A 115,343-nucleotide genomic window follows, 5' to 3' on the forward strand; every position below is an offset into this window, starting at 1 on the left:
GACTGACTGCTCCTGCGATGCCAAGGCAATCCGCGCGACGATATCGCTGACCTGCTGCACCGAGTCGACGATCTCACCCATGGTGCTGCCCGCCTGCGCAACCAGCGCGGCGCCATCATCGACCTTGCTCATCGAGTCGCCAATCAGCTCCTTGATCTCGCGTGCGGCGGTTGCCGAGCGCTGCGCCAGGCTGCGCACTTCCGAGGCCACTACTGCGAAGCCGCGGCCCTGGTCACCGGCACGCGCGGCTTCCACTGCCGCATTCAAAGCGAGGATGTTGGTCTGGAAGGCGATGCCATCGATCACGCCGATGATCTCGGCAATGCGCTTGGACGAGAGCTCGATCGCGCGCATCGTCGCCACCACCTGCCCAACCACATCGCCGCCGCGTGCGGCGACATCAGCCGCACCCACTGCCAGCTGATTGGCCTGGCGGGCCGAGGCCGCGTTCTCACGAACGGTCGACGTCAGCTCCTCCATCGATGCTGCGGTTTCTTCCAGGTTGGCGGCCTGCTGCTCGGTGCGGCGCGATAGATCGTCATTGCCAGCCGCCAGCTCGTGCGCGGCGCTGTTGATCGCCAACGAGCACTGTTTGATCTGGCCGACAATGCCGGTCAGGCGTTCGGCGGTGAGGTTGGCATCGATCTTCATCGCCTCGAAGTCGCCTGCGTAGTCACCTTGGACGCGGTGGTCCAGGTCACCGGCGGCCAATGCGGACAGCATCGTGCGCAGTTCACCGGTGGTGGTGGCTACCACTTCCAGCAACTGGTTGATGCCGGTGGTAAGTGTCTGGATGAAGCCGGCCTCGCTTACAGACTGCAAGCGCTGGTCGAGTGCGCCGGCCGAGGCGGCGGCGACGATGTCGGCCACGCTGTTTTCCAGCAGCAGCTCCTGGGTGCGGTCGTGCCATTCCACCGCGAAGCCGCTGCGGCTGCCGTCGGTGTTGAATACCGGTGTCACCACCTGGCTGAAGTGCACCGGGCCGATCCTGATCTGGCCGTTGTGCACCTTCTGCAGCTGATCCAGCATGCCGCGGATGCGCTCCGGATTGGCGTGGAAGCGATGGATGCTGCTGCCGACCAGGGTGTCGACGTTGAAGTCCGGGAAGGCTTTGCGCAGTGTTTCCTGCTGGTTGCGCAGCAGCGCGACCACCGAGCGGTTCACGTAGCGGATGATGTGCTCGTTGTCGGCGATCATCATGCCGGTGCGCGATGCATCCAGCGATGCGCGGATCTGGCTGTTCTCGTGATGCAGCGCTGCGTCCTGCTGCTGCCTTTGTGCGAGCTTGGCGCGCATCTGGAGCACGCTATCGGCAAGGCTGCCGGCCGCGACGCGGTGAACGTCGCCGATGGCGTCGCTTTCTTCGCCGTTGGCAATTGCATCAAGCATCGTGCGCAGCCGCGCGGGTGCCGCGCCAAGGGCGAGAATCTGGCGGTGCAGCTGCACTGCCATCACGCTGATGAAGGCTGCCTCCACCACGACATACAGGATATGCAGCATCACCATATCGAAGCCGCTGCCCTGTGCGAAGGCGCGCACCGGCAGCCCGCGTGCCTGCAGCCAATGGAAGACCAGGTGATGGACGCTGATGGCTGCGGCGGCGACCACCACTGGTACCCAATCGCGGTAGTACAGCAGCAACGCGAGTACGACGAACACGCCAAAGTGCGCTTGCGCAGCGCCACCGGCCTGCTGGATGGTGGCGGCGACCAATGCCATCAACGCCAAGGCAACGGTTACCCGGCTGCGCAGGCTGCCCGGCGCCAGTTTGATCTGCACCGCCATCACAACCAGCGCAGGCACGCTGACGGCGAGCAACGGCAGCCATTGGCCCGACCACACTGCCAGCGTCAATGACGCCAGGCCGAGGATCAGGCCGAAGTACAGGAACAGGCGGTCCGCCGCGCAGGCCAGCTGCGTGTAATAGGCATCGGGAGGTTGCAGCGTGGTATGGCGACGGGTGGACATCGGGAACTCCTGTTCAACAGGAACAGCGGGGAAGGGAAAAGGAAAGCAAGCGTTGCAGGCAGACGCAGGCGGGTGCGTTCATCCGGATCGTCTGCGGTGTGTCGATCGCGGGCTGCCGTGGCTGCGTGCACAGCCCCTCCAATAGCGCGGCCCTCGTCGACACCTCAGCAGCGTGCGCTGGCTGGGCGAGACGAGTCATGGTCCAACCCATACAGGCGAGCAGGACCAGCCCGGGGATGACAGCGGGCCGTAGGGCAGGGCGGGGGAGCATGCGATGGTGGGGCGCGCAGCGCCCGTTGCGGGGCTGCGGGACATCTTCTCGATTACGGCAATACCTGCGTTATCGGCCGCCGCGGGTACTACTGAACCCGAACTCGAAACTATCGGGTCTTCTCAGCCAGCGTCGGGCAAGGCCGCGATGAAGTCGCGGATGATCGCAGCGACTGCTTCCGGGTCGTCCATGTGCACATGATGGTGGCCGGGCAGGGTGTGCAGGCGGCCATCGGGCAGCAGTGCGGCGCGTTGGCTGCGTTCCGGCTCCGGGAAATAGGCCTGCGCCGGCGTGGCGTAGATCACCTGCACCGGGCACAGGATAGCGCTGACCACATCGCAGACCTGTTCTTCGGTCATGCGTACCGCAGTGGGCAGCATCAGGCGCGGATCGCTGCGCCAGCTCCAGCCGCCCTCGACGGGTTTGACCCCGCGTTCGATCAACAGGCGCGCCGAGGCCTCGCTGAGCTGGTTGACCATCATCCGTGCGCGTACCGGCGCGCTCAGGTCGGGGAATACCCGCAGCTGCTTGGCGTCCAGCTTCAGCATCGCCTCCACATAAGTACGCAGGCGCTGCACGGTCTCACCGGCCGGGGCGGTCAGTCCGCCCAGTGCCTCGATCGACACCAATGCCTGCACGCGCTCACCGGCCACGGCGGCGATCAGGCTGGCAATCGCCGCGCCCATTGAATGGCCGAGCAATACGAAACGGTCCCAGCCCAACGCATCGGCGATGGCCAGGGTCTGCACGATGGCGTGCGGCGTGGTGTACGGCGTGGTCAGCGGCAGGTGGTCGCTATAACCATGACCGGGCAGGTCGACCATTGCCAGGTCCAGCGTCGGCAGCTGTGCGGCCAGCGGCAGGAAGCTGGCCGCGTTGTCGAGCCAGCCATGCAGGGCGAGGACTTTCAGACCATCCGGATTGCCTGCGCGCAGGCCGGCGACGCGGATGCCATCAAGTTGCAGTTCAAACGGCGTTGCATTCATGCCGGTTGCGCCGCCGCCAATGCTGCCAACGCGCTGGCGTGGGCGGTGCTGTCGTTGAGGCAGGGGATATAACGCATGCGTGCGCCACGTGCGGCCAGGGTTTCGGTGAAACCCATCTGCACCTCTTCCAGGGTTTCCAGGCAGTCGGTGGCAAAGCCCGGGCAGACCACGTCCAGCGTCTTGATGCCGCTTTCGGCCAGTTCCCAAAGCCGCGGCTCGGCGTAGGGCTGCAGCCAGCGTTCGCGGCCGAATCGCGATTGGTAGGCAAGTTCCCATTCGTCGTTGGCCAGGCCGAGGGCTGCGGCAATGGCCTTGGCACTGGCTTCGCAACGCTGCGGATAGGGGTCGCCGGCATCGGCCAGGCGCTGCGGGATGCCGTGGAAGGAGAACACCAGCTTGCCGCCGCGGCCATGTTCGGCCCAGTAATCGGCAATGGAGGCGGCGACTGCGGCAACCCAGGCCGGGTCATCGGCGTAGTCGCGGATGATCTGCACCGTCACCTTGGGGTTGCGTGCCTGCCATTGCTGCACGCGGTCTTCGATGGAGGCGGTGGTGGTGGTCGAGTACTGCGGATACAGCGGCAGCACCACGATCCGCTGCACGCCTTCGGCAGCCAGGGAATCAAGCGCCGACAGCATGGTCGGTTCGCCGTAGCGCATGGCTTCGCGCACCCGCCATTGCGGCAGCTGCTGCTGCATGGCCTTGGCCAGGCGATGTGTGTAGACCGCCAGCGGCGAGCCTTCGGGCAGCCACACCTGCGCGTACTTGTGTGCCGAGCGACCGCTGCGCAGCGGCAGGATCAGCCCATGCAGCAGCGGCTTCCAGAGGAAAGCCGGGATCGAGACCACGCGTGGGTCGCTGAGGAATTCCGCCAGATAGCGCCGCACCGCGGGAGCAGTGGGGGTTTCGGGCGTGCCTAGATTGACCGCGAGCAACGCGGTGGAGGGGGCGTTGGACATCCGGCCATTTTCGCAGGTATGGGCGGAGAAGGGAGCGCTGCGGGTTTGGTGTAGTGCCGAGCCATGCTCGGCAGAAGCTTTACTAGTAACGCCCCTGCCGAGCATGGCTCGGCACTACAGACGCTCCCGCTCACCACCTATTCATAGCCGCGCTACTAATTTCAGGCACTTGCGCTATCTTTCTATGCATCGACCTACGGAGTTACCCATGCGCCGCCTGCCGTGCCTCGTTCTGCTGCTGTCCGCGAGCCTGTTGTCCGCCACTGCTGTCGCTGGTCCGCAGGAAGATCAACGTGCCCGCAATGCGGTGCGTGTCCTCAATGAAATCCAGGACATCCCCGAGCAGGCGATTCCGGACAAGTTGCTGGATGAAGGCCGCGCCATCATCGTCATTCCGGACACGATCAAGGCCGGCCTGGTGCTGGGCGGACGACGCGGCCATGGCCTGATGTCGGTGAAAACGGCAGATGGCAGCTGGTCCAACCCCGTATTCATCAAGCTCACCGGCGGCAGCATCGGCTTCCAGGCCGGGGTGCAGTCTTCGGACGTGATCCTGGTGTTCCGCAATGACCGCAGCCTGGACAACATCGTCAACGGCAAGTTCACCCTCGGCGCAGATGCCGGCGTCGCTGCTGGCCCGGTTGGCCGCAGCGCTGCCGCCGCCACCGATGGCCAGCTGAAGGCTGAGATCTGGTCGTGGTCGCGTGCCCGCGGCCTGTTTGCTGGCGTGGCGCTGGATGGCGCGGCACTGCAGATCGACGATGCCGCCAACCTGGACGCCTACGGCCAGAACACCACGCCGCGGATGATCCTGGAGGGTCGCCTGAATACTGCGCCGTCGTCGGACGTGGTGTCCTTCCGTGATCGTCTGGAAGAGTCCACCTACGCCGCGCGTGAAAAGCGCGGCACCCAGGGCAGCGCCGCTCCGCTGGCTTCGGCCGCACCGCGCAGCAATGCGGTAAGCGTGCAGGCACCGGCCAACAACGCCACCGGCAGCGACACCGCGACCACCGCACCGTTGCAGCAGGCGACGACTGAACCGGCACCGCAGCAGGGTTTCCAGCCGGTTTCCGAGGGCGAAATCCGCACCGAAAGCCTGGACGGCGGCAACTGACCTTTGGCATAGCGATCAGCTAATACCTAGTGCGCTATGCTCAACAACCTACACACAGATAACGCGAGCAGATCATGGGCAGTTTCAGCATCTGGCACTGGTTGGTCGTGCTGGTCATCGTGCTGCTGGTGTTTGGCACCAAGCGGTTGACGAGCGGCGCCAAGGATCTGGGCAGTGCGGTCAAAGAGTTCAAGAAGGGCATGCGTGACGAGGACAAGCCGGCTGCACAGCTGGGCGACGAATCGCGCGATGCCGACAAGAGCGCCGAGAAGCAGGCCGAGCACGACCGCGACGCGCGCTGATCCCGGGCGCACGACGTGTTTGATATCGGTTTCAGCGAACTGCTGCTGATCGCAGTGGTGGCCTTGGTGGTCCTCGGCCCGGAACGCCTGCCCAAGGCAGCGCGTTTCGCCGGGCTGTGGGTGCGGCGTGCCCGCAACCAGTGGGATTCGGTCAAGCAGGAACTCGAGCGTGAACTGCACGCCGAAGAGCTCAAGCGCAATCTGCAGGATGTACGCCAGTCGATGCAGCAGGCCGAGGCCGGGCTGCGCGACCAGGCCGATGTGGTGCGCAGCGAGGCCGATGCCTTCAAGCGTGAAGTGGAGCTGCCTGAATCGGCCGCCGAGCGGGTGATCGAGCCACGTCCCATCGAACCACGCCCGGTGTCCTCTGCCGAAACCCCGGAAGTGACGGCGCCGGCGACGGAGCAGCTGTCCCTGCTGGAACCCGGCCCCGCTGAACCGGCTGCCGTGCCTGCCAACGAGGCCGGCATCGATCCCACGTTCAACCGCAGCATTCCGCTGGCTGATGTACCCGCCGCGGCCGAGCCGGTACCGCCCAGCCAGGAGCGGACGCCATGAGCGCGGACTTCAACGAAAGCAGCCTGATCGAGCACCTGATCGAGCTGCGCTCGCGGGTGATGCGCGGGCTGGTGGGGTTGGGCGTCGTGCTGCTGGCGTTGATGCCGTTCTCACGCACCCTGTACACCCATCTGGCCACGCCGCTGATCTCGCAGCTGCCGGCCGGGCAGTCGATGATTGCCACCAATCCCGCCGGCGCCTTCTTCGCGCCGCTGAAACTGACCTTCTTCGCGGCCTTGTTCGTGGCGGTGCCATGGCTGCTGTACCAGGCCTGGGCCTTCGTCGCACCGGGCCTGTATGCCCGTGAAAAGCGTCTGGCGGTGCCGCTGCTGGCGTCGGCGGTGGCGCTGTTCTATATCGGCTGCGCATTCGCCTACTTCCTGGTGCTGCCGGCGGTATTCCACTTCCTGACCACGTTCCGGCCGGAAGTCATTGCCATCACCCCGGATGCCAGCGCCTACCTGGATTTCGTGCTGGCGATCTTCTTTGCCTTCGGTGCCAGCTTCGAGCTGCCGGTGGCGATGGTGATCCTGGTCCTGCTCGGCTGGGTCACGCCGCAGCAGCTGCGTGAAGGCCGCGGTTACGCGATCGTCGGTATCTTTGTGCTGGCGGCGGTGCTGACCCCGCCGGATGTGGTGTCGCAACTGATGCTGGCGATCCCCATGTGTTTCCTTTATGAGCTGGGCATACACGCGGCCCGTTGGCTGCAGCCGCGCGACCAGGGCAAGACGGCGGCGCCCTGATTCATCCGTAGCAGGCGGTTGTCAGCAATCTGCGCTATTTTTCACTGAAAAGAGGCCGCGCGGATTGGCAGGCGTGGTGGTATCCCGGGGGACACCTGCATGACGCAAAAGAAAGAGAGCTGGATCAACAATGTGCCGCTGCTCAGCAAGATGCTGGCGGCCTTTGGTTTGGTCTTCCTGTGCTTCCTGGCTACCAGCGTGGTCAGCTACCGCACCTCCGGACGCGACGACGATGCGCGCCGCCAAGAGGGTGTGCAGATCGAGGTGATACGCCAGGTCGAGGATGCGATCCAGGCCGTGCGCCTGCAGCAGATAGCGGTCCGCAACTACCTGCTGGGCGACGGTGAGCGTCATCTGGAAACCATGGCCCAGCAAGGCCGTCGCCGCGATTCGGCGCTGGCAGCGGCGCTGACCGCCGCCGGCACCGGACCGATGGCCGAGCGCCTGCGGCGCGCGCAGTTGCAGGCGCGTGACTGGGACAGCAATGTCGCCTCGGTGCTGCGCCCTGCGGCCTCGCCACTGCCGCTCACCCCGACCCAGCAGCTGCATGCGCTCAGCAATGCCGGCCAGGGCAATGGCCTGGCCGAAGCGCTGGATGAAGTCTACGAAACCGAAGTGACCCAACTGCTCAGCGATCGTGGCCAGATGAGTGACTGGATCGCCCGCGCGCACCAGATTTCGCTGGTGCTGCTGGTGCTGGGCTTCCTGATCATCGTTGGCACCTTGTGGATGATCTCGCGGCTGGTGGTGCACCCGATCAACCGCCTCACCGACAAGATGACGCGCCTGTCCAACGATGACCTGGACGTGGAGATCGACAACCTGCAGCGCAAGGATGAGATCGGCGAGATCGCGCGGGCGATGGAGGTGTTCCGGCGCAATTCGCTGGCCGCGCGCGACGCGAACTGGGTCAAGTTCGGTGTCGCCGAAGTAGGCGCCGAGTTGCAGACCGCGCAGACCCCGGACGACTACGCACAGGCGCTGGTATCGCAGATCGCGCCACGCATCGACGCGCCGATCGGCGTGTTCTTTGCCTGGGACGAGCGCGAGCAGAAGCTGCAACTGCAGGGCAGCTACGGTTTCCAGCGGCGCAAGCACCTCGGCCTGCAGTACGGGCTGGGCGACGGCCTGATCGGGCAGGCGGCGCTGGAGCGCAAGCGCATCAGCGTGCAGCAGGTGCCCGACGAATTCTTCGGCGTGCATTCGGCCCTGGGTGAGGCACAGCCGCGCCATCTGGTGGCGGTGCCACTGCTGCTCAAGGGTCGCCTGCTGGGTGTGTTCGAGTTCGGCACCTTTGGTCATTTCAGCGCCACCCAGGAAGCCTTCATCGACAGCGTGCTGCCGACCGTGGCGCTTGGTCTGGACAACATCCGCCGCGCCGACGAAACCCAACTGCTGCTGGACCACACCCGCGCCCAGGCCGAAGAGCTGCAGCGCTCGCAGCTGGCATTGCAGACGCAGGAAGAAGAACTGCGCGCCACCAACGAAGAATTGCAGGGCAAGACGGTGGAGCTGGAGGAACAGGCCCAGCGTCTGTCCGCTTCCGAGGAAGAGCTGCGCGTGCAGGCCGAGGAGCTGCAGGCCTCCAACGAAGAACTGCGGCAGAAGACCGAAGTGCTCAACGAACAGAAGGACGTGCTGCAGGTATTGCAGCGCGAGACCGAGTTCAAGGCGCAGGAACTGGCGCGCGCCAGCCAGTACAAGACCGACTTCCTGGCCAACATGTCGCATGAGCTGCGCACGCCGCTCAACAGCTTGCTGATCCTGTCCAAGGAGCTGGCCGAGAACGAGAGCGGCCACCTGGACGTGGAGGAAGTGGAGGCTGCGGCGGTCATCCACGACTCCGGTTCCAACCTGCTGCGCTTGATCAACGACATCCTCGACCTGTCCAAGATCGAGGCCGGCAAGATGGATGTGCATCGCGAAGAGGTGAAGATCGATGCGATCACCCGCGAGGTCACCCGCCACTTCCGCCATATGGCGATGGAGAACCGGCTGGAGTTCGCCATCGACGTCGATCCGTCGATGCCGGACGCGCTGATCACCGACCGCTCCAAGCTGCAGCAGGTGCTCAACAACCTGCTCGGCAACGCCTTCAAGTTCACCCGCGAAGGCTCGGTGACGCTGCGTGTGGCGCTGGCGGATACCGCGATGCTGACCCGCATCGGCGCCGCCGCCGACGAGCAGCACGTGGCATTGACCGTGCGCGATACCGGCATCGGTATTCCCGAAGATCGCCTGGACTCGATCTTCGAAGCCTTCGAGCAGGTCGATTCCAGCACCAGCCGCCATTACGGTGGCAGCGGCCTTGGCCTGGCGATCGCACGCCGCCTGGCGCAGTTGCTGGGCGGCCAGTTGGTGGTGGACAGCGAGCAGGGCAAGGGCAGCAGCTTCAGCCTGGTGTTGCCGCTGCTGTCGGCCGGCATCAACAGCGCCATGGCCGCGACCCAGGCCGCCATCGAGCAGCGGCCAGCACCCACGCCGGGGCCGGCACGTGTCGCCACCGCGCAGTTGATTGATTGGATTCCTGATGATCGCCACGCCATTGCCGCTGGCGAGACGGTGATCCTCACGGTGGAAGATGATCCGGCCTTCGCCCGCATCCTGGTCGACCTGATCCGCCGCAAGGGCCACCGCGCGCTTGCCGCCGCCGATGGCGAGAGTGGCCTGGAGCTGGCGCGTCGTTACCGCCCCACCGGCATCCTGCTGGACGTGATGCTGCCGGGCATGGACGGTTGGTCGGTGCTGCAGCACCTCAAGCATGACCCGGTCACCGCGGCCATCCCGGTGCACTTCATTTCCGCCGTGGACGAAGCGGCCAAGGGCGTTGCCCTGGGGGCCGTCGGTTACCTGACCAAGCCGGTGGATCGCAAGGCGCTGGTTACGGCCTTCGATCACCTGCTGGATGTGGCTGGCAAGATCGTGCGCAAGTTGCTGCTGGTGGACGACGACCCGGATTCGCGGCTGGCGCTCACCCGCCTGCTGCAGGCCGACAACGTCGAGATCGACCAGGTGGCTTCCGGCGAGGAAGCGCTGGAGCGTATCGCCACGCATAGCTACGACTGCATCGTGCTGGACCTCAACCTCGGCGGCATCTCCGGCATCGAGTTCCTGGAGAAAGCGGCAACGTTGGTGGCGGTGCCGCCGGTGGTGATCTATTCCGGCCAGGACCTGAGCCGCGAAGACAGCCTGAAGCTGCGCCAGTACACCGACAGCATCGTGATAAAGGGCCAGCGTTCGCCAGAACGCCTGCTCGATGAAGTGAGCCTGTTCCTGCACAGCATCGGATCGCGTGGCGCCAATGCCACGCCCGCCGATGACAACAACCTCGGTGGCCGCCAGGTGCTGCTGGTCGACGATGACATGCGCAATCTGTTTGCCCTGTCCAAGTCGCTGCGCGCGCGCGGGGTGAATGTGTCGATGGCGCAGGACGGCTACAAGGCACTGCAGCAGCTGCAGGAAAACCCGTCCATCGAGCTGGTGCTGATGGACATCATGATGCCGGGCATGGATGGCTACGAGACCACCCGCGAGATCCGCAAGCTGCCGCAATGGAGCAACCTGCCGATCATCGCCGTCACCGCCAAGGCGATGCACGGCGATCGCGACAAGTGCCTGGATGCAGGCGCCAATGACTACCTCACCAAACCGGTGGACCTGGACAAGCTGTTGTCGATGATGCGCGTATGGCTGCAAAAGTAGGGCCGCGCACGCTGCAGGCGCAGCGCGATGACATCGACGATATCGAGGTCGATGCCTTCGTCGCGGCGATGTCGCGCCGGCATGGCTATGACTTCACCGGTTACGCGCCGTCCTCGTTGAAGCGGCGCGTGCTGGCCTTGGCGCATGCATTGAACCTGCCCAACGTCAGCGAGCTGAGTGCACGCGTTCTGCGTGACGACGACATGGTGCCGCAGGTCATCGCCAAGTTGTCGGTGCCGGTGTCGGAGATGTTTCGCAACCCGGCGGTGTTCCGCAAGCTGCGTGACGAGGTGTTCCCGGTCCTGGCGTCATACCCGCAGATCAATATCTGGCAGGCCGGCTGCGCGCATGGGCAGGAGGTGTATTCGCTGGCCATCCTGCTGAAGGAAGCCGGGCTGTACGAGCGCTGCCAGATCTACGCCACCGACTTCAGCGATGAAGCCCTGGCCAAGGCGCAGGAAGGCATCTTCCCGATCCGCGATGCGCGGCTGTACTCGGAGAACTACCTGGCCGCCGGTGGCCGCCATACGCTGTCCGACTACTACCATGCCCGCTACGACTTCATGAAGCTGGACGAGCGGCTCAAGGAACGCGTCACCTTCGCCAACCACAACCTGGTCTGCGATGGCGTGTTCACCGAGGCCCAGCTGATCCTGTGCCGCAATGTGCTGATCTATTTCTCCGACGCATTGCAGGATCGGGTGCTGGGCCTGTTCCGCAACAGCCTGAGCCGCGGCGGCTTCCTCTGCCTGGGCAACCGCGAGTCGATCCGCTTCGCCCCCAGCGCCCGCGACTTCGTGCCGCTGGATGCCGAACTGCGGCTCTACCGCAACGCAGGTGGGCTCCTGTGAAAACCGCGTCCGGGCAGCCTCCACAGGCGGTAGTGGTGGGATGCTCGGCCGGCGGGCTGGCCGCCCTGCATCAGTTGCTGGGTGGACTGTCGGGGCCGTTGCCGGTGCCGATGGTGGTGGTCTGCCACAGCGGATCGGAGGATATGCGGGTGTTCTGCGAGCTGCTGGCCAGCCGCAGCGGCCTGCCGGTACAGGAGGCCGAGGAGCGCCAGCTGCCCGAGCCGGGGCGGGTCTATGTGGCCCCTTCCGGCTACCACCTGCTGATCGAACGCAACGGCCGTTTTGCCCTCAGCATCGACCCGCGGGTGGCGTTTTCACGCCCTTCCATCGATGTTCTGTTTGAATCTGCAGCCGAGGTCTGGCGCGAGCAGGTAGTGGCGGTGTTGATGACCGGGGCGAATTCCGATGGTGCAGATGGCTGCGCGCGGATACGGCGCTCCGGTGGCACGCTGATTGTTCAGGATCCGGAAACGGCACAAGTGGCTATGATGCCCGCGGCTGCACTGGAGCGCGCCGGCGCCGACTACTGCCTGCCGTTAGCCGAAATTCCCTTTTTGCTGGAAGCAATATGCTCGTGACCAAGCCGGCCGTAGTACAGCGGCCCAAGATTCTGGCCGTGGATGACAACCCCGCCAACCTGCTGGTGATCCGCAGGGTGTTGGCCAAGCTCGACGTGGAAGTGGTCGAGGCGGCCTCGGGCAACGATGCGCTGAAGGCCACGTTGGACGATGAGTTCGCGCTGGTGCTGCTCGACGTCTACATGCCGGACATCAACGGCTTTGAAGTGGCCGAGATCCTGTCGCAGGAAGAATCCACCCGCCAGACCCCGATCATCTTCGTCACCGCGACCTATGCCGACGACGTGCACCGGCTCAAGGGCTATGGTTTCGGCGCGGTCGACTACATGGCCAAGCCGCTGGAAGCCACCATGCTGCTGTCCAAGGTGCAGGTGTTCCTGGAGCTGTACCGGCACCGGGTGGCGCTGCGTGATGCGCTGAGCGAGCTGTCCGAGCGCAACCGCCAGCTGGAGATCGAAGTCGAGCAGCGCAAGCAGATGGAGCAGGAAATGCGTCATCTGGCCATGCACGACATGCTCACCGGCCTGCCCAACCGCGCCTTGTTCATGGACCGGCTGGAGAGCGCCCACCACCGCGCCCAGCGCCACGGTGGCATGTTCGCGCTGGTGTACGTGGACGTGGACCGCTTCAAGGCGGTCAACGACACCTGGGGCCACGGTGCCGGCGATGCGGTGTTGATCGAGCTGGCCACACGGCTGCGCGGCGCGCTGCGCGAGAACGACACCGTCGCCAGGCTCGGCGGTGACGAGTTCGCGCTGGTGCTGGAGGAGCTCGACGACATCAACGATGCCCATCGTCTGATGGAGCGGGTGAGCGAATCGCTGCTGGCACCCATGCACTACCAGCGCGACGGCGAGCAGCTCACCCTGAGCATCGGTGCCAGCATCGGCCTTGCCGCCTACCCCGCCGATGGCGCCGAAGTGGATGCCCTGCTGCACGCGGCCGACCAGGCCATGTACCTGACCAAGCGCAGCCGCGAAACCGTTTGAAACGAAAAGGCCGCGCATCTCTGCGCGGCCTCCTGGCAAGCGACGTGACAGCCTGGATCAGGCTTCGAACACGTGGCCGCTGTTTACCGGCGGCGGGATGGTGCCGCTGGCATCGGTCGGCGCCAGCATCTGCTTCCAGGCCGCATACACGGCACCTGCAAACACCGGCATCAGGATCGCCATCAGCAGCAGTTGGGCGATCGCCATGGCGGCGCCCTGGCCGGCAATCAGGCCGATGAACAGCGCCACGATGATCACCGCGAAATAGATCGCGAAGATGGCGATGAAGGCCAGCACGAAGAACACCAGCATGGCCGGCAGGTTGTGGATGCTGGCGCGCAGGCTTTCGCGCAGCGCGTGCATGCCACCGGAGCGCTCGAACATCACCTGTGGCGGCATCACGAACAGGGCAAGTGTCAGCGCGACAAAGCTGGCGATCAGCAGCAGCAGCCACAGCAGGATGCGCCCGGCCGGCAGCGTCGCCACCAGTGCCTCGATCTGCGCCGGGTCCGGCTGTGCGCCGGATTGGCTGAGCTCGTTGAGCTTGACCATCACCACCGACAGCTGTTGCAGGCCGTCGGTGCCAACCAGCACCAGCAGCAAGGTGCCCAGCAGCAGGGCAGCAATCAATTGCGGCAGCAGGGCGACCAGCAGATGTGGCGCGCGTCCTTCCTGTACGCCCTGCAGCAGGTGCGCAGGCTTGGCAGTGCGGCCCTGGTCGACCTCGCGGATCGCCCACAACATGCCACCCATGAACAACGGGCCGGCCAACAGCAGCAGCAGCTGCACCACGGTGCCCAGTGCCGGCACCAGCATCGACAGCGACAGCACCAGCGAGGTACCGACGCCCCACAGGATGCCCAGCGAACCCAGCGCCAGTGGCGCGCGCTTGAGCAGGCCAAAACCGGTCAGCAGCCATTCCGCACCGGCAGAGGCCGGTACCTTGCGAATCTCGCTCATTGCAATTCCGAAGCGGGGGAGTGCGCGGGCAACACGCCGGCGCTGTGCGGATTATCGCCTGAAACCTGGGTCGGGTTTATGAGGACAAAGTAACGGCGGGGTTTGCTCCCTCCCTTTCGCGAAGCGAAGGGGAGGGCTGGGGAGGGGTGTTGTTGGTAGTGCCGAGCCATGCTCGGCAGGGGCTTTGCCGGGAAGGCCTCTTGCCGAGCATGGCTCGGCACTACAGGCTGGGTTGCCGGGAAGGCCTCTGCCGAGCATGGCTCGGCACTACATGGGGCTGGCCTTTCGGCCTTTGTAGGAGCGGCGTCAGCCGCGAAGCCCACGAATCCTCAGATTGCGGACATGAACGTAATTGCTGCATTGCCGGCTTCGCGGCTGACGCCGCTCCTACAAAGCAAGCGCAGGTTCAGTGCGTTTCGCGGCGTACGTGGCGCACGAAGCGGCGCAGCAACTGCCGGGCCAGTGGCGCGGCGGTGACCTCGCGGGCGACGCTGCGGGCGCAGCCGCCATGGCGGGCGATGCAGTCGGCGCGGGCGCGGACGTAGCCACGCATGTGATGGGTGGCGAACTCGGGATGGAACTGCAGGCCCCAGGCCTGCTCGCCCCAGCGGAAGGCGTGGCAGTTGTCCTGCACCGAGCGGGCCAGCACGGTGGCGCCTTCGGGCGCGCGCAATACCGTCTGCAGGTGGGTGGCGTGGGCCGGGAAGCTGGCCGGCAGGCCGGCGAACAGCGGATCGGCCGAGGCCGGGGCCTCCAGTTCCAGCTGGATGGTGCCGGACTCGCGCCCGGCCGGGTTGTAGGCCACTTCCCCGCCCAATGCATGGGCGAGCAGCTGATGGCCGTAGCAGATGCCCAGCAGCGGCATGCCGGCGTGGGCGGCGTCGCGCAGCCAGTCGGCGCTGCGCTCGCTCCAGTCGGCGCGGTCAGTGACGAAGGCGGCCGAGCCGGTCACGATCGTGGCGGCGAAATCGGTACGTTCGGGCAACTGCTCACCGCGCTCGACGTTGACCACCACGGTGTCGGCTTCTTCCAGCCCGGCGGCAACGCGGATCCAGTGCGGGAAACGCCCATAACGACGCAGGGTCGGGAACGGTTGCCCGGTTTCAACGATCAAGAACGGCTGGGACTTCATTCCGGCGGCGGCAGTACTGACAGGACTTCCTCGATTGTAGTCAGCCCTGCGGCCACCTTTTCAAGCCCGGTGCGGCGCAGGGTGCGCAGTCCGTCGGCCGCCGCGGCCTTGCTGAATCCGGCCAGATCCATGTCGCGGGTGATTAGGGCGCGAAGCCGCGAACCCAGTGGTAGCAGCTCATACAGGCCGATCCGCCCCATGTAACCGGTGCGCCGGCACTCCAGGCAACCGACCGGCGCATATGTCGTGACCACATCTGGTAATGCTTCATGGGCATGACGCAGCGGTGCCCAATCGGCGTCCGTCAGCGTGTCTGGCGCCTTGCAGTGCGGGCACAGTGTGCGCACCAGGCGCTGCGCCAGCACGCCGTTGACGGTGGAGGCGATCAGGTAATGCGGTACGCCCAGGTCGAGCAGGCGGGTGATCGCCGAGGGTGCATCGTTGGTATGCAGGGTGGACAGCACCAGGTGACCGGTCAGCGAGGCCTGCACCGCCATCTGCGCGGTTTCCAGGTCACGGATTTCGCCGATCATGATGATGTCCGGGTCCTGGCGCAGCAGGGTGCGCACGCCGGAGGCGAAGTCCAGGTCGATGTTGACCTGCACCTGCATCTGGTTGAACTCGGGCGCGATCATTTCGATCGGGTCTTCCACCGTGCAGACGTTCACGTCCGGCGTGGCCAGGCGTTTGAGCGTGGAGTACAGGGTGGTGGTCTTGCCGGAGCCGGTCGGGCCGGTGACCAGCACGATGCCGTGCGGGCGTGCCACCAGCTCGTTCCAGCCAGCGGCCTCTTCCGGGCTGAAACCCAGCTGCTCGATGCTCTTGAAGGCCGAGTCCGGGTCGAAGATACGCATCACGCACTTCTCGCCGAACGCGGTGGGCATGGTCGACAGGCGCATTTCGACCTCGCGCCCGCCCGGCGAACGGGTCTTGATGCGGCCGTCCTGCGGGCGCCGGCGCTCGGCCAGGTCCATGCGGCCGAGCACCTTGACCCGGCTGACCACCGCGGTCATCACCGATGGCGGCAGCTCGAACACCTTGTGCAGCACGCCATCGATGCGGAAGCGGATGCGGCCCTTGTCGCGGCGCGGCTCCATGTGGATGTCGCTGGCGCGCTGTTCGTAGGCGTACTGCAGCAGCCAGTCGACGATGCTGACCACATGGTGGTCGTCGGCGTTGACGTCACCGGCGCTGCCCAGTTCGACCAGCTGCTCGAAGCTGGGCGGGGCGACGCCGTTGCTGTTGTCGCGGGCGTCGCTGCGTGCGCCGCGTACGGAACGTGTGACGCCGAAGAACTCCATCGAATAACGGTGCAGGTCCAGCGGATTGACCAGCACCATGTCGATGCGGCGACGGGTCAGGTGCTGCAGGTCGGGTAGCCACTCGCGCGCCATCGGCTCGCTGGTGGCCACCAGCACGCGTTCGCTGTCCACGCCCAGCGGCAGGATGCGGTGGCGGCGCGCATAGGCATGCGAGACCACCGCGGTGGCACCGGCCACGTCCACGCGGGTCGGGTCGATGCGCAGGTAGCGGGTCTGGGTGCGTGCGGCCAGCCATTCGGTCAGGCGCTCCAGGCCGAGTTCGCCAGCGCCAGCGGCCGAGGCCAGTTTCAGGTTGGCCAGCAGTACCAGCGGGTGCACTTCACTGGCATTGCGCGCGCCCTGGGCGGAGAAACGGATCCGTTCCTGGTCGTGCGCGGCCACCAGGCCGTCGGCCAGCAGGGCGCTGGCGACGTTGGAAAACTGCAGCCTTCCCGGGGCGATAGCCACCTGCGGTGACGGTGCCTGAATCCCTTCCACAGCAGCGTTTTCCACCCCAAACCCCTTGCTGGCGCGGCCATCGCGCGGTCGGTCGCTATACTAACGCACCCCTTACGTACGGCTCAGGCAGCATGTCCGCGACTCCCCCCGTTTCGATTACCTTCCAGGGACTGATCCAGACCCTCAATGATTTCTGGGCGAAACAGGGCTGTGTCTTGATCCAGCCGCTGGACCTGGAGGTCGGTGCCGGCACCTTCCACCCGGCCACCTTCCTGCGCTCGATCGGCCCGGAAAGCTGGAATGCCGCCTACGTGCAGCCCTCGCGCCGTCCCACCGACGGCCGCTACGGCGAGAACCCCAACCGCCTGCAGCGCTACTACCAGTACCAGGTGGCGATGAAGCCGAGCCCGGACAACATCCAGCAGCTGTACCTGGATTCGCTCAAGGCGCTGGGCATCGACCCGCTGGTGCACGACCTGCGCTTCGTCGAGGACAACTGGGAATCGCCGACCCTGGGCGCCTGGGGCCTGGGCTGGGAAATCTGGCTCAACGGCATGGAAGTCACCCAGTTCACCTACTTCCAGCAGGCCGGCGGCCTGGAGTGCAAGCCGGTGCTGGGTGAGATCACCTACGGGCTGGAGCGGCTCTGCATGTACCTGCAGAACTGCGACAACGTCTACGACCTGATCTGGACCTACGGTCCGGACGGCACCCCGGTCACCTATGGCGATGTCTACCACCAGAACGAGGTGGAACAGAGCACCTACAACTTCGAGTACGCCGACGTGGAAGAAATGTTCCATCGCTTCGACGCCTGCGAGAAGGAAGCACAGAAGCTGGTGGAAGCCGGCCTGCCGCTCCCGGCCTATGAACAGGTCTGCAAGGCGTCGCATTCGTTCAACCTGCTCGACGCACGCCGCGCCATCTCGGTGACCGAGCGCCAGCGTTACATCCTGCGCGTGCGCGCGCTGGCACAGGCGGTGGCCAAGCTGTACGAGGCCAAGCGCATCGAAGCGGTCGCAGCCAAGGAGGTGCAGGCATGAGCATGCAGCCGCTGCTGATCGAACTGGGCGTGGAAGAATTGCCGGTCAAGGCGCTGCCGGGCCTGGCGCAGGCCTTCTTCGATGGCGTGATCGACGGCCTGGCCAAGCGTGGTGTGGCTTTCGAGCGCGGCGATGCCAAGCCGCTGTCGACCCCGCGTCGCCTCGCCGTGCTGTTGCCGGGCGTGGAGACCGAACAGCCCGAGCAGCACTCGGAAGTGTTCGGCCCGTACCTGAACATCGCGCTGGACGCCAATGGCGAGCCGACCAAGGCGCTGCAGGGCTTCGCCGCCAAGGCCGGCATCGACTGGACCGCGCTGGATCGCACCACCGACGCCAAGGGTGAGCGTTTCGTGCTGCGTTCGGTGACCCCGGGCGCGCAGACCGCCAGCCTGCTGCCGGAGATCCTGCGCGAAGCCATCGCCGCCATGCCCATCCCCAAGCCGATGCGCTGGGGCAGCCACGAATACGCCTTCGCCCGTCCGGTGCATTGGCTGGTGCTGCTGCACGGCAACGACATCGTGCCGGCCGAGCTGCTGGGCCTGACCTCCGACCGCTTCAGCCGTGGCCACCGTTTCATGGCCGACAAGCAGGTGTGGCTGAGCAACCCGGCCGACTATGTTGAATCGCTGAAGGCCGCCAACGTGCTGGTCGATGCCGACGCGCGCCGCGAGCGCATCGTCGCCGAGGTCAATGCCGCAGCCGCACAGGCTGGCGGCGTGGCCCGCATCACCGACGACAACCTGGAACAGGTGGTCAACCTGGTCGAATGGCCGGCGGCGGTGCTGTGCAGTTTCGAGCGCGAATTCCTGGCCGTGCCGCAGGAAGCGTTGATCGAGACCATGGAGATCAACCAGAAGTTCTTCCCGGTGCTCGACGGCGGCGGCAAGCTGACCGAGAAGTTCATCGGTATTGCCAACATCGAATCCAAGGACGTGGCCGAGGTTTCCAAGGGCTACGAGCGCGTCATCCGCCCGCGCTTCTCCGACGCCAAGTTCTTCTTCGACGAAGACCTCAAGCAGGGTCTGGTCGGCATGGGCGATGGCCTGAAGACCGTCACCTACCAGGCCAAGCTGGGCAGCGTCGCCGACAAGGTGCAGCGGGTCAGCGCGCTGGCGCAGATCATCGCGCCGCAGGTGGGTGCCGATCCGGTGCAGGCCAAGCGTGCCGCCGAGCTGGCCAAGAACGACCTGCAGTCGCGCATGGTCAATGAGTTCCCGGAACTGCAGGGTATTGCTGGCCGTCACTACGCCGTTGCCGGTGGCGAATCACCGTCGGTGGCGCTGGCCATCGACGAGAGCTACCAGCCGCGCTTTGCCGCCGATGACATCGCCTTGTCGCCGCTGGGCAAGGTGCTGGCGATTGCCGAGCGCCTGGACACGCTGGCCGGTGGCTTTGCCGCAGGCCTGAAGCCGACCGGCAACAAGGACCCGTTCGCGCTGCGTCGTAATGCCTTGGGTCTGGCCCGCAGCATCATCGAGTCGGGTTTTGATCTGGATCTGCGCGCGCTGTTGTCGTCGTCTATCAAGGGGTTGCCTGCTGGGGTCCAACCGAGTGCCGATCTCAATACCGAAACGCTTGGGCTTGACCTCTACGACTTCATCATCGACCGCCTGAAGGGTTATTACGCCGACAAGGGCGTACCGGCCACCCACTTCAACGCCGTCGCCGAACTGAAGCCGGCATCGCTGTACGACTTCGACCGCCGCATCGATGCCATCGGCACCTTTGCCCAGCTGCCGGAAGCCGAGGCACTGGCCGCGGCCAACAAGCGCATCCGCAACATCCTGCGCAAGGCCGACGGCGAGATCCCGGGCATGATCGACTCGGCACTGCTGCGTGAACCGGCCGAGAGCGAACTGGCCGAAGCGGTCACCGCTGCCATCGACGACACCGGCACCGCGCTGGCGCACAAGGACTACGTGGCCGTGCTCGGCCGCCTGGCCCGCCTGCGCCCGCAGGTAGACGCGTTCTTCGACGCGGTGATGGTCAACGCTGACGACCTGGCCCTGCGTGGCAACCGGCTGGCGCTGCTGCGCACGCTGGGCGACCGCCTCGGCAGCGTCGCCGCGATCGAACACCTGTCCAGCTGAGGCATGGATACCAGCGCCTCCTGGCAGTCCGCACAGGCCGCTCTGGCCCGGCGCGACATCCCGGAGGCGCAGCGGCAGCTGCGTGCCGTGGTGGATCAGCAACCCGCGCACGCCTATGCGCGGGTGATGCTGGCCGGCACCGTATTGGCGCAGGGCCGGCTGCGCGAGGCCGTGCAACAGTTGCAGCAGGCTGCCGGCCTGGACTACCGCGACCCGGCGCTGCTGCTGCGTGTCGCCCAGGCCTTGTTGCGCGTCGGCGACAGCGAAGGCGTGGCGCGGTTGATGCGCAATGCCTGCGTGGCCCAATGCAATGACAGCCCGACGCTGGCGGCCCTGGCCCACGTGCTGCAATCACTTGGGCTGCATGCCGATGCCCTGCAATTGATGCAGCGTGCGGCGGCGGTGGGATTCGACAGTCCCGATTTCCATTACTTCCTTGGCGTGCAGCTGCAGTTCAACGGTGAGCTGGAAGCGGCCGAGCAGGCGCTCACACATTGCCTGCAGCTGAATCCCAGCCACGGCCGAGCCGCGCTGACCCGTGCACGCCTGCGCCGCTGGCGTACGGACGACAATCATGTCGACGGCCTGCGCAGGCAGCTGCAGGCAACGGCGGCGGACAGCGAAGACTTCGCAGCACTGTGGTTCGCGCTGTACAAGGAACTGGAGGATATCGGTGATTTCGCCGCGGCATGGGATGCGCTGCGGCAAGGCAATGCCACGATGTGGCGGCGCCTGCGCCACGATCGTCTTGCCGATAACGCACAGCATGAGGCGATGGCCCGGCTGGCGGCAGCGGGGACCTTCGCGCCCGTCGAAGCGGCCGATGAGGAGGACGGCGCACAGCCGATCTTCATCATCGGCATGCCGCGTTCGGGCACCACGGTGCTTGAACGCATGCTCGGCAATCATTCGCAGGTAGCGTCTGCCGGTGAGCTTGGCGATTTTGCCCAGCAATTGCGATTGGCCGCCGATCAGGCTGGCCGCGCGCTGCTCGACCCTGCATTGCTGCAGGCGCTGCCAACGCTGGATTACGCTGCCGTCGGAGAAGGTTATCTGCGGCAGACGCGTTGGCGCCTGGCCGGACAACGCCGTTTCATCGACAAGCTGCCGCCAAATTACCTGCTGGCAGGCCCGATCGCGCACGCACTGCCGAAGGCGGTGATCGTCTACGTCAGGCGCGATCCCATGGCGGTGTGCTTTTCCAACTACCGCGCCATGTTCGGTGACTCCTATGCTTACAGCTATGAGCTTGAGGCCCTGGCTGCGCACCACGCAGCGCATACGCAGCTGATGCAGGCCTGGCAGCAGCATCTGCCAGGGCGTGTGCTGGAGATCGACTACGAAGCGATGGTGCACGATCCCGATGCGGCACTGGCGCAGGTGCTGCAACGCTGCGGGCTTGCCGCGGAAAGCGGCGGCAGTGACCTGACCCGCAATGCGGCCGCGACTGCCACCCTCAGCAGCGTGCAGGTACGCGAGCCGGTACACGCACGCAACATCGACGAATGGCGGCGCTATGCCACTGAGCTCGCGCCGCTGCGTGAGCGCCTGCAGGGCAGCAGATAAAACGGGAGCGGCCTTGGCCGCTCCCGTTCATTGCCTTTGCATCCTGTTTACTGGGCGCGGCCGAAGCGCCAGTTCATCTCCAGCATGTAGGAGCGGCCGTAGCCGTTGTAGTTGAAGACGTTGTAGTACGGGTAGGTGGTATAGGTACGATCACGCGGCGGTCGCTCGCCGGTGAGGTTGTTGGCGGTGACGCTCAACGAGACATCATCGGTTACCGCGTAGTCCACGGTCAGGTTGAAGGTGGTCCAGGCCTTGACCTTGCCTGCGTCATCGGCTGCATAGCCCTCGGTGGTGTCCTGGGCGGCGAAGTTCGGCGTGCGCCCGTAGCGGATGCCATACAGCGTCGTGGTCCAGTCGCCCATCTGCCAGCCCAGGGTGCCGCTGAAGATGTTCTTGAACTCGGAGGAGTAATACGGATCGCGCAGCAGGTCGATCACCGGGTCCTCCGGATACTGCTGGCTCTCATGCTTGAGGGTGACGTTGTAGCGCGCACCCAGCATGAAGCTGCCCCAGCTGTCGGTGGCCCAGCGGTAGTCCAGGTTGGCGGTGACGCCGCTGACATCCTCCTTGGCGACGTTGATCGGGTTCACCGCCACCGTGTTGATCTGGTTCGGTTGCGGTGCGTTCGGGCCAGCACGTCCAATGCGCTGCAGGGCATCGACGCAGGTCGGCGAGCTGGCATCCAGCTGGCCCTGACGGCATGCCGATTCATTGCGCAGCAGCAGGTCCAGGTCGAGGTCGGCGACCTTGTTGTCGATCTTGATCCGGTAGTAATCGGCGCTGACCGTGAAGCTGCTGTTGGGCGACCAGACCACGCCACCGCCCCAGGACTTGGCGGTGATCGACTTCAGGTCGCCATTGCCGGAGCGGGAGCCGCGCACCTGTTCGTCGTTGAGCGTGCACTGGCTGATCGGGACGCCGGGTTGCTCGGTGGCGCAGCGGTAGTAGTCCGGCACGAAGGTGTAGAAGCCGCTGTCGCCGGCAAAGACGTAGGCCATGTCCGGTGACTTGAACGCGGTGGCGTAGTTGCCGCGGAACAGCAGCGAATCGATAGGCCGGAACTCCAGCGCGGCTTTCCAGGTGGCACGTGAATCACTGCCGCCGCCATCGTTCTTGTAATCGTCGTAGCGCCCGGACAGGCTGGCGGTGAGCTTGCTGAAGATCGGCACGCGCAGTTCCACCGCTGCCGCCCAGTTGTCGCGCTTGCCCTTGCCCTGGGTGCCGCTCAGGCCCCAGAACTGGTCGCTGACCACGCGCGAGTCGGTGGGGTTGCTCCAGGATTGCTGGCCGGCCTGCAGCACGCCGGCGAAGCCGACATCACCGGCGGGCAGGGTGAACAGCGAGGTGTTGGTGAACTGCAGGTTGACGTTCTGCGTCCAGGTCTTGGACTTGGTGCGGATCTCGCCCTGGAAGCTGCGGTACTGCTCCGGCGTCAGCGCCTGGTAGAAGCCGGCATCGTTCGGCTCGTAGATCGGATAACCGTAGTAATCACCCAGCTGCGGGCCGAGGAAGTGCTCGCGGAAGAAGTCTTCCATCTTGTCCTTCAACGGCCACCACTGGCGGCTGTCGATGTGGTACTCGGAGCGGGCGTAGTAAGCGTTGTAGTCCCAGTTCGACTGGCCCACCGCGCCCTTGATGCCAAGCGCGACGTTGTAGGAGTCGGCGGTCTGGCGCTCGTTGTTGAAGTTGAGGTCACCGGTTTCCTCCGGCGAGAAGATGCGCTGGTAACTCTCCAGGTCGCCGGTCAGGTTGTTGAAGATGTAGCCACTGGTGTCCAGCGACGGTTGCCAGAAGCGGGAGCCGGAGTTGCTCTCGTTCTTGGTGCGGTTCATCAGCAAGGTGGCGTAGAGGTCGGTGGTCTCGTTGACCGCGTAATTCAGGTTGGCATAGCCCGAGGCGCTGCGTTCCTTGTTGAGGATGGTCGAGTAACCCGGCTCGTAACGGCTGCCGCAGTAGTTGCCGCGGCCAGGGCGGGTGTCATAGAAGGTGGTGCCCCCGAACAGGCCAGCCAGCGGTGCGCAGGCTGCTGCACCCGGGTCGATATAGGCGCCGCTGCTGCTGTTGTGCACGAAGGTGCGGCTGCCGTAACGCGCGGCGACGTCGGGGTTGTCGTTGGTGGAATCGAAATCCTTGCGGTTGAAGCCGTAGATCGGGTCCTGGTTGCTCAGCTGCAGGCCGGCGGTCAGGTCGAGGTCGCCCCAGCTGTGGCCACTGGTCAGCTGGAAGCGCTGGTTGCTGCCACCGCCGCCATCGTAGCCGCCGATGCGGAAGCTCATCTCGGTGCCATCCAGCTGCTTCTTGAGGATGATGTTGACCACGCCAGCGATCGCGCTGGAACCATAGATCGACGACTGGTTACCCGGGGCGATGTCGATGCGCTCGACCATCGAGGTGGGGATGCTGGCCAGGTCGACGAAGTTGCTCTGGCCGTTGTAGAGCAGCGGGTAGTCCGCCATCGGCCTGCCGTCGATCAACACCAGGGTGAAGCCCGGGTCCAGGCCGAGCAGGCTGATGGGTTTGGCCGCCGAGGTGAAGCCGCCGGAGAACTGGCTGTCCTGTACCGCGCCGGTGGCCAGTGGCTGCGAGCGCAGGACTTCGTAGACATCCTTGAAGCCCTGCTTCTGGATGTCCTGGGCGGTGATCGAGGTGATCGGGGTGGCCGTTTCGACCTGCACCTGCGGGATCAGGGAGCCGGTGACGGTGATCTTGTCGAGGGTTTCGACGTTTCTCTTGTCTGCCTCGCTCTGGGATTGGGCGAAGGAAAGGGGGGAGTAAGCGGCAATCACCGTGCAGACCGCCGCGCTGAGGAGTTGTCGTTTCATCGTGGGTACCTGGACTCGTGGAAGTTCCTGGACCCAGTCAACCGGCCGCTCCTTGCTGGCAGCGCATTAACCCGGGACAGCATCACCACGTGTTCTAGGAACCGGAGCGGCTGGGCGTTTCACGATAATTTAACTGCACCCGTCAACACGGCGTGATGGTCCGTACAGCATGGTGGAGGCGAACGAATCGAATGTAGTGCCGAGCCATGCTCGGCCGAGGCATTCCCGGTACGGCCTCTGCCGAGCATGGCTCGGCACTACCGTAGGCAGCTTCATGACGGCCGTGTGATTTTGCTGGTCATGTTCGGACCGGTATGCTGACGCGCATGCAGCTATCTCGAATCACCCCGCTTCTTCTGTTCCTGGCGTCGCTGGCAGCAGTTCCCCTTGCCCATGCCCGCGGCACCATCGAAAAGGTCCAGATCAAGGGTCTGGACAAGGGTGATGACGCCGAAATCATCGAAAACATCGAGTCCTCGCTGTCGGTCTACGACGCGGTCGGCAAGGTGCAGGGCGAGTCGCGGCTGGAATACCTGCTGTCACAGGCCGAGCGGCAGACGCGTACGGCGCTGGAGCCGTTCGGTTTCTACAACCCGAAGATCACCGTGGAAGCGCCGCGTAGCGGCGACACCCTGCAGGTGACGATCCAGGTCGACAAGGGCGAGCAGATCAAGGTCCGCACCCAGGAACTGGCCATCACCGGCCCGGCCTCGCGCGACACCTACCTGCAGGACGACATCGAGGCCTTCCATCCCAAGACCGGCGAAGTCTTCGATTCGGTCAGCTACGAGGCCAGCAAGATCACCATCACCCGGCGCCTGGCCGAGCGTGGCTACTTCGATGCGGATTTCACCCAGCGCAAGGTGGAAGTGACCCGTGCCGAGAATGCGGCCGACATTTTCCTCACCTGGGACAGCGGCCGCCGCTACAACATGGGGCCGATCACCTTCGAGCAGGATTACTTCCGCCCGGGCCTGTTCGAGCCGCTGGTGTATTGGGAGCAGGGCAGCTACTGGCACGAAGGCAAGCTTGATCGCCTGCGCGAGTCGCTGACCAAGCTTGATTACTTCAGCGTCATCGACATCCAGCCGCACCCGGAAAACGCCGACGACAATGGCGAGGTGCCGGTCAACGTCAAGCTGACCCGCGCCAAGCGCACCATCTATACCGCTGGCCTGAGCTACGGCAGCGAGAGCGGCCCCGGTGTGCGTGGCGGCGTCGAGCGCCGCTACGTCAACCGGCGTGGCCACAAGCTCACTACCCAGCTGGACTACGCGCAGAAGCGCAAGAGCTTCATCACCAGCTACCGGGTGCCGGGTTTCCGCTGGCTGGACGGTTGGTACAGCTACGCGGTCAGTGCCTACGACGAGCAGACCGATTACATCGACCTGCGCAACGTCAAGCTGATCGCCAGCCGCAGCGGTGAGATCAACGAGCACTGGACCGCCATCGTCTCGATGAATGCCTTGCGCGAGCGCTGGCGTTACAGCTCCGGCGATGAGTTCAATGCAGCGGTCTACAACTACTCGACGCTGGTCTACCCGCAGCTCACCGCCGACTACGTCGATGTCGATGACAAGAGCTTCCCGCGCCGTGGCCTGAGCGGCAACGCCACCATGCGCGGCGGCATCGAAGGTGCGGGTTCGGATACCAGCTTCATCCAGGCTGATGCCACCGTGCGTTGGTATATCCCGGTGGGTGATGCCGATCGCCTGATCCTGCGCGGCCAGGCCGGCACCACCTGGACCAGCGATCTGGTCGCGATGCCACCCAGCCTGCGTTACTTCGCCGGTGGTGACCGCTCCATCCGAGGCTATGCCTTCCGCGAAGTCGGCCCACGCACACCGCCGCCGGACAAGTTCGCCTTGGGCGCGAAAAACCTGGTGGTCGGTTCGGTCGAGTATGAGCATTACTTCGGTGGTGGCCCGTGGGGCGGTGCGGTGTTCGTGGACACCGGCAGCGCCTTCGACAACAACATCGACCTGCATACCGGCGTGGGTTTCGGCGTGCGCTGGAAGTCGCCGGTGGGCCCGGTGCGCATTGATATCGCGCACGGTTTGAACAACCCGGATTCGCAGTTCCAGCTGTATCTGAACATCGGAGCTGACCTGTGAGTACACGCCCCGATGAAGTAACCCCGGAAGAACGCGAAGCCCGCATCGCCGAGCTGCGCGCCAAGCGCAGGGCGCGGTTGCGCAAGCTGGCGGTGCGCAGTGGCATCACCATCACCGTGCTGGTGTTGCTGGGCCTGTTCGCGCTGTACTGGCTGCTGCAGACCGTGGCCGGCCGCGAGGTGTTGCTGGCGCAGGTGGTGGCGCGCCTGCCCGCTGGTTCATCGCTGACCTGGAGCAAGGCTGACGGCCCGCTGGCCGGGCCCTTGGTCCTGCACGACCTGGATTTCCGCTACAACGAGCTGCATTTCACCGCCGGCCAGGCCTATCTGGATCCGGATATCCGTCCCTTGCTCGGCCGCAAGCTGCGGCTGGATGCGCTGCGCATCACCGATGCCACGCTGGAGCTGGGGCCATCGGAAGATACGCCGTTCGAGCTGCCCAACTGGCCGGATGTATTGCCGGCCATCGACTTGCCGTTGGCCTTGCAGGCCGACACCATCGTCATCGATGGCCTGCGCATCACCCAGCTGCAGCAGCCGATCATCGACATCACCAAAGTCCGCGGCGGGCTTGAAGCCGCCGATGGCGAATTCACCGCCACCCAGATCAAGGTCAACAGCAACCTCGGTGACTTCCGCATCGATGGCCATTACCTGCCACGCAAGGACTACGCCACTGATCTGACCGTGCGCGCGCTGATGCCGCCACGTCCAGGCCAGCCAGCCGCGCGTCTGGGTCTGGTCGCACGCGGTGATCTGGCCCATATGGAAGTTGCAGTGGCCGGCTACGCGCCCAAGCCGCTGCATGTCAGCTTCATTCTTGACGGCCGCAACGATCCGGTCTGGAACGTGGCCGCGCGCAGCGAGCAGCTGGATATCGGTCAGTTGGTGCCGGCGCAATTCCTGGCCGAGGCACCGGCGCCGCTGGCATTGGATTTCACCGCACGTGGACGTGGTGGCCAGGCGCAGCTGCAGGGCCGCGTGCGCCAGGGCGAGAACGAGCTGGTGTTGGCACCCTCCAACATCGCCATCGAAAAGCAGGTGCTGACGGTTTCGCCGCTGGTTGCCGAAGCCTTCGGTGGCAGCGTGCGCCTGCAGGGCACGGCTGATTTCACCGATACGCAGAATCCGGGCTTCCGCTTCGCGGTGGTCGCCAACCAGCTCACCTATGTGCCCGAGCCAGATCCGAGTTCGCCCGACACCACGCCGGTACCGCTGCACCTGAAGGAAGCGCGTCTGGGCGTGGCCGGCAACCTGAAGAACTGGGCGGCGGTCGGCAAGGCCGATGTGGCGCGCGAAGCACAGGACGCCAATCTCGATTTCGACGTGCGCGGCAACGACCAGCAGGCGCATATCGAACGACTCAAGGCGACCACGCCCGGCGGTGCGCTGGAACTGAAGGGTTCGGCAGCATGGGCACCGACCCTGGCCTGGGATGTGGATGCAAACCTGTCCAAGTTCGATCCCGGCTACTTCGCACCGGGTTGGGAAGGCAATCTGTCCGGCACGCTGGCCTCCAAGGGCAAGCAGCTGCCGGCCGTGGCCGGTAGCAGCGACATGCGCTTCGAGGCCACGCTGGATGTGCCGCAGATCAACGGCATGCTGCGCGGGCGTCGCGTCGATGCACGCGCCAAGCTCGCGCTGCAGGGCACCCAGGGCGAGGGCAATGTGCGGCTGGTGATGGGCGACAGCCAGATCGAGGCAAAAGGCAAGGTCGGTGATCGCCTGGATGTGGATGCGCGGCTGCAGCCACTGCATCTGTCCGACCTGCTGCCCGGTGGCACCGGCAGCCTGGCCGGCACCCTGCAGCTGCGCGGCACCCCGAGCCAACCGGACATCAGCGCCGACCTGCGCGGCAACGGCCTGCAATGGGACGACTGGAAGGCGCAGCAGATCAGCATCAATGGCCGCCTGCCGTGGCAGGGCAGCAATGGTGCGCTGGAGATCCACGGCAGCGCGGTGGAAGTCGGCATGTTGCTGGACCAGGTCAACATCAACGCGCGCGGCAGCGTGCAGAACCTGCAGCTGGACGCCGATACCCGCAATGAGATGGGCGCGTTGGCGTTGAGTGGCAGCGTGCGCCAGCAGGGACAGGCATGGCGCGGCGAGCTGGCCTCGCTGCGGATCGCGCCGGTCAAGGGCGCGCCATGGCAGCTGCGGCAAGCCGCTGCGTTCAATGTGCAGGGCAGCAACTTCACCCTGTCCGACGCCTGCCTGGGCTCGGAGACCGGCGGCGCCCTGTGCATCGCCGCCAACTGGCCGCGCGAAGGCCTGCAGCTGCGCGGTGATGCCTTGCCGCTGGCGTTGGTGCAGCCATGGCTGCCGCCCAACGAAGGCCGCCGCATGTACCTGCGCGGCGAGATCACCCTGGACGGCAACATCCGCCCGCGTGGCAATGCCTGGGAAGGTGCCTTCAAGGTCGCCTCGGCCGAAGGTGGCATCCGCCTCGGCGACAACGCCCGCGGCGAGCTGGTTCGCTACGACCATTTCTCGCTCAACGTCGACATGTTGCCCAACAGCATCAAGGGCTACCTCGGTGTTGGTTTCCAGGGCGACGGCTTCATCGATGCCAAGGTACAGACCGGCTGGGAGCCGAACGCGGCGCTGACCGGCGAGCTGTACATGAACATCGCGCGGCTGTACTGGCTGGAGCTGTTCTCGCCGGATCTGGTGCGGCCGCAAGGCCTGATCGAAGGCCACGTCAGCCTGCGCGGCACGCGCTCGCAGCCGACCCTGGGCGGCGACGCCAAGCTCAGCAACTTCACCGGTGAGTTCCCGGCGCTGGGCCTGATCCTGAGCGAAGGCAAGGGCAGCTTCGTCGCCCAGCCCGATGGCTCGGCGCGCATCAGCGCCTCGACCAAGACCGGTGGCGAAGGCACGCTGCAGGTGGATGGCGGCCTGTCCTGGTTCGGTGACGCGCAGCCCTTGCAGCTGCATATCCACGGCGACAAGGTGCTGCTGGCAAACACCAGTGAACTGCGCGTGGTGGCCAACCCGGACCTGGACTTCACCCTGGCCGGCACCGCGATGGAGCTGCGCGGCAGCGTGCATGTGCCCGAGGCCGACCTGGACCTGGAACGCCTTGATCGCGGTACGTCGGTGTCGGAAGACATCGTGGTGCTGGACCCGGTCGACCCGGAAGAAGGCCCGTCGTCGCCACTGGACATGGACCTGACCGTCAGCCTGGGCGACAAGGTCAAGATGAGCGGCTTCGGTCTGAAGGGTGCGCTGACTGGCAAAATGCAGGTGCGTGCGCGTCCGGGTCGCGAGATGACCGCAAATGGTGGGCTGGAGGTCAGTGGCCGCTACAAGGCCTATGGCCAGGACCTGACCATCACCGACGGCCAGCTGCTGTGGAACTACGGCGTGGTCTCCGACCCGCGCATCAACATCAAGGCGCAGCGTGCGATTGGTGATGTCACCGCCGGCATCCACGTCACCGGCCGCGCGCAGCAGCCCAGGGTGGACGTGTGGTCGGAACCGGCGATGTCGCAATCCGAATCGCTCGCGTATCTGGTGCTGGGCCGCAGCCTGAGCATGGCCAGTAGCGACCAGGCGCAGCAGGTCAACGCGGCATCGGCGGCATTGTCGGCCGGTACCGGCCTGCTTGCCGCACAGGTGGGTGCCAAGCTCGGCCTCGATGATGCAGGCGTCAGCCAATCACGCGCGCTGGGTGGTTCGGTGATCGGCGTGGGCAAGTACATCACGCCCAAGCTCTACATCGGCTACGGCGTCTCGCTGATCGGCAGCGGCTCGGTGCTGACCCTGAAGTACCTGCTGCGGCGCGGCTTCGACATCGAAGTGGAATCGTCCACGGTGGAAAACCGCGGCTCGGTGAACTGGCGCAAGGAGCGCTGAGTAGCACAGGTGGAGCGTTGTAGGCGCGGCGTAAGCCGCGAAGCCACCGCTCCATCCGTAGTCAATTGCGCATTTGCCAAGCCGAAGATCAGCGTTGTCGCGAAGTCATGCTGCACCGGCTTCGCGGCTCACGCCGCTCCCACAAGCGTTGGCGAATCAACGTGACTGCTGGCGGTTGCCGCCTTCTGCTGGCACCGCTACTGTCGGCGGCTGTTATGTAATCCGCTGGAGTTCCGATGACGCGTAAACCGCTTACCGCCGCGCTGGCGCTGGGCATGAGCCTGGCTGCTGTTGCCGCCCACGCCAACGAAGGCATGTGGATGCCCACGCAGCTGCCGGAATTGGCCAGGACGCTGAAGGAGGCCGGCTTCAAAGGTGATCCCAAGCAGCTGGCTGACGTCACCGCACCGCCGTTGAGCGCGGTGGTGCGCGTGGGTGGCGGCACCGGCTCGTTCGTCTCCGACCAGGGCCTGCTGCTGACCAATCACCACGTGGCCTATGGCGTCATCCAGTACAACGCCAGCAAGGAACACAACTTCATCGATGACGGCTTCATCGCCCAGAGCCGCGACGACGAGCGCGCAGCCAATCCCGATTACCGGGTGCTGGTGACGGTCGGCTTCGACAAGGTCACCGACGAGGTGTTGAAAGACGCGCGTGGCAAGACCGGTCGTGGTTACTACGACGCGGTGGAAAGCGCGCGCAAGCGCATCGTCGCCGACTGCGAGGCCGAAGGCGGCGTGCGTTGCTCGGTGGCCAACATGTATTACGGCAGCGACTTCTACCGCATCCGCCAGCTGGAGCTGACCGACATCCGTCTGGTCTATGCGCCGCCGCGTGCGATCGGCAATTACGGCGATGAAATCGACAATTTCATGTGGCCGCGCCACACCGGTGATTTCACCCTGCTGCGTGCCTACGTGGGCAAGGATGGCAAGCCGGCGCCGTACAGCAAGGACAACGTTCCCTACCAGCCGCCGGCACACCTGAAAATGTCGCTGGATGGCCCGAAGGAAGGTGATTACGCGATGTTGGCCGGTTACCCCGGCACCACCTATCGCCTGCGCACCGCCGCCGAGTTCGCCAACCAGATCGATACCGTGCTGCCGCGCCGCGTGGAAGTGTTCCAGCAGCTGATCGACGTCATCGAAGCACAGGGCAAGGGCAATGCCGATGCACGCACGCGCTATGCCTCGCAGCTGCAGTCGTTGAAGAACAACCGCAAGCGTGCCGCCGGTGAGCTGGAAGGCCTGCTGCGCAGCGATGCCAAGACCCAGCGTGCGCAGGACGAACAGGCCATGCTGGCCAGCGCCGATGGCAAGTACAAGGCTGATATCGATGCGCTGTTTGCGTCGCTGGCCGCAGACAGCGCGGTTGGCAGCAGCGAGTTCCTGGTCTCCTTGATGTCCAGCCAGACCCAGCTGCTGCGTTCGGCGCTGCTGCTGGAGCGCCTGCGGGTGGAGTCGCTCAAGCCCGATGCCGAGCGCGAAGCCGGTTATCAGCAGCGCGACCAGGCCTTGATTGAAGGTGTGCTCAAGCAGGTACAGCGCCGCTACGACCCGACGGTTGAGAAAGCACTGCTCACCGCGTTGCTGAGCCGCTACCAGCAACTGCCCGATGCGCAGCGCGACGCGCATTACGACAACCTGTTCGGGCGCACACCGGCGGAGCTGACCAAGCATCTGGACGAGCTGTACGCACAGACCAAGCTTGGTGACGAAGCGCAGCGCCTGTCGCGCTTCGAGGCCGCACGCAAGGGCGGTTTCATCGAGGCCGATCCGCTGGTATCGGTGGCCTCGGCACTGGTGGTGGCACAGCTCAATGCCGAGCGCGACAGCAAGGAACGCGCGGGCGAGCAGCTGCGCCTGCGCCCGTCCTACATGCAGGCACTGTTCGCCTGGCGTGCAAGCCAGGGCAGGGCGGTGTACCCGGATGCCAACAGCACCCTGCGCATCAGCTATGGCAAGGTCGAAGCGCTGCATCCGCGTGATGCGGTCAGCTATTCGCCGGTGACCACGGTGGCCGGCATCGTCGAGAAGAACACCAATACGGTGCCGTTCGATGCGCCAAAGCCGCTGTTGGCGGCAATTGCCAAGGGTGATTTCGGCAGTACCGCCGATCCGGCGTTGAAGACGCAGACGGTCAACTTCCTGACCAACCTGGATACCACCGGCGGCAACTCCGGCTCACCGGTGCTCAATGCCAAGGGCGAGTTGATCGGCCTGAACTTCGACTCCAACTGGGAGTCGGTCAGCGCCAGCTGGTGGTTCGACCCGCGCTACAAGCGTGCCGTGCACGTGGATATGCGCTATCTGCGTTGGCTGTTGGCCAAGGTCTACCCGGCCCCCGCATTGCTGCAGGAAATGGGCGTGCCTGCCGAATAAACGGCACTGAATGGGCGGCACGGAAGTGCCGCTCATTCCATGGACAAAACGCTGTGTACCCGGTTTCCGCGATAACTGACATTACGCTAGGCTAAAATCCCGAGAATAGGTGGGCTGTCTACTGACGCCCGACAGGGAGAGTGTGTGGCATCGGATCTGAACATTGCGCCCATGGGCGCAGCCAATCCCACGGCCTTGGCGCCACTGCGTATCTGGATTGTTGGAAACCTGGAGCTGCTGCAACCGCTGTTGCCGTATGGCGCGCAGATCCAGGCCCTGGACAGCGTCGAGGCGCTGTACCGCGAGCTGGTGATCGTGCCCTGCGACATCGTCGTGATCGACACCACCCGGGTCCGCGCCGGCATGGTCGAGACGGTCGAGCATCTACGCCGTCGAGACGACCTGGGCGTGGTCCTGCTGGTCGATCCGCTTACCCCCCATCTGATCGCCGAAGGCCTCTGGGCCGGCGCCGATGCCTGCCTGCCGCACCGGCCCGAGCCGGAATTCCTGGCTGCCAAGCTGTACAGCCTGCGCCGGCGCCTGCCCGGTGAAGCGGCGCAGCTGCTGGAGAATGGCGGCTCTGGCAATGACCCCTGCTGGGGGCTGGAATCCGACGGTTGGGACCTGCGTGGGCCCAATGCACAGGTGCTGGCGCTGACCGAGGCCGAACGCGCATTTCTCAGTTTGCTGTTCGCCTCGCCGGCCGAAACGGTGGCCCGCGAACGCCTGATCGCAGCCCTCACCGACCAGCCCTGGAGCTTTGATCCGCATCGGATTGAGGTGCTGGTACATCGATTGCGCAATCGTGTGCAGTCCGCCACCGGCTGTACCCTGCCAGTTCGCGCAGTTCGGGGTGCCGGCTACCGTTTGACGGTGTAGGTCACACTTTTTTGTTTAGCGACAGTTCATTGACTTGAAGGTGCACTGTTTCACATTAGTGAGCGTCGGCTGAAGTAAATACCTCGTGAAATCAAAGTGATAGCGCCGTGAGGCGCAATCACGCAGGTCCGCAAGGCGAGCAAGTGAGAGTTTCCGTCAGAGAGCGGAACTGAATAGCCGTGCACGCATCGTAAGAATCGCCGCCATTCCAAGCACCTGTCGGTGCTGATCCGGCGGTCCGTTTTTGGGGCGGACTGCTTTTCACGAAAACGAGCATTTCCAGGCTGCCAGCTGGACGGGCGGGCTGTGCGTGCGCCGTTTGCAAGAGGTTTGCCGGTGAACAACCAAATTGAGCAAGACATGGCCGTCGATGGTTCCGTTGCACCCACCTTCAAAGCGGGTGCCGGCAATTGGCGTACACGCCTGGCCCGCATTGCGGCCTCCTTGGCATTGACCTGCTTGTTGCCGGCGACAGCGCTGGCGACGGTGATTCCGCAGAACGTGAACCTGCCGACCAACATGGGACAGTCGATCGACACCCCGTTGACCGTCAGTTGGATGCGTACCGCAACCGATGCCGGGGTCACCAACATCAACGTGGTGCTTCCCGCATCGGTGAGCTTCGTGCCGCCGGCAGCACCAGGCCCCAACGACTGCACCTATGTCGCGGCTACGCGCACGGTGAGCTGCCCGGTTGCGCCGGGTACCACGAGCAATGCACCCTCTGGCTCGGTCGGCTTCACCATCCGCGCCAGCGAGCTGGGCAGCTTCAACCTCACCGCGCTTTCCAGCAACAGCCCAACGCCGGCCACCGGTACCACCACTGTCCGTGAGACCGGCAACCTGCAGGTCGCAAAGACCCTGGTTTCGCCGGACAACGGCCAGGGCGCTACCGGCGGCATCGCTGTGTTCGAGCTGGATCCGCGGATCGCCGCAGGCGGCAGCAATCTGCCGGCTGGCGCCAGGATCGTGGTCACCGATCAGCTGCCCAGCGACGTGAACAACGTGGTGACGGCGATCACGCCGACGCCTGGTGGCAGCAACCCGGTCTGCGACACCGTTGCCTCGGCCAACAGCACCCGCAGTTTCAGCTGCACCTACAGTGGGCCGATGACGGCAGCGCAGTTCAATGCCGCCAAGATCCGTGTGGAGATGCGCACCAATGGCTTGGGTACGCATACCAACAACGCCACCATCGCCACCCAGAACGAAAGTTACTTCGATGCCGACCCGAACGACAATTCGGGCAGCGCCAGTTACAACATCGTGCTGGGCACCGATATCGAAGCCAAGGTCAGCTTCCCGGGCTCGCCGATTGAAGTAAACACCGTGCAGAACCTGGTACTGACGTACCAGAACAATGGCCCGCAGACCAGCACCACTGGCGGCAAGGTCAGCACCATCATCCCCGACGGTTTCATCATCGGTACCCTGCCCGCTGGTTGTGCGGCGGAGCCGGCCGAGCAACTGGTCGTCAATGGAGTGACGTATCCGGGCACCCTGGTGACCTGCGATGCGGGCGTGGTTGCGTCCGGCAGCAAGGCGGACTTCACCATTCCGGTGACCACACCCGCGACCGGCAGCGATGGCCGCTTCCCGGTCGTGGTTACCCCGCCGGCTGCGTTGAAGGACTGGAACGAAGGCAACAACAGCGTTCTTGCGCCGTACCAGATCAACGAGCCTTACACCGATATCCGCTTGGGCAAAACGAAGAGTCCTGGTTCTGGCCCGATCAGCCCGGGTGCCCCGATCACCACTACGTTGACCATCAGCAACGGCACGGACAGCACCAGCGACGCGCAGTACACGCCAAGCAACCCGCTGTGGGCAGTTGATTACATGCGGCCCGAAGAGATGGACGCAAGCCATGGCCTCAATGGCTTGGCCAATGTCAGCCCCGGATGGGAATGCACGGTTGCACGTGGCGTCACGCCGCCGGCAGGCGTCAATGCCGCCCTCACCACGCAGGTGGCCTGCAAAACCACTGGGACCGGCACCCTGGTGCGTGGCACCAGTACGGTGTTGACGTTCGAAACCAAGGCCACCGCAGTGGTCGGCCAGCTGAATCTGTCCAATCGTGCCTGCGCGGGCAGCACCGCCCTGACCCAGCTGGGCATCAATCCGGCCAATGCCGCGCTGCCTGCCGACCGCAACGCAACCAACGACTGTGCCAATGCGGGTGCAGGCCTCAACCTGACCGACGTGATCAACGATACCGCCTGGGTCAATATCGAGAAGTTCTCCTCGGTGGACAACGCCACCTGGATCGATGAGGTTGCCAACGCACCGACCCTGCAAGCCAATGCCGAGACGGTGTACTGGAAGATCGTGGTGTCGACGCCGACAACCGCGGTCAAGTCCAACCAGAAGACCATCCCGACCTTGAACCTGACCGACAACGTGCCGGGGGTGCTCAATACAACTGCCTTCAAGAGCCAGGTTTCGGTCCTTTCAAACACCGTAGTCACCGGTCTCGCCGGGACCAACTGCCCTGTGCTTGCAGTGGGTAGCGGTGGCCAGACCTGTGTGTTCACCAATGTCACGCCGGGCACGCAGATTGAAGTAGTGCTGGCGGTGAAGCGTGAACTTGCCTCCACGGCAGGCGCTGCCGTGTTGACCAATACCGCCAGCTTGACCTCGCCCAATGCGGTGCTGACGTCGTTGCGTGCCGACAACAACCTCTCCGACTCGGCTGCGGTGAAAGTGCTGCCGCGTACCGATTACCGGATGACCAGCAAGACGGTCACCCCGAGTGGCTCGGTGCTGATCGGCGAGCCAATCAGCTTCACCTTGACCGCACGCAATCACGGCCCGGACGTGGCGCCGCTGAATGACTTCGTCATCACCGACACGCTGCCAACCGGCACTGCGACGTCGACCGATATCGCCTACGAAATCATCAGCGTGACCGTGCCTTCGGGTAGCAAGCTCAACTGTGCCGCCAGCAATTACACGACGGGTGCAATTTCCTGCATCAACAGTGTCGGCACCATCGCCTCGCAGACCACCGAGACGGTCACCATCAATGCCCGCGTCAAGAAGCCGGCCAACCTGTCGGTTGCCGCTGGTGGCGTGGTCTATGCGGGTGTCACCAACGAAGCCGTGGTCAGCTCCAACGGCGGCATCTGCCAGTGGCTGCCAGAGTCTTCGACCAGCTGCAATGACGCTGCGTCGGACAGTAACAACAGCGGAAAGGTGACGTTCGACGTCAAGGTTCCGACCATCGATCTACAGCAGAAGAAGACCCAGATCTATCCGGCTGGCCGCTCCAACTTCGTGACCGGCGACAAGCTGCGTTACCGCATGAGCACTTTCAACCTGGGGCCGTCGCAGGCGGAGAACGTCGAGATCCGTGATCGGTTCACGGTGCCGGCCGGCTTCACCGCCAGTTTTGAATCGGTGGAGAACGTCAACTCCGGTACGCCGGTGAGTGGCTATACCTACAAGACCAACGCCCCCGTCAGCTGCGCGCAGCAGGGTGTCGAGCTGGTCTGCAAATTGCACACCAACCCGGCGCTGAACACGCTGGACAAGATGCAGATGGTCGCCTTCGACGTGGTGTTCAATGTCGTCGGTGATTCCAGCAAGCCGGTGTTGTTCACCAATCTTGCCTATGCATGCGGCGACGAAACCGAAAACTACGAAACCCAGGGCAAGTGCAGCGCGGACGCAACCGACGCCGGCAACAACCTTGAGCAGGTCAACGACGTGGTGTTCCCGGCGGCCGATCTGGAGGTCGTGAGCAAGACCACGGTGACCACCGGTCCGGTGAATGTCGGCCAGCCGATCCAGTACTCGATCGTCGTTCGCAACGCCGCGGGCAGCCGCGTCGAAAAGATGCGCGTCACCGACACGCTGCCGCAGGGCTTTGAGTGGGTGCGCGACGCCAGCCATCCGCTGACCTTCGTGGTGGATGCGGGCAGCGCTGCCACGCTTTCGCAGGCGGTGACGGTTGCAACCAGCAAGCCTGCTGTCGGTACCGACAACGTCTGCTACCTGTCCGCCGGCCCGACCGCGATCACCGCGCTCGGCCAACAACAGGCAATCACCTGCGACCTGGGCGGAAGCTTCCCGGTGGGTGCGGCCAATACCTTGACGCTGACCTTGTGGGCGCGCACCGTGCCGGGCGTGTTCACCGGTGGCTATGCGCCGGTCAACCACACCAACAAGGCCAACATCGAGCCGGGTCGCGACGAGAATGACGAGCCGACCTCGATCGACCTGGTTCCGGGCAACAACGAAAAGAGCTCCACCACGCAGGTGACCAACGCCCGGATTGGCGGCCGCGTATTCCAGGACGCCAACGACAATGGCGACGTGGATGCGGGTGACAACGGCATCGGTGGCGTCAAGCTCACCCTGACCGGTACCGATCTGTACGGCAACGTGGTGAACCGCGAGTTCACCACCGCCGCCAACGGTGACTACCTGTTCGACCATCTGGCGCCATCCGATGCCAGTGGCTACACGATCACCCAGACCCAGCCTGCGGCATATCCGACCAATGGCGTTCCGCAGCCGAACACGCCGCGTACCGTGCGTAATGGCACCAGCACCGGTGTAAGCGGCACCTACATCGTTACCAACACCGCAACCACCAGCGTGATCAGCGGCGTGGTGTTGGGTACGAACGCCAATGGCGTGCAGTTCGACTTCCCGGAACCGGCGGAGCGCAAGCTGTCCGGCTACGTCTATGTTGACCAGGACAACAGCAAGACCCGTACCGCCTCCGATGTTGGAATCTCGGGTGCGAAGGTTGAACTGCTTGAAGTCGAGACCAACCGCAGCCTGACCGCCTTCACCAATGCGCAGGGTTTCTACGAGTTCGTTGGCCTGAGCGCTGGCAAGACCTACCGTCTGCGCGAACCGCTGCCGACTACCCCGGCTGGCTTGGTCAACCTGGCCGACGCGGTCAACCTTGGACGCATCAACAACGTGCCGTGCCCGCTGGGTACCTGCACCATCACCGCCAATGCAGGTGGTGTAACGGACCAGGACGAGATCGCCGGCATCAAGCTGGTTGCCGGCAACGGCACCGAGTTCAATTTCGGCGAGAACCTGAAGACCACCATCGCTGGCGTGGTCTATCTTGACCGCAATGATGATGGTGCAAAGGCCGCTACCGAACCGGGCATCGAGAATGTTGTCGTCACCCTTGAAGTCAAGGATGACCTTGGCAACTGGGTATCGGTTACGACGCTCACCACCGACAGCCAGGGTGCCTACAGCTACGCTGATGCACTGATCGGCAAGGAATACCGCCTGACCGAGACCCAGCCTGCCGGCATTGCCAATGGCAAGGAAAACGGCCCGGCAGGTACCACTGGCAACAGCGTCATCGAAACCGGCGCGATTCCGGCAACCGGCTCGAGCAACAACAACTTCGGTGAAGTTGCCGCGGCGGTTTCCGGCGTGGTCTATCTGGACAGCAACAACAACGGTGTGCAGGACGCCGGTGAGCCGGGCTTGCCGGGCGTGCAGGTGACCTTGTCGGCTGCAACGGCTACCACCAATGCACTGGGCCAAGCGCTGGTGACGGTGGCTACCACCGATGCCGACGGCCGCTACCGCTTCGCGGACCTGCTGGCCGATACCTATGCAGTCACCGAGCAGCTGGCGCAGCCGACGTATAACGGCGTGACCACGCACAACGGCAAGACCACTGCTGGCAACATCGATTCAGTCACCGTGGGCACTGTCACCGAGGCACCGTCGAAGATTTCCGGCATCGTGCTGCCGGCAGGCAAGAACTCGCTGCTCAACAACTTCGGTGAGATCCTGGTCGCGGCCATCAGCGGCACGGTATACGTGGACCGCAACGACAACGGCAGCTTTGACGCCGCCGATGCAGGCAGCGAGAACTCCGCTGCCAACGGTGGCATCGTTGGCGTCGAGATCGTGCTGTATGCAGCCGATGGCGTCACCGAGATCGACCGTACCGTGACCGATGCGCAGGGCAACTACGCGTTTGCCGACCTGCCCAGCGGCGTGAACTATGTGGTCAGGGAAACCCAGCCCAACGGCTATGCGCCGGGCAAGGAACATCCGGCCAACGAGATCACCATCACCGCGTTGTCGCCGAGTGGTTCCAGCGGTAACAACTACGGTGAAAAGCTTGGCGCACTGGCTGGCTATGTCTACGAGGATTTCTCGGGCACTGCGGCCAACAACAACAACGGCAACAAGGATGCTGGCGAAAAAGCCATTGCCGGGGTCACGCTGACCCTGACCGGCACCGACAGCACCGGCAAGGTGATCACCCCGCGCACCGTCGTCACCAATGCCGCTGGCGAGTACAGCTTCGGCGACCTGCTGCAGGGTACCTACACCATCACCGAGACCCAGCCGACCGCCTACATCGACGGCAAGCACACCGTGGGCAATGCGACCACGGCGGGCAGCAATGCGGTAGCCAATGTCATCAGTGGGATCGGCCTGGATGCCGGCCAGAACGCCAGCGGCTATCTGTTCGGCGAGCTGGCCAATGCACCGATCAGCGGCACGATCTACATCGACCGCAACAACGATGGCACGCAGGATGCTGGTGAACCGGGTATCCCGAACATCAGCCTCACCGTGGAAGTGGAAGACGGCCCGGGCAACTGGGTGAAGGTGCCGGGTCCGGCCATCGTCACCGACAGCAACGGTCACTACACCTACCCGGAAGCGGTGACCGGCAAGAACTACCGCGTCACCGAGACGCAGCCGGCTGATCTTGGCGATGGCAAGGAAAACGGCACGGTCAACACCGGCACGCCGAACGTCATCCTCATCACCAACCTGCCGTCGACCGGCTCCAGCGGCAACAACTTCGGCGAAATCGCCGCAGTGCTGTCGGGCGTGGTCTATCTGGACAGCAACAACAATGGTGTCCAGGACGCCGGCGAACCGGGTTTGCCCAACGTGGAAGTGTCGTTGCCGGTCAGCGTCAAGAACGTGCTTGGCCAGGACACGCTGAAGGCGACGACCGACGCCAACGGTAACTACGTGTTCCAGGATCTGCTGGCCGGCACCTATGTGGTGACCCAGCAGGCGGCACAGCCGAGCTACAACGGTGCGCCGACCATCAACGGCATCACCACCGCCGGCAGCACCGGTGGTGTGGTGACGCCGGTTGCGACCGTGCCCAGCGCCATCAGCGCAATTGCACTGGCGGCGGGCGGCGTGTCCGAGAAGAACAACTTCGGCGAAGTGCTGCAGGTGTCGATCTCCGGCGCGGTGTTCCTCGACGTCAACAATGACGGCGCCATGCTTGGCGCTACCGAAGCCGGCTTGGAAGGTGTAGTCATCGAACTGAGCGGCGTCGACGATACCGGCGCTCCGGTCAGCCTGAGCACCACCACCGACAAGGACGGCAAGTTCAACTTCGAAGGTCTGCGCCCGGGCAAGTACACCTTGACCGAGCCGACCCAGCCGACCGGCACCGCCAACGGGATCACCACGGCCGGCAGCGCCGGTGGCACGGCTACGCCGGTCACTACGGTGCCGAGCAAGATCGCCGACATCGACCTGTCGGTGCCGGGCAGTGCCTCGGTGGACAACCTGTTCGGTGAAATCCCGCGCAGCAGTGCCATCAGCGGCAAGGTCTGGGAAGACACCAACAATGATGGTGTGGTTGACCCGGGCGAGAAGGGCATCGCCGGCGTGATCGTGGAGCTGGAAGGCACCGCGATCGACGGCACCCCGATCACCGCCACCGTGACCACCGATGCCGACGGCAACTACAGCTTCGACGAGCTGCCGCCGGGCACCTACACCGTGACCGAGCCGAACCAGCCGCCGGGCACCCTGGACGGCAAGACCGTGCCGGGCACCACCGGTGGTACGGCGACCGCGCCGGGCTCCACGCCGTCGAAGATCTCGACGATCGTGGTTGGCGTCAACGAAACCTCGAAGGAAAACAACTTCGGTGAAGTGCCGGTGGGCAGCATTGCCGGCTTCGTCTACAACGACAGCAACGATGACGGCATCAAGCAGAACGATGAAGGTGGCTACGCCATGATCGACGTGGTGCTGACCGGCACCGACGACCTGGGCAACCCGGTCAACGTGCAGGGCGTCACCGATGCGCAGGGCCACTATGTGTTCCAGAACCTGCGTCCGGGCACCTACATCGTGACCGAGCCGAACCAGCCAGCCGAAACCCTCAATGGCCTGACCACCGCCGGCAGCATCGACGGTGTGAAGTCCGGCGCCAAGGTTACCGGCAAGGAAACCGTGCCTTCGCAGATCGATGGCATCGTGCTGAAGCCGGGCAACAACTCGGTGGACAACAACTTCGGCGAGATCGGCGATTCGCCGGACATGCTGGTGAGCAAGTCATCCAACACGGTGAAGTTCACCGTCAACAACGTGGCTACGTACACCATCCGTGTGCGCAACGGCGGGCAGAAGCCGTCCTTCGGCGAGTACATCGTCAAGGATCGTCTGCCGGTTGGCCTGACCCTGGCCGAGGTTCCGGCTGGCAACAACTGGACCTGTTCCGGTGCGGTGGGCGATGCCCGCTTCGAGTGCCGCAGCTCGGAAGTCGTCAGTGCCGGTACCACCTCGCTGTCGGACATCAGCGTGCGTGTGAATGTCGGCATCGAGGCTGCCAACGCTGGTACCGTCAACAACGCCGTGCTGATCGAAGGCGGCGGCGAGAACGAGTTCCGTACCCCGACCGTGGCCGAGCGCAACACCTTTGAAGGCAACGTCGGCGATCTGCCGGTATGCGATACCGCCATCACCCAGAACGTCTGCCGTGTGCCCAACCAGGTGCAGCTGTCGGCGTCGGTTGGCGGCACCGTGTGGTTCGATGTCGGCAGCGAGGACACCTTCCTCGATGCGGGCGACGAACGCCTGCAGTCGTGGATCGTGGAGTTGATCGATTCGGTCACCGGCCAGGTCTCGCAGTCCACCGTTACCGCGGTCGACGGCAGCTATCGCTTCGGCGACGTGGTGCCGGGCGTGAAGTGGAACATCCAGTTCCGCGACCCGAGCTCGGGTGTGTTGTGGGCGTGGCCGGTGAACCAGGAAACCGTTGGCGGCATGGGCGTGGCCTGTGACGGCCCGCGCGCCATCGACAACAACGGCGTCAGTGCCTGCCGTGTCACCGAGAACGGCACCAGCCAGCTGCAGGTCGTGCTTGAAGCCGGCCAGCATCTGCCGCAGCAGAGCCTGCCGGTCGATCCGTCCGGCGTGGTGTATGACGCGGTTACCCGTAACCCAGTGCCGGGTTCCATCGTCACCATCACCCCGGTCGGTGTGTGCACGGGCTATGACCCGCGTACCGCCATCCTCAATGCCGGCGCCGGTGGTTACCGCGTGGAAGGCAATGCGGTGTCGATGACGGTTGGCAACAATGGCTACTACCAGTTCATGTTTGGTCCGGCCGCGCCGGCACGTTGCGAGTTCCAGCTGACGGTCACCCCGCCAGGTGGTTACCAGTTCGTGTCCTCGCTGATTCCGGCACAGGCCGGTTCGTTGTCGCCGCTCGGTTCCGCAGGCAGCAGCCACCTGGTGCAGCCGCAGACCGGTGCTCCGTCCGGCGCAGTGGGCACGCCTACCCAGTACTGGTTGAACCTGTTCGCCGGTTCCGCCGTTGCTGGTGTGGTGCACAACCACATCCCGCTGGATACGGCCGAAGCCACCGGCCTGGTCATCACCAAGACCGGTGATCGCCAGACCGCCGAGATCGGTGACACCGTGCAGTACACCATCACCGTGCGGCAGACCGCCGGCAGCGCGATGGCGACGGTCAACATCGTCGACACGCTGCCGCGTGGCTTCACCTACATCGACGGCACTGGCCGTGTCGGTGGGCGCGCCGTCGAAGATCCGTTCGGCAAGCCGGGCCCGCGCCTGGGCTTCAACCTCGGCCCGATCACCGTCGGTGGCCAGCTGGTGCTGACCTACCGTGTGCGTGTCGGCGTCGGTGCGCAGCAGGGCGATGGCATCAACCGTGCGCAGGCACATGGCTGCTCGATCACCGGTGGCTGTATCGATCCGGGCACGCTGACGCCGGTACCGGGTTCGGTGCCGTCCAACCGAGCCGAGTACCGCGTGCGCGTCACCGGTGGCGTGTTCACCGAGGAAGCCTGTGTGCTGGGCAAGATCTTCGTGGACTGCAACAACAACCACGTGCAGGACGAGGAAGAGCTGGGCATCCCGGGCGTACGCATGTACTTCTCCAACGGCACCTGGATGATTTCCGATTCCGAAGGCAAGTACAGCTACTGCGGCCTGACCCCGCAGAGCCACACCTTGAAGGTGGATCCGTCCACCCTGCCGGTTGGCTCGCGCTTGACCACCAGCAGCAACCGCAACCTGGGTGATGCCGACAGCCTGTTCCTGGACCTGAAGAACGGTGAGTTGCACCGCGCCGACTTCGTCGAGGGCAGCTGCTCCAACCCGCTGCTGGAGCAGGTGAAGGCACGTCGTACCCAGGGTGAGGTGCGTGCACCGGAAACCGAAACCGGGCAGTCGCAGCTGCGCTTTGACAGCAAGCCGGTCCGTGCGCCGCAGCAGGCCACGGACTCGTCCAACCAGGGACCGATCGTGCAACCCCGACCCAACCCGCCGTCTGCGGCGGCCCAGCAGGAGGTGCAGCCATGAGCCGCGCCGCCCTGCGCAAGATGCCGCGCGTGAGCCTGTTGGCCTGCGCGTTGGCAACGGCTTCACTGCCGGTGCTGGCCCAGAACGTGGGCAGCAGCACCCGCTTCACCCCGGTGATCGGCGACAGCACCACGCTGTATCCGCGCTCGCTGACCACCACCGACACGCCGCCGGAAGTGGTGGCTGCACGTTCGGGTGAAGTGGATTACAGCCGCAATGCCGGCGTCGATCGCGTGTCGGTGGAAGTAGACCGCGATGGCGTACCCGCCGATGGCCAGACGCCGGTGCACATCACCGTGCATCTGCTCGGCGCCGACGGCAAGCCGCTGGCCGGCAAGTCCTTCGTCACCATCGAGAACAGCGGCGGCCGTATCCGCCTGCCGGGCTCGCGCACCGATGAATTCGGTCCGGGTGCCAGCGACGCCGACAAGGTGATGCCGGGTATCCAGGTGGAAGTGGAGAACGGTGTTGCCGAGTTCGACCTGATCGCCCCGCATGACCCGCAGGATGTGTTGCTGCGGATCACCTCTGGTGGCCAGACCGCCGAAGGCACGATCGGCTTCCTGCCGGAAATGCGCGAGCTGCTCGCCACCGGCTTGATCGAAGGCGTGCTGAACTTCCGCAACAAGTCCAACGCCAGCCTGATCTCGCCGGTGGAGCACCACGACGCCTTCGACCGCGACATCCGTCGTTGGGAAAAGCAGTTCAACAACGGCAAGGCCAGCGCCTCGGCGCGCACCGCGTTCTTCGTCAAGGGTCGGATCAAGGGTGAGTACCTGCTCACCGCCGCCTATGACTCGGACAAGGATGTGCGTGGTCGCCTGCTGCGCGACATCCAGCCGGAAGAGTTCTACCCGGTGTATGGCGATTCCTCGCTGCGTGGCTTCGATGCACGTTCGGCCGAGCGCCTGTACGTGCGCGTGGACAACAAGCGCAGCTACCTGCTGTACGGTGATTTCCAGACCGGCGACAACCTTGCAACCAGCAGCGGCGTTGGCGGCAGTGGCCCGATCCCGCAGCGCAGCCTGAGCACCTATAACCGCACCGCGACCGGCCTGGGCTGGCACTTTGAAAGTGAGCGCGTGCGTACCAATGTGTTCGCCATCGAGGATTCGCTGCGGCAGATCATCGAGGAGTTCCGCAGCCAGGGCAGCGGCCCGTACGCACTGCGCAACAACGCGGTGCTGGAAGGCAGCGAACGCGTCGAGATGATCGTGCGTGACCGCAACCAGCCTTCGCGCATCGTCACGGTCAAGCCGCTGGCACGGCTGGTGGATTACAGCTTCGAGCCGTTCTCCGGCCGCATCCTGCTCAACCAGTTCCTGCCCTCGTTCGACAGCGACCTGAACCCGGTCTCGCTGCGCATCACCTATGAACTCGATCAGCAGACCGAGAAGTTCTGGGTGGTCGGTGCCGACGGCCAGTACAAGCTGACCGACAAGCTGGAAGTCGGTGCATCGGCGGTCGAAGACCAGAACCCGTATGCCGAGTTCAAGATGGGCAGCGTCAACGCGGGCTACCGCTTTGGCCAGAACACCATGCTGGTCGCCGAGTTCGCCCGCACCCAGAGCGAGGTCAACACCAACTCGCTCAACCAGGTGACTTCGCAGGGCCTGAAGGACGTCAGCGGCCAGGTCGAAGGCGACGCTTGGCGCGTCGAGTTCGCCCACGACGGTGACAAGTTCGACGCACGCCTGTTCGGTGCGCGCACCGATCCGGAGTTCAACAACCAGGCCTCGCCGCTGTACGGCGGCCGTGGCGAATACAGCGGCCGCATGTCGTATGCCGTTGGTCCGCGCCTGGAGCTGTACGTTGAAGCCCTGCGCAGCGAAGACCGCAACCCGGATGGCGGCAAGCGTGATGCCGGCGGTGCCGGTGTGCGCGTCGCTGCCACCGAGCGCCTGACCCTGGACTTCGGCCTGCGCAGCATCCGCGAAACCATCGGCATCACCTCGCCGTGGTCGAGCACCGGCTACGGCCAGTTGTCCGGCCTGACCGGCGGCTTCGCCACCGGTTCGGGTGGCGGCGCGCTGGGTTACGGCCAGCAGGCGCTGGACCCGGCCACCGGCCTGATGGTGATCAACAGCGGCAGCAACGGCGACACCATGACCAGCGACCTGCCGGTTGGCACCAAGCTGGAATCGGACAGCGCCCGTGTCGGCGTCGGTTACCGCTTCAACGACAAGTTCAGCGGCGGTGCCGAGTACGAACAGAGCGTCAGCGGTGAAGACCGCAACCGCGTTGCCGCCGGCGTGGACTACCAGGTCTTCGAGCGCAGCCGCCTGTATGGCCGCTACGAGAAGCAGACCGGCCTGACCAGTGCCTACGGCATCACCACCACCGACCGCGAGGCCGATGCGCTGGTGTTCGGTATCGACAGCAGCTACATCCGCGACACCCAGGCGTTCTCCGAATACCGCCTGCGTGATGCGGTCAGCGGCCGCGACGTGCAGGCTGCCTCGGGTATCCGCAACAATTGGGATATCGCCAAGGGCCTGCGCCTGAGCAGCTCGATCGAACGCGTCAACGTGGTCGCTGGCGATACCGGTGACAGCACCGGCCTGGCGCTGGCCCTGGATTACAGTGCCAACCCGCTGTGGCGCGGCGCGATCCGTGCCGAACACCGCATCTCCGAAGACGTACCGGGCACCACCGACAGCAATGAGGCCTTCAAGACCACGCTGTTGCAGTTCATGGTTGCACGCAAGCTGAGCCGCGATTGGACCTTGTTGGGCCGCAACTACCTGCTGGCCACCAACTACGAAGAACGTGGCGACGTGCTGCAGGACCGCTTCCAGATCGGCCTGGCCTACCGCGACACCGACCGCAACCGGATCAATGCCTTGATGCGCTACGAGTACAAGCTCGAGCGTGACGAGAGCGGCCTGACCCTGCTCAACGGCGACGTGGTGAGCGGCACCAGCCAGGATGTCCGCACCCGTGCGCATATCGTCTCCACCCATGCCGACTGGCATCCGTCGCGGCCGTGGTGGCTGACTGGCCGTATTGCCGGCAAGTGGCAACGCGACCAGTTCGCCTATGGCGATGGCAGCCGCGTCAACAGCAGTTTCAACGCCGTGCTGGTGTCCGGTCGTGTCGTGTACGACATCACCGAGAACTGGGACATCGGCGTGCTCGGCTCCACCTTCCGTGGCCAGTACGGCGCCAACCAGTTTGCCTACGGCATGGAAGTTGGCCGCCTGCTGCGGCAGAACCTGTGGCTGTCGGCCGGCTACAACTGGACCGGCTTCGAAGGCGACAGTGATCTGAATGGCTACGAGTACACGCAGCAGGGCTTCTTCCTGCGCCTGCGCTTCAAGTTCGACGAAGACCTTTTCCGTCGGGACCCGGTCCGCTACCGCGACCCGGCCCGCTGAGGACGACACCATGACCGTTATGCAAACCAAGTACCGTCCGCTGCGCAGCTTGTTGGCTGTTGCCGTCTTCGCTGTCGCCGGCACCGCCGGCGCCCAGCAGACCCAGCTCAACCCGCAGGCCAAGCGCATCAGCGATGAAGCCATCCACGCCGACCTGCAGTCGTATGAAGCGACCCAGGGCCGCATCCAGGCATTGAATGATGGCGGTCGCCCGATCCGCGACTACCACCTGTCCAAGGCGCAGTGCTGGCTGGACGTGTCCTTCCACGAATACACCCGCAATGACCGCAGCGCCTTCCCGCAGGAAGCGTTGACCGAGTCGGAGAAGCTGATCGTGGACATGGAGAACGGTGTCTCGCCGATCCCCACCGACACTGCCCTGGTCAACGGCGCCAAGTACCTGCGTGCCGATCTGTGGGAGCGCCTGAAGGTCATCCACGGCACGCCGGGCTTCGCTTGCGCCTCGCAGAAGGTGGCCTGTGGTGAAGTGGAGCTGGTGCACGCCGGCAACGAGTTCAACCAGCAGCAGTGGCGCCACTCCAAGCCCTACATCCAGATCGCCGAAGACCTGGTCAACGAAGCCGAAACCGCAGCGCGCCTGTGCGGCGTCGATCCGGCTGGCCCGGCGGTCGCACCGGCGCCGGGTCCGCTGATCGCCAACGTGCTGTTCGAGTTCGACCGCGACGGCTACAAGGACATCCGCACCTACTCGCTGGAGAGCGTGGACCGCGCCCTGGCCACCATCGGCAGCGAAAAGCGCGAGCTGGCTGGCGTGACCCTGGTTGGCCATGCCGACCGCATGCAGGGCCATGGCTTCGACTACAACCAGGCCCTGTCCGAGCGTCGCGCCAAGACCGTGCGTGAGTTGCTGGTCGGCCGTGGTGTGCCGGCGGACAGGATCCGCTACGAGTACCGCGGCGACACCCAGCAGGTGCAGCGGTGCGACGGCGTCAAGCCGCGTGCGGCCTTGCTGGAATGCCTGCTGCCGAACCGCCGCGTGGAAGTGCGGTTTGAACTGGCGCAGTAAGTTCAGCGTGAAGTGTTGATCGACAACGCCCCGGCAATGCCGGGGCGTTGTTCGTTTGGGGAGCCAAGTCTGGTTCCACGTAAGTCTCTGTGCGCAGGCAATCTACCCCCTCCCTTGCACCGCAGGTGCAGGGGAGGGCTGGGGAGGGGTAGGCGAGCGCAGCTCGACGCTTTGTGCTTCGGAGAGTGCGAGCGTGCCAAGCGGCAGGAGCAACCAGCTGCCATCACCAACAGCACCCCTCCCCAACCCTCCCCTGTGCTGCGCACAAGGGAGGGAGCACAGCTGCAGCCGGGACGTTCTACGAGCGCTCGCAATCTACCCCCTCCCATGCACCGCAGGTGCAGGGGAGGGCTGGGGAGGGGTAGGCGAGCGCAGCTCGAAGCTTTGTGCTTTGGAGAGTGCGAGCGTGCCGAGCGGAAGGCGCAACCAACTTTCATCGCCAACAGCACCCCTCCCCAACCCTCCCCTGTGCTGTGCACAAGGGAGGGAGCACAGCTGCAGCCGGGACATTCTACGAGCGCTCGCAATCTGCTCCCTCCCTTGCACCGCAGGTGCAGGGGAGGGCTGGGGAGGGGTAGGCGAGCGCAGCTCGACGCTTTGTGCTTCGGAGAGTGCGAGCGTGCCAAGCGGCAGGAGCAACCGACTGCCACCGCAAAAAGCACCCCTCCCCAACCCTCCCCTGTGCTGCGCACAAGGGAGGGAGCAAAAACCCCAACCCGGCGGAATGGCTACACTGGCCCGGCTAAGTCGCACGGGAACTACCCTTGGTCTCCAGCTGGATCCTGCTCCTGGTCTCACTCTGCTATGCCGCGCTGCTGTTCGGGGTGGCGTGGTGGGGTGATCGTCGTCCGCTGTATCCGGACCGCCCGTGGCTGCGGCCGGTGGTCTACAGCCTGGCGCTGGCGGTCTATTGCTCGTCCTGGACCTTCTACGGTGCGGTCGGCTCGGCGGTGCGCTACGGCATCGGCTACCTGCCTATTTATCTTGGCCCGCTGCTGATGCTGATCTTCGGCTGGCGCATCATCGAACGGCTGGCGCTGATTGCCCGCAGCGAGAATGTGGTCTCCATCGCCGACTTCATCTCCTCGCGCTTCGGCCGTTCACGGCGGCTGGCGGCACTGGTCGCCCTGATCGCGTTGATCGGCGTCGTGCCGTACCTGGCCCTGCAGTACAAGGCCGTGGCGATGAGCCTGCAGGTGCTGACCGGCGATGCCGCGGGCAAGGGCTTGCTGACCGATCCGGCGCTGTACGTGGCGCTGCTGATGGCCTTGTTCGCCATCCTGTTCGGCACCCGCCAGGTGGATGCCACCGAACACCATTACGGCATGATGCTGGCCATCGCCGTGGAATCGATGATCAAGCTGTTGGCGATTGTCGCGGTTGGCGTATTTGCCTACGTGTGGCTGACTGATCGCGGCGAGTCGGTGGTGCAGTCGGCGCGCACTTTGTTTGAAGGCATGCCGCCGGTGGGTTTCGTCTCGCAGACGCTGCTCAGTTTTCTCGCACTGATCTGCCTGCCACGGCAGTTCCACGTGGCCGTGGTGGAATGCGGCAATGCCGGTGATGTGCGCAGCGCCCGCTGGATGTTCGGCGGTTACCTGGTGCTGATCTCGCTGATGATCGTGCCTATCGCCACCGCTGGTGCGGCGATGTTCGGCACCGGCCTGGCCTCGGACGACACCCTGGTCCTGGCCTTGCCGATGTCTGCCGGCAGTACCACCCTGGCCTTGATCGCCTATATCGGTGGCTTCTCCGCCGCCACCGGCATGGTCATCGTTTCATCGATCGCGCTGGCGACGATGATCAGCAACGACCTTGTCATGCCGCTGCTGCTGCGCCGTAGCGGCGATCATCGTGAGGCTGCCAACGTTGCCTCGCGCGTGCTGTGGATACGGCGCATGGCGATCGTGCTGCTGGCGCTGGTCGCGTATGGCTATTACCGCGGCAGCAACGACGACACCATGCTCGCCGCCTACGGCTTGATGGCCTTCGCGGCGGTGGCGCAGTTCGCGCCTGGCCTGCTCGGTGGCCTGTACTGGCGCGGCGCCAGCCGCCGCGGCGTGGAAACCGGCATGTTGGTCGGCTTCCTGGTCTGGGCCTACACCTTGCTGGTGCCGGCATTGAGCCATGGTGGCTGGTTGGACGAAAGCCTGCTCACGCAGGGACCGTTCGGTATCGCTTGGCTGCGACCGCAGCAGCTGTTCGGCCTGACCGGCTGGGATCCGCTTACCCACGGCACGTTCTGGTCGTTGCTGATCAATACGGTGACGATGATGCTGGTGTCGATGCGCTGGCGCCCGGATGTCGCCGAGCGCCTGCGTGCCGCACCTTTCCTGGATCCCTATGCCAAGCGGCCGGTGGTGACCGGCGACTGGCCGGCGCACGTCAAGGTGCGTGACCTGCTGGCCCTGGCCACACGCGTCATTGGTGACAACCGCGCACGCCGTTCCTTCGGTGAACAGGCGCAGCTGCTGGACCGCGAGTTCCAACCCGCCGCCGCCGCCGACCGAATCTGGGTGCAGTTCACCGAGCGTCTTCTCGCTGCTTCCATCGGTGCAGCTTCCGCACGCCTGCTGCTGACCAGCCTGCTGCGTGGCTCGGGCATGGACCTGGGTGAAGTGGTGGCGGTGCTGGACGAAGCGGGGCAGGAGCTGCGCTTCAACCGCGAGATCCTTTCCACCACGCTGGAAAACATCAGCGCCGGCGTCAGCGTGGTTGATCCGGAGATGCGCTTGACCGCTTGGAACCGTCGCTACCAGCTGATGTTCGGCTATCCGGACGGCATGCTCTACGTCGGTCGCCCGGTCGCCGACCTGATCCGCTACAACGCCGAGCGCGGCGAGCTGGGCTCCGGTGATACCGAGGTGCAGATCAACCGTCGCATCGGTTACATGCGCGCGGGCTCACCGCACGTGTTCGAGCGCACCGGTGCCGATGGCAAGGTGATCGAACTGCGTGGCCAGGCATTGCCGGGTGGCGGCTATGTCACCAGTTATAACGACATCACCGACTTCAAGAATGCCGAGCAGGCGCTGCTGGAAGCCAACGAGAACCTTGAACAGCGCGTGGCCGAGCGTTCGCAGGCGGCCGAAGCGGCGCAGCAGTCCAAGACGCGCTTCCTCGCCGCGATCAGCCATGACGTGCTGCAGCCTTTGAACGCAGCACGGCTGTTTGCGTCCGCGCTGCGCGACAGCCTGCATGAGACCGATGAACAGCGACATCTGGCCGAGCGTGTGGATGCCTCATTGCGTGCCGCCGAAGAGTTGCTGGATGGATTGCTGGACGTGTCGCGACTGGATGCAGGTGGACTGCGTCCGACCATCAGCGAGTTCGATGCCAGCGTGCTGGTGCGCGAGCTTGCTGCGCAGTACACGCCGGTAGCTGCCGGCCGAGGCCTGCGCCTGCATGTGTTCGCACGCAATGCATGGGTGCGAAGCGATCGGCGCCTGCTGCGCCGCGTGCTGCAGAACTTCATGGCCAATGCACTGCGTTACACGCGCAGCGGCCGCATCGTGCTGGCGCTGCGTGTGCGCGGTGACCAGATCGAGCTGCAGGTATGGGATACCGGCCCGGGCATTCCCGAGCACCACATGCAGCAGATCTTCAACGAGTTCCACCGCTACCAGCAGCCGTTCGACTGGGGTGAGCAGGGCTTGGGTCTGGGCCTGTCGATCTGCCAACGCATCTCGCGCCTGCTCGATCATGGTTTGAATGCGCGCAGCCAGCCGGGCCACGGCAGCATGTTCTCGATCAGCTTGCCGCGGGTTGAAACACCGGCAGCACCGTTGCCGTCGCCGCGTCAGCAGACCGCTTTCGGTGGTGATGATTCACTGGCCGGCATGCGCGTGTTGTGCGTGGACAACGACCAGGAAATCCTCGACGGCATGCGCGCCCTGCTGGGCCGCTGGAAGGTGGAGGTCATTGCCGCCAGCACCGTGGACATGGCGCTGGAGAAGTTGAGCGAGAAGCCCGATGTGATGCTGGTGGATTACCACCTGCACGACAGGCTTGATGGGCTGGATACCTTGCTCGCCCTGCGCGAAGCCGCGCGCCGTCCGTTGCCGGGCGCCTTGCTGACCGCCGATGGTCGCGATGAACTGAAGCGCATGGCCCGCGAACGAGGTTACCGCGTGCTGACCAAACCGGTGAAGCCGGCCTCGCTGCGCGCCTTCCTGACCGCGTTGCACGACCCGCGCCGACGCTAGCAGCCAGCACTGTAGTGCCGAGCCATGCTCGGCAAGGGGCTTTACCAGCAAAAGCTGCCCTCACCCCAACCCCCCTCGCGCATGCGGGAGAGGGGCTAGATTTCTGTAGTGCCGAGCCATGCTCGGCAGAGGCTCTACCGGTAATGCTCCAGCGCAGCATGGCTGCGCTCTACAGGTGGTAGCTCCGGCTTCGCGGCTTACGCCGCCCCCACAACAACGTTTGCGGCCGTCAGGTGCTCGTACAGGATCGCGCAGCCGATGATGATCAGGATCGCGCCGCCGACAATTTCCGCGCGCTTGCCAACCACAGCACCCAGGGCGCGGCCGAGCATGATGCCGATGGTCACCATGATCATCGTGCACAGGCCGATCACCAGCGCCACCACGCCGATATGCACGTCAAGGAAGGCCAGGCCGACACCAATCGCCATTGCATCGATGCTGGTGGCGAAGCCAGTCACGGCAAGCGTCCAGAAACTCTTGTGCTGTTCGCCGGCTTCGTCATCGTTGTCGGCTTCGGTTTCATCATCGGGCTTCAGGCCAGCAATGATCATGTGCGCGCCAAGAACACCAAGCAGGCCGAACGCGATCCAGTGATCGAAGGCCTGCACGTACTGCGACGCAGCGCGGCCCAGCAACCAGCCGATGATGGGAGTGATGGCTTCGATGACGCCGAAGATCAAACCTGCGCGCAGTGCATCAAGCAGGCGGGGTTTGCGCATTGCTGCACCCTTGCCAACCGCCGCGGCGAAGGCGTCGGTGGACATGGCGAAGCCAATCAGAACAATGGAGATGGGGGACATTGGTATTACCGGGTCGGGCGAACACAAACGGCATGCGTCGCGCCCAACCGTAGTTGCGCACGCATGCCGCTGGTCTCGCCAACCGGGTCTGGCTGCCCACACCACGGCGCAACGGCCGAGTATGTTGATGTGGGCGCTTCCAATGCTGGAAGCAGGCTACTCCCCAAGGGAGCGCGGATTCTAGCACGGCTCCAAATCTGAACGGCCCACCCCGGATTACCAGCTTGGCTGCGGGATTGAAACATCACTGACATGGATGCATGGCCTGATACGCGCGCACGGCCGGCGTGACGCGGCAATTTCCTGCAAATCAGCACTCAAGAAACCTGATTTGCGGCCGATTCCGAGGCATCTCTACGCTCGGAGTGCGGCATGAAGTTCCCCCTTGGTATCGCCCAGAAACTGCGTCTGAGCCTGCTGGCGCTGGTGGTCGGCCTGCTCGTCATCGGCTCGGCCTATGCCTGGCTCAGTGTTGGCATGCGCGGTGCCGACCAGCGGCTGCAGAGCTACCAGCAGGATGCCGCGCAGCTGGAGGCGTTGGTAGCTGCGTTTGCCGAGGCGCGCCGCGCCCAGGCCGAGTATGCCATGTCGTTCTCGGCCGTCGCCGGGCAGGCGTTTGTAGCCGCCAATGGTCGTTTGCAGGCCCTATTGGGCACGGACAGGAAGGGCGCGGCTTGGGAGCGGGCATTGAGCGCGCCCCTGCTTGAGTATGTTCAGTCCGGGCAGGCACTGGATCAGCGCATCACCGAACTTGGCCACGATGCCGACAGCGGCATGCAGGGCCAGCTGCGCAACGCCGTACACGAAGTGGAGAACCTGATCGGCGAGCATCCCGATGCAGCGTTGCAGGTGTCGATGTTGACCATGCGCCGCTACGAGAAGGACTTCATCCTGCGCCGTGAGCAGAAATACGCGGACGAACTGGGTGCGCAGGTGATGCCCTTCGAGCTGCTGCTGCAGGCAGCGCGCATGCCGGACGGCAGCAAGCAGCAGGTACGCGATGCGATGCAGCGCTACCAGGAGGTATTCCTGTCCTATGCAGCGGCGCGCTACGGGGCCGACAGCGAGACCCAGGCGATGGACGACCTTGCCGCCAAGGCCTTGCCGGTGCTGACCCGCTTGCAGCAGGCACAGCGCGCCAGCCTGGCCCAGCAACGCGACGAACAGGCCGCAGCACGACGTTGGATGGATGCCGCCTTCGCTGCGACCGTGCTGGTGGTGGGCTTGTTGCTGGTCAGTCTGCTGTTGTTGCTGCTGCGAGCGGTGGAACGGCCGCTGGCCGACGCAGCGGCGTTCGCCCGCGCCATTGCCGACGATGATCTGGACGGCCGGTTGGTGGTGCGCAATGCGCATGACGAGATTGGTCGGTTGGCGGCGGCGCTGATGCAGATGCAGTCCAGCCTGCGTGAGCGTATAGCCGGCGAACGCCTGGCGGCAGGGGCCAACCAGCGGGTACGCCAGGCGTTGGACGTGGCCAGCGCCGCGGTGCTGGTGACGGATGCCGAAGGCCGCGTGGTCTATGCCAATCCGGCATTGCAGCAGGCCTTCGCCCAGGCCGGGATCGAAGGCGCGGCCGAGGTGGACAGCGAGGTGGCCGAACTCGGCCCGGCAGTTGCCGCACTCGTGCGCGCCGCCTTCGCGCAGGGCGTGGCGATGGATGCGGAGGTGGAGCTGGGCAACAGCGGCTTCTTGTTGCGGGCCAGCCCGGTGCTGGAAGCTGATCGGGTACTTGGCCTGGTGATGGAATGGCAGGACCGACGGCTTGAGCGGGTGATCGTCAACGAAGTGGCCGCGGTGGTCGCGGCAGCGACCGCCGGCGACCTGCAGGGACGCATCGTGCTGGCCGACAAGCAGGGCTTCGTGCTGCAGTTGGGCGAACGCATCAATGCGCTGTTGGACAGCGTGCAGGCGCAGGTGGGGGATGCGACGCGGGTGATCGGCCACTTCGCCCATGGTGACCTGAGTGCGCGCATGCGCGGTGACGGTCAGGGCATCTATGCACGCCTGCGACAAGGACTGGAGGAGGCCATGCAGCAGGTGGGAGGCATCGTCGCCCGCATCCAGCAATCGGCGGGCAGCGTGCAGGCGGCGGTGGGCGACATGGCCAGTGGTACCGCCGATCTGTCCGGGCGCGTGGAGCAGCAGGTGGGTGATGTGCATGAGGCGTTGCAGCGGGTGCGCTCGGTGGCCGGTGAGGCGCGCGAGAATGCCGGCAGCGCACGCGAGAGTGCGCTGGTGTCGGCGCAGGCCAGCGATGCTGCCGACCGCGGCCGCCAAGCCACGGCGGCCGCGATCTCTGGCATGGAACAGCTGCGGGCTTCCTCACGGCACATCCGCGAGATCGTCGCCACCGTCGACAGCCTGTCGTTCCAGACCAATCTGCTGGCGCTGAACGCCGCGGTCGAGGCCGCGCGGGCCGGCAGCCACGGGCGTGGTTTCGCGGTGGTGGCCAACGAGGTGCGCCAGCTGGCGCAGCGCTCGGCGGAAGCGTCCAAGCAGATCCGTGGCCTGATCGATGAATCGCTGCGGCAGGTGGAGGAAGGCGCGCGGCTCGCTGACAGCAGCGGTGCGGCGATGCAGGACATCGGTGGTCGGGTGGCGCAGGTGGCCAGTGCGCTGGAGCGGATCGATGCAGGCTCGGCGCGGCAGGTCAGCGCGGTGGATGATGTGGAGCGCCTGCTGCGGCGTATCGGTGAAGGCACCCGCCAGAGTGGCGAGGTCGCACGCGCCTCATCGCAAGCGGCGCAGGCGATGCGCGAGCAGACGCAGGAGCTGGCCGCAGCGGCGGAAGTGTTCGTGGTGGATGCGGCGACGGCAGCGGAGCCGGTGATGCAGCGCTTGGCATGAGCTGCAGCTCCCTCCCTTGCGCAGCGCGCAGGGGAGGGTTGGGGAGGGGTGCTTTTCGCGGGCAAGCCAGAGAACGTGTAAAAGCAACAACCAAAGCCACCCCCTCCCAACCTCCCCCTTGGCTACGCCAAAGGGGAGGGGCTGCAGCTCCCTCGCTTGCGCAACGCGCAGGAGAGGGCTGGGGAGGGGTAGTGCTTGGCACTCAGCCGCAGGCAAGCGCCGGCAGCAACTCAATCTTCTTCCGGCGGCAGCACGATGGCGTCGTCGTCGATCGCCAGCTTGCCGGCCATCAGCACCGCCTGGGTGCGGTTGGTGACGCCGAGCTTGCGCAGGATGGCGGTGACGTGGGCCTTGATGGTGGCCTCGGAAACGCCCAGGTCATAGGCGATCTGCTTGTTCAGCCGGCCCACGCCGAGCATCTGCAGCACGCGGAACTGCTGCGGGGTCAGTTCACGCAGGCGCTGGCCGACTTCGCGTTCCTCATTCGGGGTCGGCGGCACGTTGTGCGCCTCCGCCGGTGCCCAGCGCTCGCCATCGAGGATGGTGCCCAAGGCGTGGCCGATGGTGTCCGAATCGGCGGATTTGGGAATGAAGCCGAATGCACCATGGTCCAGGGCGCGCCGCATCACCGTGGCTTCTTCGCGTGCGGAGACCACCACGATGGGCAGCTGCGGATGCAGCGAACGCAGGTGCACCAATGCGTTGAAGCCCTGCGCGCCGGGCATGTTGAGGTCCATCAATACCAGGTCGGCATCGGGGTGTTGTTCGGCCAGTGCGTACAGCGCTTCGACGCTGTCGGCCTCCATCAGCTGCACGCCGGGTATGACGCGTTGCACCGCGCCCTTGAGGGCTTCGCGGAACAGCGGGTGGTCATCGGCAATGAGGAGGGTAGGCATATGCGATCCAATGCTGAAGTAAGGGGCGTGACGCCCTTCCGGTGAAACAGGATACCGGTACAGATGCCGATCCACGCCCTCCACATGGACCGACAGCCGGGGCACCGTGGTGCCCCGGGCTTGTAACGCTTAGCGAACCTTGCGCTCTTCCACCAGCGATGCGACCACCGATGGATCAGCCAGCGTGGAGGTGTCACCGAGCTGGTCCGGCGCGTTCTCGGCGATCTTGCGCAGGATGCGGCGCATGATCTTGCCCGAGCGGGTCTTGGGCAGGCCCGGTGCCCACTGCAGGTGATCCGGCGCGGCGATCGGGCCGATTTCCTTGCGCACCCATGCCACCAGTTCCTTGAGCAGTTCGTCGGTCTGCGCTTCGCCGGCAATCAGGGTGACATAGGCATAGATGCCCTGGCCCTTGATGTCGTGCGGGAAGCCGACCACGGCCGCTTCGGCCACCTTCGGGTGCGAGACCAGCGCGCTTTCCACTTCGGCCGTGCCGATGCGGTGACCGGACACGTTCATCACGTCATCGACGCGGCCGGTGATCCAGTAGTAGCCATCTTCATCGCGACGGCAGCCGTCACCGGTGAAGTAGCTGCCCGGGTAGGTGCGGAAATAGGTGTCGATGAAACGCTGGTGGTCACCGTAGACGGTACGCATCTGGCCCGGCCAGGAATCGCGGATGATCAGGTTGCCTTCGGTGGCGCCTTCCAGCGGCTCACCGTCGGCACTGACCAGCGCCGGCTGCACGCCGAAGAACGGCAGCGTTGCCGAACCCGGCTTGAGGTCGGTTGCACCCGGCAGCGGCGAAATCAGGATGCCGCCGGTTTCGGTCTGCCACCAGGTGTCCACGATCGGGCAGCGGGCATCGCCGACCACGTCGTAATACCAGCGCCAGGCTTCGGGATTGATCGGCTCACCGACGCTGCCGAGCAGGCGCAGGCTCTTGCGCGAGGTGCGCTTGACCGGCTCCTCGCCGTCGCGCATCAGTGCACGAATGGCGGTGGGCGCGGTGTAGAAGATGGTGACCTGGTGCTTGTCGATCACTTCCCAGAAACGCGAAGTGTTCGGGTAGTTCGGCACGCCTTCGAACATCACCGAGGTGGCGCCGTTGGCCAGCGGGCCGTAGACGATGTAGCTGTGGCCGGTGACCCAGCCGACGTCGGCGGTACACCAGTAGATGTCGTCCTCGCGCAGGTCGAACACCGCTTCATGGGTGTAGGCCGCGTACAGCAGGTAACCGCCGGTGGTGTGCAGCACGCCCTTGGGCTTGCCGGTGGAGCCGGAGGTGTAGAGGATGAACAGCGGATCTTCGGCGTTCATGCGCTCGGGTTCGCACTCGGCCGGCTGGGTGTCCACCACATCGTGGAACCAGCGGTCACGCGGTGCCTGCATGTCGACCGCACCACCGGTGTGGCGCACGACCAGCACGGTTTCCACGGTATTGGTGCCGGGCAGCTTCAGTGCGGCATCGACATTGGCCTTCAGTGGCACCTTCTTGCCACCACGCAGGCCTTCATCGGCGGTGATGATCAGCTTGCTGGCGCAGTCGCCGACGCGGTCGGCGATGGAGTTGGCGGCAAAGCCACCGAACACCACCGAGTGGATGGCACCGACGCGGGCACATGCCAGCATCGCCACCGCAGCGTCGACGATCATCGGCAGGTAGATGGTGACGCGGTCACCCTTCTTGATGCCGAGGCTGCGCAGCGCATTGCCGAGGCGGCAGACGCGCTGGTGCAGTTCACGGTAGGTGACCTTCTGTGCCGGGCTGTCCGGGCCATCGGCCTCGAACAGGATGGCGGTTTTGTCACCGCGCGTGGCCAGCTGCCGGTCAAGGCAGTTGACGCTGACATTGAGTTCGCCGTCCTCGAACCACTTGATGCGGAAATCGTCGAGCTGGTAGCTGACGTTCTTGATCTTGGTCGGCTTCTTGTACCAGTCCAGCCGCTCGGCCGCCTTGGCCCAGAACGCATCGGGGTTCTCGACCGATTCGCGGTACAGCTGCTGGTACGTGTTCTTGTCGATCCGTGCCTTCTCGGCGAATGCGGAGTCAACGGGATATACATCAGTCATGGCAACCCTCACCTTTGCACTTGTAACCAATGAATGAGCCATGTCGTGGGACAGGGCCGGACACCCCAAGTGTGCCGCATCCACCCCACCGCGCGCTGGATCTTCTGTTAGACGATGGTCGAACAGACGCTTGCTTACGACTAATGGCGAATAGCGGGCCGACGCCATGCCCGCGCACGCTGGCTGCGACCGTGCAACCGGCGCGGACCGTTCATCAGCCTGGAGAGAGGCAGTCCCAATGAATCGAAACATCCTGAAAACGGCCCGCCGGCCACTCGCCGCAGCCCTGTTCGTCGCGCTGGTCGCGCCGGGCATGGCCTTCGCCGAGACCGCGAAAGAGAAGGCGCTGGAAGCACGCGTCGCCGACCTTGAGCGGCAGGTGCAGCTGCTGCTGTCCACCCAGCAGCAACAGCAGGGCGCCATCGCCCAGACCCAGAGCGAGGTGGTGCAGGTGCGCAGCGCGCAGGCCGAGCGCGCCGCCACACCCGCCGTGCCGGCCGGCAAGCAGCCGATTCAGCTGACCACCATCACCCCGGGCGCAGCGCCTGGCACCACCTTCAAGGTAGGCGGCTTCATCAAGGCCGACTTCCTGGCCACGCGTACCGGCGACGGCCAGCTCGCCGACGACGCCACCGGCCGCGCGCTGTACCTGCCGGGCCAGACCCCCGTGCATGGCGCTGGTGGCTCGGGCAAGGCCTCGGACGTGGATTACAACGCCCATGCCAAGTTCTCGCGCTTCAACCTGGGCGTGGACAATGTGGCCGAGAACGGCGACAAGGCCGGTGCGTTCCTGGAGATGGATTTCTTCGGCAACTCGCTGGGCAACCAGACCGCGACCAACACTTACGGCGTCACCGTCCGCCACGCCTACATGTACTGGAACAAGTGGTTGGCCGGCCAGACCTGGTCCAACTTCATGGACGCGGCATCGATCCCGGAAGCGGCTGACTTCGTCGGCCCCACCGATGGCGTGGTGTTCGTGCGCCAGGCACAGATCCGTTACACCAACGGCGGCCTGAGTGTCGCCCTGGAAAACCCGGAAACCACCTCGCTCACCGGCACCTTCAACCCGGTCACCAACAAGTGGAACGTGCCGGCGGTTGCCAACTCCGACCGTGGCGCGCTGCCCGACCTGACCGTGCGTTACGGCTGGAAGGGTGACTGGGGTACCTTCGGCGTCGCCGGCCTGGTGCGCCAGCTCAAGCTCGACAACCAGGCCACCGGTGCCGATGCCAGCAAGGTGGCCGGCGGTATCACCCTTGGCGGCAAGTGGCTGATGGGCGACGCTGACACCCTGCATTACCAGCTGACCGGTGGCGAAGGCATTTCGCGCTACATCGGCCTGGGCATCACCGCTGACAGTGGCTACGACGCGATCCGCGACGAGATCGACCCGACCGGTGTGGTTGCCGGTTATGTCGGCTGGCGCCATGCCTTCACCCCGAAGCTGCGCACCAACCTGATCTACGCACGCAGCGACTACGACAACAATGCCTCCATCACCGGTGACCTGGTGACAAAGAGCGTGCAGTCGATCCGCGGCAACATCTTCTACACGCCGATGCCCAAGGTCGATGTCGGTGCCGAGTTGATGTACGGCGTGCGCGAGATCGAGAACGGCAAGAAGGGCGATATCAGCCGCCTGCAGTTCACCACCAAGTACAGCTTCTGACCCATCCGGTGCCGGCGGTGCAGTGCCGCCGGTACCGCGTCTGAAAACGTAGTACGCCCCATCTCCCTACCCCCACGGGGAGCACTCATGTGACCGTCAAGGCATCTCCGCATGCCGTGGCGTTCGTATTCCCAACGCCTGGAGAATTCCGATGAATGCTTCCGTCGATCCCCGTGTAGAGCGGATCGCCTCCAACCCGAAATACCAACGGTTGCGCAGCTCGCGCAACAAGCTGGGTTGGTTCCTGACCATCCTGATGTTGCTGGGCTACTACGGCTATATCGGCCTGATCGCCTTCGACAAGGCCTTCCTGGCCACGCCGATTGGTGCCGGCAAGATCACCACCGTCGGCATTCCGATCGCCTTGGGCTTGATGGTGTTCACCATCGTGATCACCGGCTTCTACGTGCGCCGTGCCAACAAGGAATTCGACAAGTTGACCGAAGAGATCGTGGAGGAAGCGAAATGAACCACTCCTTCCTGCGAACCGGCGCCCTGCTCGGTCTGCTGATCGCCAGCGGTGCGGCCATGGCCGCCGGTGGCGACATCGGCCAGACCGTGCGCCAGCCGACCAACTGGACCGCGATCATCATGTTCGCGACCTTCGTGGTGTTCACGCTCGGCATCACCAAGTGGGCCGCTGGCCGCACCAAGTCGGCGTCCGACTTCTACACCGCCGGTGGCGGCATCACCGGTTTCCAGAACGGCCTGGCCATTGCTGGTGACTACATGTCGGCGGCCTCGTTCCTGGGCATCACCGCCGCGGTGATGACCAACGGCTATGACGGTTTGATCTACGCATTGGGCTTCCTCGTCGGTTGGCCGATCCTGACCTTCCTGATGGCGGAGCGCCTGCGCAACCTCGGCCGCTTCACCTTCGCCGACGTCGCTGGCTACCGCTTCCAGGCCAAGCCAATCCGCATGTTCGCGGCCTCCGGCACGCTGGTCGTGGTGCTGTTCTACCTGATCGCTCAGATGGTTGGTGCCGGTGCGCTGATCAAGCTGCTGTTCGGCCTGGATTACTGGATCGCAGTGGCACTGGTCGGCGTGCTGATGATGGTCTACGTGCTGTTCGGCGGCATGACCGCAACCACCTGGGTGCAGATCATCAAGGCCTGCCTGTTGCTGTCCGGCGTGACCTTCATGGCTGTGATGGTGATGTGGCACTTCAACTTCAGCTTCGAGGCGTTGTTCACCGAGGCGGTGCGGGTCAAGACCCAGATCGCGGCCAACGGCGGCAAGAGTGCGGAGGAAGCGGCCAGTACAGGCTTGGCGATAATGGGGCCTGGTGGCTTCGTCAAGGATCCGATCTCGGCAATCTCGTTCGGCATGGCACTGATGTTCGGTACCGCCGGCCTGCCGCACATCCTGATGCGCTTCTTCACCGTTCCCGATGCAAAGCAGGCACGCAAGTCGGTGCTGTGGGCAACCACCTGGATCGGCTACTTCTACATCCTGATCTTCATCATCGGCTTCGGTGCGATCGCGCTGGTGCTGACCAATCCGGAGTATGCGGATCCGGTCACCGGTACCATCCAGGGCGGCCCGAACATGGCAGCCGTGCTGGTCGGCAAGGCCGTCGGCGGCAATATGTTCATGGGCTTCATCTCGGCCGTGGCCTTCGCCACCATCCTGGCCGTGGTCGCTGGCCTGACGCTGTCCGGTGCATCGGCGGTGTCGCATGACCTGTATGCCACCGTGTTCAAGAAGGGCAACCCGGCACCGGGCTCGGAGCTGCGTGTCTCGCGCGTCACCACCTTGGCGTTGGGCGTTATCGCAGTGCTGCTCGGTATCGTGTTCGAGAAGCAGAACGTGGCCTTCATGGTGTCGCTGGCCTTCGCCATCGCCGCATCGGCCAACTTCCCGGTGCTGATCCTGTCGCTGCTGTGGAAGGACTGCACCACCCGCGGTGCGGTGATTGGTGGTTCGTTGGGCCTGGCCTCGTCGCTGATCCTGACCCTGCTGTCGCCGTCGGTATGGGTCGACACGCTGGGCAATGCCGCCGGCAGTGCGCCGTTCCCGTATACCAGCCCGGCGCTGTTCTCGATGACGATTGCCTTCGTCAGCATCTGGTTCTTCTCGATCACCGACAAGAGCAAGAACGCACAGGCCGAGCGTGCCGCCTACCCGGCACAGGAAGTGCGTGCCGAAACCGGCATTGGTGCGAGCAAGGCTTCGTCGCACTGATTGCTTGAGTACTAGGTAATGCAAAAGCCGCCTCCGCAAGGGGGCGGTTTTTTTTGTGCGGGGAGAGCACCCCTCCCCGGCCCGCCCCTTGGCTACGGCAAAGGGAGGGGGCAAAAACGGCATACACGGGGGGCTGACAGGTCACGCGTTCCGCTCCCTCCCTTGCGCAACGCGCAGGGGAGGGTTGGAGAGGGGGAGCTCCACCGCCTTCGCTCCCGACTTTGCGCAGCACATCACGCCCACTCCGCAAACAAGCCTTCACTCCTCGACACACACAGGTTTACAGTGGCCGCTGATCTTGGGGAGGCACCATGGATCCACAGACCGATGGTTCAAACACGCTGCAGCAGCGGCTGACGCATCTGCGTAGCGCCTGGCAGCAGCGCAAGCCGGACTACACGCAGCGCCGCGACGATCTGCACCACCTGCGCGCCGCATTCAAGGCGCGCATTCCGGAAATGACCGAAGCGATTGCCGCCGATTTCGGCCATCGTTCCAAACACGAATCGGTGATTGCCGACGGCATGACTGTCACCGGTGAAATCGATCACCTGCTCTCGCACCTGCGTGGCTGGATGAAGCCGGAGCGGATTGGCGTGGGTTGGCGCTTCTGGCCGGCACGGGCACAGGTGCGACCGGTGCCGGTGGGTGTGGTCGGGGTGATCTCACCGTGGAACTACCCGGTCAATCTGGCGCTGGTGCCATTGGCGACGGCGATTGCCGCTGGCAACCATGTGATGCTCAAGCCATCGGAGCACACGCCGAACAGTTCGGCGTTCCTGCAGTCCTTGTTGGCGGAAGTATTTCCAGCGGATCGCGTGGCGGTGGTGCAGGGCGATGCAGGCGTGGCATCTGCGTTCTCGGGCCTGCCGTTCGACCATCTGGTATTCACCGGCTCCACCGCGATTGGCCGCAAGGTGATGGCGGCTGCCGCGCAGCATCTGACGCCGTTGACCCTGGAACTGGGCGGCAAGTCGCCGGCGCTGGTGGCAGCGGACTATCCGGTGGATGGAGCGGCCGCAAGACTGGCGACCGGCAAGTGGTTCAATGCTGGCCAGACCTGCATTGCACCGGACTATGTGCTGATCGACGAAGCGCGTGCTGATGAGCTCGTTGCTGCGCTGCGCACGCAGGTGCGGCTGCGTTACGGCGACTTCAGCGATGCGGCCGATTACAGCCGCATCATCAATGAAGGCCAGTACCAACGCCTGCAGGGCTATGTGGATGACGCGCATGCGCGTGGCCTGCAGGTGCTGCCGTTGGCCGATATCGATGCCGAGCGTTCGCGCAGCGAGCGCTTGTTCCCGCCGACCTTGATCCTGCAACCGGGCGATGACGCGACGGTGATGCAGGACGAGATCTTCGGCCCGATCCTGCCAATTCGCAGCTATCGCTCACTGGACGAGGCCATCGCCACCATCAATGGCCGCGAGCGGCCGCTGGCCTTGTATCCCTTCAGCCATGACAAGGCGACGGTGGAGAAGATCGTCGGCCAGACCATTGCCGGTGGCGTCACCGTCAATGACACCTTGCTGCACTTCGCTATCAACGGATTGCCGTTTGGTGGCGTTGGCGCGAGTGGCATGGGCGCGTACCACGGTAAGGCCGGCTTCGATGCGATGAGCAAGCGCTTGCCGGTGCTGTGGCAGACCCGCCGGGCCGGCAGTGATCTGCTGCGACCGCCTTACACACGGGTTGCGCGTTTCATCGAGATGATTTCGCGCTGAGGTAGAAAAGCCGCAACCAGGCACGGGGGGCCGGCTGCGGTGACCCCGGCACGAGGGAGAGGGAGCCGGGTGTCGAAAAGCTGTTGAAAGCTGCAAAAAGCATGCGATCTGAAAGCCCCTCTCCCGCACGCGGGAGAGGGGTTGGGGTGAGGGCGCTCTTAAAGCACGTAGAGCAAAAGCTTTTAAAGCTCGAAAAGCTTCCCCTCATCCGCCCCTTCGGGGCACCTTCTCCCGCAGGCGGGAGAAGGGAGTAATCGGGCATTGCTTTGGCTGTCAGTTCCCAATCTCATCCAAAATCCGCTGACGCAAGGTCTGCAGATCCTTCGCAAACGCATCAATACCAGTAGCCAGCTTCTCCGTAGCCATCGGATCAGCCGCCATATCCGCATCGAACTTCGCTTCATCAATCGCAGCGACGTTCACCGCTTCGGCAGCTCCAGCAATCAGCTTGCGCGGCAGCTCACCGAAATCAGCATCCAGCTTCTCCAGCAGGTCCGGCGAGATGGTCAGGCGATCACAGCCAGCCAGCGCTTCGATCTGCGCCGTCGAACGGAACGAGGCACCCATGACAACGGTGTTGGAGCCGCGACGCTTGAACTCGGCAAACACGCCGCGCACGAACACCACGCCCGGGTCTTCGTCGATGCTGGCCGGGGTCTGGCCGTTGGCCACGTACCAATCCAGGATGCGGCCGACGAACGGCGAGATCAGGAAGGAGCCGGCTTCCGAGCAGGCCAGGGCCTGGGTCGGGTTGAAGATCAGGGTCAGGTTGCAGTCGATGCCCTCGGCCTGCAGCACGCGGGCGGCTTCGACGCCGGCCCAGGTCGCGGCGATCTTGATCAGCACCTTGCTGCGCGGCACGCCGGCCGCTTCGTACATGGCGATGAACTCGCGCGCCTTGGCGACGGTAGCCTCGGTGTTGTGCGCCTGGTCGGCATCCACTTCGGTGGAGACACGGCCCGGCACCAGCTCGGCCAGCATGGTGCCGACGCCGACGGTCAGGCGATCGACCACGGCATTGGCGATGGCCTGCTTGTCACCGGATTGGGCACGACCCCACTGCAGCTCGCGCTCGATCAGGCCGGCATAGACCGGCAGGTCAAGGGCTTTCTTCACCAGCGTCGGGTTGGTGGTGCAGTCGACCGGGCGCAGGCGCTTGATGGCGTCGTAATCTCCGGTATCGGCGACGACGACGGACAGTTCGCGCAGCTGCGCGAGCTTGGATGCAGTGCTCATGATGTGCTCCGGATCAGGCGTTGGTGACGCCATCATCGACGGCGGCGATGACAGCGGCGGTGTCCTGGTCGAAGGTCGGCGCGGCGAACGGCTGCGGGCCGGGGGTGCGACCAAACACGATGGGACGGGTGATGCCGCGATAACTTCCCAGCAGCGGATGCTGCAGCGTCGTGATCATGTCTTCGGCCAGCACCTGCGGGTGCTCGAACATGTCCTCGACCTTGCGCGCGGCTGCGCACGGCACTTCTTCGCCGAACAGCGCTTCCCACTCCAACGCGCTGCGTGCAGCCAGCGCGGCATGCAGCTTGGCCAGCAGTTCGTCGGAATGCTCAGCGCGCTTGCGCACGGTGTCGTAACGCGGATCGCTGCCCATTGCCGGCAGGCCGATCTTGTCGCAAAGCGCCTGCCAGAAGCGCGGCGTATTGGCCGAGATGTACAGATGGCCCTGCGCGGTGGGGTGGATGCCGGTGACACCGCCCGAGCGCATGTCGCGGCCCACGCCTTCCGGTTCGCCTTCGGCCCAGATCATCCGTGCCGACTGCATGGTGAGCGCACTGCGCAGCAGCGACACGCCGACATACTGGCCTTCGCCACTGCGTTCGCGCTCGAACAGCGCCGAGGACACACCGGCAGCCACCAGCGCGGCGGCGTAGTAGTCGACCACCGAGCCGTACAGGATTTCCGGCGCGCCGCCGGGCTTGCCCTGCATCGCGCACATGCCGGTCATGGTCTGCAGCACCTGGTCGTAGCCGGCCTTGTCCTTGAGTGGACCGTCCTCGCCGTAACCGGTGACCGCGCAGTACACCAGGCGCGGGTTGATCTTGTTCAGGCTGTCGAAATCGATGCCCAGGCGGGCCGGCACGCTGGGACGGAAGTTGTGCACCAGCACGTCGGCTTCGCGCACCAGGCGCATCAGCACCGCGCGCTGGTCGGCTTCCTTCAGGTCGAGCACCACACCGCGCTTGGAGCGGTTAACGCCGAGGAAGGCGCGGCTCTCGGCTTCCAGCGTGGACGGGTACTTGCGCAGGTTGTCACCAACCGGCGGTTCCACCTTGATCACTTCCGCGCCCTGGTCGGCCAGCAGGGTGCAACCGTACGGCCCGGCGATGTAGGCGCTCAGGTCCAGCACGCGCACACCGCTGAGCGGGCCACGGGCACCATCGCGCTGGGCGATGTCGAACGGAGATGGGTTGTTGCTTGCTGACATGGGCTGCACTCGAATCCTTGATTGCAGTTTCCTCCCGGTGGATGGGAAGAAACATATCGTGCGGGTATTTTCAGCGAGGACAAAAAGCAGGTATCGCGGTGTCATCGCCCTCAAAACCACCGCTGCCTGCGCCTTGTCGGGTCACAGGCAGCGGCGACCGGCTTACTGCGGGGCCAGCGACAGCCAGCTCAGGCGCCAGACGTCGTGTTCGCGGCCACCGCAGCGGTAGTAAGGCTCGAACACCAACGGCGCGCGGCACTCCAGCTGCATCGTCACCGTTGCGCCTTCACCCTCGTCCTGGCCTACCTGCAGCCAGCGCGAAGGATCACCTTCCGGCAGCTTCACGGTTTCATCGGTCTTGAAGCCATCGATCAGTGTGGTCGCATAGACCAGCGGGCCGTAGCTCAGGCCGACGTATTCCCAGCGCAGCACTTCCTGCGCCACCGGCGAGCCGTCCGGCGCACGCGATTCCTGCACGTTGATGTTGGCGGCGCGGTGCAGCTGCGGCTGCATCGGCAGCTTCACGCTGACCAGATCGCCAGCCTGCCACTGGCGCTGCAGCTGCACGTAACCATCCGCACCAACCTGCACTGGCACGGTGATGCCATTGACCTGGATGCGTGCATCCTCGGCCCAGGCCGGGATGCGCAGGCCGATGCCGAAGCTGGCGCTGTGCTCGGGCATCACCCGCAGGCTGATATCGCCATTGAATGGATAGCGGGTCTGCTGCTGCAGCACCACCTTGCCAGCGTCTGCATGATTGAGCGTGGCTTCACCGGCGCCGTACAGGTTCACCCGCAGGCCGCCGTCGGCAGCGACGCCATAGGCGATCTGCGGCAGCTCTTCCACCGCCATCGCGCCGGACGACTTGCAGCAGCGCCAGTACGTCGTATGCACACGCTTGCCGTTGGGGAAGGTGTAGTAACACCAGTCCTCACCGTTCGGCGCCATCGCTGCCAGCAGGTCGTTGTAGGCAGTGCGTTCCAGTTCGTCGGCGTAGCGGGCGTGGCCGCTGATGGCCAGCAGCTCGCGGTTGAGCTGCATCCATGCCAGCACCGAACAGGTTTCCACATAGGCCTGCGGGAAGAACGTACGCGGTGCGTTGAACACCTCGCGCGAGCGATGTGCCACGCCGCCCCACGGGCCGCCGCCCAGGGTCAGGTGCTGTTCGCGGATGTTGTTCCACAGGTTGTCGATGGCCAGCTTGTAATCGGCCTTGCCGGTGGCCTTGTACAGCTTGGCCAGGCCAACAAGATTCCACGACAGCTGGTAAGCCTTGCCGGTGGCGATGAAGGCGGCGTCTTCGTTGGCGATGCCCTTGTCGAGCAGGGCCAGGCGCGGATTGGCATTGGCCTGCTGCAGGATCTTCTCGGCCAACGCGAGATAACGCGGCTCGCCGGTGACCAGGTACAGGTCGGCGGCCGGGTCCAGCAGCACCGTCGCCGACATGCCGTGGTGGTTGCCCAGCGTGGTGATGTCGATGCCCGATTCCAGCGCCTGCCAGCACAGGTCGGCGATGCGCCGCGCGGCTTGCAGGTAGCTGTCATCGCCCAGCGCACGCCAGGTTTCGAGGAAGCCGAGGATCAGGTAGCTGTGGGTCCAGATGTCCCAGGTGCGCAGCGCCGGTTCGCCGTTCCAGCTCTCGGGCTTGGGCGGCTGCGGCACGGTGAAACGGCGGTCGGCGGCGTAGTTGCCGAGATAACCGTCCTCGTCCTGCTGGCTGATCAACCAATCGGCGACGCGGCGCAGGTTGGCTTCCAGCTCGGGTTGGCTGCCCTGTGCGACTGCGCGGGCGGTGGCCGACAGCCACTTGCCGGCGTGCTCGCCGTACCAGTCGCCTTCCTGGTTCTGCTGCTTGTGCGCCTGACCGAAGATGCTGATCGACGGGCTGGCTTCATCGACGATGAAGTGACTGAGGCGGCCGCTGCGGTTGGCCGCCAGCATCTGCCCGAATACACCGTCGAGCTTCACCGCTGCCGGTGCGATCAGCTGCTGGCCGCTGGTGATGGCCGCACTCATGCCGCGTCCACCACGCAACGGAAGCCGAGCATGCCGCTGCGGTCCTTGGCCGGTGCCATCAGCAGGTACTTGCCGTGCTGGTCCAGACGATAGGCCTGCGGGAAATACCAATGCGAGGTCTGCGGCTGGTAGCTGGAGCCACCGCGCAGGATCGCCGCGCGGGTGTGTTCATCGCTGAACTCATCGGTCCACTGCCACACGTTGCCGACCAGGTCCTCGACGCCAAACGGGCTTGCGCCCTGCGGATGCGCATCGACATCGGCCGGGGCGAGCAGGCGGCGGCCACGGTTGACTTGCGGCACACGGCTCTGGTCCCAGTCATTGCCCCACGGATAGGTTCGACCATCGTTGCCCTGCGCGGCGTACTGCCATTCCCATTCGTGCGGCAGACGCTTGCCGGCCCACGCAGCGTAGGCGCGTGCGTCTTCCAGCGACACCCAGATCACCGGCTTGTTGTCCCAGCCGGCGCGCGGTGCGCCATCCACCCAATGGGCGAGGAAGTTGATGTCATCGGCCGGGTGATAGCCGGTGGCATCGATGAAGGCCTTGAACTGCGCATTGGTGACCGGGTGGCGATCGATATGGAACGCCTGCATCTGCATCAGCTTGCGATGGTGACGACGCGGGCAGTCTTCCCACGGGAACTGCACGTCCTGGCCGGCCCAGTTGAAGCCTTCGATCTCGATGCCGCCGACTGCGAACACGAACTCGCCAGCCGGAATGGTGACCATGCCCTGCGGCGCGGTCGCTTGCGCGGTGGTGGCGGGGATCTCGCGCAGCTGCTGCGGGATTGCCTTCCAGGCGCCGGAGAAGCTATTGAGCGGCTGTTCGGCGCGCTTGGCGGCTTCGATAAGGAACGCATCAAGGCCTTCAACGGCAACGCCCGGCTGCACGCTCAGCACCGCGCCAAAGCCGCGTGCTTCCATCGGAAGCTCGATGATGGCTACCCCATCACGCACCGCCGGCGACAGTTCCACGCCGTGCCAGACATCGTAGTAACGGGTGCCGTCCACATGCGGCAGGCCGATCTGCTCACCGTTGACTGCGTACTCGTTGCGGTTGATGAACGTGTGCAGGCACTGGCCTTCGACCGGGAACTTGCTGGCGAAGATGCCGCCCTGGTAGCAGACCTGGTAGGGCTCCCAATCCATCGCCACGATCAGCGCCGGGAACTGGCGATAGATGGCGGCGATGCGGCGCAGGGTTTCACCATCACGCGCGGTGAACTGGTTCCAGATGCCCCAGATGTTTTCCCAGGCGTTGTAGCCGATGCCGTTGAAGAAGCAGTACTGCAGGTCGTGGTTGCGGTTGCGGCCCCAGCGATTCTCGTAATTGACCATGTGGCGCGGCTCCAGCCACTTCCACTTGGACACCGGCGGCACCGGGCCATCGGGTGCCTTCTTGCCCCAGCTCTGCACGTTCCAGATCAGCTGCTCTTCCGAGCTGATGGTGGATTCGGGCTGCACCACCACCGGGTTGCCATTGGCATCGCAGGCGTCGAAGAACGCGCGCGGCACGCCGTTGAAGGTGTCGCCGTTGATGCCGTCGGCACCGGTGGCCTTGATGATCTCGGCCAGGCCATCCCAATGGGTGACGCCCGGGTCACGGGTGCCGTGATCCCACGGCTTGGCCGGCAGGAACACGCGCACGCCGCGCTTCTGGAATGCCTTCACCGCGGCGGTCAAACCTTCCAGGCCGCCCGGCAGCGTGTGGGCCAGATCGAACTGGTTGCGGTCGTCGATGCCGATGTTCGGGTAGATGTACCAGATCAATACCGAATCCAGGCCGCCGAAGCGTTCGATCAGATCATCCAGGTACTTGTCGACGGTGTACTGCGCGGTTTCCACGTCGAAGAAATAGCGGTCCTCGACCATCATCTGCGCGTGCACGAAGTTGCGCTGCGCCCACTGCAGTTCCGGGCGCCGGTAGTTCACGTCGGTATAGCCGATGCGCACCAGGTGTTCCTGGCGCCAGTCCTTCAGCTCGGTCAGCCAATCCGCAGCGCTGGCATTGGCGTCGATCATCCAGCTGCCGATGTCGGCGAACGGCCACGCCGGTGCCTTGCCCGGGGTGGGCAGGTAGCGGCCGGTGGTGACGTGCGAGAACTTGTACTCGGTGTGGATCGCCTCACGCCCGTGATCGGGGGAATCGTTGTCGTAATCGGGTGCGGGGTAGGGCGAAGTCATGGCAGTCATCCAACAAAAACAGGGAGGGCGTAACGGTTACAGCGCACACCATGCCGCGAGTGCGGCATGGGCGTCGGTGCCGGGCAGACGGCTGGTGTCGGCCAGCAGTGCCTGTACCTCGGCATGTTCGGGAATGCTTGATTGTGCACCCAGGCGCGTGCAGGTCAGCGCCGATGCGGCACTGGCAGCCAGCAGGGCCTGCTGCAGTGGCTCACCGCGGGCGAGCAAGGCAATCAAGGTGCCGCAGAAGGTGTCGCCCGCAGCGGTGGTATCCAACGGCGAAATCGAGAACGCAGGCTGCACCAGGATCTTGCCATCGATGCGGGCCAGGCAGCCGCGCGCGCCGAGGGTGACAATCACGCAGGGCACATCGATTCGTGCCAAGCCGGTGGCCAGGTCCGGCGGATCGCCGGCAACCACCTCCAGCTCGCCTTCGTTGACGATCAGCATGTCCAGCTGTGCCAGCAGTTCAGCCGGCAGCACCTGCGCGGGTGCTGCGTTCAAAGCGACTTTCACTCCAGCGGCGCGGGCGGCGGTGGCATAGGCCTGCACCGAGGCCAGCGGCGATTCCAGCTGCAGCAGCATCCATTGCACGCCATCCAGCGCTGGCAGGTGTTCGGGCAACAGCGCCATGTTGGCGCCGGGCGCGACGGTGATCGCGTTCTCGGCGTCATCGGACAGGCAGATGAAGGCAGTGCCGGTCGGCAGCTGCGCATCACGCACGGCATGCAGCAGCACGCCAGCATCGTTCAACGAAGCCTCGATCGGCTTGGCGAAGTCATCATCGCCAAGCGCCAGCAGCATCTGCGTGGCAGCACCACCGGCACGCGCGCAGGCCACGGCCTGGTTGGCCCCCTTGCCACCGGGGAATGTGCGGAATTCGCGGCCGAGCACGGTTTCGCCCGGTGCCGGCACATGCGCTGCGCGCACCACGAAATCGAGATTGGCCGAGCCGGCGACGAGTACGGTGGAGGTCATGGGATGGCCTGGTAAACGAGGTTGTAGAACGGGGTTGCCACCGACGGCAGACGCTTGTCGCCGTCCGGCAGGTATTGCAGCAGCACGATGGCGATCAGCTTCTCGCTGCGGTCCACGCTGAAATAGGTGGAGGCGGCACCGGACCAGCCGAACTGGCCAATGCTGCCCAGGCGGCCACGTACTGCCGGATCGGTGACGACATAGCCGCCAAGGCCGAAGCCCTCGCCATTGCTGAAACCGCGGATTGCCGGGCTGAAACCGCCGAGCTGGTCGGCCATCATCATGTCCACGGTTTTGCGCGACAGCAGGCGCACGCCGTTGTTCTCGCCGTTGCCCAGCAACATGCGGGCGAACTTCAGGTAATCGCCAGCCGTGGAATACAGGCCGCCGGCACCGCTGTCATAGCCTTTCAGGCGCACGCCCGGCGTGCGTGCGCTCAAGGTGTCGGCGACATGCAGCGAACCATCGGCTGCACTGGTTGGCAGCTCGACCACGCGTGCGCGTTGATTCGCCGCCACCTCGAAGCTGGTATCGCTCATGCCCAGCGGTTGGAAGATGCGTTGCGCCAGGAACTGCGAGAACGGTTGACCGCTCACCACCTCAACCACGCGCGCGAGCAGCTCGGTGTTGCTGCCTTCGTAGTGGAAATGGGTGCCCGGTGCGTCCGCCAGCGGCAGCGTGGCCAATCGTGCAGCGACATCTTCCAGCGAGGTTGCGCTGTCGACGTCGGCGCGATTCAACAGTGCGGTGGCGACGGCATGTCCATCCGAATCCGCGGCAAAGCCGCTGGTATGGGTGAGCAGATGACGAATGGTGATCGCGCGCGGCGCAGGCGCCAGCAGCGGGTGTGCGACATCGCCAGCAGTGACGATCTGGCGCTCGGCGAAGGCGGGAATGAAGCGCGACAGCGGATCATCCAGCGACAGCTTGCCTTCTTCCAGCAGCATCAGGATCGCGGTCGAGGTGACCGGTTTGGTCATCGAGTAGATGCGGAAGATGCTGTCTTCGCGCATTGGCCGGGTGCGGCCGATATCGGCATGGCCCCAGTGGCCGTGGAATTCAGTGCGGCCGTTTACTTCGACCAGCGCTACTGCGCCGGGATAGCCGTTGTTGCCGGTGGTTTGAGCGAGGAAGCTGTCGAGGCGTTGCCAGCGGTTTCCGTTTGCGGCAGTGGCGTTGCTGATGCAGGCCAGCCAGGCAACGGCGCCCAGCAACAGGCCACGCGCGATATGACTACGGGTGTTGTTGCGGAACATGGGCAAGCCTCCGTTTTCAGGGTCTTGGGCAGAAACCGTTGTAGGAGCGGCGTAAGCCGCGAAGCAAACAGCGGCGCCGACAAAGAAGTATCTGCAATTGCAGGCTTGGGTGGGAGCGGTTGCTTCTTCAGCTTCGCGGCTTACGCCGCTCCTGCAAACCCTGCAAGCTCCACAAGCCTCTAACCAAACGGCGCCACAGTTGCCTGTGGCGCCGCCTTCAAACTGCAGCTATCAGAACTTGAACGTATGGGTCAGCGACACCATGCGGCCGCGGCCGGAGAAGAAGTTCTGCCAGCCCGGCAACTGCGACCAGGTCAGCACGTACTGCTTGTCGAACACGTTCTCCACGCCCAGTGCCAGCTGGCCATAACGGCCGATGTCGTAGTTCACGCTGAGGTCCCACAGCGCGTAGCCATAGGTGTTCTCTTCGTTCTTGTAGACGGCATTGTTGGACGGGTTGACGAAGGTCTCGCGCAGGTCGCGGCTGAAGGTCTTGCTCACGCCCAGCGTTGCGCTCAGGTCATCGTTCGGGGTCCAGGTCACCGAGGCATTCACCTTGTCCGGCGAGATGTCGAGGATGCCCATTTCCTTCTTCAGGCCCGAGCCCGGGTAGTACTGGGTCTGGCCACGGATGCGCGAGTACAGGAAGCTGGCCTTCCACTGCTCGTTGAAGGTCCAGGCGCTGTTCAACTCGAAGCCCTCGATCTCGACCGGTGCGCGGGTCAGGATGAAGTCTTCGGTTGCCGGATCGATGGTCAGGCTGGAACCGAAGTCCGAGGTCGAGCGGTACACGGACGCACCCAACTGGCCCTTGGCACCGCGCCAGTTGAAGCCGATTTCCTTGTTCTCGGTGATCAACGGCTGCAGGTCGGCGATGCAGGACACGGCCTTGCACGGGCTGTTGGCCTGGATGTTGCGCAGCGGGATGCCGACGTTGGCAATGCCGAAGCCTTCGGAGTACGAAGCGAACACCGACCACTCATCGGTGATGCGCCAGATCGCACCGAAGTTGGGCATGTTTGCCTTGTAATCCATCTTGCCGCCCTGCACCGGAGTGTGGTCGCGGTAGGCAACGGTGGTGTAGCTGTCGATTTCCAGCTGGCCGTCTTCGCGACGGATGCCGGCATCCAGCGTGACCGGGCCGATGTCCCAGCTCAGCTGCGCGTACGGCGCGATGCTGGTGTACTTCATCGGCGGCACCCACAGGCGGTTGGTCAGCGCCAGGCGCTGCTCGGCGGTGTCTTCGACCAGGTCCAGGCCGGCACGCAGGCGCAGGCCTTCAACCTTGAACAGGTCGCCGTAGGCGTAGCCGAAGCGCAGGCCCTTCTTCTCGCTGTTGATTTCCGACTGGTCCCAGATGCGCAGGGCGTCATCGGTCGGGGCTGGCTTGGTCAGCTGGCGGTCGTCGCCGTTTTCCGGCACGTAGCGCATGGCCTGCTCGGCCCAATACGCATCAACGCTCAGGTCGCCACCGAAGAAATCGGCATTGGTGTACTTCACCGCGAACTGTTCGAAATCGTTGAACTCGGCCAGCGAGCCGGCGATGGAACCCTTCTCGGCGGTATTGGTGGTCGGGTTCGGGCAGGTCACCGCATCAAAACGGCAGCCTTCGACCGGGATGTAGTTGTGCTTGCCGCCGATGTGGAAGTTGCTGTAGCTGGCCTGGATGCGCTGCATCTGGCCTTCGCCGAAGTTGTAGCCGCCCTTCAGGAACAGGTTCTTGCTATACGAATCGGACAGCGAGCCGGAGGTGTTCAGGCCGACGCGGCGGCCGTCGCCGTCATAGGCGATACCGCGATCGATGTAGGCGCCGCTGATCAGGTAGTCGACCGCGTCGCCCTTGAACGTGTGGGTGACGCCGACCTTGGACTGGCCGCTGTCATCCTTGAACTGGGTGCCGTAGCGGGTGGTGATGGTGGTTTCGTGGCCAGCCACATCCGGGTTCTTGGATAGGTAATTGATCACACCACCGGCGCCGCCGATGCCTTCAGCAGCGGACGGGCCGTTGATGACTTCGATGCGGCCGATCACGCCCATGTCGGTGAAGGTGCCGTTGCGGCTGCCTTCGCGCAGCGGCGAGCCCTGCGGCACGCCGTCGAACAGGCGCAGCGCGACGCGACCGCGCAGGGTCTCACCGGAGTTGCTCATCGCCTGCGAGGATTCGGAATAGCCCGGCACCATGCGTGCGAGCACGGCGGTGGCGTCTTCGGTCAGGTTGAGGGTGCGCTGCACCTGCTCCGGGCTGATCAGGGTGACCGCGCCGGGCACCTTGTCGATGGCAACCGGGGTGCGGGTACCGGTGACGATCACCTGGTCCAGCGTGGTGGCGGCATCGCCTGCGTCCTGCGCGAAGGCCGGGCTCATCGCGCTGGCGAGCAGCACGGCGCTGATGGCGGCCGAAAGTGGCTTGATCATGTTGTTCTCTCCCCCAGGTTTGAATGTGTGACGCGACCGGACTGGGAAGCCGACAACGCCAGAAAGCGGTGGGGACTAGCGCCCCTTTGATCGTGTCGTTTGCAGTGCCCGCTGGCCGTTTGCACGGACCCCGGGCGCAGCTCCGACGTTGGGCGAAGCCTAGGCGGCACCCCGGCGCGATAGAAGCGCACCTGTGTATGTTCAAAGCCTAGGGTTTGTTGCGATTGGCCTTTGCACCGGTAGTGCCGAGGCATGCTCGGCAGGGGCCTTGCCAGGAAATCCAACAGGACCGGGAATGCCCTTGCCGAGCATGGCTCGGCACTACAGGGGATTATCCCTGCCGATCAGGGGCATTGCGCTCAATCCGTCGGCTGCAACAACGCCGTGCGCGCCTCGTCCAGCAGCACGTTGACCTGGCGCAGGCGCACCGACGAGCGCGACCAGACCATGCCGATGCGGCGCGGTTCACTCGGCTCGGGCAGGGGAATGCGCACCACCGAAATCCCTTCCGGCCACGGCTTGGCCCAGTCCGGCACCAGCGACACGCCCAGGCCGCGATCCACCATCACCGCAATCGCATTCAGCGCATTCAGCTCGAACCGTTCGCGCGGCACGATGCCGGCTTTGCGCAGGTATTCGTCGGCCTGGCGGCCGCCCCATTCATGGCGGTCGTAGCGGATCAGCGGTTCCTCGCGCAGCAGCTGGTGCGGGTCGGCACCGGCCATGCGCGCCGGCGCCAATACCACCAGCGGCTCTTCACGCAGCAGCTGCCAGTCGCAGGTCTTGGGCAGCGAGAACGGCGCCTGCAGCACCATCGCCGCATCCAGGTCGCCCGATTCCACGGCGCCATACAGGTCGGCCGAATAACCGGGTTTGATGAAGACGTTGATCTCGGGGAACTTGGCCACCATCCGCGCCAGGATGTCCGGCACCAGTCCGCCAAGTGCGGTGGGGCAGGCGCCCAGCCGCAGCTCGCCGGCCATGCCGCTTTCATTGGCGACGCTGCGCAGGTCAGCCACGCCACGCAGCAGGTCGCGCGCGCGCTGCAGGATGCGCGCGCCTTCCTCGGTGACGCTGACGGTGCGGCCGGCGCGGGCGATCAGCGGTGCGCCCAGCTCGCGTTCCAGCGTGCGGATCTGCTGGGCGACGGCGGCCGGGGTGATGTGCAGCATGCGTGCCGCCGCGGCCATGGAGCCACGGTCGACCACGGTGACAAAGGTATTGAGGAACTGGGTTTCCACGCGATTAGACCTCTCAGCTGCGCGCCAAACTACACCAGCGGGCCGGGTGAAGCGATCCGACCAAGGTCCCGGCCGTTGCCGGAACCAGCTTTCACGCCGCCACGGAGCGGGCCCGCGGCGACGTGCAGGCAGGTCTTCACACCGCGTCCTGCTTGTAGATGGTCAGGCCCTTCAGCGAACGGCTCGGTGCCGGGAAGCACAGGCTGGCCAGGTAGCCGATCACGATGCACAGGAAGATCGAGATGGCCAGGTAGAAGTACGGATGGACCAGGTTGAACCACCAGGCGACGAAGGTCAGCACGATGCTGGAGGCCACGCCGATCGCCACGCCCTGTGAGTTGGCGCGGCGGGTGAACATGCCCAGCGTATAGGCACCGGCAAAGCCACCGCCGAGCAGGCCGGCCAGTTCGATCGACACGTCGAACAGCGAGTGGATGTCGTAGCGGGTCATGATCAGCGCCAGGCCGATGGCGGTCAGGCCGACCAGCACCGTGGAGATCTCGGCGAACAGCACGCTCTTGCGCGGGGTCGGGTTCTTGGCGATGCGCTCGTAGAAGTCGACCGAGATCAGCGTGGCGACGCTGTTCATGATGCTCGACAAGGTGGCCATTGCCGCGGAGAACACGCCGGCGATGATCAGGCCGGTGACGCCCGGCGGCAGCTCGGCGGCGATGAACAGCGGGAAGGTCGCATCGATCGGCAGCAGCGGGTCAAGGCGCTGCGGGTTGTTCTTGTAGAACACCCACAAGGCGGTACCGATGCCGTAGAAGATGAAGCCACCCGGGATCATGATCGCGGCGAAGGCCCAGATCGAACGGCCGGCTTCCTTGTCCGACTTGGTGGCCAGGGTGCGCTGCATCAGCACCTGGTCCTTGGGGAAGGTCAGCACCACGTCGAACACGACCAGGAAGATGAAGCCCCACACCGTGGCCTTGGTCAGGTCGAAGCTGAAATCGAACAGCTTGGTCTTGTCTTCCATTGCAGCGGTGGCGACGAACTCACCGAAGCCGCCCTTCAGCGTCCACACGATGAACAGGATGGCGAAGATCGCGCCGCCCATCTTCACGATCACCTGCACGAAGTCGGTCCAGATCACCGCCTTCATGCCGCCCATCGCGGTGTAGAGGATGGTGAAAACGCCCATCATCATGATGCTCCACACCACGCTGATGCCGGTGATGGTGGCGATGGCCAGCGCCGGCAGGAACAGCACCACGCTCATGCGCGCACCGATCTGCATGACGATGCACAGCGCGCTGGCGAGCATGCGGATGGCCGGATGGAAGCGGGTTTCCAGATACGAGAACACGCTCATCAAATCCAGACGACGCAGCAGCGGCACGATCCACACCGCCACGAACATCAGGCCCAGCACCGCGATCAGGTTGTTGGTCAGGTACTGCCAGTTGGTCTCGAAGGCCTTGGCCGGAATGGCGATGAAGCTGATCGAGCTGGTGTTGGTGGCGTACAAGCTCACGCCCGCTGCCCAGAACGGAATGCTGCGGCCACCGACGAAGAAGTCGGCGGTGCTGGCGCGCTTCTCGCGGAAGTAGAAGTAGGCGCCCATGCCCAGCATCGCGCCCAGGTAGATGATGATTACCGTCCAGTCCATCCAGCCCAGCAGGTGCTTGCCGCTCTGCAGTTCAAAGGTGTGCAGGCTGCCATCGGCATTTGCCCAGGCCAGGCCATTGCCCCAGCTGGCGCTGGCCAGCGGTGCCTTGGCATCGGTATCGGCCAGGTCGGCCCAGGCGCTGGTGATGGTGTGGAAGGTACGCGCGTGGCTGCTGCCAACCGCATCGGTCACCTGCATCAACAAGTGCGCCTGGCCGAGTGCACGCAGCGAACCCGGGACAACGTCGCCACCGATGGCGGGTAGCTCGTGCCAGCCCTTCTCTGCGTTCCAGCGCAGCAGTTGCTGCGCGCCGTTGTTGCCGACCACCGCATACAACGCGCCTTTCTGCGCCTGCAGGGCGACAACCGCGGCAGCGCCCGGCCAGATCGGCTGCGGCTGCCATTGCGTGGCGTCGGCCGGCTTTTTGTACAGCTGGGTCACGCCGCTATCGTCGACACCGGCGACGAACAGGGCGCCATCCAAGGCGGCTGCATGCGCATTGCCCAGTGCTGATGGCAGTGCCAGCGACTGCCCCTTGCCGAGGCTTTCGCCCTTGAGCGTGAGCTGCTGCAACTGATTGCTGTGGCTCGCATCCGGGCCGGTCAATATCCAGGTGCTGGTGCCGTTGCGGACGATGTCCTGCACCACCTCGTTGCTGATGCCGTTGGCGGCCGACCACGCCTTGCCGTTCTTGTCCAGCAGCCAGGCCTTGTCGCCAGAGCGCGCCAGCAGGCGGCCATCGACATCCAGCAGCTGCTGCACCGGCGCGGCCTCCGGCAGTGGCGGCAGCGAGCCGGGCTTCACTGCATTCAAACTCTCGTCGGCGGCCGCGGTGCCGGCAAGCGCCAGCAAGGTGGTGACAACGAGCAGGCGGAAGCCGAGCGAGAAGCGATGCGACAGCGCGGCGAGCGCAGTGGCCATGGGCGTGGGCATGGATGGAATCCCGGTAATGAACGGCGTGGCGGCGAACCGCCAGATGGAAAGATCAGGCGCCCAGGGCGCCGGCGAGCAGGGCTTCGGCCCGGCGCAGGTAGGGCACATCGATCATGCGTCCCTCGAACAGGAACGCACCGCGGCCCAGATCGCTGGCCGCCTGCGCGGCGGCAACAATACGCCGTGCCTCGTCCAGCTCGGCCTCGGCCACGCTGAAGATCACATTGGCCTGGCCTACCTGGCGCGGATGGATGCAGCTCTTGCCGATATAGCCCAGCTGCTGCGACAGCACAGCCTCGGTACGGAAGCCCTCGGCGTCGGCCACATCCGGCCAAGCCCCGTCACAGGCAAACACGCCCGCTTCGGTGGCGGCCATTTTCACCGCGAACAACGCCGCATGCACATTGGTCGGGGTGCGGGCGATGCCATTGGGCGCGAACAGATCACCCAGGCCCAACTGCAGGCCGGCCACACGCGGATGCGCGGCAGCCAGTTCGGCGGCCAGGCGCAGGCCGCGCGGGGTTTCGATGTTCAGCAGCAGGCCGATCGGGCGGGTGACGCCATTGGCGGCTTCGGCGCGTTCCAGCGCAACGACTACCTGGCGCACCTGCGCGGCCGATTCGACCTTGGGGATATTCAACAGCCACAGGCCGGGCACTGCCATCGCGGCCAGGTCGGCGGTGAAATGCGGGCTGTCGGTGGCATTGGTGCGCACGATCAGCAGCTTGTTGCTGGCAAGCACGTCGGCGCGGGCGAGGAAGCTGGCGATGGCCGCACGCGCCGCCTGTTTGCCAGCCTCGGGGACGGAATCCTCCAGATCGAAGGACAGGGCATCGGCCGCACTGGCCAAGGCCTTGTCGAACAGTTCCGGACGTGCGCCGGGCACAAACAGCTTGCTACGCATGGCTTCCCCTCACTTTGAGAGGCAGTCTGCGCGAATCGGAAGGCTGAAAAAGTGTATTCCCCGACATTCACCAGATAGGTTTTGTTGTGGTTTGCGGGGTTTGGCGGGTGGGGTGACCCACGAAGCGCAGGAAACAATCGCCGTCCCCTCTCCCGCCTGCGGGGGAGGGTGCCCCGAAGGGGCGGGTGGGGGAGCTCTTGATCTTGACTTTGACGTTGCCAAAGGCCAAAGGCCAAAGGCCAAAGTACCCCTCCTCAACCCTCCCCTTGGCCTCTGGCCAAAGGGAGGGAGCAGACTGCCGCGGCACCCAGCCATGCCAGGCCGCAAGCAACACCGCAGAACCCCGGCGCCGTCCCCTCTCCCGCCTGCGGGGGAGGGTGCCCGAAGGGCGGGTGGGGGGCGCTTTTGATCTCGATCGCACTCCGCCCCCTGCAAAACCCAGCCCAAGCGCCAAGTAAGTAACCAGGCCCTGGATTACAACAGCCAGCAAAACCCAGCCACAAACCCCAAGCGCCCTTTGCCCAAGAGCAACCCAAGCTCCAGAAGGCCTTAAACAAAGCAGTTACCCCCACCACCAAGCCGGTTCAGCCTGATATACACAAGCCACCCCGGCTATCATGGCCCTTCACATAAATCAGCCAGATCCGGCGGCCGCATCCCGGCGCCAAAAGGCTGAAACAAACTACCGAGGCAGGGGAAGCATGGCGGAAGTAACCAAGGCCCGGACCGGCCACCTGATACGCAAGTTGTTCAGCATCCTGCAAACCCGGCCCGACGGCATGAAGGCCGCAGAAGCCCTGGCAACCCTCGCGTCCCAGGTCGAACTGACTCCTTACGAAGCCGGCGACTACCCCACCGGCGGGCGCCGCTTTGAAAAGATCGTGCGCTTCGCCACCGTCGACACCGTAAAAGCCGGTTGGCTGGTCAAGGACAAGGGCATCTGGAGCATCACCGCCGAAGGCGCCCAAGCCCTGCAGCAGTACCCGGACGGCGAGCAGTTCTACCGTGAGGCAGTACGCCTGTACCACAAATGGAAAAAGGCCCAGCCAGTAGTCGAAATCGACGAAGGCGATGACGAGGCGGTGGAAAAATCCGCCAGCATCACCCTGGAGCAGGCCGAGGAAATGGCGTGGGCCGAGATCGAGGCCTACCTGGCCGACATGCCGCCCTACGATTTCCAGGAGCTGGTGGGCGCCCTGCTTACCGCCATGGGCTACCACGTGGCTTGGATCGCCCCGCCCGGCAAGGACGGCGGCGTGGACGTCATTGCCTACAACGACCCGCTGGGCACCCGCCCGCCGCGCATCAAGGTGCAGGTCAAGCGCAACGCCAACTCACCCAAAATTGACGTGATGGGCCTGCGCAGCTTCATGGCCGTACTGGGCGAAGGCGACGTAGGCCTGTTCGTGGCCCTGTCCGGCTTCACCAAGGACGCCGACCTGGAAGCCCGCCAAAGCCATCGCCGCATCACCCTCATTGACGCCAACCAGTTGGTCGAACTGTGGACCCGGCACTACGGGCAGCTGGATGACAGCGCCCGCCGGCGGTTGCCGCTCAAGCCGGTGTGGTTCTTGGCCGGTGAAGGCTGACAGGGCCGCCGTGTCGCTCCCGACACTCTACTTCCCTTGGCTCGCTGCATGCGGGCTCCAGATCAAAAGCACTGAAGATTCAGATAGGAACAACCGCATGACCAGTACCCAACAGGGCGCCGAACTGCATCGCCGTATCTGGCAGATTGCCAACGATGTCCATGGCGCCGTCGATGGCTGGGATTTCAAACAATGCGGTCCTGCCCAAGATGAGCCCGTTGAACCCGCAGCATCTCAGCAAGAAGCAGGGCGTTTTCCAGAAGATCGCGATGTTTGTTGAGAAGCTGAAAGGTGTGGGTGGGCAGATCTGAGGGCGGGATGGATTGCGCTTGTGGCTGCATGCCTTCTGAAACAGCGGAGTACGAGGCTCAAAATTGTTGCCGAGCATGATTGATCTCAACGATCTACTGACCAAGAGCGGACTCGACCCGGCGACAGTGATGGTGATGCGCCACCGCCCGGCCGAAAAGGATTTGCGGGCCGTGCTGCCATGGTTGGCGGCCGAGCGGCCTGCCGTCTATAACGCGTTTCAGTGCAATCACAGTGAAGTGGTGGAGAAAGCGCTATCCAAGGCGCGCTATCTGGTGTCCTTCATCGGGCATGAGGCAGGGCGTGCGGTGTTTGTGGGTGTGTATGAAGTTGCCAGATATGAGGTTGTATCCGTTGATCGATTCTGGGCTCTACCTGGTAACGCGGAATTGCGCGTATTGGGGATCAGCGGTCCCAAGGACGAGCGCGATTCGTTCTGGTTCGATCTGCAGCCGACTCTGCATCTGTCCGATTGGAAAGGAAAGCTGGTGATCGATTGGACGGGCATCGAGCGCTCGTGGTGGCGCTGGGCCTCGCGAAATCGTTTGCCCGTTCGTGCCATCCATGACGAGAGCTTGCTGGTGAAGGCTATGCCGGATTGGCAGACGCTGACCTTTGAGTGGAGTCAGTTGAATCTGTTGCCGACCAGCTGGCGGCAGGCGTTGGCGCAATGGCGCGGCATCTATTACATCTTCGACCGGACGTCGCGATTGGGATACGTGGGGTCGGCCAGCGGCGGCGAGAATCTGCTTGGCCGCTGGCAGAACTATGCGTCGAGCGGCGACGGTGGCAACCGCTTGTTACGGGGACAAGATCCCCAGGGGTTTGTTTTCAGCATCCTGCAGCGCTTGTCGCCCGATATGCAGGTTGAAGACGTTGTGCAGATTGAGAGCACGTGGAAAGAGCGGCTGCACAGCCGCACTCCGAATGGGTTGAACGACAATTAGGTGGTGATGAAGCCGGGAATGACGCAATGGCGGCCTTCAGGGTACTCCCGCGCGGCCTCGGGCTTGGCTGCGTCCATGAGCCGAATAAATGCGCTATTCGGCTCACGGTTGAGCCGATCGGCGCGGGTTCGCCGAATTTTGCTCGCTTTCTAGGCTCCGACTACTTCGGGCAGGCGACTTTGCCTAGGTGGAATGGTGCGGCAGGCCTGATGGAGCTTTGGCGAAGAGCTATGGGTGGTCCCCTCTCCCGTTTGCGCGGGAGGGGGCTTTTGATCTTGTTCGTGCTGCTGCCTACAAGCCAGAGCCAGAGCACCCCTCCCCAACCCTCCCCTGCGCCTCTGGCGCAAGGGAGGGGGGTGATTGCTGCCGCCTTCAGCTGAGAGGAGGGCCTTAGGCTCCAGCCCCGGCTAGAATCCCCCCATGAAAATCGCTTCGTGGAACGTCAATTCGCTCAATGTCCGCCTGCCGCACCTGGAACAGTGGCTGGCCGACGTTGCCCCCGACGTGGTCGGCATCCAGGAAACCAAGCTGGAGGACCACAAGTTCCCCGATACGCGGCTGCTGGAACTGGGCTACCGCAACGTGTTCGCCGGGCAGAAGACCTATAACGGCGTGGCGCTGCTGTCGCGGCATCCGATCGAAGACGTGCAGATTGGCATTCCCGGCTTCGAGGACGAGCAGAAGCGGGTGATTGCCGGCACCGTCAATGGCGTGCGCATCATCAATCTGTACGTGGTCAACGGCCAGGATGTTGGCACCGACAAGTACGACTACAAGCTGCGCTGGCTGGAGGCGGTGCACGCCTGGGTCGCGGCCGAGCTGCAGAAGCATCCGCAGTTGGTGGTGATGGGCGATTTCAACATCGCGCCGGATGACCGCGACGTCTACGATCCGGCGGTGTGGAACGGTGACCATATCCTGACCTCCACCGCCGAGCGTGGCGCGCTGCAGAAGCTGCTGGATCTGGGCCTGCACGACGCTTTCCGCCTGCACAACGATGCCGCTGGCATTTTCAGCTGGTGGGATTACCGCGCGGCCGGTTTCCGGCGCGACCTGGGCCTGCGCATCGACCTGACCTTGGTTTCCGACGCGCTCAAGCCGCGGGCTGCCGCTTCCGGCATCGACCGGGAGCCGCGCACCTGGGAACGCCCCAGCGATCACGCGCCGGCTTGGGTGCAGTTGGCACAGGGCTGAAACAACAAGGCCCGGCTGTTGCCAGCCGGGCCTCGGTCGAATCGGCGCCAGAGCGTTTAACGCACGCTTTTGCGTGTGAAAAGATTGACGATGGCAAGCAGTATCACCGCGCCAACCAGTGACAACAGGAAGGAGCGCAAAGTGATCGCGCCATTGATGCTGCCGCCGCTGAAGAAGAAGCCGGCGATCATGGCACCGACGATGCCCACCACGATGTTCAGGATGATGCCCTGCTGCGCATCGCGGCGCATGATGATGCTGGCCAGCCAACCCACGACGCCACCAATAATCAACCAGATGATGATGCCCATGCGCGAACCTCCCTGCCATGAAGCACCCCGAAAGGTGCGGTGGCGACAGTCAACGCGCAACGGCGTTAAGAACATGTTTGTCCGGGCAGGAACCTGTTCAGCATGAGCACGGCCGGTAGCGATTGGCAGTTTGGCCCGGTCGACGTATGGCTGTTGCCGCATACCCCAGGCACGCGCGGCGAGCCGCAGGCCCGAGAGCTGCTTGCCGGTGTTTTCGAGACGACGCCCGAGGCCTTGCCGCTGACCCGCGATGAGCGTAGCCGGCCCTGGCTGATCGGCGAGCTGGCGCATTACGGCACCGGCTGGAGCCATAGCGGCGGCCATCTGCTGGTGGCGCTGGGCGAGGGCGCACGCCTGGGTGTGGACCTGGAGCGGCAGCGGCCACGCAAGCAGATGCGCGAGGTGATCCGCCGTTTCTTCCACCCGGAGGAGATTGCCTGGCTGGATGCGCTGGATGACAGCGGTTGTGAACAGTGGTTCTTCCGCGTGTGGTGTGCCAAGGAGGCGCTGTTGAAGGCACACGGGCATGGCATTTCGTTCGGGCTGGAGAAGCTGCGCTTTGCGCCGGATGCGGCGGGGGCCTTGCAGCTGGTGTGGTGCGATCCGGGACTTGGCGACGCGACCCGCTGGCATCTATATGAGTGGCAGGCGACGGAGGACTTCCGCGCCGCGCTGGCCTGGTATCCGCTGTAGCTTCTGCCCCCTCCCTTTGGCCGTAGGCCAAGGGGAGGGCTGGGGAGGGGTAGCTGTTGCCGTTGCTCTTGCCCCGCGCGACAGATCAAAAGCCAGATCCAGAGCACCCCTCCCAAACCCTCCCCTGCGCCTTTGGCGCAAGGGAGGAGGCTCAAGCGCCACTCCTGCGATAATCCCCGCCATGAACGACACCACTCTCCCGCGCGAAGTCGCCAGCGACCTCGACCACGGCTTGAAGGCCATGGGTCTGGACACAGCCTTGGCCAAGCCCTTGCTGGCTTACCTGACCCTGCTGGTGCGCTGGAACCGCACCTACAATCTCACCGCCATCCGCGACCCGCGCGAAATGGTCACCCGCCATCTGCTCGACTCGCTGGCCATGGCCGAGCATGTCAGCAGCGGCAGCCTGGCCGATCTGGGCACCGGTCCTGGCTTGCCGGGCATTCCGCTGGCGATCACCCATCCGCAGCTGCAGGTGACCCTGGTCGAGAGCAACGGCAAGAAGGCCCGCTTCATGCGTGAGGCCGTGCGCCAGCTTGGTTTGAGCAATGCCCGTGTCGCCGAATCCCGCGCTGAAGCGCTGGACGAGCCGGGTGCTTATGACAATCTCACCGCCCGTGCCATGGATACGCTGGCCGGCATCATCGAGGTTGGCGGTCACCTGCTGCGTCCCGGTGGCCAGCTGCTGGCGATGAAGGGTGTGTACCCGCACGAAGAGATCGCCCAGCTGCCCGCCGGCTGGCAGGTGCTGGAAGTGCGTCCGCTGCAGGTGCCGGGCTTGGTTGGTGACCGGCATCTGGTGGTGGTGGAGCGCAAGAGCTAGAGCTGTAGTGCCGAGCCATGCTCGGCAGGGGCTTTACCGGCCAAGGCTAAAAGCTGCCCTCACCCCAATCCCTCTCCCGCAAGCGGGAGAGGGGCTAAAGCAGTAGTTCCGGGCAATCCCCGCGGCCAAGGCCAAAAGCTACCCCTCCCCAACCCTCCCCTTAGCTTCGCCAAAGGGAGGGGGCAGAAGCGTAGTGCCGAGCCATGCTCGGCAGGGGTTTTACCGGCCAAGGCTAAAGGCTGCCCTCACCCCAACCCCTCTCCCGCAAGCGGGAGAGGGGCTAAAGCGGTGGTGCCGAGCCATGCTCAGCAGGGGGCTTTACCAGCAAAAGCCGCCCGTTACCCGGAAACCGATTTCCGCCTGCGCGCCGCTACCCCCATAATGACCAGTCCAACTTCGCCAACGAGGCTCTCCTGCATGGCTCGCATCATCGCCATCGCCAACCAGAAAGGCGGCGTCGGCAAGACCACGACGGCTGTCAATCTGGCTGCTTCCCTTGCCGCCGCGCCCAAGCGCGTGCTGCTGGTCGACCTGGACTCGCAGGGCAACGCGACCATGGGCAGTGGTGTGGACAAGCGTGAGGTGGCTGCGTCCACCTGTGACCTGCTGCTGGGTGAGGTCACCGCAGCTGAAGTGCGCGTCACCACGCCGGAAGGCTTCGACCTGCTGCCAGGCAACATCGACCTGACCGCGGCCGAGATCCAGCTGATGGACCAGGGCGAGCGCGAGCAGCGCCTCAAGCGCGCGCTGGCACCCATCCGCGATCAATACGACTACATCCTGATCGACTGCCCGCCGGCGCTGTCGCTGCTGACGCTGAACGCGCTGGCCGCCGCCGACTCGGTGATCGTGCCGATGCAGTGCGAGTACTACGCGCTGGAGGGCCTGAGCGCGCTGGTCGAGACCATCGACGCGCTGAAGATCAACCTCAACCCGGCGCTGGAAATCGAAGGCGTGCTGCGCACCATGTTCGACGTGCGTAACAACCTGGCCAATGCGGTGTCGGCGCAGCTCACCGAATACTTCGGCGACCGTGTGTTCCGCACCATCGTGCCGCGCAACGTGCGCCTGGCCGAGGCGCCCAGCCATGGCCAGAGCATCGTCGGCTATGACCGCGCCTCGCGCGGTGGCGTGGCCTACCTGGGCCTGGCCGGTGAGATCATCCGCCGCAACAACGAACGCAAGCAGCCCTCCCGGGCCGTGGAGGCTGTCTGATGAGTGCAGCGAAAAAGCGCGGTCTTGGCCGTGGTCTTGATGCATTGCTGGGCCCGAAGGGCGCCGTAACCCCGGTCACCGTCGCTGCCGTCGCCGAGCCGCAACCCGGCGAAGTGCTGCGCAAGCTGCCCATCGACCAGCTGCAACCCGGCAAGTACCAGCCGCGTCGCGACATGGACGAGGGCAAGCTGGCCGAACTGGCCGAGTCGATCAAGGCACAGGGCATCATCCAGCCCATCCTGGTGCGCCAGATCGAGGGCGGCAGCTACGAAATCATCGCCGGTGAACGCCGTTGGCGCGCCTCGCGCCTGGCCGGGCTGGACGAAGTACCGGTGGTGGTGCGCGAGCTGGAAGACCGCACCGTCATCGCGATGGCGCTGATCGAGAACATCCAGCGCGAAGACCTCAATCCCCTGGAAGAAGCCGAGGCACTGGCACGGCTGGTCAGCGAGTTCACCCTGACCCACGCCGAAGCCGCACAGGCCGTTGGTCGTTCGCGCGCCTCGGTGTCCAACCTGCTGCGCCTGATCGATCTGCCGATCGGTGTGCGCGTGCTGCTGGAAACCCGCCGCCTCGAAATGGGTCATGCCCGCGCGCTGCTGACGCTGGCGCCGGAACTGGCCACCAAGCTGGCCGAAGAAGCCGCCGAGCAGGGTTGGTCGGTGCGTGAAGTCGAGCACCGCGCGCAGCAGTTCGCCGCCGGCAAGGTGCCGGGCGCACGCAAGGCCAAGCCGTCGCCGACGGCGCCGCAGGCCGATATCGCATCGCTGGAAACCGAGCTGTCCGAATCGCTGGGTGCGAAAGTGGCGATCAGCCATGGCCGCGGCGGCAAGGGCAAGCTGGTCATCCACTACACCGACCTGGACACGCTAGACGGCGTGCTGGAGCGGCTGCGCGTCCGCCAGAACGGCTGACGCAGTTCTTCCCCAACGAGGTGCATGCAAGGCAATGAACCCCACCAAGGTCGACCGCAATCATCTATTGCGTCTGACCGACCTGCCGAATGTCGGGCCGGCCTGTGAAAAGGATCTCCGTCTAATCGGAATCCGGGTTCCCGCGCACCTGTGCGGGCGTGATCCCTACGATATGTATGCGCAGTTATGCCTGAAGACCGGCGTGGTGCACGATCCCTGCGTGATCGATGTGTTCCTGTCGGTGGTGCGCTTCATGGGTGGTGATGCGCCGCAGCCGTGGTGGGCGTACAGCAAGGAACGCAAGGAAACCCTGGCCAAGGACGCGCCGCTCACCCTGTGGTGAGGCAGGGGCGATGCTCGTGGCCAACAACCGGAGCAATGCATGAGCAACACAGGTGACGAAATGAGCCCCGGCGGCAGCCGCATGCTGGACCACGGTCAGGCCAGTGACTTCGAGCCCGCACGCGGCCATTCGCACGTTGCGGCGATCAGCGCGCACATCGAGCACCATCTCGGGCCGATATCCAACGTGCTGCACGAAATCGTCTCCGACACCGTGCAGGTGGACATCCATGTGGTGCCGCCGTGCGGGGACTGCCCGAATACGCGCCTGGTGACCTCCGGCATGAGCGACCTGCCGATGCAGCTGCCCGATGATGTCGAGGTCTCGCCCTACCTGGAGCTGATGCTGACCCTGCCGGGCGACTGGCCGCTGGATCGCGAGCAGTTGCAGGACGAGCGCAATTACTGGCCCATCCGCCTGCTCAAGACCCTGGCGCGGCTGCCGTACAAGCACAACACCTGGCTGGGCCTGACCCATACCGTGCCCAACGGCGATCCGGCCCAGCCGTACGCGCCCGGCGTGGAGTTCGATGGTGCGATCCTGCTGCTGGCGCTGTCGGCACCGGAAGATTTCGACACCCTGGTGATCGATGACGACACCAGTATCGAGTTCCTCTCCGTGGTGCCGTTGTACCCGCAGGAAATGGCCCTGAAGCTGCACGAAGGTGCGGATGCGCTGATCGACCTGCTGAGCGACAACGACATCGGTGATGTCATCGAGCCGGGTCGGCATAACCCGGCCCGCGAATACCTGTCTGGACTTCCTGCATGACCATACTCGTCACCGGCGCCGCCGGTTTCATTGGCGCCTATACCTGTCAGGCCCTGATTGCACGCGGCGAGCGTGTGGTTGGGCTGGACAACTACAACGACTACTACGATCCGCAGCTCAAGCGTGACCGTGTGGCCGCGCTGTGCCCGCAGCTCGACCTGCGCACGCTCGACCTCACCGACCGCGATGGCCTGGCCGCGCTGTTCGATGAAATCCAGCCGACGCAGGTGATCCACCTGGCCGCGCAGGCCGGCGTGCGTTACTCCCTGGAGAACCCGCACGCCTACGTCGAAAGCAACCTGGTTGGCTTCGTCAACATGCTGGAGCTGTGCCGGCACCGCGGTGTGCAGCATCTGGTCTATGCCTCCAGCAGCTCGGTGTACGGCAACTCGGCCACGCCGCCGTTCTCCGAAGACCAGCGCGTGGACCAGCCGCGCTCGCTGTATGCGGCCACCAAGGCCGCCAATGAATTGATGGCCTATACCTATGCGCAGCTGTACGGCCTGAAGGCCACCGGCCTGCGTTTCTTCACCGTGTACGGCCCCTGGGGCCGGCCGGACATGGCGCCGCTGCTGTTCTCGCGCGCGGTGCTGGCCGGGCGCAGCATCGATGTGTTCAACAACGGCCACATGCGCCGCGACTTCACACATGTTTCTGACATCGTCGCCGGTATCCTCGGGGCGCTGTCGCATCCCTCCGCCCAGACAACACCCCACCAGGTGTTCAACCTGGGCAACCACACCCCGGTGGAGCTGGAACATTTCATCGACGTGATCGCCTCGGCCGCGGGGCACCCGGCGCACAAGGTCTACAAGCCGATGCAGCCGGGCGACATGGTGGAAACCATGGCCGATACCTCGCGCGCACAGGCCGCCTTCGGCTACGCGCCGGACACGCCGATCGAACTGGGCCTGCCGCCGGTGGTGGAGTGGTGCCGCAGCTACTTCGGGTTACGCCCCTGACTCACTTTCCGCTAAGTTGGGTTTTGGAGAATGTGTGATCTTTCTTGAAACGTTTAACTCGCGGAAACCGCAATGAACCAACCCAGCCTTTCAGTGGTTGTTCCCGTCTTCAACGAACGCGACAACGTCGCGCCGCTGGTCAATGAAATCACCGCCGCGCTGCGTGGCCAGATCGATTTCGAGATCGTCTACGTCGACGACAACTCCAAGGACGACAGCCTGCAGGTACTGCAGGCGCTGAAGGCCACCAACCCGGAGCTGCGGGTGCTGCACCATGTCAGCCAGAGCGGGCAGAGCACGGCAGTGCGCACCGGCGTCAAGGCCGCGCGCGCGCCGTGGATCGCCACCCTCGATGGCGACGGCCAGAACGACCCGGCCGATATCCCCAAGCTGCTGGCCGCACGTGCCAAGGCCGATGCGCAGGTCAGGCTGTTCGCCGGCTGGCGCGTCAATCGCCAGGATTCGGGCAGCAAGCGCTGGGCCAGCAAGTGGGCCAATGCCATCCGCGCGCGCATGCTGCGCGATGACACCCCGGACACCGGCTGCGGCATCAAGCTGTTCGAGCGCGCTGCCTTCCTCGACCTGCCGTATTTCGACCACATGCACCGCTACCTGCCGGCGCTGATGCAGCGTGCCGGCTGGAAGACGGTGAGCGTGCCGGTCAACCATCGCCATCGCACCGCTGGCGTGTCCAAGTACAACAACCTCGGCCGCGCGCTGGTCGGCATCCGCGACCTGCGTGGCGTGGCCTGGTTGATCACCCGTTCCAAGCGCACCGCGGTGGAAGAGGTCTGAGCATGGATTTCATGAACCAACCGCTGGTGTGGCTGGAGTGGACCGGCGTGCACATGTCGCCGTGGAAGCTGATCGGCCTGACCGGTGCGTTGATGTTCGGTGGCCGCTGGCTGGTGCAGTTCGTCGCCTCGCGGCGTGCCGGCAAGCCGGTGATCCCGCGCCTGTTCTGGTACATGAGCGTGCTCGGCAGCCTGATGACGCTGAGCTACTTCCTGTTCTCGTCCAAGCAGGATGCGGTGGGTGTGGTGCAGAACCTGTTCCCGGCGTTCACCGCGCTCTACAGCCTGCGCCTGGATATCAAGCACCGTGGCTGGCAGCGCGACAAGGCCGGTCACTGAGCAGGCGACTATGCCCAAATCCGGCGGTTTGCCGCCCGAATCCGTCTAGGTCGGGCGGCAGCTTCAATGCGATGATCGGGGTGAATGAACCACCTGGGGAACACCGATCGTGAAATCGCCGTTGACCGTTGCGCTGCTGCTCACCCTTGGCCTGAGCGCCACCCCGGCCTTTGCCGCCGCACCGTCGGCCCCGGCCACGCTGGCCACTCAATCGCTGGATGACCAGTTCAAGGCCATCTACGAGAAGGAATGGGCCTGGCGCCAGACCGGTGGCGGTGAAGCCAGCGAAGACAGCGACGCCCCGGCCAACAGCACGCGCCTGCCTGACGTCAGCGCTGCGGCACAGCAGGCACGCCTGAAGGTATGGGACGAGGTGCTGGGCCAGCTCAAGGCCATCGACCCGGCCAAGCTCTCGGCCGAAAACCAGATCAACTACGCCATCTATCACTACCAGGTCGAAAGCCTGGCCGATGAAGTACGCCTCGGCAGCTACGAGATGCCGTTCAATTCGGATTCCTCGTTCTGGTCGAATCTGAGTTTCATGGCCCGCCGCGAGATGAAGACGGCGGAGGATTACCGCAACTACATCGCGCGCTTGAACGATGTGCCGCGTTACTTCGATCAGCAGATGGTCAATATGCGCGCCGGTCTCGCCCGTGGCTTCAGCGTGCCGCGCGCGGTGCTGGAAGGGCGTGACGTCTCCATCTCGACCGTGGCCGAGCTGAAGGACCCGACCGAGTCGCCGCTGTACGAGCCGTTGAAGAAGCTGCCCAGCAGCATTCCGGCAGCCGAGCAGGCCAAGCTGCAGGCCGATGCCAAGCAGGCCATCAGCGGCAGCGTGGTGCCGGCCTTCGGCAAGCTGCTGACCTTCTACCGGCAGGAATACGTGCCGCAGTCGCGCACCACCCTGGCGGCCGAGAAAATGCCCGGCGGCAAGGAGTTCTACCGCCAGCAGATCCGCGAATACACCACGCTGGACCTGAGCCCGCAGCAGATCCATGCGCAGGGCCTGGCCGAGGTGAATCGCATCCAGCAGGAAATGAACGCGATCATCGACAAGGTCGGCTTCAAGGGTAAGAGCGAGCAGACCCGCTTCGCCGACTTCCTAGAATTCCTGCGCACCGACCCGCAGTTCTACGCCAAGACGCCGGACGAACTGCTGTGGCGTGCGGCGTGGATCTCCAAGCGCGTGGATGGCGTTATCGGCAAGTACATGACCTTGCCGCGCGCGCGCTTCACCATCGTGCCGGTGCCGCCGGATATCGCCCCGTTCTGGACCGCCGGCCGTGGCGGCATGGGCACCTACTGGCTCAACACCTACAACCTGCCAGCGCGCCCGCTGTACAACCTGCCGGCACTCACCCTGCACGAGTCCGACCCGGGCCACGCCCTGCAGGGCGCGCTTGCCGCTGAGCAGACCGGCCAGCCCGAGTTCCGCCGCACCGCGTACATCTCGGCCTATGGCGAAGGTTGGGGCCTGTACACCGAGAAACTCGGCGTCGACATGGGCATCTACCAGACCCCGTACGAAGACTTCGGCCGCCTGACCTATGAAATGTGGCGTGCCTGCCGCCTGGTGATCGATACCGGCGTGCACCATTACGGTTGGGACCGCGACCGCGCGATCGCCTACCTGCGTGACCACACCGCGCTGAGCGAGCACGAAGTCACCACCGAAGTGGACCGCTACATCTCCTGGCCGGCGCAGGCACTGAGCTACAAGCTGGGCGAGATCACCATCGTCAAGCTGCGCGCGCAGGCCGAGAAGGAACTGGGCGACAAGTTCGACATCAAGGGCTTCCACGACGCCGTGCTCAAGCAGGGCTCGGTGCCGCTGCCGGTACTGGAGCAGCAGATCCAGGCCTACATCGTTGAGCGCAAAGCCGCGAAGTGAGTGCTCTGCTCCCTCCCTTGCGCAACGCGCAGGGGAGGGTTGGGGAGGGGTGCTTCTAGCTCCCTCCCTTTGGCGAAGCCAAGGTGAGGGCCGGGGAGGGGTGCACTTCGCAGTGACTCAAAGCCACAAGCAAAGCCACCCCCTCCCAACCTCCCCCTTGGCTGCGCCAAAGGGGAGGGGCAACAGCGCACAGCTGAACCACTGCAACCACACTGCGATTGTGTAACCCCACAAGCACCCGCTAACCTGCGCCGATGCTGCACGCCCTGCGCCATCGTCGCCTTCACCTGCTGCGCCTGCTGATGCTGGCGCTGGTCGGCATTGGCGTATTCGGCACCTCGCTGGCCGCAGCACTGACCGACATCCACATGCTGGCGCACACCGACATCGGTGCCGACGTGCATGAGCACGACGACGCCAAACTGGCGACCGCTCCGGATGCCGAAGACAGCGCCAACGCCCTGCTGCATGCCTTGGTGCACTGCGTGGACTGCCACGGTCACGGCGGCGTGCTGCCAACCGTCACTCCCGCCTGGATCGTGGCATCACCGCCTGCACAGCAGGCCGTGGCCATCCTCGGCACGCAGGCGGTCACGCACCCGACCGAGAGCCTGTTCCGCCCCCCGATAGCCGTCTGACGTCCCGGCCGCATGGCCGGTCCCCACGTCTGAACCTGCTATCTGGAGAAACCCATGTGGATGCGCCTGGCGGCTGTTGTCGCCTTTGCGCTGGTGCCGCGCGCGTATGCGCAGGCGCCGGTGCCTGTTGTGCCGTTGACGCTGGACGATGCCATCGTCCGCGTTGCCCTTGACCACCCCGAACTGCGCCTGATCGATGCGCAGCGCCCCGTACTTGAAGCCCGTCGCGATGCCGCGCTGCTGCGCCCGCCCATGCAGTTGGGTGTGGAACTGGAGAACCTGCTCGGCAACGGCGATGCCCGTGGCGTGCAGGGCGCCGAAGCCACCGTCAGCCTTTCCGGTGTGCTGGAACGCGGCGACAAGCTCGATGCGCGGCGCATGTTGGCCCAGGCCAATATCGATGCACTGGCGCCGCAACGCGCTACCGCACGCCTCGATCTGCTCGCCGAAACCGCACGCCGCTATCTCGCTGTAGCGCAGGCGCAAGCGGCGTTGCAGATCGCCAATACCGATATCGAGCAGCGTCGCCGCGCGGTTTCCGCCGCCCGTCTGCGACTGCAGGCCGGTGCTTCGCCGGAGTCGGTGCTGTTCACCGCGCAGGCAATGCTGGCGCAGGCGGAGCTGGATCGCGATCGTGCCATCGAAGAAGCCAGCGCAGCGCGGCTGTCGTTGGCTGCGTTGTGGGGCGCCCGATCGCCTGACTTCAATACGGTGAGTGGCGATGTGCTGCAACTGCCGGCACTGCGCGATTTCGTATTGCTCAATGACGATCTGCAGCGCGCACCTGAGTTGGCCGAGCTGCTCGGCGAGCAGCGTATCCGTGAGGCGCAGCTGCAATTGGTGCGCACCCGCAGCCGACCGGATTGGAACTGGCAGGTGGGCGTGCGCAACAGCCGCGCCGACAACGCGACCTCGCTGGTTGGCGGCTTCAGCATCCCGCTGGGCAGCGCCCGCCGTGCCGCGCCGGAAATCCGCGAGGCGGAAGCCGATCTCGCCCTGCTTCCCTATCAGCGCCAGGCCCGCCAGCAGCAGCTGTACGCCACCCTTGCCGAAGCACACGGCCGCTATGTCACCGCGCGGCTGGAAGTGCAGCGCATGCAGGCGGACGTCTTGCCGCAGTTGCAGAAGGCCGAACGTGCCGCCGAGCAGGCCTGGCGCGCTGGTGCCGCCAGCTACATGGAGTGGGCGCAGCTGCAGGCCATGCGCATTGAATCGCGCCAGCGCCAGTTGGACGCGGCCATCGCCGCACAGACCGCGCTGATCGAGATCCAGCGCCTCACCGGTCAGGGAATGCTGGCCACCGATGCAACCGTTGCCGTGGAGAACGCACGATGAGCCGTCCGATGAATGTTGTAGCTGCTGGCGTGCTGGCAATGAGTCTGTTGTTGGCCGGTTGCGGTGCAAAGCCGGTGGCTGAAGCCGGTGCCGGTGCGGCAGAAGAAGCTGGCCACGATCATGACGAAGAAAAGGGCGGTGATGCAGGCGGTCACGCCCACGAAGAGGGCGAGGAAGCAGAAGCCGACCGCACCACCATCAAGGCCGCCATTGCCGAGCAATCCGGCATCCGCAGCGCCGCCGTGCAGGCCGGCACCATCGCCGATGAGCACGAAGTGCAGGGTTTGCTGACGCCGGTGGACGGTCGCGTCGCGCAGGTGATGGCGCGCTTCCCCGGGCCCATCCGCTCGCTGCGCGCAAATGTCGGCGATCGCGTCAGCGCCGGCCAGACCCTGGCCAGCATCGACAGCAATCTCAGCCTGACCACCTATAGCATCAGCGCGCCAATCAGCGGCGTGGTGTTGTCGCGGCAGGCGCAGGTGGGCGCGGTGGCGGGCGAGGGCACGCCATTGTTCGAGATCGGTGACCTGTCCGAACTTTGGGTGGACCTGCATATCTTCGGCAACGACACCCAGCACATCACCGCCGGCGTGCCGGTCACGGTGACGCGCATGACCGATGGCGTCAGCCAGGGCACCACGCTGGAGCGCGTGCTGCCGGGCACCGCCACTGCAAGCCAGAGCACCGTGGCACGTGCCAGCGTGCGCAATGACGACGGCCTGTGGCGACCCGGTGCAGCGGTGAAGGCGCGCATCGTGGTGGCGATGCAGCCTGCTGCGGTGGTCGTGCCTTTGTCGGCATTGCAGACCATGGAAGGCCGAGAGGTGGTGTTCGTGCGTGAGGGCGATACCTATAGCGCGCGTCCGGTGGTGTTGGGCGCACGCGATGCCGGAAAAGTCGAGGTCAAGGAGGGCCTGCGCGTTGGCGAGCAGGTCGTGGTCGAGCAGAGCTATGTGGTCAAGGCCGACATCGGCAAGGCGGGGGCCGCGCATGAACATTGATCAGCGCATACAAGTTGGAGGGTGCCGCCATGCTTGAGCGCATCATCCGCAGTGCCATCGCCCATCGCTGGATGATGATGGTGCTCACCTTCGCATTGATCGCGATTGGCAGCTGGAGCTTCACCCGCCTGTCCATCGACGCAACGCCAGACATCACCAACGTACAGGTACAGATCAACACCGCCGCCGATGGCTATTCGCCGTTGGAGAGCGAGCAGCGCATCACCTATCCAGTGGAAACGGTGATGGCCGGACTGCCAAAACTCGAACAGGTACGCTCGCTGTCGCGCTACGGCCTGTCGCAGGTGACGGTGGTGTTCAAGGATGGCACCGATCTGTACTTCGCCCGCCAGCAGGTCGCCGAACGCCTGCAGCAGGTGAAGTCACAGCTGCCGGAAGGCCTGGACCCGCAGCTGGGGCCGATTGCCACCGGCCTGGGCGAGATCTTCATGTACACCATCGACGCCGATCCCAAGGCGCGCAAGCCCGATGGTTCGCCATATACCGCCACCGACCTGCGCACGCTGCAGGACTGGGTGGTGCGGCCACAGCTGCGCAACGTGCCCGGCGTCACCGAGGTCAATACGATCGGTGGCTACCAGCGGCAGATCCATATCACCCCGGACCCAGCCAAGCTGCGTGCGCTGGGCTTCACTCTCGACGATGTTGCCGAAGCAGTGGAAGGCAACAACCAGAACATCGGTGCCGGCTATATCGAGCGCAACGGCCAGCAGTTCCTGGTGCGCGTGCCCGGGCAGGTCGCGGGGCTGGAGGAAATCGGCAACATCGTGCTCGCCCGCCGCGAAGGCGTGCCAATCCATGTGCATGACGTTGCCGATGTCGGCGAAGGGCCGGAACTGCGCAGCGGTGCCGCCACCCAGAATGGCCACGAAGTGGTGATGGGTACGGTGGTGATGCTGGTCGGGGCAAACAGCCGCGAGGTGGCACAGGCCACTGCGGCGAAGCTGGAACAGGCGCAGCGCAGCCTGCCCGAAGGCGTCACCGTTACCGCCAGCTATGACCGCACCGCACTGGTCGACCGCACCATCGAAACCGTCGCCAAGAACCTGCTGGAAGGCGCGTTGCTGGTGATCGTGGTGTTGTTCCTGCTGCTGGGAAACTTCCGAGCGGCGCTGATCACCGCGGCGGTGATTCCGCTGGCGATGTTGTTCACCCTGACCGGCATGGCGCGGGGCGGTGTCTCCGCCAACCTGATGAGCCTTGGCGCGTTGGACTTCGGCCTGATCGTCGATGGTGCGGTGATCATCATCGAGAACTGCCTGCGTCGCTTCGGCGAGCGCACCCACGCGCTGGGCCGGGCGATGACCCGCGAGGAACGCTTTGCCGAAACCGCCAGCGCCACTGCCGAAGTCATCCGGCCCAGCCTGTTCGGCCTGGGCATCATCACCGCGGTCTACCTGCCGATCTTCGCGCTGACCGGTGTCGAAGGAAAAATGTTCCACCCGATGGCGATCACCGTGGTGCTGGCGCTCAGCGGCGCGATGCTGTTGTCGCTGACCTTTGTTCCCGCGGCAATCGCGATGTTCCTCGGTGGTCGCGTGGAGGAAAAGGAGAACCGGCTGATGGCGTGGTTGCGCGCACGCTATGAGCCGCTGTTGGCGTGGGTGATGCGGCGCGGCCGTCTGGTGGTTGCCGGTGCCTTGGTGCTGGTGGTTGGTTGCGGTTTGTTGGCGACGCGCTTGGGCAGCGAGTTCGTGCCCAATCTTGATGAAGGCGATGTCGCCATGCACGCGATGCGCATCCCCGGCACCAGCCTCACCCAATCGGTGAACATGCAGAAGCAGGTGGAAGCGCGCCTGCAGCAGCTGCCGGAAGTGGAGAAGGTGTTCTCCAAGATCGGCACGCCGGAGGTCGCCTCCGACCCGATGCCGCCCTCGGTCGCCGACACCTTCATCATGATGAAGCCGCGCAAGCAGTGGCCGGACCCGCGCAAACCGCGCGCACAGTTGCTGGCCGAACTGGAAGCGGCGGTGGAGGAGCTGCCGGGCAACAACTATGAGTTCACCCAGCCAATCCAGATGCGCATGAACGAGCTGATCTCGGGCGTGCGTGCCGACGTGGCGGTGATGCTGTTCGGCGACGACATGGAAACACTGGCGCAGGTTGGCCAGCGCATCGTCGCGGTCGCCAACAAGGTACCGGGTGCGGCCGATGTGCGCTTGGAGGAAACCAGTGGTCTGCCCTTGCTGACGGTCACGCCAAACCGCGCGGCATTGGCGGGGTACGGGCTCAATCCGGGGCAGCTGCAGTCCACGGTTTCCACGGCAGTTGGCGGACGCGTCGCCGGGCAGTTGTTCGAAGGTGATCGCCGCTTCGATATCGTCGTGCGCCTGCCGGAAAGCATCCGCCAGGACCCGGCGGCCTTGGCCGATCTGCCGGTGTCACTGGAGCCTGCCTTGGCACAGGACAGCGCCGACGAATCCAGCCGTGCGGGCGGCTGGCGCAGCGGCGATGCGCGCACGGTTCCGCTGCGTGAGTTGGCGAGCATCGAAAGCAGCGAAGGCCCAAACCAGATCAACCGCGACAACGGCAAGCGTCGCATCGTGATCACCGCCAACGTGCGTGATCGCGATCTGGGGGGCTTCGTCAGCGAGCTGCAGCAGGCCATCGATGCGCAGGTGAAGGTGCCGGCCGGTTACTGGGTGGAATACGGCGGCAGCTTCGAGCAGCTGATCTCCGCCAGCCAGCGTCTGGCGGTGGTGGTGCCGGTGACCTTGCTGCTGATCTTTGCCTTGCTGTTCTGGGCCTTTGGCTCGGCGCGCGACGCCAGCATCGTGTTCAGCGGTGTGCCATTGGCCTTGACCGGTGGTGTCTTGGCGCTGGCATTGCGTGGCATTCCCTTGTCGATCTCGGCCGGCGTCGGCTTCATCGCGCTGTCCGGCGTCGCCGTGCTCAACGGCCTGGTGATGATCAGTTTCATCCGTCACCTGCGCGAGCAAGGGCGAAGTCTGGATGTGGCGGTACGTGAAGGTGCGCTGGGTCGCTTGCGGCCTGTATTGATGACTGCCCTGGTCGCATCGCTGGGCTTCGTACCAATGGCCTTCAACGTAGGCGCAGGTTCGGAAGTGCAGCGACCGCTGGCAACGGTGGTGATCGGCGGCATCGTCTCGTCCACCTTGCTGACCTTGCTGGTGTTGCCGGTGTTGTACCGCTGGCTGCATCGGAACGGAAAGTAGCGCCTGCTTGGCTTTGGCTTTGGCTTGAAGCTCCTGCTTCGCTTAAAGCCCCTCTCCCGCATGCGGGAGAGGGGTTGGGGTGAGGGCAGCTTTTTCGCTGGTAAGGCCCTTGCCGAGCATGGCTCGGCACTACCCCTGGCGGCTCGCTGATTTCTACCTGCCCTGGCACATCAGCGCGATAATCCAACAAAACATTCCTGCGGAACCCCAATGAGCGACTGCTGCGGCTGCGGCAAAACCCTGGAAGTCGAACGCATGCAGGCGCAGCAGCGCCGCGTGCTCTACCAGGTGCTGGCGATCAACCTGATCACCTTCGTGATGATGATGCTCGCCGCCTGGCACAGCGGCTCGGCCTCATTGCTGTCCGGCAGCCTGGACAATCTCGGTGATGCCCTCACCTATGCGTTGAGCCTGGCCGTGGTTGGCGCCAGCCTCGCTGCCAAGGCGCGTGTCGCCATGCTCAAGGCGCTCTTCATCCTGTGCGCGGCAATTGCGGTTGGCGCAGGCATCGCCTGGAAGTTGGCGCATCCGCACCTGCCGCTGTTCGAAAGCATGGGCATCGCCGCGCTGCTCAACCTCGGCGCCAACCTGGTCTGCCTGCGCTTGCTGTGGCCGTACCGGCTGGGTGACATCAACCTGGCCTCGGCATGGGCATGCTCGCTGAATGACGTCTACGAAGGTTCGGCGGTGATCCTGGCAGCGCTGGCAGTATGGGCGTTCGGTGCCGGTTGGCCGGACCTGCTGATCGCGGTGGCCTTGTTGCTGTTGTTCCTGCGTTCGGCCTGGAAAGTCGCAAGGGCAGCGTGGCGCGAGCTGCGCAGCCAGCGGGCGATCGCCGCCGACGCCACACGTTGAGTTGCCGCCTGTTCCTGCGCTGGGCACAGTAGGGGCTGGCATCCAAGGAGTGATCCATGCGCTTTCGCATCCTGCCCATGCTCGGCCTGTTGTTGCTCAGCGGCAATGCAGCTGCCGAGGCAGAAGACATCTACATCGAATTCCTGTGGTCGAAAACGCCAACAGGTGCATTGGCCCGTCAGCAGACCCGGCAGTTCGTGATGCAGGGCCAGCACGATCACCAGGTGTGTGTTGCCGCCAACGCCAAGCCCACCGATGTGGGCGGTTTGCAGATCGAGATGCTGGATGCCGACGGCAAGCGGATGTCACTGCAGCAACACGATGACTACCGCGGCAGCAAACAGTGCTACCGCGCTGACCTGGGCGCAGATCTGGCCGAAGCAGGCGCAGCCGGCGATTGGACGGCCCGTGTGAACCTCGGCGATGGCCGTACACAGACGGCCAGCATCCGCGTCGACAGGACGCTGGAGGATTCACCGCAGTTCCTTGATCGCGGGCAACCCTATGTCGCCGGCCGGCCAAACTACGACGCCTCCATCCCGGCCGAGCAGTGGGTGGGCAAGCTGGTGTGGGCGGTGGACGTGGACCCGCAGGGGCGGGTGACCCATGTCGAGGTGGAAGTGGCCGAAGGCGTGGGCGAACGCCTGCGTGAGCGTGCGATCGCCGCCGGTTACCTCAGCCTGTTTCCGCCAGATCCGGCGCGCGCGACGGTGCCGTTGCGCTGGCGCCGCACCCTGCAGTTCGCCTCGGAGTAAGCCCACTCGCAGGCGGTGGAAGCGCCTGTTTGTTGCTATTGATGGCATTGCACGAGGGGGCCAAGTACGCTTTCACCATGCGTACAAAGCCCAATGCCCAGCCCAACCAGAGCCTGATCGATGGCATCGCCACCTTGCAGGCGCTGGCCTCGTCTCCCGAACCGGTCGGTTGCCGTGAGCTGGCCCGCCAGCTCGATGCCAACCCGACTCGGGTCAACCGCCTGCTCAAGACCCTGGCCTACCTGGGCATCGCCCGGCAGACCGCGGACCGCAAGTACACCGCCGGGCCCGGCATGCATGTGCTGGCCGCGCAGAGCCTGTTTGCCTCGGGCCTGATTCGGCGCGCGCTGCCGGTGCTGGAGAGCCTGCGCCGCTTCGGCCACACGGTGGCGATGGGTGTGCTGTGGAATGACAGCGTCAGCTATCTGTTCCACGCACCGCCGGGAATCGAGGCGGCGCGAGGCCTGGGCCGCATCGGCCTACTGCCGGCTACCACCAGCGGCATCGGCATCGCCTTGCTGGCCCAGCTGTCCGACGAGGATGTGCGCGAGCTGTACGCGGACAAGCCGATCCCGATGTTCCCGAACGGCATCGAGCAGCTGCTGGCGACCCTGGCCGTCACCCGCAGCCAGGGCCATGCGCGCGTGCATGTCGCCGATGAGCGCGACCACCATGTCGTCGCCATTGCCATGGGCGACCCGGTGCATGCCGGCATCGCGATGTCAGGCTGGATCCCGGAATCGGCCACTGAGGAGCTGGTCCGCGCGCTGCAGGCAGCCGCCGCCGAAATCGGCTGATCCAGCCGGATCAGCCGTGGCGCAGTGCGGCTTGACCTGTTGCTAAAATAGCAATACGTTGCAGCCTTCCGAAGGGGAGGCGTTGTCGATGGCCAAGCGCGGGTTCGCATGACGGGGACGGGCAGGACCAAATGGGTTTTGCTGGGGCTGCTGTTCTTCTCCACCGTCATCAATTATCTGGACCGGCAGGCGCTGTCGATCCTGGCCACGACCATCCAGGCCGACCTGGACATGTCCGACCTGGAGTACGCACGGGTCGTGCAGGTGTTCCTGTTCGCCTATGCCGCGGCCTACGTGATGGCCGGGCGCGTCACCGATTGGTTGGGTGCACGGCTATCGCTGCTGTTGTTCGTTGGCTGGTGGTCGCTGGCCAACATCGCCACTGGGTTGGTGCGCACGCCGCTGGAACTGGGCGCGGCACGCTTCGCGCTGGGGCTGGGTGAGCCGGGCAATTACACCGTGGGCAGCAAGGTGGTGTCCGAGCAGTTCCCTTCGCGTCAGCGCGGGCTGGCGCTGGGCCTGTACACCGCAGGCGCGATGATCGGCGCGACCTTGGCGCCGCCGCTGATCGGCGGTATCGCGTTGGCCTACGGCTGGCGCAGCGCGTTCTGGATCACCGGCGCGGCTGGCTTGCTGTGGATGATCGCGTGGTGGTGGGTCTACCCGCGTGGCAAGGCCAAGGCTGCAGCGCCTGCGCAAGCGCTGGCGGCAGATGTGGCTACTGCTTCGCCGGCGGTCGCCGATGAAGCGCTGCCAGCAGCCACGCCATCAATGAAAGGCGTGTGGGGCCGCCTCGCGCGTGATCGCACCGTGTGGGCGCTGGTTGCTTCGCGCGCGGTGGCCGATCCGGTCTGGTATTTCTATCTGTTCTGGTTCCCCAAGTACCTCGGTGATGCGCGCGGCATGAGTCTGGCGACGATCGCCTCGCTGGCCTGGGTTGTGTACGTGGCCGCGGATATCGGCAGTGTCGGTGGTGGTCTTATTTCTGGCCGGTTGGTGAAGCGCGGCATGGACCCGGTGCGTGCCCGCCTGACCACCATGGTCGGCGCGGCCTGCCTGGCGCCGGTTGGCATCTTCGTCGCGATGCACCCATCGATCCCTGTATTGCTGGGGCTGGCCTGCCTGGTGACGTTCGCGCACCTGACCTACCAGATCAACCTGACCACGATGACCCTGGATATGTTCCCGTCACGCTACATCGCCTCGGTGGCGGGATTGGTGGGTTGCGGCAGTGCGCTGGGCGGCATGTTGTCGGCGCAGGTGGTGGGGCATCTGGTAGCGGACGGAAACTTCGATCGCGCCTTCATCCTGATGGCCTTCCTGCATCCGATCGCGGTGGGGCTGGCGTGGACTGCATCGCGGCTGGCACGGCGCTCGCCGATGACCTTGATCGGACCGCAGGCGGCAAGCGCGGCTGGCTGAAACCTTGTTGCACTGAAAAGGCCGGAGCGGGTAACCGCTCCGGCCTTTTGCCTGCCGCTCAGCTGATTGCTTCGGCGTGTTCCCAGAACAACGCGTTGGGTGTGGCGCCCAGGCCATTGCCACTGGGCAGCTGATAACCCTGGCGGCCGTAGGCCATGTCGGTGTCGAGCATGCGCAGCGAGCGCGAGAAGATCGAATGCTGCCACTCATGCCGCCACAGGCCTTCGATCACGGCGGAGGCCTGCAGGCTGGCCGCCATGAAGATGCCGCCGCCAATCGTCGCGTGCGGTGCCACCTGCACGCCGCGCGCAGCGGCGAGGCGGGCAATGCGCAGGAACTGGGTGATGCCGGTGTGGCCCATCTCCGGCTGCACGAAGGCAAGACTGCCACCGTCGATGCGCGGCCGTGCAACGTATTCGGTGGGCCACTCTTCGCCGGCAGCAACCGGGATCGGACTGTCCTTGCCGAGTGCGATCAGGCCGGGCACGTCTTCCGGTTTCAACGGTGCCTCGATGAAGGTCAACTTGCTGGGCTGCAGTTGCTGGGCCAGCTGCAGTGCCTGTGCGTGATCGAACTTCCAGTGCAGGTCGACCATCAATTCGACCTCGTCGCCCAGGGCTTCGCGCAGTGCCGCCATTTCCTCGGCGATGCCTTCATGGCTTACAACGGCGTGCACCTTGAACGCGGTGTGGCCATCGGCAGCGAAGCCGCGCGCCATCTCGATCTTCTCGGCGACGGTGGCGGCCGGCAGGCCGGACACATAGCCGGCGATGCGCTCATGCCGGCGTTCGCCCAGCAGTGCCCACAGTGGCTTGCCCTGCGCGCGTGCGCGCAGGTCCCACAGTGCGATATCGAGTGCGGCAATCGCATCGGTGTGGAAGCCGCTGCCACAGCCGCGTACGCGCATCAGCCCGTACAGGTCATCCCAGATGGATTCCACGTCCTCGGGCTCGCGCCCAAGCAGTTCCGGTGCGAGCAGGTCGTTGATGATTTCGCAGGTCGCACGCGGTGCGCAGATGCCATAGGTCTCGCCCCAGCCGATGGCACCATCGGCCGTGGTCACGCGTACCAGTACCGATCTGTCCACGGTTGGATACAGCGTGCCGTTGCCACGTCGCACCAGGTAGCCGCGTGCATTGACCCGCTCACCCGCGCCCAACGGGCCCAGGTAAGGGGTGCTGCGCGGCACGGTCAGGATGAAGGTTTCGACGCGGGTGACGGCACTCATGCAGGACTCCGTGGCAAGCGGCCGGGCACCACGTCCAGCGGCAGCAGATCGGCGATGCGGGCCAACAGGGTATCCAGTTCGCGCTGGTCGTAGGCATCCAGTGCCGGGCCGGGTGCACGCACATGGTCGCTGGCAATCAGGCCGCGGCGCAGCAGCACGGCCTTGGTCAGGCGCCAGCGGAACACCGCCTGCATGCTCAGCAAGGGCAGGGTGCGCTCGAACAGCACGCGCGCTGTTTCCAGGTCACCGGCGGCATGCGAAGCCAGCATCGCCACGTGCACCTCGGTGATTTCGCAGGCAGGCATGGTGCCGACCGCGCCGCGGGCCAGCTCATCAAGGACGTAACGGGCACCGGCGCCGCCGAATATCGCTTCCACCGAGTCGCCAGCGCGCTCGGACAGCGCGGTGATGCGGTGGCCGGAAGGCATGGTTTCTTCCTTGACGTAACGGATCGCAGGCACGCGCGTGGCCAGCGACAGCAATGCGTCCACGCCAAGGCCGATGCCCATCGGTGCCGGTGCGTTCTGCAACATGATGGCGACGCCGGATTCTTCGCCGAGGCGGGCGAAGAATGCCGCCATCGCATCTTCGTCACCGGCCAATGCATGCGGGGTCAGCACCATTGCCGCCGCCGCGCCGGCCTGGCCGCCAGCGCGGGTGACCTGCACCGCGTCCTCCAGCGTCTTTGCGCTGCCGCCGACGATGAAGGGCACGCGGCCGCGGTTCCAGCGGCCGATGCAGGCCGTCAGGTGCAGCCGCTCCTCCAGGCTGAGCATGTCGTACTCGCTAGCCAGGCCGGGAAACACGACGCCTGCGGAACCTGCGGCCAGCAGGTACTCGAACACTGCTTCGGTGCCGGCTTCGTCGATGGCGCCAGTGGCAGTGAAGATCGTGGGGAGAATCGGGAAGACGCCTTGCAGAGCGGCCATTGCGCCGGGTCCTTGTTCTATTGGTGTGCCATTCGTAGCAACACGCGTTAAAGGGGATTTCCAAGTGTCCGCTGGTACATCTACTTCTTTCGCTGCATTGCAGCGTGCGCGGCCAAAACATATTGCTATATTAGCGACAACACTGCCAAGTCGCAGTGCAGCAGCAATGACGGATTTCGTTGGATCCGGGCGGCAGGCTGGCAGTGCGGGGCGGGGCAGCGGACGGAGAGGGTCCGCGCCGGTCCTGGTGGCAGGCTGCAGGATCCCTACCTTGGGAGAGGGCACGACATATGCATCGTTTTCGACGTTCGACTTTGTTCACCGCACTGGGCGTCTGCCTGTTGGCACCTGCACTGGCCTCGGCACAGGACGCCGCTGCCCCGCCCGCAGGCGGGCAGGAAGCGCAGACCCTGGATGCTGTTGCCGTGGTTGGCATCCGCGGCAGCCTGGAGGCATCACGCGACCTGAAGCGCGATTCGGCGCAGATAGTCGACGCGATCGTCGCCGACGATATCGGCAAGCTGCCCGACACCAACGTGGCCGAATCGCTGGGCCGCGTGGCCGGCGTGCAGATCGAGCGCGGCATGGGTGAAGGCAGCGACATCCTCGTGCGCGGCATGAAGGAAAACGTGCTGCTCTACAACGGCCGGCAGATCGTCGATGCCACCGGCCGCGGCGGCAATGGCCTGGACCAGCTGGCTACCTCCACTTATGGGTTGCTGTCACTGGTGCCGTCGGAGCTGATCTCGCGGCTGTCGGTGACCAAGCTGGCCGGTGCCGACCAGCTCAGCGGTGGCCTCGGTGGTATCGTCGACATCAATACGCGCCAGCCGCTGTCCGGCGACAGCGAACAGAACGTGGTCAGCGTCGCCGGTACCTACGATGACATGGCCGATGCCTACGGCTACAACGCCTTCGGCCTGCTGTCGCGACGCAGCGAGGATCGCCGCTTTGGTGCGCTGATCTCGGCCACCTACGGTCACCGCAATGTGGTCCAGCAGGGCCTGGACACGTTCTCTGGCTACAGCCGTTTCACCGATCCGACCGACCCGGGCAAGACCCGCTTCGGCAGCACCGACATGCGTGCGCAGAACATCGACGATGACCGTACTAAGGTTGGCGTCAGCGCCGTGCTGCAATGGCGCCCGGTCGATGGCGTCGAGTTGACCTGGGATACGTTCTACTCGCGCCAGGAAGCCGAGCGTGATCGCTACTGGATCGCCTTCAATCCTTCAGCCGGGTTGAGCAACGCGGTGTATTCCGAGCACAACATCCTGCTCGCTGGCCGTTCTACCGGCACCGTGCTGCTCAACTCGGAAGTGGCCGACATCGACGCGGACACGCTGTCCACCGCCTTGCGCGCCAGCTTCCGCGTCGGTGAGCGTCTGGACGGTTCGGCCGAGATCAACTGGGGCCGTTCCACCGCCAGCTATGACCAGCACTACATGCGCCTGGCGCCGATGGCCGGGCTGACCTCGGTCACCGACTTCGACCTGCGCAATGGCAGCTTCGGCAGCTTCAATGTCAGTGGCGTCGACCTGACCGATCCGGCGCAATGGCGCATGACCATCCTGTTCGACAACAACTGGCGCGCCCAAACCGATTCCAGCGCGTTGCGTACCGACTGGAGCCTGGCCTTCGATGACGGCCCGCTGCGCTCATTGGATTTCGGCGCGCGTTTCAGCCGACTTGAAAGCCTGCAGAACCCGTTGCGAGCCGACATCCGCCCGACCGGCGGCATCCCGGTATCGCAGATGGGTGGCTACGTCAGCCAGTACAGCAACCACGATTTCCTGCCGGGCGAATTCAGCGGCCTGCCGCGTGACTACCTGGCCGGCCTGCGCGGCCAGCTTGGCGGCTGCGAAACCTATACCAACCTGCCGGTGATCTCGCAGAACGCGCAATGCCTGGACCTGCGCAACACCGTGCTGACCAATGGCTCCACCTTCAGTGTCGACGAGGATTTCCTGGAGGGCTACGCCAAGCTCAACTGGGATACCACGGTCGGCGACATGGGGCTGACCGGCAACATCGGCGTGCGCTTCCTGCACCGCGAGCTCGAGTCGCGTGGCAACCTGCTCAGCGGCACCGGCGTGGTGACACCGGCCACGTTCAAGCGCAACGATGACGAGATGCTGCCGTCGATGGTGGCCAAGCTGCAGCTCAGCGACACCCTGGTGTTGCGTGGTGGTGCGGCCAAAGTCGTGGCGTTCCCGAACACGGAAGACCTCAACAACGGCGTGACCCTCAACAACAACGCCGTGTTCGATGGCAATGGCGTGCAGACCTCGCCTGGCACCGGCAGTGGCGGCGCACCGGACCTGGATCCGTTCAAGGCCACCCAGTACGACCTGTCGCTGGAGTGGTATTACGGCGGCCAGGGCCTGCTCTCGGCCGGCCTGTTCTACAAGGATGTCTCGACCTTCATCGTCCAGCGCCAGAGCAACGAGGTCTACAACAACACCAACTTCCTGGTGCTGCGCAAGATCAACGGTGACAAGGCCAAGGTGAAGGGTGCCGAACTGCTGGCGCAGGTGCCGTTCACCGGCATCCTCGACGGCTTCGGCGTGGTGGCCACCTACACCTGGATCGACTCGGAAACCCCGATCACCGACATCAACGGCAATGCGATGAGCTTCCCGGGCTTGTCGAAGAACAACGCAAACCTGATCGGCTACTACGAGAACGGCCCGTTCGGCATTCGCTTGGCCTACAACTGGCGCGATGAATACCTGGTCGGTCTGTCCGCTGCGTCCACCGGCATCTACAACGATACCTACAAGGATCTGTCGGCATCGATGAGCTACGATTTCAGCGACCGCATGTCGTTGAAGTTCGAGGCCAACAACCTGCTGGACAGCGAGCAGCGCACGTTTGACGGCTATGGCGAAGGCCTGCGCACCAATGTGGTGTTCGGGCGTTCGTACAAGGCCAGCATCACCTATCGGTTCTGAACATGGGCGAGGATGGACGGCAGATGGAATGGAGTGGGCGTCGCGTCTGGGTGAGTGGCGCTGCCAGCGGCGCAGGGGCGGCCGTGTGCGCGCTGTTGCAGGCGCGCGGTGCGCAGGTGCTGGCGTTGGATCGCGTCGCGGTGGCGGCGGATGTCCCGCAGCTGGTGCTGGACCTGGCCGATGGCGCGGCGGTGGATGCCGCGCTGGCGGCACATGTCGGCCAGCCGCTGGATGCCTTGATCCATTGCGCTGGCATCTGCCCGTCCGCCGATACCTGGGCCGATGACGATGCCTTGTGGCAACAGGTGCATGCGGTCAACGTGCTCGGCGCACGGCGCCTGATGCGGCATGCATTGCCGGGCCTGCGCAGCAACGGCGGCGGCAGCATCGTGCTGCTGTCGTCGATCAACGCGCGTTACGCCACGCCGGGGTTGGCTGCGTACGCTGCCTCCAAGGCCGCACTTGAATCGCTGGCGCGCACCGCGGCATTGGAGCTGGCTCCGGAGCAGATCCGCGTCAATGCGATCGCGCCGGCCTCGCTGGATACACCGATGCTGCGCGCCTCCTTCGATCGCAGTGAGGATGCCGATGCGGCACGCACGCGCAATGTGCAGCGGCATCCATTGCAGCGGCTCGGCACGGCGACGGATGCCGCCGAGCTGGCGCTGTTCCTGGCCTCGCCGCGCAGTGGCTGGATGACCGGCGCGGTGGTGCCGCTTGATGGTGGTGCGGGAGTGACGCGTCGATGAGTGGCATGCAACAGGCGCCGATCATCGGCATCAACTGGGGTAGCAGCAATTTCCGCGCGTTCCTGATCCATGCCGATGGCCGCGTTGCCGATACGGTGGAACAGCCGCGCGGCATCGTTGGCCTGGACCGCGCGCAGATGGAAGCATTGCTGGTGCAGACAGTGGCGCGTTGGCCGGATGCCACGCAGGTCTATGCCTGCGGCATGGTCGGCTCCAACGTTGGCTGGAGCGATGCTGGTTATGCCGATTGCCCGGCAACGCCGCAGCGATTGGCGGCACGGCTGCACCGGACCCATATCGGTCCGGTGGCGGTGGCGATCGTGCCTGGGCTGGCTTGCCGGCGGCCGCAGGACGATGCGCCCGACATCATGCGCGGCGAAGAGACCGAGCTGCTTGGCCTGCTCGACGCCGGCCAGCTGCCGCTGGATGGATTGCTGGCCTTGCCGGGTACGCACAGCAAATGGGTGCAGCTGCAGGACGGCGCGGTGGCATCGTTCCTGACCGCGATGTCCGGTGAAGTATTCGATCGGCTGACCGCTGCCGGTTTGTTGGCGTCGGTGGTGGATGGCCCGGCCGAAGATGGTCCGGCCTTCCTCGATGGCCTGCAGCAAGGTCATCGCAGCGGTTTGGGCCTGGGCAGCCTGTTGTTTGGCGCGCGTGCGCGGGTGATCCGAGGTGAACTGCTGCGCCGCGCCGGCGCATCGTGGTTGCGTGGTGTGCTGATCGGTGCGGAATTGGCCGATGTGCTGCAGCTGTGGCCGGATGCATTGAGCAGGCCGTTGCCGCTGGTAGGTGCTGCGCCGGTGTGCGCGCTGTATGCGCGCGCCATCGAAGTACTTGGCGGGCAGGCGCATTCAATCGCATCGCACGACGCGGTGACCCGCGGATTTCTCGCCCTGCATCGGGCGGCATTGGAACAACCAGCATGAACCACAGCTCCGCAGCCGCCTTCGATGCGGCGATCGAACACACGCCGCTGGTCGCGATACTGCGTGGACTTACCGGCGCCGAGGCACTGGCGGTCGGTCAGGCGCTGGTCGATGCAGGCGTGCGTCTGGCCGAAGTGCCGCTCAATTCGCCCGATCCACTGGCCACCATCGCGTTGATGGCCGCGCATTTCGGCGACCGCTTGCTGGTGGGCGCAGGTACCGTGCTGCAGGTGGAGCAGGTGCAGGCGCTGGCGGCGATTGGTTGCCGCTTCTGCGTATCGCCCAATACCAACCCGGCGGTGATCGCCGCCGCGCTCGAGCATGGCATGGAGCCGATGCCGGGCTTTGCCACGCCGAGCGAAGCATTCGCTGCCTTGGCTGCTGGTGCGCGTTACCTGAAGGCCTTCCCTGCGCACGAGGCGGCGCCGCGCTTGTCGGCACTGGCAGCGGTGCTGCCGGTGCGGGCGCGGCTGGTGGCGGTGGGCGGCTTCAGCGCAGATGCCTTGCCGGCGCTGTGGCAGGCCGGAGTACGTGCCGTCGGCATCGGTTCGGATCTGTACCGGCCGGGCCGCAGTGCCGACGAGGTGGGGGTGAGGGCGAGGCAGTGGTTGCAGGCTTTGCAGGCGGTGCCCGCCAGCGGTGTCAGTCTGGCCTGCGACGCGCAGACCTTGGTTGGCGAGTCGCCGCTGGTGCTGGAAGACGGTCGGGTCGCCTGGGTCGAGCCGACCGCACCGGCCCTGCTGCATTGGGATGGTGAGGCCTGCACACGAACACCCTTGGCCGAGGCGGTCTGGTCGCTAGCTTGCGACGGGCAGGGTCTGGTGGGCAACGGCGAGACCCATTTCGTGCGGATCGGTGCCGACGGCAGTTTGGCGGCTGGCCCCGAAATCGCAGTGGGCGCTGGTTGCCGCCTGAATGACATGGTGGTCGACGCCCGTGGCGGGCTGTGGGCCGGTTCGATGCACCGTGGCCTGCTCGCTGGCCGCGGCGCACTGTTCCATGCGCCCAGCGCCGATGCGCCGGTGCGCTGCGTGGCCGAAGGGCTGGGCGTGGCAAACGGCATGGCTTTCTCTGCCGACGGCCAGACCCTGTATGTGATCGACACGCTGGCACGGACCCTGTTGGCCTACCCAGCCCACATCGAGGCCGGCAGCCTGGGGGAGCCACGGGTGATCACCGACTTCCTCGGCGAACCCGGCAAGCCGGATGGCATGGCGATGTCGCCGCAGGGCAGCCTGTGGGTGGCGATGTGGGGTGGCGGCGCGGTAGTCGAACTTGCCGCCAATGGCGCCGTCCAGCGGCGCCTGGCGGTGCCCGCGCCGCATGTGGGCAGCCTGTGTTTTGCCCCGGATGGGCGCCTGTTCATCAGCACCGCCAGGGCCCGGCTGAGCGCCGATGCGCTGCAGCGGGCGCCGGCTTCGGGCGGGCTGTTCGTCGCCACGCCCTGAGCATTGCCGGGGCCAACTTGCGCAGGTAACTGATTACATGCACAATATGCGGCTCGCTGTGTCCGGAATTCTCCGGATCGGCGGCCAGGAACACGTCATCTGGCTGCCCTCGTCGGCGTAACCCTTTGATTCCCATGACGCGTGGCGGGTAACCGCCGGGGCCGCCGTCTTCCTGGCTAAGGAAGTCATCAACATTACCGAGGTGCGCAATGTCCCGCGTATGCCAAGTTTCCGGCAAGCGAGTGCAGACGGGTAACAACGTCTCGCACGCCAACAACAAGACCCGTCGTCGTTTCATGCCGAACCTGCACGAGCGCCGTTTCTGGGTTGCCAGCGAAAACCGCTGGATCAAGCTTCGTGTTTCCGCGCATGCACTGCGCACCATCGACAAGAACGGCATCGATTCCGTTCTGGCTGAGCTGCGTGCGCGCGGCGAAAAGGTCTGAGGAGTAAACGATCATGGCAGGTAAGCGCGATAAGGTCCGTATGATTTCCTCGGCCGGCACTGGCCACTTCTACACGACCGACAAGAACAAGAAGAACACCCCGGGGAAGATGGAATTCCTCAAGTACGATCCGGTTGTTCGTAAGCACGTGATGTACAAGGAAGGCAAGATCAAGTAATCCCCAGGGATTGTTTGAGCTGCTGTTCCAAGCAGAACCCGCCGAAAGGCGGGTTTTGTGTTTCAGCTGTGTGAAAAAGTTCCCGTCCTGCCAGCATGAATACATGCCCGTGCAGCATCAGGCAGGGGTACGGCATCGCCTACAATCGGGCAGATGAGTATTATCGATACCCCTGCATTGTGTGATCTGGCCATCATTGGCGGTGGCGCCGCCGGCGTGCTTGCCGCCATCGGCGTGCTGCGTGGCGCAAGCGGGCCGCTGCGCCTGCTGGTGATCGAGCCCAGTCTGCCGCTGGCCCGTGGCGTGGCCTATGCCACCACCCGCGACGAGCATGTATTGAACGTGCCGGCCGCCAAGATGAGTGGCTTTCCTGAACAGCCCGAGGATTTCCTCGACTACCTGTGTGAGGCGCAGGCCTTTCCGGCACTGTCGCGGGAACAGTTGGCCGGGCAGTTCGTGCCGCGTCGTTTTTACGCCGACTACCTGCGCCACCGTCTGCAGCAGGCGGTGGACGCCAGTCCTGCGCAATTGGAAATTCTTGCTGCACGCGTACAGGCGCTGCAGCCCAATGACGAAGGCGTGCTGCTGACCCTGGATTCGGGCCGGCCGTTGCAGGCTGGGCGGGTGATTCTGGCGGTGGGCAATGCGCTGCGGCCGTTGCCGGCACGCGGTGCCAGCGGCCTGGTCGACGGCAAGCGAGTGGAGGCCTGGGATTACCCGTCACTCGACGGCATTGCGGGCAACGCCGACGTGGCGATCATCGGTTCCGGCCTGAGCATGGCCGACAGCGTGGCAACGCTGCAGGCCAACGGTCATCGCGGTCGCATCCATGTGATGTCGCGGCATGCGCTGCTGCCGTTGCCTCATGCCAAGGGCGCTGCGGCCGATTACGATCCCGAGCCTTTGCTGGCGATGAATCTGCGCCAGCGCATGCATGCACTGCGATGTCACGCGGCCGAAGCGGAAACGCGTGATATTCCGTGGCAAAGCGTGATGGAGCGTATCCGTCCGCTGGGTCAACGCCTGTGGCAAACCCTCTCATTCGATGACCAGCGCCGCTTCCTGCGCCATGTGGTGCGCTACTGGGATGTGCATCGCCACCGCATCGCCGCCCCGCTGCATGCGCAGCTGCTGGAGCTGCAGCGGGCCGGTCGCCTGCAGTTGCATCGTGGCCGTCTGGAAACCGCCGTTGCCGAAGGCGCCTGCGTGCGGTTGAGCGCGCAGGATCGCTGGCGTCAGCCGTTGCAGTTGGAAGTGCAATGCGTGATCAACGCCACCGGTGTGGAGATGCGCGCGCAGGCGATGCGCAATTCGCTGCTGCAGCAGTTGCTGGGCAGCGGCGTCGGCCGGGCCGGCCCGCATGGGATCGGACTGGACACGGCAGCCGACGGCAGCTTGATCGACGCCGATGGCGTGGTCGAGCCGCGCGTGCAGGTGTTGGGCAGCCTGCGCATCGGCAACCTGTGGGAGAGCCTGGCGATTCCTGAATTGCGCGGGCAGGCGGCTGAGGCAAGTCAACGGTTGATCGAGACTTAGCCGAAAAAAAGGGTGGCATGCACCCTTTTTAACGCCTTTTTCCTGCCCCTGGGGCGTCCCGCCAAACGTGGCTGATCAATGATCAGTTGCTTCTTTCGCGAGGAACGAGCGCGGGTTGCATTACGAGTTCCTGGGACGAGCCCCTATAAGTGGCGAGAGTATAGTTGGTGCCGTTTTGGATCCATTTCACGTTTCCAGAAGGCGCTGGGCGGGTAGATGCCACTTCAAAATGCAGCGACTTATCACCGTTGCTGCTCTCAGTCACCACGGATCTCATGTCGGCAATGAATTGGCTGTTCGGTAAATAATCGGAGGTAATTTCCGGGGAGCTGTTCAGCCTTTGCTCGAGATTGGCGCGTAACAGCTTTTGAGCGCGTGAGGTCAGGCGCACTGCTGGCAATACTTCGGTGATTTGGCGTGTGGAGTCTGTCTTCACCAGTACAGGAATGATGGTGCTGGCGGCACTTTGATCCTGTGTGCTGGCCTGAGCGACAGAGGATGCGGTCAATAGTAGTAACGCGCTAGCAAAAAATGACTTAGTCTTGAACATATCCCTGCTCCATCTGGGTGTGTGGTTCGGACTTGCTGCTTGCGTTGGCTGCAGTTCTTCAAGCTGATCCTTTTCTTGGTAGCTTGTCAAGTTTTACGGGGCGTTGGGTCGGGATAATGTGATCTGGCGGTAAACTAGAGGCATGGATGTCTCCCACTTGCTCGACGGGCTGAACGCAGCCCAGCGCGAGGCCGTTTCCGCGCCTCTTGGTCACCACCTGATTCTTGCCGGCGCCGGTTCCGGCAAGACGCGCGTGCTTATCCATCGCATCGC

78 protein-coding genes and 1 riboswitch (2 of these 79 cut by a window edge) are annotated in these 115,343 nt (G+C 64.8%); of the genes, 54 read left to right on the plus strand and 24 right to left on the minus strand.

Going from position 1 to position 115,343, the window contains the following annotated elements; all coding sequences use genetic code 11:
• The 3 genes from Q5Z11_RS00475 to hemH form a co-directional block, all read right to left on the minus strand.
• On the minus strand, positions 1 to 1,968 hold the 5' portion of the coding sequence (locus tag Q5Z11_RS00475; protein ID WP_303748206.1) for a methyl-accepting chemotaxis protein. 189 nt of this gene lie to the left of the window's left edge; 1,968 of the gene's 2,157 nt are visible here — the first part of the coding sequence; its start codon is at positions 1,966 to 1,968; the stop codon falls past the left edge of the window.
• Between the two features lie 393 nt (positions 1,969 to 2,361).
• On the minus strand, positions 2,362 to 3,225 hold the full coding sequence (locus Q5Z11_RS00480; protein WP_303748207.1) for an alpha/beta fold hydrolase: 864 nt from the start codon (positions 3,223 to 3,225) through the stop codon (positions 2,362 to 2,364).
• Positions 3,222 to 4,184 (minus strand): ferrochelatase, encoded by a 963-nt coding sequence (gene hemH / locus Q5Z11_RS00485; protein WP_303748208.1) that lies wholly within the window; start codon positions 4,182 to 4,184, stop codon positions 3,222 to 3,224. The genes Q5Z11_RS00480 and hemH overlap by 4 nt, the downstream gene beginning before the upstream one ends.
• A 208-nt stretch (positions 4,185 to 4,392) precedes the next feature.
• On the opposite strand from hemH, the gene Q5Z11_RS00490 reads away from it, so the two are divergent.
• The 8 genes from Q5Z11_RS00490 (at position 4,393) to Q5Z11_RS00525 (ending at position 13,021) form a co-directional block, all read left to right on the plus strand.
• Positions 4,393 to 5,298 (plus strand): lipid-binding SYLF domain-containing protein, encoded by a 906-nt coding sequence (locus Q5Z11_RS00490; protein ID WP_303748209.1) that lies wholly within the window; start codon positions 4,393 to 4,395, stop codon positions 5,296 to 5,298.
• 74 nt (positions 5,299 to 5,372) lie between these two features.
• On the plus strand, positions 5,373 to 5,600 hold the full coding sequence (gene tatA, locus Q5Z11_RS00495) for a Sec-independent protein translocase subunit TatA (protein WP_303748210.1): 228 nt from the start codon (positions 5,373 to 5,375) through the stop codon (positions 5,598 to 5,600).
• 15 nt (positions 5,601 to 5,615) lie between these two features.
• On the plus strand, positions 5,616 to 6,158 hold the full coding sequence (gene tatB, locus Q5Z11_RS00500) for a Sec-independent protein translocase protein TatB (RefSeq protein WP_303748211.1): 543 nt from the start codon (positions 5,616 to 5,618) through the stop codon (positions 6,156 to 6,158).
• Complete coding sequence (gene tatC, locus Q5Z11_RS00505; RefSeq protein WP_303748212.1) at positions 6,155 to 6,901, plus strand: twin-arginine translocase subunit TatC; 747 nt, start codon at positions 6,155 to 6,157, stop codon at positions 6,899 to 6,901. The genes tatB and tatC overlap by 4 nt, the downstream gene beginning before the upstream one ends.
• Before the next feature lie 99 nt (positions 6,902 to 7,000).
• On the plus strand, positions 7,001 to 10,603 hold the full coding sequence (locus Q5Z11_RS00510; protein ID WP_303748213.1) for a response regulator: 3,603 nt from the start codon (positions 7,001 to 7,003) through the stop codon (positions 10,601 to 10,603).
• Positions 10,588 to 11,454 carry a CheR family methyltransferase gene (locus Q5Z11_RS00515; protein WP_303748214.1) on the plus strand — a complete coding sequence of 289 codons (867 nt, stop codon included), beginning with the start codon at positions 10,588 to 10,590 and terminating at the stop codon, positions 11,452 to 11,454. The genes Q5Z11_RS00510 and Q5Z11_RS00515 overlap by 16 nt, the downstream gene beginning before the upstream one ends.
• A complete protein-coding gene (locus Q5Z11_RS00520; protein ID WP_303748215.1) occupies positions 11,451 to 12,032 on the plus strand; it encodes a chemotaxis protein CheB in 582 nt (193 codons plus the stop codon). Before Q5Z11_RS00515 ends, Q5Z11_RS00520 begins: the two co-directional genes overlap by 4 nt.
• The gene (locus Q5Z11_RS00525; RefSeq protein WP_303748216.1) at positions 12,023 to 13,021 is read left to right on the plus strand and encodes a diguanylate cyclase domain-containing protein; all 999 of its coding nucleotides are present in this window, start codon (positions 12,023 to 12,025) and stop codon (positions 13,019 to 13,021) included. Before Q5Z11_RS00520 ends, Q5Z11_RS00525 begins: the two co-directional genes overlap by 10 nt.
• A 57-nt stretch (positions 13,022 to 13,078) precedes the next feature.
• Here Q5Z11_RS00525 and Q5Z11_RS00530 read toward each other — a convergent pair whose 3' ends face one another.
• The 3 genes from Q5Z11_RS00530 to Q5Z11_RS00540 all read right to left on the minus strand — a co-directional run bounded on the left by Q5Z11_RS00530 (position 13,079) and on the right by Q5Z11_RS00540 (position 16,912).
• Positions 13,079 to 13,981, minus strand: coding sequence for a BPSS1780 family membrane protein (locus Q5Z11_RS00530; protein ID WP_303748217.1), 903 nt, complete (start codon positions 13,979 to 13,981; stop codon positions 13,079 to 13,081).
• Between the two features lie 406 nt (positions 13,982 to 14,387).
• Positions 14,388 to 15,113, minus strand: a complete 726-nt coding sequence (locus Q5Z11_RS00535; protein WP_303748218.1) for a glutamine amidotransferase — start codon at positions 15,111 to 15,113, stop codon at positions 14,388 to 14,390.
• Entirely contained in the window at positions 15,110 to 16,912 is a 1,803-nt protein-coding gene (locus Q5Z11_RS00540) for a GspE/PulE family protein (protein ID WP_303748219.1), read from the minus strand. The genes Q5Z11_RS00535 and Q5Z11_RS00540 overlap by 4 nt, the downstream gene beginning before the upstream one ends.
• A gap of 92 nt (positions 16,913 to 17,004) precedes the next feature.
• Between Q5Z11_RS00540 and glyQ the strand changes: the two genes are divergently transcribed.
• Genes glyQ through Q5Z11_RS00555 form a run of 3 tightly spaced genes read left to right on the plus strand, consistent with a single transcriptional unit; the run spans position 17,005 to position 21,572 of the window.
• Positions 17,005 to 17,916 carry a glycine--tRNA ligase subunit alpha gene (gene glyQ / locus Q5Z11_RS00545; RefSeq protein WP_303748220.1) on the plus strand — a complete coding sequence of 304 codons (912 nt, stop codon included), beginning with the start codon at positions 17,005 to 17,007 and terminating at the stop codon, positions 17,914 to 17,916.
• Positions 17,913 to 20,006 (plus strand): glycine--tRNA ligase subunit beta, encoded by a 2,094-nt coding sequence (gene glyS, locus Q5Z11_RS00550; protein ID WP_303748221.1) that lies wholly within the window; start codon positions 17,913 to 17,915, stop codon positions 20,004 to 20,006. The genes glyQ and glyS overlap by 4 nt, the downstream gene beginning before the upstream one ends.
• Before the next feature lie 3 nt (positions 20,007 to 20,009).
• Positions 20,010 to 21,572 carry a tetratricopeptide repeat-containing sulfotransferase family protein gene (locus tag Q5Z11_RS00555; protein ID WP_303748222.1) on the plus strand — a complete coding sequence of 521 codons (1,563 nt, stop codon included), beginning with the start codon at positions 20,010 to 20,012 and terminating at the stop codon, positions 21,570 to 21,572.
• A 47-nt stretch (positions 21,573 to 21,619) separates the two neighbouring features.
• On the opposite strand, the gene Q5Z11_RS00560 is transcribed toward Q5Z11_RS00555, so the two are convergent.
• Positions 21,620 to 24,394 carry a TonB-dependent receptor gene (locus Q5Z11_RS00560; protein WP_303748223.1) on the minus strand — a complete coding sequence of 925 codons (2,775 nt, stop codon included), beginning with the start codon at positions 24,392 to 24,394 and terminating at the stop codon, positions 21,620 to 21,622.
• Between the two features lie 314 nt (positions 24,395 to 24,708).
• Here Q5Z11_RS00560 and Q5Z11_RS00565 point away from each other — a divergent pair, with 314 nt between their 5' ends.
• The 8 genes from Q5Z11_RS00565 (at position 24,709) to Q5Z11_RS00600 (ending at position 52,833) form a co-directional block, all read left to right on the plus strand.
• Positions 24,709 to 26,508, plus strand: a complete 1,800-nt coding sequence (locus Q5Z11_RS00565) for an autotransporter assembly complex protein TamA (RefSeq protein ID WP_303748224.1) — start codon at positions 24,709 to 24,711, stop codon at positions 26,506 to 26,508.
• A gap of 44 nt (positions 26,509 to 26,552) precedes the next feature.
• Positions 26,553 to 30,365, plus strand: coding sequence for a translocation/assembly module TamB domain-containing protein (locus Q5Z11_RS00570; protein WP_303750107.1), 3,813 nt, complete (start codon positions 26,553 to 26,555; stop codon positions 30,363 to 30,365).
• A gap of 236 nt (positions 30,366 to 30,601) precedes the next feature.
• Positions 30,602 to 32,749 carry a S46 family peptidase gene (locus tag Q5Z11_RS00575; protein ID WP_303748225.1) on the plus strand — a complete coding sequence of 716 codons (2,148 nt, stop codon included), beginning with the start codon at positions 30,602 to 30,604 and terminating at the stop codon, positions 32,747 to 32,749.
• 144 nt (positions 32,750 to 32,893) lie between these two features.
• Positions 32,894 to 33,628 (plus strand): winged helix-turn-helix domain-containing protein, encoded by a 735-nt coding sequence (locus Q5Z11_RS00580; RefSeq protein ID WP_303748226.1) that lies wholly within the window; start codon positions 32,894 to 32,896, stop codon positions 33,626 to 33,628.
• Between the two features lie 336 nt (positions 33,629 to 33,964).
• Positions 33,965 to 44,224 carry an SdrD B-like domain-containing protein gene (locus Q5Z11_RS00585; protein ID WP_303748227.1) on the plus strand — a complete coding sequence of 3,420 codons (10,260 nt, stop codon included), beginning with the start codon at positions 33,965 to 33,967 and terminating at the stop codon, positions 44,222 to 44,224.
• Positions 44,221 to 47,601: an Ig-like domain-containing protein gene (locus Q5Z11_RS00590; RefSeq protein ID WP_303748228.1), complete on the plus strand. Its 3,381-nt coding sequence runs from the start codon at positions 44,221 to 44,223 to the stop codon at positions 47,599 to 47,601. Before Q5Z11_RS00585 ends, Q5Z11_RS00590 begins: the two co-directional genes overlap by 4 nt.
• A 10-nt stretch (positions 47,602 to 47,611) precedes the next feature.
• On the plus strand, positions 47,612 to 48,628 hold the full coding sequence (locus Q5Z11_RS00595) for an OmpA family protein (RefSeq protein WP_303748229.1): 1,017 nt from the start codon (positions 47,612 to 47,614) through the stop codon (positions 48,626 to 48,628).
• A gap of 764 nt (positions 48,629 to 49,392) precedes the next feature.
• Entirely contained in the window at positions 49,393 to 52,833 is a 3,441-nt protein-coding gene (locus tag Q5Z11_RS00600) for a hybrid sensor histidine kinase/response regulator (RefSeq protein WP_303748230.1), read from the plus strand.
• 197 nt (positions 52,834 to 53,030) lie between these two features.
• Here Q5Z11_RS00600 and Q5Z11_RS00605 read toward each other — a convergent pair whose 3' ends face one another.
• Positions 53,031 to 53,636, minus strand: coding sequence for a manganese efflux pump MntP (locus Q5Z11_RS00605; RefSeq protein ID WP_303748231.1), 606 nt, complete (start codon positions 53,634 to 53,636; stop codon positions 53,031 to 53,033).
• Positions 53,637 to 53,643: 7 nt separating this feature from the next.
• A riboswitch (yybP-ykoY riboswitch) is annotated at positions 53,644 to 53,808 on the minus strand.
• 200 nt (positions 53,809 to 54,008) lie between these two features.
• On the opposite strand from Q5Z11_RS00605, the gene Q5Z11_RS00610 reads away from it, so the two are divergent.
• On the plus strand, positions 54,009 to 56,483 hold the full coding sequence (locus tag Q5Z11_RS00610; RefSeq protein WP_303748232.1) for a methyl-accepting chemotaxis protein: 2,475 nt from the start codon (positions 54,009 to 54,011) through the stop codon (positions 56,481 to 56,483).
• Between the two features lie 230 nt (positions 56,484 to 56,713).
• Here Q5Z11_RS00610 and Q5Z11_RS00615 read toward each other — a convergent pair whose 3' ends face one another.
• Both Q5Z11_RS00615 and acs read right to left on the minus strand, forming a co-directional pair.
• Positions 56,714 to 57,379, minus strand: coding sequence for a response regulator transcription factor (locus tag Q5Z11_RS00615; RefSeq protein WP_057629262.1), 666 nt, complete (start codon positions 57,377 to 57,379; stop codon positions 56,714 to 56,716).
• 129 nt (positions 57,380 to 57,508) lie between these two features.
• A complete protein-coding gene (gene acs, locus Q5Z11_RS00620) occupies positions 57,509 to 59,452 on the minus strand; it encodes an acetate--CoA ligase (protein WP_303748233.1) in 1,944 nt (647 codons plus the stop codon).
• A gap of 238 nt (positions 59,453 to 59,690) precedes the next feature.
• On the opposite strand from acs, the gene Q5Z11_RS00625 reads away from it, so the two are divergent.
• The 4 genes from Q5Z11_RS00625 to Q5Z11_RS00640 all read left to right on the plus strand — a co-directional run bounded on the left by Q5Z11_RS00625 (position 59,691) and on the right by Q5Z11_RS00640 (position 65,038).
• Positions 59,691 to 61,124 carry a DcaP family trimeric outer membrane transporter gene (locus Q5Z11_RS00625; RefSeq protein WP_303748234.1) on the plus strand — a complete coding sequence of 478 codons (1,434 nt, stop codon included), beginning with the start codon at positions 59,691 to 59,693 and terminating at the stop codon, positions 61,122 to 61,124.
• A gap of 151 nt (positions 61,125 to 61,275) precedes the next feature.
• Positions 61,276 to 61,593: a DUF485 domain-containing protein gene (locus Q5Z11_RS00630; protein WP_303748235.1), complete on the plus strand. Its 318-nt coding sequence runs from the start codon at positions 61,276 to 61,278 to the stop codon at positions 61,591 to 61,593.
• Positions 61,590 to 63,311 carry a cation acetate symporter gene (locus Q5Z11_RS00635; protein ID WP_303748236.1) on the plus strand — a complete coding sequence of 574 codons (1,722 nt, stop codon included), beginning with the start codon at positions 61,590 to 61,592 and terminating at the stop codon, positions 63,309 to 63,311. The genes Q5Z11_RS00630 and Q5Z11_RS00635 overlap by 4 nt, the downstream gene beginning before the upstream one ends.
• 311 nt (positions 63,312 to 63,622) lie before the next feature.
• A complete protein-coding gene (locus Q5Z11_RS00640) occupies positions 63,623 to 65,038 on the plus strand; it encodes a coniferyl aldehyde dehydrogenase (protein ID WP_303748237.1) in 1,416 nt (471 codons plus the stop codon).
• A 273-nt stretch (positions 65,039 to 65,311) separates the two neighbouring features.
• Here the strand turns inward: Q5Z11_RS00640 and Q5Z11_RS00645 are convergent, their stop codons facing one another.
• The 10 genes from Q5Z11_RS00645 to Q5Z11_RS00690 form a co-directional block, all read right to left on the minus strand.
• Positions 65,312 to 66,274 (minus strand): transaldolase, encoded by a 963-nt coding sequence (locus Q5Z11_RS00645; protein WP_303748238.1) that lies wholly within the window; start codon positions 66,272 to 66,274, stop codon positions 65,312 to 65,314.
• Between the two features lie 13 nt (positions 66,275 to 66,287).
• Positions 66,288 to 67,481: a CaiB/BaiF CoA transferase family protein gene (locus tag Q5Z11_RS00650; RefSeq protein WP_303748239.1), complete on the minus strand. Its 1,194-nt coding sequence runs from the start codon at positions 67,479 to 67,481 to the stop codon at positions 66,288 to 66,290.
• A gap of 162 nt (positions 67,482 to 67,643) precedes the next feature.
• Positions 67,644 to 69,500: a glycoside hydrolase family 127 protein gene (locus Q5Z11_RS00655; RefSeq protein ID WP_303748240.1), complete on the minus strand. Its 1,857-nt coding sequence runs from the start codon at positions 69,498 to 69,500 to the stop codon at positions 67,644 to 67,646.
• The gene (locus tag Q5Z11_RS00660; protein ID WP_303748241.1) at positions 69,497 to 71,686 is read right to left on the minus strand and encodes a formylglycine-generating enzyme family protein; all 2,190 of its coding nucleotides are present in this window, start codon (positions 71,684 to 71,686) and stop codon (positions 69,497 to 69,499) included. Before Q5Z11_RS00660 ends, Q5Z11_RS00655 begins: the two co-directional genes overlap by 4 nt.
• A 36-nt stretch (positions 71,687 to 71,722) precedes the next feature.
• Entirely contained in the window at positions 71,723 to 72,664 is a 942-nt protein-coding gene (locus Q5Z11_RS00665) for a ribokinase (protein WP_303748242.1), read from the minus strand.
• Positions 72,661 to 73,920: a serine hydrolase domain-containing protein gene (locus Q5Z11_RS00670; RefSeq protein ID WP_303748243.1), complete on the minus strand. Its 1,260-nt coding sequence runs from the start codon at positions 73,918 to 73,920 to the stop codon at positions 72,661 to 72,663. Before Q5Z11_RS00670 ends, Q5Z11_RS00665 begins: the two co-directional genes overlap by 4 nt.
• A 231-nt stretch (positions 73,921 to 74,151) precedes the next feature.
• Positions 74,152 to 76,335, minus strand: a complete 2,184-nt coding sequence (locus Q5Z11_RS00675; RefSeq protein WP_303748244.1) for a TonB-dependent receptor — start codon at positions 76,333 to 76,335, stop codon at positions 74,152 to 74,154.
• Between the two features lie 359 nt (positions 76,336 to 76,694).
• The gene (locus Q5Z11_RS00680; protein WP_303748245.1) at positions 76,695 to 77,576 is read right to left on the minus strand and encodes a LysR family transcriptional regulator; all 882 of its coding nucleotides are present in this window, start codon (positions 77,574 to 77,576) and stop codon (positions 76,695 to 76,697) included.
• 136 nt (positions 77,577 to 77,712) lie between these two features.
• Positions 77,713 to 80,121, minus strand: coding sequence for a sodium:solute symporter (locus Q5Z11_RS00685; RefSeq protein WP_303748246.1), 2,409 nt, complete (start codon positions 80,119 to 80,121; stop codon positions 77,713 to 77,715).
• Positions 80,122 to 80,173: 52 nt separating this feature from the next.
• Positions 80,174 to 81,025 (minus strand): HpcH/HpaI aldolase/citrate lyase family protein, encoded by an 852-nt coding sequence (locus Q5Z11_RS00690; RefSeq protein ID WP_303748247.1) that lies wholly within the window; start codon positions 81,023 to 81,025, stop codon positions 80,174 to 80,176.
• 701 nt (positions 81,026 to 81,726) lie between these two features.
• Between Q5Z11_RS00690 and Q5Z11_RS00695 the strand changes: the two genes are divergently transcribed.
• The 4 genes from Q5Z11_RS00695 (at position 81,727) to xth (ending at position 85,064) form a co-directional block, all read left to right on the plus strand.
• Complete coding sequence (locus tag Q5Z11_RS00695) at positions 81,727 to 82,614, plus strand: restriction endonuclease (protein WP_303748248.1); 888 nt, start codon at positions 81,727 to 81,729, stop codon at positions 82,612 to 82,614.
• Between the two features lie 97 nt (positions 82,615 to 82,711).
• The gene (locus Q5Z11_RS00700; protein ID WP_303748249.1) at positions 82,712 to 82,894 is read left to right on the plus strand and encodes a hypothetical protein; all 183 of its coding nucleotides are present in this window, start codon (positions 82,712 to 82,714) and stop codon (positions 82,892 to 82,894) included.
• 106 nt (positions 82,895 to 83,000) lie between these two features.
• Complete coding sequence (locus Q5Z11_RS00705) at positions 83,001 to 83,870, plus strand: GIY-YIG nuclease family protein (protein ID WP_303748250.1); 870 nt, start codon at positions 83,001 to 83,003, stop codon at positions 83,868 to 83,870.
• 420 nt (positions 83,871 to 84,290) lie between these two features.
• On the plus strand, positions 84,291 to 85,064 hold the full coding sequence (xth, locus tag Q5Z11_RS00710) for an exodeoxyribonuclease III (protein ID WP_303748251.1): 774 nt from the start codon (positions 84,291 to 84,293) through the stop codon (positions 85,062 to 85,064).
• Between the two features lie 56 nt (positions 85,065 to 85,120).
• Here the strand turns inward: xth and Q5Z11_RS00715 are convergent, their stop codons facing one another.
• The gene (locus Q5Z11_RS00715) at positions 85,121 to 85,375 is read right to left on the minus strand and encodes a GlsB/YeaQ/YmgE family stress response membrane protein (RefSeq protein WP_303748252.1); all 255 of its coding nucleotides are present in this window, start codon (positions 85,373 to 85,375) and stop codon (positions 85,121 to 85,123) included.
• Between the two features lie 102 nt (positions 85,376 to 85,477).
• Here Q5Z11_RS00715 and Q5Z11_RS00720 point away from each other — a divergent pair, with 102 nt between their 5' ends.
• From Q5Z11_RS00720 to Q5Z11_RS00805, 18 genes are all read left to right on the plus strand, one after another.
• On the plus strand, positions 85,478 to 86,068 hold the full coding sequence (locus tag Q5Z11_RS00720) for a 4'-phosphopantetheinyl transferase family protein (RefSeq protein WP_303748253.1): 591 nt from the start codon (positions 85,478 to 85,480) through the stop codon (positions 86,066 to 86,068).
• A gap of 181 nt (positions 86,069 to 86,249) precedes the next feature.
• Positions 86,250 to 86,891 carry a 16S rRNA (guanine(527)-N(7))-methyltransferase RsmG gene (gene rsmG, locus Q5Z11_RS00725; RefSeq protein ID WP_303748254.1) on the plus strand — a complete coding sequence of 214 codons (642 nt, stop codon included), beginning with the start codon at positions 86,250 to 86,252 and terminating at the stop codon, positions 86,889 to 86,891.
• A gap of 417 nt (positions 86,892 to 87,308) precedes the next feature.
• Positions 87,309 to 88,106 carry a ParA family protein gene (locus Q5Z11_RS00730; protein WP_282270048.1) on the plus strand — a complete coding sequence of 266 codons (798 nt, stop codon included), beginning with the start codon at positions 87,309 to 87,311 and terminating at the stop codon, positions 88,104 to 88,106.
• Positions 88,106 to 89,020: a ParB/RepB/Spo0J family partition protein gene (locus tag Q5Z11_RS00735; RefSeq protein WP_303748255.1), complete on the plus strand. Its 915-nt coding sequence runs from the start codon at positions 88,106 to 88,108 to the stop codon at positions 89,018 to 89,020. The genes Q5Z11_RS00730 and Q5Z11_RS00735 overlap by 1 nt, the downstream gene beginning before the upstream one ends.
• Before the next feature lie 34 nt (positions 89,021 to 89,054).
• Positions 89,055 to 89,363, plus strand: a complete 309-nt coding sequence (locus tag Q5Z11_RS00740) for a helix-hairpin-helix domain-containing protein (RefSeq protein ID WP_303748256.1) — start codon at positions 89,055 to 89,057, stop codon at positions 89,361 to 89,363.
• Positions 89,364 to 89,402: 39 nt separating this feature from the next.
• Positions 89,403 to 90,134, plus strand: coding sequence for a suppressor of fused domain protein (locus Q5Z11_RS00745; RefSeq protein WP_303748257.1), 732 nt, complete (start codon positions 89,403 to 89,405; stop codon positions 90,132 to 90,134).
• A complete protein-coding gene (locus Q5Z11_RS00750; RefSeq protein WP_303748258.1) occupies positions 90,131 to 91,096 on the plus strand; it encodes an SDR family NAD(P)-dependent oxidoreductase in 966 nt (321 codons plus the stop codon). The genes Q5Z11_RS00745 and Q5Z11_RS00750 overlap by 4 nt, the downstream gene beginning before the upstream one ends.
• A gap of 72 nt (positions 91,097 to 91,168) precedes the next feature.
• On the plus strand, positions 91,169 to 91,891 hold the full coding sequence (locus Q5Z11_RS00755; protein ID WP_303748259.1) for a glycosyltransferase family 2 protein: 723 nt from the start codon (positions 91,169 to 91,171) through the stop codon (positions 91,889 to 91,891).
• A gap of 2 nt (positions 91,892 to 91,893) precedes the next feature.
• Complete coding sequence (locus Q5Z11_RS00760; RefSeq protein ID WP_405051638.1) at positions 91,894 to 92,229, plus strand: lipid-A-disaccharide synthase N-terminal domain-containing protein; 336 nt, start codon at positions 91,894 to 91,896, stop codon at positions 92,227 to 92,229.
• 109 nt (positions 92,230 to 92,338) lie between these two features.
• The gene (locus Q5Z11_RS00765; RefSeq protein ID WP_303748260.1) at positions 92,339 to 94,123 is read left to right on the plus strand and encodes a DUF885 domain-containing protein; all 1,785 of its coding nucleotides are present in this window, start codon (positions 92,339 to 92,341) and stop codon (positions 94,121 to 94,123) included.
• 254 nt (positions 94,124 to 94,377) lie between these two features.
• Positions 94,378 to 94,761 carry a hypothetical protein gene (locus Q5Z11_RS00770; RefSeq protein ID WP_303748261.1) on the plus strand — a complete coding sequence of 128 codons (384 nt, stop codon included), beginning with the start codon at positions 94,378 to 94,380 and terminating at the stop codon, positions 94,759 to 94,761.
• 54 nt (positions 94,762 to 94,815) lie between these two features.
• On the plus strand, positions 94,816 to 96,096 hold the full coding sequence (locus tag Q5Z11_RS00775; protein ID WP_303748262.1) for a TolC family protein: 1,281 nt from the start codon (positions 94,816 to 94,818) through the stop codon (positions 96,094 to 96,096).
• On the plus strand, positions 96,093 to 97,097 hold the full coding sequence (locus Q5Z11_RS00780) for an efflux RND transporter periplasmic adaptor subunit (RefSeq protein ID WP_405051639.1): 1,005 nt from the start codon (positions 96,093 to 96,095) through the stop codon (positions 97,095 to 97,097). Before Q5Z11_RS00775 ends, Q5Z11_RS00780 begins: the two co-directional genes overlap by 4 nt.
• Positions 97,098 to 97,126: 29 nt before the next feature.
• Complete coding sequence (locus Q5Z11_RS00785; protein ID WP_303748263.1) at positions 97,127 to 100,294, plus strand: efflux RND transporter permease subunit; 3,168 nt, start codon at positions 97,127 to 97,129, stop codon at positions 100,292 to 100,294.
• Positions 100,295 to 100,504: 210 nt separating this feature from the next.
• A complete protein-coding gene (locus Q5Z11_RS00790) occupies positions 100,505 to 101,149 on the plus strand; it encodes a cation transporter (protein WP_303748264.1) in 645 nt (214 codons plus the stop codon).
• Positions 101,150 to 101,205: 56 nt separating this feature from the next.
• Entirely contained in the window at positions 101,206 to 101,904 is a 699-nt protein-coding gene (locus Q5Z11_RS00795; RefSeq protein ID WP_303748265.1) for a hypothetical protein, read from the plus strand.
• 77 nt (positions 101,905 to 101,981) lie between these two features.
• Entirely contained in the window at positions 101,982 to 102,701 is a 720-nt protein-coding gene (locus tag Q5Z11_RS00800; RefSeq protein ID WP_303748266.1) for an IclR family transcriptional regulator, read from the plus strand.
• Between the two features lie 138 nt (positions 102,702 to 102,839).
• Positions 102,840 to 104,123 (plus strand): MFS transporter, encoded by a 1,284-nt coding sequence (locus Q5Z11_RS00805; RefSeq protein WP_303748267.1) that lies wholly within the window; start codon positions 102,840 to 102,842, stop codon positions 104,121 to 104,123.
• Positions 104,124 to 104,181: 58 nt separating this feature from the next.
• Here Q5Z11_RS00805 and Q5Z11_RS00810 read toward each other — a convergent pair whose 3' ends face one another.
• Positions 104,182 to 105,351: a mandelate racemase/muconate lactonizing enzyme family protein gene (locus Q5Z11_RS00810; RefSeq protein ID WP_303748268.1), complete on the minus strand. Its 1,170-nt coding sequence runs from the start codon at positions 105,349 to 105,351 to the stop codon at positions 104,182 to 104,184.
• Positions 105,348 to 106,280, minus strand: a complete 933-nt coding sequence (locus Q5Z11_RS00815; protein WP_303748269.1) for a dihydrodipicolinate synthase family protein — start codon at positions 106,278 to 106,280, stop codon at positions 105,348 to 105,350. The genes Q5Z11_RS00810 and Q5Z11_RS00815 overlap by 4 nt, the downstream gene beginning before the upstream one ends.
• A 290-nt stretch (positions 106,281 to 106,570) precedes the next feature.
• Between Q5Z11_RS00815 and Q5Z11_RS00820 the strand changes: the two genes are divergently transcribed.
• From Q5Z11_RS00820 to Q5Z11_RS00850, 7 genes are all read left to right on the plus strand, one after another.
• Positions 106,571 to 109,234 (plus strand): TonB-dependent receptor, encoded by a 2,664-nt coding sequence (locus Q5Z11_RS00820; RefSeq protein ID WP_303748270.1) that lies wholly within the window; start codon positions 106,571 to 106,573, stop codon positions 109,232 to 109,234.
• A gap of 2 nt (positions 109,235 to 109,236) precedes the next feature.
• Positions 109,237 to 109,983 (plus strand): SDR family NAD(P)-dependent oxidoreductase, encoded by a 747-nt coding sequence (locus Q5Z11_RS00825; RefSeq protein ID WP_303748271.1) that lies wholly within the window; start codon positions 109,237 to 109,239, stop codon positions 109,981 to 109,983.
• Entirely contained in the window at positions 109,980 to 110,912 is a 933-nt protein-coding gene (locus Q5Z11_RS00830; protein ID WP_303748272.1) for a 2-dehydro-3-deoxygalactonokinase, read from the plus strand. The genes Q5Z11_RS00825 and Q5Z11_RS00830 overlap by 4 nt, the downstream gene beginning before the upstream one ends.
• Positions 110,909 to 112,360: a 2-dehydro-3-deoxy-6-phosphogalactonate aldolase gene (locus Q5Z11_RS00835; RefSeq protein ID WP_303748273.1), complete on the plus strand. Its 1,452-nt coding sequence runs from the start codon at positions 110,909 to 110,911 to the stop codon at positions 112,358 to 112,360. Before Q5Z11_RS00830 ends, Q5Z11_RS00835 begins: the two co-directional genes overlap by 4 nt.
• Before the next feature lie 209 nt (positions 112,361 to 112,569).
• Positions 112,570 to 112,806 carry a 50S ribosomal protein L28 gene (gene rpmB / locus Q5Z11_RS00840; protein ID WP_282270140.1) on the plus strand — a complete coding sequence of 79 codons (237 nt, stop codon included), beginning with the start codon at positions 112,570 to 112,572 and terminating at the stop codon, positions 112,804 to 112,806.
• Between the two features lie 10 nt (positions 112,807 to 112,816).
• Positions 112,817 to 112,984, plus strand: coding sequence for a 50S ribosomal protein L33 (gene rpmG, locus Q5Z11_RS00845; protein ID WP_172675037.1), 168 nt, complete (start codon positions 112,817 to 112,819; stop codon positions 112,982 to 112,984).
• Positions 112,985 to 113,137: 153 nt separating this feature from the next.
• Entirely contained in the window at positions 113,138 to 114,520 is a 1,383-nt protein-coding gene (locus Q5Z11_RS00850; RefSeq protein WP_303748274.1) for an FAD/NAD(P)-binding protein, read from the plus strand.
• 82 nt (positions 114,521 to 114,602) lie between these two features.
• Here Q5Z11_RS00850 and Q5Z11_RS00855 read toward each other — a convergent pair whose 3' ends face one another.
• Entirely contained in the window at positions 114,603 to 115,070 is a 468-nt protein-coding gene (locus tag Q5Z11_RS00855; RefSeq protein WP_303748275.1) for a hypothetical protein, read from the minus strand.
• 142 nt (positions 115,071 to 115,212) lie between these two features.
• Between Q5Z11_RS00855 and uvrD the strand changes: the two genes are divergently transcribed.
• On the plus strand, positions 115,213 to 115,343 hold the start of the coding sequence (gene uvrD / locus Q5Z11_RS00860; protein WP_303748276.1) for a DNA helicase II. The gene runs 2,065 nt beyond the window's last position; the window shows 131 of its 2,196 coding nt (coding positions 1-131); the start codon lies at positions 115,213 to 115,215; its stop codon lies beyond the right edge, outside the window.

Source organism: Stenotrophomonas sp. 610A2 (assembly GCF_030549615.1).
Lineage (GTDB): Bacteria > Pseudomonadota > Gammaproteobacteria > Xanthomonadales > Xanthomonadaceae > Stenotrophomonas > Stenotrophomonas pigmentata.

Excerpts from the sequence above, each read along its gene's own strand:
- Q5Z11_RS00480 (WP_303748207.1), bottom strand. The coding sequence starts at position 3,225 with ATGAATGCAACGCCGTTTGAACTGCAACTTGATGGCATCCGCGTCGCC.
- hemH (WP_303748208.1), bottom strand. The coding sequence starts at position 4,184 with ATGTCCAACGCCCCCTCCACCGCGTTGCTCGCGGTCAATCTAGGCACG.
- Q5Z11_RS00490 (WP_303748209.1), top strand. The coding sequence starts at position 4,393 with ATGCGCCGCCTGCCGTGCCTCGTTCTGCTGCTGTCCGCGAGCCTGTTG.
- tatA (WP_303748210.1), top strand. The coding sequence starts at position 5,373 with ATGGGCAGTTTCAGCATCTGGCACTGGTTGGTCGTGCTGGTCATCGTG.
- tatC (WP_303748212.1), top strand. The coding sequence starts at position 6,155 with ATGAGCGCGGACTTCAACGAAAGCAGCCTGATCGAGCACCTGATCGAG.
- Q5Z11_RS00510 (WP_303748213.1), top strand. The coding sequence starts at position 7,001 with ATGACGCAAAAGAAAGAGAGCTGGATCAACAATGTGCCGCTGCTCAGC.
- Q5Z11_RS00515 (WP_303748214.1), top strand. The coding sequence starts at position 10,588 with ATGGCTGCAAAAGTAGGGCCGCGCACGCTGCAGGCGCAGCGCGATGAC.
- Q5Z11_RS00525 (WP_303748216.1), top strand. The coding sequence starts at position 12,023 with ATGCTCGTGACCAAGCCGGCCGTAGTACAGCGGCCCAAGATTCTGGCC.
- Q5Z11_RS00530 (WP_303748217.1), bottom strand. The coding sequence starts at position 13,981 with ATGAGCGAGATTCGCAAGGTACCGGCCTCTGCCGGTGCGGAATGGCTG.
- Q5Z11_RS00535 (WP_303748218.1), bottom strand. The coding sequence starts at position 15,113 with ATGAAGTCCCAGCCGTTCTTGATCGTTGAAACCGGGCAACCGTTCCCG.
- glyQ (WP_303748220.1), top strand. The coding sequence starts at position 17,005 with ATGTCCGCGACTCCCCCCGTTTCGATTACCTTCCAGGGACTGATCCAG.
- glyS (WP_303748221.1), top strand. The coding sequence starts at position 17,913 with ATGAGCATGCAGCCGCTGCTGATCGAACTGGGCGTGGAAGAATTGCCG.
- Q5Z11_RS00555 (WP_303748222.1), top strand. The coding sequence starts at position 20,010 with ATGGATACCAGCGCCTCCTGGCAGTCCGCACAGGCCGCTCTGGCCCGG.
- Q5Z11_RS00560 (WP_303748223.1), bottom strand. The coding sequence starts at position 24,394 with ATGAAACGACAACTCCTCAGCGCGGCGGTCTGCACGGTGATTGCCGCT.
- Q5Z11_RS00565 (WP_303748224.1), top strand. The coding sequence starts at position 24,709 with ATGCTGACGCGCATGCAGCTATCTCGAATCACCCCGCTTCTTCTGTTC.
- Q5Z11_RS00575 (WP_303748225.1), top strand. The coding sequence starts at position 30,602 with ATGACGCGTAAACCGCTTACCGCCGCGCTGGCGCTGGGCATGAGCCTG.
- Q5Z11_RS00590 (WP_303748228.1), top strand. The coding sequence starts at position 44,221 with ATGAGCCGCGCCGCCCTGCGCAAGATGCCGCGCGTGAGCCTGTTGGCC.
- Q5Z11_RS00595 (WP_303748229.1), top strand. The coding sequence starts at position 47,612 with ATGACCGTTATGCAAACCAAGTACCGTCCGCTGCGCAGCTTGTTGGCT.
- Q5Z11_RS00605 (WP_303748231.1), bottom strand. The coding sequence starts at position 53,636 with ATGTCCCCCATCTCCATTGTTCTGATTGGCTTCGCCATGTCCACCGAC.
- Q5Z11_RS00610 (WP_303748232.1), top strand. The coding sequence starts at position 54,009 with ATGAAGTTCCCCCTTGGTATCGCCCAGAAACTGCGTCTGAGCCTGCTG.
- Q5Z11_RS00615 (WP_057629262.1), bottom strand. The coding sequence starts at position 57,379 with ATGCCTACCCTCCTCATTGCCGATGACCACCCGCTGTTCCGCGAAGCC.
- acs (WP_303748233.1), bottom strand. The coding sequence starts at position 59,452 with ATGACTGATGTATATCCCGTTGACTCCGCATTCGCCGAGAAGGCACGG.
- Q5Z11_RS00625 (WP_303748234.1), top strand. The coding sequence starts at position 59,691 with ATGAATCGAAACATCCTGAAAACGGCCCGCCGGCCACTCGCCGCAGCC.
- Q5Z11_RS00630 (WP_303748235.1), top strand. The coding sequence starts at position 61,276 with ATGAATGCTTCCGTCGATCCCCGTGTAGAGCGGATCGCCTCCAACCCG.
- Q5Z11_RS00635 (WP_303748236.1), top strand. The coding sequence starts at position 61,590 with ATGAACCACTCCTTCCTGCGAACCGGCGCCCTGCTCGGTCTGCTGATC.
- Q5Z11_RS00640 (WP_303748237.1), top strand. The coding sequence starts at position 63,623 with ATGGATCCACAGACCGATGGTTCAAACACGCTGCAGCAGCGGCTGACG.
- Q5Z11_RS00645 (WP_303748238.1), bottom strand. The coding sequence starts at position 66,274 with ATGAGCACTGCATCCAAGCTCGCGCAGCTGCGCGAACTGTCCGTCGTC.
- Q5Z11_RS00650 (WP_303748239.1), bottom strand. The coding sequence starts at position 67,481 with ATGTCAGCAAGCAACAACCCATCTCCGTTCGACATCGCCCAGCGCGAT.
- Q5Z11_RS00655 (WP_303748240.1), bottom strand. The coding sequence starts at position 69,500 with ATGAGTGCGGCCATCACCAGCGGCCAGCAGCTGATCGCACCGGCAGCG.
- Q5Z11_RS00660 (WP_303748241.1), bottom strand. The coding sequence starts at position 71,686 with ATGACTTCGCCCTACCCCGCACCCGATTACGACAACGATTCCCCCGAT.
- Q5Z11_RS00665 (WP_303748242.1), bottom strand. The coding sequence starts at position 72,664 with ATGACCTCCACCGTACTCGTCGCCGGCTCGGCCAATCTCGATTTCGTG.
- Q5Z11_RS00670 (WP_303748243.1), bottom strand. The coding sequence starts at position 73,920 with ATGTTCCGCAACAACACCCGTAGTCATATCGCGCGTGGCCTGTTGCTG.
- Q5Z11_RS00675 (WP_303748244.1), bottom strand. The coding sequence starts at position 76,335 with ATGATCAAGCCACTTTCGGCCGCCATCAGCGCCGTGCTGCTCGCCAGC.
- Q5Z11_RS00685 (WP_303748246.1), bottom strand. The coding sequence starts at position 80,121 with ATGCCCACGCCCATGGCCACTGCGCTCGCCGCGCTGTCGCATCGCTTC.
- Q5Z11_RS00690 (WP_303748247.1), bottom strand. The coding sequence starts at position 81,025 with ATGCGTAGCAAGCTGTTTGTGCCCGGCGCACGTCCGGAACTGTTCGAC.
- Q5Z11_RS00695 (WP_303748248.1), top strand. The coding sequence starts at position 81,727 with ATGGCGGAAGTAACCAAGGCCCGGACCGGCCACCTGATACGCAAGTTG.
- Q5Z11_RS00700 (WP_303748249.1), top strand. The coding sequence starts at position 82,712 with ATGACCAGTACCCAACAGGGCGCCGAACTGCATCGCCGTATCTGGCAG.
- Q5Z11_RS00705 (WP_303748250.1), top strand. The coding sequence starts at position 83,001 with ATGATTGATCTCAACGATCTACTGACCAAGAGCGGACTCGACCCGGCG.
- xth (WP_303748251.1), top strand. The coding sequence starts at position 84,291 with ATGAAAATCGCTTCGTGGAACGTCAATTCGCTCAATGTCCGCCTGCCG.
- Q5Z11_RS00715 (WP_303748252.1), bottom strand. The coding sequence starts at position 85,375 with ATGGGCATCATCATCTGGTTGATTATTGGTGGCGTCGTGGGTTGGCTG.
- Q5Z11_RS00720 (WP_303748253.1), top strand. The coding sequence starts at position 85,478 with ATGAGCACGGCCGGTAGCGATTGGCAGTTTGGCCCGGTCGACGTATGG.
- rsmG (WP_303748254.1), top strand. The coding sequence starts at position 86,250 with ATGAACGACACCACTCTCCCGCGCGAAGTCGCCAGCGACCTCGACCAC.
- Q5Z11_RS00730 (WP_282270048.1), top strand. The coding sequence starts at position 87,309 with ATGGCTCGCATCATCGCCATCGCCAACCAGAAAGGCGGCGTCGGCAAG.
- Q5Z11_RS00735 (WP_303748255.1), top strand. The coding sequence starts at position 88,106 with ATGAGTGCAGCGAAAAAGCGCGGTCTTGGCCGTGGTCTTGATGCATTG.
- Q5Z11_RS00740 (WP_303748256.1), top strand. The coding sequence starts at position 89,055 with ATGAACCCCACCAAGGTCGACCGCAATCATCTATTGCGTCTGACCGAC.
- Q5Z11_RS00745 (WP_303748257.1), top strand. The coding sequence starts at position 89,403 with ATGAGCAACACAGGTGACGAAATGAGCCCCGGCGGCAGCCGCATGCTG.
- Q5Z11_RS00750 (WP_303748258.1), top strand. The coding sequence starts at position 90,131 with ATGACCATACTCGTCACCGGCGCCGCCGGTTTCATTGGCGCCTATACC.
- Q5Z11_RS00755 (WP_303748259.1), top strand. The coding sequence starts at position 91,169 with ATGAACCAACCCAGCCTTTCAGTGGTTGTTCCCGTCTTCAACGAACGC.
- Q5Z11_RS00760 (WP_405051638.1), top strand. The coding sequence starts at position 91,894 with ATGGATTTCATGAACCAACCGCTGGTGTGGCTGGAGTGGACCGGCGTG.
- Q5Z11_RS00770 (WP_303748261.1), top strand. The coding sequence starts at position 94,378 with ATGCTGCACGCCCTGCGCCATCGTCGCCTTCACCTGCTGCGCCTGCTG.
- Q5Z11_RS00775 (WP_303748262.1), top strand. The coding sequence starts at position 94,816 with ATGTGGATGCGCCTGGCGGCTGTTGTCGCCTTTGCGCTGGTGCCGCGC.
- Q5Z11_RS00780 (WP_405051639.1), top strand. The coding sequence starts at position 96,093 with ATGAGCCGTCCGATGAATGTTGTAGCTGCTGGCGTGCTGGCAATGAGT.
- Q5Z11_RS00785 (WP_303748263.1), top strand. The coding sequence starts at position 97,127 with ATGCTTGAGCGCATCATCCGCAGTGCCATCGCCCATCGCTGGATGATG.
- Q5Z11_RS00790 (WP_303748264.1), top strand. The coding sequence starts at position 100,505 with ATGAGCGACTGCTGCGGCTGCGGCAAAACCCTGGAAGTCGAACGCATG.
- Q5Z11_RS00795 (WP_303748265.1), top strand. The coding sequence starts at position 101,206 with ATGCGCTTTCGCATCCTGCCCATGCTCGGCCTGTTGTTGCTCAGCGGC.
- Q5Z11_RS00800 (WP_303748266.1), top strand. The coding sequence starts at position 101,982 with ATGCGTACAAAGCCCAATGCCCAGCCCAACCAGAGCCTGATCGATGGC.
- Q5Z11_RS00810 (WP_303748268.1), bottom strand. The coding sequence starts at position 105,351 with ATGAGTGCCGTCACCCGCGTCGAAACCTTCATCCTGACCGTGCCGCGC.
- Q5Z11_RS00815 (WP_303748269.1), bottom strand. The coding sequence starts at position 106,280 with ATGGCCGCTCTGCAAGGCGTCTTCCCGATTCTCCCCACGATCTTCACT.
- Q5Z11_RS00820 (WP_303748270.1), top strand. The coding sequence starts at position 106,571 with ATGCATCGTTTTCGACGTTCGACTTTGTTCACCGCACTGGGCGTCTGC.
- Q5Z11_RS00825 (WP_303748271.1), top strand. The coding sequence starts at position 109,237 with ATGGGCGAGGATGGACGGCAGATGGAATGGAGTGGGCGTCGCGTCTGG.
- Q5Z11_RS00830 (WP_303748272.1), top strand. The coding sequence starts at position 109,980 with ATGAGTGGCATGCAACAGGCGCCGATCATCGGCATCAACTGGGGTAGC.
- Q5Z11_RS00835 (WP_303748273.1), top strand. The coding sequence starts at position 110,909 with ATGAACCACAGCTCCGCAGCCGCCTTCGATGCGGCGATCGAACACACG.
- rpmB (WP_282270140.1), top strand. The coding sequence starts at position 112,570 with ATGTCCCGCGTATGCCAAGTTTCCGGCAAGCGAGTGCAGACGGGTAAC.
- Q5Z11_RS00850 (WP_303748274.1), top strand. The coding sequence starts at position 113,138 with ATGAGTATTATCGATACCCCTGCATTGTGTGATCTGGCCATCATTGGC.
- Q5Z11_RS00855 (WP_303748275.1), bottom strand. The coding sequence starts at position 115,070 with ATGTTCAAGACTAAGTCATTTTTTGCTAGCGCGTTACTACTATTGACC.